The following is a 115,343-nucleotide window of genomic DNA, read 5'->3' on the forward strand; positions in this document are numbered from 1 at the left end:
AGGCTGCGGCGGCTCCAGACCGGATTCGTCCGGTCGTACGCGCTGTCGATGCTCACCGGCGCCATGCTCGTGGTCGGCGCCTTCCTCGCGATCCAGCTGGGGTGGTTGGCGTGACGAACTTCCCGTTCCTTTCCGTTCTCACCCTCCTGCCCCTGGTCGGGGCACTGGTGGTGGCCTTCATCCCGCGGACCAAGGCTGAGCTGGCCAAGATGGTCGCGCTGGGCTGGTCCGTGCTCGTCCTGGTGCTGAGCGTCTTCATGTGGGTCGCCTGGACCGTCAAGGACGGCCCGCGGTTCCAGTTCCGGGAGTCGTACACCTGGATCCCGGCGTGGGGCGCCAACTTCACCTTCGCCGCCGACGGCATCGCGCTCGTCATGCTGATGCTGATCGCCGTCCTGTTCCCGGTCGTCATCCTCGCGTCCTGGAACGACGTCGACCAGAGCACCCGGTCGGCCCCGGCCTACTTCGCGCTGCTGCTGTCCTTCGAGTTCACGATGATCGGGGTGTTCGCCGCGGCGGACATCTTCCTGTTCTACGTGTTCTTCGAGATCATGCTGATCCCGATGTACTTCATCATCGGGTCGTTCGGCAGCGGCCAGAAGCAGTACGCGGCCGTCAAGTTCTTCCTCTACAGCCTGGTCGGCGGCCTCTTCATGCTGGCCTCGGTGATCGGCCTGTGGGTGCTCGGCGGGAAGACCTTCGACTTCACCGAGCTGGCCAAGGCGACCGCTTCGATCGACCAGAACACCGCACGCTGGCTGTTCCTCGGCTTCTTCGTGGCGTTCGCGATCAAGGCGCCGTTCTTCCCGTTCCACACCTGGCTGCCGGACTCCGGTGGTGCGGCTCCGGCCGGCGCCGCGGCGCTGCTGGTCGGCGTGATGGACAAGGTCGGCACGTTCGGCATCCTGCGTTACTGCCTCTCGCTCTTCCCCGAGGCGTCGCGCTGGTTCGCCCCTGCCGCCATGGCCCTCGCGGTGATAGGCATCATCTACGCGGCCCTGCTCGCGGTCGGCCAGAACGACCTCAAGCGCCTGGTGTCGTACACCTCGATCGCGCACTTCGGTTTCATCGGCATCGGCATCTTCGCCTTCACCACCCAGGCGGGGACCGGCGCGGTGCTCTACATGGTCAACCACGGCCTGGCCACCGGCCTGCTGTTCATCGTGGTCGGCATGTTCGTGGCCCGGCGCGGGTCATCGCTGGTCAGTGACTTCGGTGGGGCCGGCAAGCTGATGCCGGTGCTGGCCGGGGTGCTGTTCTTCGCCGGTCTCGCCTCGCTGGCGCTGCCCGGCACGGCCCCGTTCGTCAGTGAGTTCCTGGTCCTGATCGGCACCTTCAGCACCAACAAGGGGTACGCCGTGGTGGCGACCCTGGGCATCGTGCTGGCCGCGGCGTACGTGCTGTGGATGATCCAGCGGACCACCCAGGGCACCCTGAACCCGGCCCTCACCGAGGTGCCGGCGATGTCGAAGGACATCACCCTGCGCGAGAAGGTGGTCGTCGCGCCGCTGATCGCGCTCCTGCTGGTGCTCGGTTTCTACCCGAAGCCGGTCACCGACGTGATCAACCCCGCCGTTGAGGCGACCATGCTCGACGTCGGCGTGAAAGACCCGGTTCCCACGGTGGAAGCCGGCGGAAAGGTGGGCGGCTGATCATGGAACCGTTGAAACTGCCCCCGATCGACTACGGGGCCATGCTCCCGATGCTGATCCTCTTCGGCGCGGCGTGCCTCGGCGTGCTCGTCGAGGTGGTCGTCCCGCGCCGGGCGCGCAACGCGGTCCAGCTTTCGCTGTCGCTGATCGCCGTGGTGGCGTCGCTGGTCGCCGTGGTGCTGGAGCGTGGCACCCGGACGATCACCATCGGCGGGGCGGTCGCCGTGGACGGGCCGACCCTGTTCCTGCAGGGCGCGATCCTGGTGCTCGGCGGGATGTCGCTGATGCTGATCGGCGAGCGCTCGATCGAGCGGGGCGGCGTGTTCGTCTCGCAGGCCGCGGTCACCGTCGGTTCCCAGCGGGACGCCCAGCAGGCCAGCAGCCAGCCCGGCGCCACCGAGGTGTACCCGTTGAGCGTCTTCGCGCTCGGCGGCATGCTCCTCTTCGTGGCGGCGAACGACCTGCTCACCATGTTCGTGGCGCTGGAGGTCTTCTCGCTGCCGCTCTACCTGCTGTGCGCGCTGGCCCGTCGCCGGCGGCTGCTCAGCCAGGAGGCCGCGCTCAAGTACTTCCTGCTCGGCTCGTACGCCTCGGCGTTCTTCCTGTTCGGGGTGGCCTTCATCTACGGCTTCGCCGGCGGGATCCAGCTCAGTGTCGTGCACGAGGCGGTCGCCAACCCGCAGCGCAGCCAGGTGCTGCTCTACGTGGGCCTGGCGATGGTCTCGATCGGCCTGCTCTTCAAGGCGGCGCTCGCCCCGTTCCACGTGTGGACGCCGGATGTCTACCAGGGCGCGCCCACGCCGATCACCGCGTTCATGGCGGCCTGTACCAAGGTCGCCGCGTTCGGGGCCCTGCTGCGTGTGCTCTACGTGGCGTTCGAGGGGGCGCGCTGGGACTTCCAGCCGGTCCTCGGCAGCATCGCGGTGCTCACCATGTTCATCGGCGCGATCCTGGCGGTCACCCAGACCGACCTGAAGCGCCTGCTGGCCTACTCGTCGATCGCGAACGCCGGATACCTCATGGTGGGTGTCCTCGCGCTCAACGACGAGGGCCTCAGCAGCACGATGTTCTACCTGGTGGCGTACGGCTTCTCGGTGCTCGCGGCGTTCGCGATCATCAGCCTGGTGCGCGACCCCGACGGCGAGGCCACCCACCTGTCCAAGTGGGCCGGCATCGGCCGGAAGAGTCCACTGCTCGCCGGGATCTTCACGTTCATCCTGCTCGCCTTCGCCGGCATCCCGCTGACCAGCGGCTTCACCAGCAAGTTCGCGGTGTTCGGCGCGGCCGTCGAGGGTGGCCAGACGTGGCTGGTGATCTTCGGCGTGATCACGAGCATGCTGCTGGCGTTCCCGTACCTGCGGGTCGTCGTGCTGATGTGGCTGTCCGAGCCGGGGGAGTCCACCCCGGCGGTCTCCATCCCGGGCTTCCTCACCTCGGCGGTGCTGGCTCTGGGCGTCATCGTGACCGTGGCGCTCGGTGTCGTGCCGGCTCCGCTGATCGAGTTGACCAAGGAGGCGGCGGAGTTCGTCCGCTGATTCTGATCAGAACGGGAAGGCCTCGGCGACAGCCGGGGCCTTCCCGTTCATCGGTTGTCGATCGTGCGCGTCTAACCTGGCGTCGTGTCTGATCCGACCGTTTTCAACGAGACCCTCCAGGCCTACCGGACGTGCGAGCTCGCGACCCTGACCGGGAACGGGGCACCGGTCGCCTGGCCGACCTCCGGCCTGGTCCGCCCGGACGGCACGATCCTGCTCACCACCTCGCTGGGCTTCCCCCAGAAGGCGCTCAACGTCCGGCGGGACGGGCGGGTGGCCCTGCTCTTCTCCAACCCCACCGCGAGCGGTCTGGAACAGCCCGGGCAGATTCTGGTACGGGGTGAGGCGATCTGCCCCGACGAGATCCACGTGAAGCCCGAGGGCGACCTGGAGGCGTTCTGGGAGCTACTGCTGGAGCGGCAGCCCTCCTCGCAGTCCTACCTGGACTGGCCGATGACGGCGATGACCGATTTCTACTACATGCGCCTGCTGATCACGGTCACTCCCACGGAGATCGTGGAACGGCCCCTGCCCGTCCCCGCCCGCTCCAAGGTGACGTCCCTGCTCGGCGCCGAGGTGCTCGCCGGCTTCGATTCGGTGGTGCTGACCGCGGTCGACAAGGCCGGCGCCCCACTGCTCCTGCGGACCACGGTGAGCGTGGCATCCGAGGGGTACCGCGTCGACGTGCCCGAGGACGTGCCGGTCGCCGAAGGGCCGGCCGGGTTGCTCGTGCACCGGCACGACGACAGGCTGTGGAACCTCTACAACGCGAGCGTGCGGGGCGAGCTGGTCGCCGACGGCACCGGCTGGCTGCTCAAACCGGACCGTCTCGTCGAGCCCGGTGCCCGGCACCGGGGGAGCCCGCTCGACCAGCTCCGCGTCCTGCGGGAGACGAGGGCGGCCACCAAGCGATACCTCGAGCGCCGTGGACTGGCCCGTCCGGTGATCCCGTGGGCGGACTATCGGGCGATCCGGTCCCGTGTCCGAAACGGGGGCTGAGCGGCCGTACCCCTGCTGTCGGATTTTTGATCTTGTCGCGTGCCACCCTGGGACAGAAAGCGGTCGGGCGGTATGGCAAGGTGAATGTGTGGTGAGCACCGGTGATCTGACCCCGCGCGAACTCGCGCTGTCATCGCTGGGCCTCGACGTCGATCCCGCGATGGACGAGTCGGTGTCTGCGACGCTGGCCGCTGTGGAGGTTGCGCTGCGAGGCCATGTGGCCAGCGCGGACCCACTGGTGGCCGAGGCCGCGCGTCATCTGGCCGATGCCGGCGGCAAGCGGTTCCGCCCGCTTCTCGTTGCGCTCGGGGCGCAGTTCGGTGACCCGCGGTCTCCACAGATCGTCGATGCGGCGAATGTGGTGGAGCTGACCCACCTGGCCACGCTCTACCACGACGACGTCATGGACGAGGCGCTGGTGCGCCGTGGGGCGCCGAGCGCCAACGCGCGCTGGGGCAACTCGGTGGCCATCCTGGTCGGCGACTACCTCTTCGCCCAGGCCGCCGATCTGGCCGCCACGCTCGGCACCGAGGCGGTCCACCTCCAGGCGCAGACGTTCGCGCGGCTGGTGCACGGGCAGATCGCCGAGACGGTCGGCCCGCGCGGCACCGACCCGATCGACCACCACCTGCGCGTCATCACCGAGAAGACGGCGTCCCTGATCGCCACGGCGGCCCGCTTCGGTGGGCTGTTCTCCGGCGCGCGGCCGGAGTTCGTCGAGGCGCTCGCGGGCTACGGCGAGACCATCGGCATCGCCTTCCAGCTCTCCGACGATCTGCTCGACATCACCAGTGAGTCGGTCCAGTCGGGCAAGACGCCGGGGACCGATCTGCGCGAGGGCGTCCCCACGCTGCCGGTGCTCTACGCGCTGGCCGGCGACGACACCGACGCGTCCGCGGTCCGGTTGCGGGAGCTACTGTCGGCCGGCCCGATCACCGACGACGAGCTGCACGCCGAGGCGTTGACGCTGCTGCGCGACTCGGCGGCGATGAAACGGGCCCGCGAGACCGTCCGGTCCTACGCCGAGGAGGCGCGGGCCCGCCTGGCGCCGCTGCCGGCCGGCGAGGCCCGCCGGACGATGGAAGCGCTCTGCGACTTCATCGCCGACCGTACTAGCTGAGTCCTCCCCTCTTGCCGGGGTTCTCGTGACTCCGGTTATCGTGCCCTCTCGCCCCCGCTCGCCCATGTTTGCGTAGGGCAAAGCGGGCATTACGGAATTTCTCCACTGCGGACAGTTCCCGTGGTCGCACGCGCTGTGCAAATCGACCGTGATCCACTCCTGTTTGGCATTCCGTCCGAGGCCGATTGTTCATATGGTGTAAGTCCCTGGCCTCGGAGGTAGCTGTGCGTGACCCCCTAGCGGAGCCGTCAGATCTCATCCGGAGCGTTTCGCGTGCCCTGCGCGTGCTCGAGTCCGTGGGCCGGGCTCCGCGCGGACTCACCGTGAAACAGATCGCCCGTCGATGCGAGCTGACCGTCGCGACGACCTATCACCTCGTGCGGACACTGGCCTACGAGGGCTACGTGATCCGCCGCGAGGACGGGACGTACATCGTCGGGCTGGAGATCGCCGATCGATACCGTGAGCTGGTCTCCGCCTTCCGCGGGCCGCCGGCCGTCGGTGAGGCCCTGCGCCGGGCCGCCGTCGACAGTGGATACAGCCACTACCTCGGCCGCTTCGTCGGCGGGCGGATAGCGGTCACCGCCTCCGCCGAGGGCGCCCGATCACCGTTCCTCGACGATGTGGCGCCCGGCTTCGACGAGGGCGGCCATGCCACCGCGCTCGGCAAGGCGCTGCTCGCCACGCTCACCCCCGACCAGCGGTCCCGCTACCTCCGTGACTACGGGATGCGGGCGTTCACCCCGGCCACCCTCACCACACCGGAGGCGCTCGAGGCCGATCTGGCCGCCGGAGAGCGCCGGGGCATGCAGATCGAGATGGGCCAGTTCCGCCAAGGCCTCGCCTCCGCCGCCGTGGTCGTCGTCGCCGATCGAGACATGGAGCGCCGGCTCGTCCTGGCCTGCTCGATGCCCGCCGCAGAGATGCTGACCTCGGCACGAGTGGTCCGGGCGAAGCTCACCGCGGCCGCTCGCAACGTCGCCGAAGCCCTGTCCGGAGGCGAGTCCGCAACCGCCTGAAAGGGTGGTCGCTCTCCGAATCGGGGCCGCCACGGTTTGAGGTGGAGGTTTAAGGAGTCGTTGAACCTTAGAGCGCTCCGCCGCGTACCAGAGACCGGGAGAAGTGACCCGGTTGGAGGCGGTACGAATGCGATGCGAGGACGGGCACGACGACGCCGCCTACGTCCTTGGCGCGCTGTCGCCGATCGAACGGGCCGCCTACGAACGTCACCTGGCGACATGCTCGTTCTGCCGGGAGGCGGTCGCTGATCTGGCCCTCGTGCCGGACATGCTCGACCGGCTCGACGCCGACGAGTTCGCCAAGCTCCTCGACCCCAGCCTGTCGAACCTGTCCAGGCCCGCGCATGCGCCGTCGATCAAGAAGGTACGTGCCCGGCCCATCCGGATCGTCAGCTCGATCGCGGCCCTCGTGCTGTTCCTGACCATCGGGGGCGGGCTGGCCTACTGGGGGTTGAACGCGGGTGACACGGCCAACCCGCCACCCGGGCCGTCGACAGCGATGACGAAGGTCGACCCCGCGTCGCCGATCGCGGCCACCGTACGGATCACCAGCACCGGGGCCGGCAGCCGGGTCGAGATGGAATGCTCCTACAGCGAGTCGGCCAAACCGTACACGTTCCGGCTCATCGCCTACGGGCCTGACGAGCAGACCGAACAGCTCGGGTCGTGGCTGGCCCAGCCCGGCAAGAGATTCCAGATGCCGGCCGCCACACACTTCACCCAGGGCAGCCTGTCGCGGCTCGAACTGGTCCGCTCCGACGACAAGGTGATGCTCGTCTACGAGCCGCAGAGCTAGACCGCTTCCGAGCCCTCAGACTTTCCGGCTTGCGGGTCACTCCCGGTCGTCGCGCTTCTTGTCGGCGGCTACCGTCATCGCGCTCCTTTGTGGGCGGCGACGTTCATTCTGTCCCTCCCGGGCGGCGACGTTATCCCGTCTCTCCATCCCGTCTTTTCATCCTGTCTCTCCCGGGTGGCGACGTTCGTCGCGCTTTGCTTGGGCGGCGATCGTTGGCGGGCTTCTTCAGGCGGCGACCGTTGCCGCGCGGGTTCGGGCCGCGGCCCGGGCGCTTCGGATGCCGTCCGCTGTGAAGACCAGCAGGGCGACCCAGACAAGGGCGAATCCGGCGAGCCGGGCCGGCGGCATCGGCTCGTGGTAGATCAGCAGGCCGACGGCGAGCTGCAGGCTCGGCGCAAGATACTGCAGGATGCCGAGGCCGGCCAGCGGCACCCGGTTGGCCGCGCCGGCGAACAGCAGCAGCGGGATCGCGGTGAGCACACCCGCCACCAGCATCAGCACGGTGTGGGTCAGCGAGACGTGGCCGAACTCCGCCTCCCCCGACAGATTGAGCCACGTCAGGAACGCCAGTGCGGGCAGCATCAGCACCGCCGACTCGACGAACAGGCCCTCGGCCGGCGGGAGCGACATCCGCTTCTTGATCAGGCCGTAGCAACCGAACGAGGCGGCCAGGGTCAGCGCGATGTACGGCAGACGACCGTAGTCGATCGCCAGGACCGCCACCGCCAGGCCGCCGATCCCGACCGCCACCCACTGCAGAGGACGCAGCCGCTCACCCAGCACCGTGACGCCGAGCACCACCACGAGCAGGGGCGTGATGAAGTAGCCGAGCGCCGTCTCCACCACACGGGACGAGTTGACCCCGTAGATGTAGGTGCCCCAGTTGATGCCGATCAGCACAGCCGCCAGGGTGACCCCGCCCAGCAGCCGTGGCGTGCGCACCAGCCGGCCCAGGAACCGCCAGTTGCGCATCACGGTGAGCAGCAGGGCCACGAAGAGGACCGACCACACCACCCGGTGGGCCAGGATCTCCAGCGGTGGCGAGGGGCGCAGCATCTTGAAGTAGATGGGGAAGAAGCCCCACATGATGTACGCGGCGAGGCCGTACAGATATCCACGCCGCTCTTCGCTCATGCCGCCGCTGCTCATGCCCCCACCGTAAGGGCGGGGGCATGTTTCGATCCTTGCAACTATGAAGCAGGTCACGAGGCCAATCCGGCCCTACTGGCCTGCTTTTCTCCTGATCAGTCGCCGTCCGGCACCAGCATGTTCAGCAGCCAGCTCACGACGCCGACCAGCAGGGCGCCGAGCACCGCCGGAAGGACGCCGTCCACGTGGAAGGCCAGGTCCAGTTTGTCGGCGATCCAGCTGGTGAACAGCAGGAGAAGGCCGTTGACCAGGACCGCGACCAGACCCAGGGTGAGGACGTAGAGGCCGCAGCCGATGGTTTTGATGATCGGCCGGAGAACCGCATTGACCAGGCCGAAGATCACTGCGACGGCGAGCAGTGTGCCCGCTTTGTTCGTGGTGGAGTCGGCGGTCAGCTCGATGCCGTCGATCACCAGAGTCGCGATCCACAGCGATACGGCGGTGATCACCAGCCGGATGAGGATGCCCATGGCCGGGAATGGTGCCATGGCCCGTCCACCAGTGGAAACGACACCCCGCGATCTTTCTGAGATCTATGCCGGAGTTAAGGCTCACCCGCTTCGCGATTCACAGCGGCGTGCCCTTACGCCGACGTAAGGGCACGGCGGCGTAAGGGCACGCCGGAGCCCGGGCTCGCCCGCTTCGCGATTCATGCCGGGGTCAGGAGATGCAGCTTCGGGATTCACCCCGGGGTCGGGACCCGGACGCTTCGCCGCTCATACGGAGGTGAAGGCCTGGCCGCTTCGCCGCTCATGCGGAAGGAGGTGAGGGCCTGGCGCTTCGCCGCTCATGCGGAGGTCAGGGCCGGACCGTTTCACGGCTCATGCGGAGGTCAGGGCCTGGCCACGGACTGGCTCGCCGATCAGGCCCTGCTCGATCGGGGTCTGTGAGAACACCGCCCAGCGGACCGCCCGCCGGTTGATCACCGCGACCATGTCGGTGCGCATCCGTGGGAAGTACGACGCCGTCTCGCCCAGTCCCAGAGTCCCGCCGAGCAGCGTCGCCTCGGCCGGGGTCAGGCGCTGCAGCACGACCAGATCAGCTTCGGTGGCGTGCGCGACGTCGGCGGGGCCGAACTCGTCCCGGACCACCAGTGTGGTCTGCCAGCCCGCGTCGCGTGCCGGCTCCGGGCCGCCGGGCGCCCCGCCGGTGTCGAGCACGGTCAGGATCGGGTGCCGCACCGAGCCGGCCGGGTCGGCGAACGGGCGGCCCGGTGGCAGGATCGTGATCGCCTCACCCGGAACCGCCGCGCCCCGGGCGAACGGCTCCCAAGCGTGCGGACGGGTGGTCCGGACCAGGACGCGCGCTCCCGTCGCCATCGCCCGGAACGCCAGCAACTGCGCGCCCGGCAGCCCGCCCACCAGCAGCGCCCGTGTCGGCTCTGGTCGGAACAGCCGGATCAGCACCGCCCCGCCGCCCTGGTTGCGGCCGATCATCAGACCCGCCGGGCTGATCGGGAGCTCCGGAGCGCCGATCGTCCGGCCGTCCACGGACTGGCCACCGAGCGGCAGGGTGGCCGCCAGACCGGGTAGCTGCGCGCCCTCGAGCCGGCGCAGCCGGACCCGGTCGGCGGAGAGCAGGGCACGCAGCGCCCGGACCGCCGTGTCCAGCCCGGTGACGTCGGGCGCGGCGACCCGGACGAAGAGGCCGGTCGCGGTCAGGGACACCGTGGTCGCGGCGGCCGGCATGTGCAGGATCCGGGTGATCAGGTTGCCGGTGAGGTCCGACCCGGAGGCCGGACGGCACCGGAACGTCGCCTGGACCAGGCCACCCAGGCGCAGCGACGACCAGGTCTCCCGGGCGCTGTCGGGGCCGCCGCCGGTCTCGGCGTTGGCGAGGTCGGCGATCGCCCGTAGCGCGGCCACCTCACCGAGCGGCCGGGCCAGCGAGGGCCCCAGACGGCGGGTCAGCCGCCGGGTCATGCCGGCCAGGCTCCGGCGGAGCTCGTCATCCGACCAGCCGCCGGCCCGGGACACGCGCAGGGCCAGAACCGCCCGCAGGTAGCTGAGCGAGCTGCCCTCGGCCAGGGTCCGGTAGGAACTCTGCGCCGGGCCGGTGCCACCCCGCGCGGTCGGCGCCGGAACCGCGCTCAGCACCAGCTGGGCCCGCACCCGGGGCTGGTCGCCGACGGCCTGGTCACGGCCGGTGGCGTGCAGCAGAGCGGCGAACGACGGGATCGCGGACGCCTCGTCGGCCGGGTCGCCCAGCTCGATCAGGACGGTGAGCCCGGAGTCGTCGGCCAGGACCGCGGCCGAGGCGCCCGGCACGTCCAGGCCGGTCAGCCGGACCCGGGGCGCCGCGTAGGCCAGCAGGGCGGTGCTGCTGTCGATCGAAGCGGAGCGGCGGCGGCCGGCATAACGGGCCAGCACGGCGAGCCACTGGAAGGCCCACCGACCGCGCAGCCGAAGCCAGGACAGCGCCAGCAGCCCGCCGGCGACGATCACCGCGGGCACCATGGCGAGCCCGCCGGCGACCAGGCCGGCCAGCACCACGGTCACGGCGACCTGGGTGGCGACGATCTGCTCCGGCCGGGCCCCGAGCAGGCGGCCACCCGGTCGAGGCCGGATCAGGGACTCGGCCATCGGAACCGCGCTCTCGGTGCTCACGAAACCGCCTCTCCCCGTCGCACGGCATCCATTCACCCACATGCGCGGCTCATCGTAGGTCAGTTATCCACAGCTCGACTGCCCGGCCGCGAGGTTATCCACAGGTTCGCGGTCCGGGGCTGACGTGGGTCGTATCGGGCGGCTAACGTCGTCGCTGTTGTTTCGCGGCGGGCGGCGTGCCTGATCGTGAGCGGCTAACCCAGTGGCCCGCGTCGATGTGTGTGTGGTCCACAACGGATCAAGTTGCGAAAGGGGTGACGTCTAGATGTCGCAGACCGAAAGCCAGTCCGCGCAGATGGCGAGTACCGCCAACGAGTTCGACCGGATCAACGGGTCGCTCCAGAGCATGCTCAGCACGCTGATGCGGGAGCTGGAGGGTCTCAGCGCCGGCTGGAAGGGTCAGGGCGCGATGGCCTTCGACGGCGTCAAGAACCGGTATGCGAGCGACCTCAAGCGGCTCAACGAGGCCCTTGCCGAGACCGCCGCGGGTATCCGTTCGTCGGGTGCGAGTTACGAGCGCTCCGACACCGAGGCCGCGTCCAGCATCGGCCGGACCGGCGGCCAGTTCACCCTGCCGCTCTGACCTACCGGAGGAAGTCATGAACGACGGACATCTGCTCGTCAACTTCAACTCGCTCCACCAGGCGCGTCTGGACATCGCGAAGGCGGTGAACAAGCTGAACGCCGACCTCGAGTATCTGGAGGGCGAGGGCAAGAAGCTGCAGGGCACCTGGTCCGGCGCGGCTCAGGACGCCTATGACGTGCGCCAGCGCAAGTGGCAGTCGGCCTCCCAGGACCTGCAGATCATCCTGGCCGAGATCGGATCGGCGCTGGAGCGGTCGAGGGACGACTACCAGGAGACCGAGCGGGCCGCGACTCAGCGGTTCCAGTGAGTCGATGAGCCGGGCGGGTCGCCCGTTCGCGTAAAAGGCGCCGCCGGTCCCGCGGTTACCATCGGTATTTAGGTCATCACTACGAGCCATCGGTGCATGCCCGCGGGGTCCGGACGGCCGCTTTCCGGAGGCGTCGTAGGCCCAACCTTACGGTCAGCATGCTGCCGCCCATTGTGATTGTGGCCTGACCTTGTAGGTTATACGCGTTGAGTTGGCTCGTTGACACGCGTGGGGAGAGGTGGACGTGTCCGAGTGGGAACCGGCTACGGACGCCGAGGCCGCGATGCGCGATGCGTTGCGCACCGACGACCAGGAGTCCTACTTCCGCATTCTCGCCGGTGTCGACCTTCTGTTACCGGTCTCCGCCGACGTCCTGGCCGGCACTGCGCCGATGGGCTGGGGCACGTGGAGCACCGGCGGTCGCACCCACGTGCTGGCGTTCACGTCGAACGCCGCGCTGCAGTCCTGCCTGGCCGACTACACCGGCTCGGCCCGACGTGTGCCGTATTCGGAGTTGGCCAACACGTGGCCCAACCTCGAGTGGTGGCTCGCCGTCAATCCCGGCCTGCCGATCGAGGGCTACCTACCGGCCTGGTTCGTGGCCCAGCTGGCCCGTGGCGACCTGCGCCTGCCCACCCGTGGGCCCGGCCGTGAGGCGCACTCCACCTCGAAGATCCAGGAGCTGGGCGCGGCGGCGCTGGCGGCCAGCCGGGTGGGCGAGAGCGCGGTCGGCGGCCCGACCTACGAGCCCGAGCCTGCCGTTGCCGCTCCGGTCGCTGCCGCGGCGTCCCCGGTCGCTCCCGCGGTAGCCCCGATCCCGCCGGTGGGCAACACGCCGCCGATGGGGCCTGGTGGCCTGCCCGTGCGCTCCCCCAGCGGGACGTCGCCGAGCGGTCTGCCGGTGCGGAGCCCGTCCTCGCCGGTCGCTCCGGGGTCACCCCCGGCGCCGGGATCCCCCTCGGCCACGCCGGGCGGTTACCAGCCTCTGGCGACCCCGGCCGGCTACGCGCCACCGGCGATTCCCCCGGCGACCGGCTCGCCGGCTCCCTTCGGCCCGGCGGCGCCCGGCTCGCAGGGTGCTCCCGGTTCAGTGGCTCCCGGATCACCCGTTGCCCCCGGTCTGCCGAGTCGAGGTGGCACCGGTTCTGCGATGGCTACTCCCGGCTGGGAGAAGCCCGGCATGCCGTTCCGGCCCGAGGAGGACCCCCGCGGTCCCCTCCAGGAGCTGGGCGCCCCGCTCCCGGTCCGCACCCCGATGGCGAACACGCCGCCGGTGCCGGAGCACGTCATGCCCTACAACCCGGCCGAGGCGCTGGTCGATCCGGCCTGGGCGGGAAAGCAGAGCTCGCAGCCCGGGCCCTCCGGCCCGGCGAGCGCACCGCCGTTCGCCTCACCCGCGAGCGCGCCGCCATTCGCCTCGCCTGCCGGCTCGCCGTCGTTCGGTGCACCCGCGAGCGCACCGCCTTTCCAGTCGCCCGCCGGCCCGGCGCAGGCGAGCGCGCCGCCCTTCGGTGGGCCCGCCGCCTCGCCGCCCGCCGGTTCGCCGACGGCCGCCCCGCAGTACGGCGGACCTGCCGGTTCTCCGTCGTTCGGTGCGCCCGCGAGCGCGCCCGCCGGCCCGGCCCCCGGTGGAGCGCTGCCGCGCCGACAGCCGGGTAACTCGACCGGTGGCGGCCCGATGACCAGCATGGCCGGATTCGTGCCGGCCGCGTCGAATGCCGTCAACAATCCCGGCTCGGCGCCCGCGATCCGCCCCGCCTCCACGCCCGGCGCTCCCGCGTCGGCGCCGCCGGCCTACGGGACGCCGACTCCGCCGTTCGGAGGCTCGGCCGGCTCGTCCGTCCCGGCGTCCAGCATTCCGGCATCGTCGGCTGCGGCCTTCGGCACGCCCGCGCCGACCGGCCCCGCCGTCGGTGGTCCGGCGGCACCGGGTGGTTTCGGTGGTCCGGCGTCGTCCGGTTCCGGGTTCGGTGGTCCGGCTTCGTCTGGTTCGGCGTTCGCTGGGCCGGGTGGTCAGCAGCCGACCGGCCCGTCCGCGCCGGCCGTGCCCCGTTCCGGCGGCCCGGGTGGACCCAGTGGCCCGGCTGGACCCGGTGGCCCGGCTGGACCCGGTGGGGCGCTGCCGCGCCGCCAGGTGACGCCGCCGTCCGAGCGGCCCACCTCGATGGCCGCTGCCGCACAGGCGCTCGAAGCGCGTACCCCGTCGAATGATCCGCCCGCCTGGGAGCGTCAGTCCCCGCCGCCCGCCACCGACCGCTTCGGGCCGTCCGGTCCGGCGCCGTCGATCGCACCGCGGCCGGAGGCCGAGTCGCCCGCCGCGACGACGATGACGAACCTGCTGCCGCCGGTGATCCCCGGTGCGTCCGGGGCCGACCGGGGCGGCTCCGCCTACCCGGTGTCCGGTGCCGGCTATCCGGCCCCCGCGGCGCCGCAGGCGTACACCCAGCCCACTCCCGGCCCCGCCTACGGTCTTCCGCCGCAGGGCAGCCCGGCGTCGGCCTATGCCACGCAGTCGTTCTCCGGGCCGGCCGTCGCGACCCAGGCGCTGCCCGTGGCGCCCGGCGGCTACACGCCGCCCAAGGCGTCCAATCTCGGTGTCTCCGGGTCGGCCACCGGCTCGCGGGGCCCGTCCGGGACGGGCGGCTCGCGCGGCGCGTCCGGGACGGATTTCGTGCCGGCGAACGATGTCGAGCGGGAGCTGCAGGACGCCGCGGACACGGGCAACACCGACGTGTTCCTGTCCACGCTGCTGTTGGCGCAGGTCCTGGTGCCGGTCGCCAGCCATTCCCGGCCCGGCAGCGCGCCCGGCGAGTCCGGTTTCGCCTTCCTGCCGGAGGATGTCGAGGGCGAGCGCTACCTGATCGTCTTCACCAGCAAGGACCGGCTCTCCGACCACTTCGGCGAGCCGACCCGCACGGTCGGGGTCCGGTTCTACGAGCTGATCCGTAACTGGCCGGATCCGGCCTGGTCGTTCGCGGTGAACCCGGGCACGCCGGTCGGCGCCAAGTATCCCGGTGCGCAGGTCATCGCCCTGGCCAACTGGGCCACCGAGGCGGGTCTGGGCGCTGAGCCCGTCGACAGTCCGGTGACCGAGACGGAGCCCAACCCGGTGCCGGCGCCCCAGCCCGCGAGCGACGAGGCCCAGCAGGCCACCGTCATGCAGAAGACGATCGCCGCCGAGCAGGTCGACTACTACCTCGAGCGGGGCTACGACCGGGTCGCCGGTTTCGTGCACCGGGCGTCCGAGGTCGAGCATCTGCGCACTCCCGGCGAGCTGTTCGGCGCGCTGGGGCTCTACTACGACTCGTCGCCGTTCCAGCCGGACGCCAAGGAGGCGTTCGTGCTGCGCTGGCCGGCGTATCGGCCGAGCCTCTACCGGATCCCCTACGGTGGGCAGAACGAGCAGGCTCTGCGGGCCATGGACGGCTGGGTGATCGAGCGCCCGCCGTTCCGGGGCAACGGATTCGCGCCGGGCGAGGGCCGTGACGTCATCGCCGAGTTCAAGGTGGACAGTGTTCGCCTGCCGCACGGCGCGCAGCTGTGGAGCATCGACGTGGACGGCAGCGAGCGGATGATGGCGATCTTCGACGCGGACGGCCCGCAGTGGCGCCGGGTGGGTGAGCAGTGATGCGTGACGGTTACGTGGTCACCTGGCAGGGCCGGGAGTATGACGCGGCCCCCGACGGCGACAAGGTCCGCATCTACAGCGCCACCCCGGCCGACGGCTTCGAGGAGACCAAGCCGGGCCGTTTCGTCCGGGTGCTGGAGCCCGACGAGTACGACGAGCTGACCTACGTCCGGACGCTCTGCACGTGGCGTGGTGAGCCCTTCATCATCCTCGCCGAGGCCGAGTCCTGGCTGCGTCTCGAGTACACGGGCGGTCGTGCCCCGGTGGCGCGCCAGCTGGGCCTGGAAGAGTTCGACTACGGCGTCTACCAGGGGTGGGCTCCGGCCCACGAGGTCCGCGACCGCTACGAACACCGCGTCTGACCACTTCGGCCACCTGTCGGGTCCGGCATTCCACAACCTTCATCCGGTACGGGCCGGGAGCCGCTCAACCGCACCCACACGTACCGGGCCTACCCCGCGACGGGGCTGCCGCTCCGGACCGAAGCGCGGCCGCCGGGCTGATGCGGTGGCTGAGCGCGGGGCGTGGCCGGAAGTCTGTGGATAACCCTGTGGAAAAGAAAGGGCTCCCCGTCCAGGACGGGGAGCCCTTTCGACCGTTCCGGGATGTCCGGCGACCAGGAGAGAGAACGGAAGGGTCGCCGGGCATCGGTGGGACGGCCGGACCGGTCGTCCCTCGCGGGCGATGCAGGGGATCACCGCGAGCGACGAGACGTCGGTGCCGGATGCCGGGGCCGTTGACGAAAGGGGTTCGGCCCCGGCATCCGGAGATCGCGGCCGGCCCGGGTTGGGGACCGGGCCGGCCTGATCTGGTGGGGATGGGTGGGGGGTTCAGGTAGGGGACGGGCTCAGCGGACGTGGATGCGGGGCTGGGCGGGGGTGGTCATGCCGTCGCCGAGGAAGTAGCTCGGGTGGGGCGGCTGGTTGTAGGCGGTGTTCTGCCAGGCGATCGCCGACCGGTACTGGGAGTCGTGCATCAGCGTGGTCAGCCGGGTGCCGGTCGGGATGGGGGTGCTGTAGATGCGCAGGGCCGAGCTGTCGGTCTTGCGCCAGATCACCTCTTCCCGCCAGTCGCCGAGGATGTCGCCGGACAGGGCCGGGGTGGCCTTGGTGCTGTTGTTGGAGGTCACGTCGGCGGCGGTCAGCAGGCGGGTGTCGGAGCTCGTGCCGTACTTGCTGATCTTGTTGCTGTCGAGCAGTTCGCGAACCGGGTCGCCGTCCCACCAGACGAGGAAGTTGATGCCGGTGGGCTCGCGCCCGACGACCGTGCCAGCCGCGCTGAACAGGCCGGTCTCGCTCGCGGACCACGACTCGCCGCCCGGGCTGCTGGCGTAGACGTCACCGGCCACGCCGCGGCCGTTGTCACCGTTGGCCGCGGTCTTCCACAGGATCGTTCCGGTCGCCGCGTCCGCGAGCCAGGAGCTGGGCTTCGACTTGTCCTCGTCGACCTTGAAGACTTCGAGGCCGGCGTTGTTCGGGTCGAAGTCGCCGACGTGCAGCGCGTCGCCGTGGCCGTTGCCGGTGTTCCACAGCTTGGTGCCGTCGTCGTTCAGGGCCATCGAGCCGTAGATGATCTCGTCCTTGCCGTCCGCGTCGACGTCGGCGACCGACAGCTGGTGGTTGCCCTGTCCGGCGTAGGCGCTGTTGCCCGACGTGTTGGTGTCGAACGTCCAGCGTCTGGTGAGGGCGCCGTCCCGGAAGTCCCAGGCGGTGATCACCGAGCGGGTGTAGTAGCCACGGGCCATGATCAGGCTGGGCCGCTGCCCGTCGAGGTAGGCGGTGCCGGCGAGGAAGCGGTCGACCCGGTTGCCGTAGCTGTCGCCCCATGACGAGACGGTGCCGCGGGCCGGGACGAAGTCGACGGTGGAGAGCGCGGCGCCGGTCTGGCCACTGAACACGGTCAGGTACTCGGGGCCGGACAGCACGTACCCCGACGAGTTGCGATGATCGGCACCGGCTGAACCGATGGTCACGCCGGTGCCGGAGACCGTGCCGTCGGCGGTCCTCATGACGACCTCGGCTCTGCCGTCACCGTCGTAGTCGTACACCTGGAATTGGGTGTAATGCGCGCCCGCGCGGATGTTGCGGCCCAGGTCGATGCGCCAGAGACGGGCGCCCTGCAGGGTGCAGGCGTCGACGTAGACGTTACCGGTGTAGCCGGACTGCGAGTTGTCCTTGGAGTTCGACGGATCCCACTTCACGACGATCTCGTAGTCGCCGTCACCGTCCACGTCACCGACCGACGCGTCGTTGGCCGAGTAGGTGTAGGCGACGCCGTCCGGCGTCGTGCCGCCGGCCGGCACCGACAGTGGAACGTCGAGATGGCCGGCGCCGAAGGTGAGCGAGGCGGGCGAGGCCGCTTGCTCGATACCGTTGATCAAAGCCCTGACGGTGTACGAGGAACCCGCGGCCGCCCCGGCATCGAGGTGGTTCGTGGAACCGGTGATCGGCGAAGCGTTGACCTTGGTCGAGCCGCGGTAGACGTTGAACGACACGGTCGACGGGTCGGTGCCGAGCATCCGCCAGCTGACCAGGTTGTCGCTGCCGGTGCGGACGCTGATCACGCCCCGGTCGAGATCCTCCATCTGCCGCCCCGACTCCGCCGAGAGGCTGATGGCGCCTCCGGTGGTGGGTACGGCACTGGTGGCGGCGCTCGACGGGAGGACGAACCAGCCCACGGCGGCGGTGGCGAGCACGCCGGCGACGCCGAAGACGGCGAGTTCCCGGGTGTGTCTGCGAGGCATGGGACCTTTCCGATCTCAAGCCGCGGGCGCCCGCCGCCAGCCGGGCGCAAACGACTACGTTGAGTCACAGTCTGGGAGCGGTACCAACCGCCACCGACGGTGAGATTAGGACAGATCGGCGTCCTATTTGATCTTTTAATGACCACTTAAGGTGATCGTAAGTGGAAGATCAGGTCGGGGTTTTGAGCCAGCGGAGGATCTCGCCGGTCACCACGTCTGGAGTCTCCTGGTGGAGGAAGTGCCCGGCCTCGGGAAGCAGCCGCCACTCGTACGGTGCGGTCACGTAGCGTCCCGAGCCCTGCGCGGTACGGGGTAGCACGGCCTTGTCCAGCGCACCGTGCAACTGCAGGGTCGGCACACTCGACGGGCGCTGCATCAGCTTCACGAACCGGTATCCCTGCAGCCGCAACGCGCTCCGGGCCACCCACCGGTACGCCTCGAGAGCGCAGAAGGAGGCCTGCGGGATCTGCATGGCCTCCCGGCAGCGAGCGACATATTCCGAGAACTCGGGCGTGGCCGTCCAGCGCGGACTGCTCCACCGGGTCATCAGCTCGCCGACCAGGGCCGCGTCGTCGCGTGTCAGCACGTGCTCGAAACGGGGCACCTGGAACCGCACGACCGTCGACGAGGCGGAGAGCTGCCCACGCGGGTCGGCGAAGAGCGCGGCCCGCAGGCGCAACGGATGCGCGGCGCCGAGCACCACGAGCCGGTTCACCAGTTTGGGATGGAACGAGGCGGCCGCCCAGCCGATCATGCCGCCCGCGCCGGCGCCGACCACGGTCGCCGACCGCTCGCCCAGGGCCCGGATCAGGCCGGTGACATCGGCGGCCATCGTGTATCCGTCGTAGCCCCTGGGGGGTTTGTCGCTCGCGCCGTAACCGCGCAGGTCGATCGCCGCCGCCCGGAAGCCCGCGTCGGCGACCCGGACCATGATGTCGTTCCAGGCCCACCAGAACTCGGGAAAACCGTGCAGGAAGAGCACGAGCGGGCCGGTGCCGACCTCAGCGACGTGGAACCGGGAGCCGTTGGCGCCGACGAAACGGTGCCTCCACGGGCCCTCCGTCAGAACGCACGATTCGTCCACCCGACCGCCCATGCTCGTCAGCCTAGGCTCCGCTGTCACGCACGGCGTCGCGCAGTGGCGAAATGGAGCCGCACCGTGATCATTGGAGCCGTGATCATTTGACCGTCTCGGCGTCGGTCATCGCCATCAACGTTCCGGGCCCGCAATAGATGCGCAGCATGGTGGTCTCGAGCTTCACCTTCACCCGGGAGCCCGGGGTCAGCTCGGTGCCGGCGGTGGAGTAGAGGGCGTAGCGCTGACCGTCGTCGGCGATCAGGCCGTAGCACGGACCCTTACCCCCGCGGGTGACCATCCCGGCCACCCAGCCGGTGCTCGGCTGCTGGTCGGTCGGCTCCTTGGGTGGCTTGTCGGTCAACGTGATCGTCGGCAGTGGCTTGCCGGTGGGGGGCTCGGTGGCGGGCGCCTCGGTCGCCGGAGTGGTGGCCTCGAGCGTGGGAGACGCCGGTGGAGTGGGGGAGACGACGGTCGATGGGGTCGTCGCGCCGGCGGAGGAGGTGGGGGACGCTGTGTCGTTCGCGCAACCGGCGATGATCGCTCCGGCCACCACAGCCAGGCCGATCCGGAACGTTGTGTGAGTGCGCATGAAGCTCATCCTTCCCGCGTAAGGCGTAAGAGATGGGACGAATCGCGGGGCGGCCCGGTTCCATGAACGCGGACGGCGCCCGGGTTGCCCCGGGCGCCGCCTTGTCGTGCGTGGATCAGTAAACAGCCACCGTCATCGAGGTGCCGACCTGGCTCAGGACGGCCATCTTGACGCCGACCGCGGGGAGCTTGACGCCGTGGTTCGGCAGCTCCTCGTAGAAGTACTTGTCCTTGTCGTTGAAGGTCGGGTCGCCGAACTGCGGCTTGACGACCGACTTCGCGCCGTTCAGGTGCAGCGTCATCCCGTCAGTGGGGTAGAGGCTGAACGGAGCGTCGTACACCTGGACCCGGGCCCGCCACGGAACCCCGGTCGGGTTCAGGACCGGCTTCGGGTGAGCATCGATGTACAGGTTGCGGCCCGTACCCGGGTGCTCGTTGGTGTTGTTGTCGACCTGCGAGGTGTCCCAGTAGGAGATCAGCAGACCGGTCTGGTAGTTGTAGTGCTCCACCCAGTCCGGCTTGGTGTTCAGCCAGCCGAAGTTGTACGGGCCGGTCGCCAGGTACTTGTCGTACGAGGTGTAGCTGCGGTGACCGGCGATGTAGTAGTTCGGGAAGTTCGCGGTGCTGGTGGCGCCCACGATCTGGAACCCGTTCGCGGTCCAGGTCGAGGTGCCCTCGGCGCCCTCGGTGGAGACGACCGCGCCATCGGCGGTGACGGTCAGCTCGTCGCCGAAGAAGCCGCCCTCGGAGACACCACCGTCGGTCACGTAGCGCAGGCGGAAGTCGAACTTCTTACCCGCGTACGCGTCCAGCGGCACGTTGACGTCGACCCAGGCGCCGTTGGAGGAACCGCTGATCGCCGGAGCGCCCGAGCCGTCCTTGACGAACGCAGCGCCGCCCGCGGTGCCGTCGAGCTTGGTCCAGTTCGCGCCGGCGTCGGTCGACACCTCGGCGTAGAGGTAGTCGTAGTCGAGCTCGATCGCGTACCGGCCCTTGAGGGAGACGGCTCCGGAGGTCTTGCCGGTCAGGTCGATCGCCTTGGACAGCGAGACGTTCAGGTCGTCGGCGTTGCCGGAGAAGAACTGCTTGCTGCCGGCGAACGGAGCGCCCAGGTCGGTGGTGACCGGCTTGTCCGGCAGGTTCACCACGATGGCCTGCTTCTTCTTGGTGTTGTACTCCTCGGGGCCGAGGTTGACGACCTTCTTCTGGCCGGCCTTGACCGTCTCGTAGTTCAGCCACCCGAGCTGGAGCTTGTTCCACGCGCCGAGGTCACCCGGACGCGTACCGATGCCCTGGTCGTTCTTGGCACTGAGGCGGCTCTGCGCCATCAGGGTCCAGTACTCGCTGTTGTTGTCGCCCAGACCACTGGTGTCGTAGTCGTCCGGCAGACCGAGGTCGTGGGTGTACTCGTGAACGAAGACGCTGAGGCCGCCGTTCTCGGGCTGGACGGTGTAGTCACCGACCCACAGGTTGCTGCTGCCGACCTTGGCGCCACCGAGCTTGTTGAACGCCGGGCCGGTCACGCCGGCGCTGCTGGAGTACGCGTACCAGCGGTGGCTCCAGATGGCGTCCTCACCCTGGTACGGGTCACCGTCGGCCTGGTCGCCGCCGGAGTGGACGATCTGGAAGTGGTCCAGGTAGCCGTCGGGCTCGTTGAAGTTGCCGTTGCCGTTGTAGTCGTAACGGTCGTACTTGTCGTACTCGGCGAGCGCCGCGTTGATCTCGGCCTCGGTCTTGCCGGCCGCCTTCTGGTCCGTGTACCACTGGTTCACGCCGTCCTTGACCAGCTCCCACACGTTGGTGCAGTTGCTGCTCGCGCAGACGGCGGGGTCGTCACCGTTGGCGTCGGTCGGGTTGTCGCTCGACCGACCGTACCGGGCCTCGTTGTACTTGACCTTGACCCAGTCGGAGACCTGGCCGTCGACGCTGTAACGCCCGGACGACTGCTCCTCGAAGTAGGTCTTGACCGACTCGGTGTTCTTGCCGGTGCCGAAGTACAGCTTCCGGAAGTAGTCGGGCGAGTAGTCCGCCTGCCAGATGGTGGAGTTGTCCACCTTCCGGTCCGGCTCCGGGATCGCGTTGTGCAGCGGGCCCTCGAAGGTCGAGGGGCCGGCGAACTGCGTCGTCGTGTCCTTGTCCGGGAACGACGGGTGCCGCTCGTTGCCGAACTCGGTCAGGATGACGAAAATCTTGTCGGTCTGCTCACGGGCGAGCTCGACGTACTGGTTCTTGCCCGGGTGCCCGAAGCCGCCGTTGCCATAGGTCTTGCCCAGGTTGACGACCTTGCTGCCGTTCACCGTCTCGACCTTGGCCTTGCCGCTGACCACCTCGGAGACAGCCTGCTCGCGCAGGGCGCGGCGCTTCTCCTCGAGGGGGTTGGGCAGATCATGGTCGTCGACGCGGGCGGCCTCACTGGCCGGCGCGGCCGGGGCCTGGTCCGAGGGTGGCGCCGCCATGGCAAACGTCGGCGACATCGCCCCGACACTCGTCACGACCACGGCGCCGAGCAGTCCTGCGACCACCTTGCGCACTACGTTTACCTCCGCTTTCGCCAGCCGGATCACTGGGGTACGGGCGTCCGGCGTGAAACGGTCCCGTCGATCGGGACTCAGGTGAACGTATGCAAACCAAACGATGTTCGGGGAGCGCCAAGCATATTGATGACCAATGGTTACCCAATATGGTCCGGTCATAGCACGGGGACCGGCAAATACGACAAAAGGCTGGTGACATACTTCTGTCACCAGCCTTTATTAATTGCCGTCAGTCTTCGGTTTTGGCCGTCTTCAGGCCGGAGGAGATCAGATCCATCACGGTTGAGTCCTGAAGTGTCGTGACATCACCGAGTGACCGGTTCTCCGCCACGTCACGCAGAAGTCGCCTCATGATCTTTCCGGACCGGGTCTTCGGCAGCTCGGTGACGAGCATGATCTGCCGCGGCTTGGCGATCGGGCCGAGCGTCTTGGCCACGTGGTTGCGCAGGTCCTTGATCAACGCCTCGCCCGCCTCGCCCGCGGTGTCCACATTGCCCCGCGGGATGGTGAACGCGACGATCGCCTGACCGGTCGTCGGGTCGGTCGCGCCGACCACCGCCGCCTCGGCCACCGACGGGTGCGACACGAGCGCCGACTCCACCTCGGTGGTGGAGATGTTGTGACCGGACACCAGCATCACGTCGTCGACCCGGCCGAGCAGCCAGAGCGCGCCGTCCTCGTCCTTCTTCGCGCCGTCGCCGGCGAAGTAGATCCAGTCGTCGCCCTGACCGGCGCCGGCCCCGAAGCGGGACCAGTACGTGTCCAGGAAGCGCTGGTCGTCACCCCAGATCGTGCGCAGCATCGACGGCCACGGGTCACGCAGGACCAGGAAGCCACCGCCGCCGTTCGGCACCGACTGGGCCTGGTCGTCGACCACGTCGGCGCCGATGCCGGGCAGCGCGGTCATCGCCGAGCCCGGCTTCGCGGCGGTCACACCGGGCAGCGGCGAGATCATGATCGCGCCCGTCTCGGTCTGCCACCAGGTGTCCACGATCGGGGTCCGCTCGCGGCCGACGTGCTCCCGATACCAGATCCAGGCCTCCGGGTTGATCGGCTCGCCCACGCTGCCGAGGACCCGCAGCGACGACAGGTCGTACTTGGCGGGGATGTCGTCGCCCCACTTCATCATGGTGCGGATCAGCGTCGGCGCGGTGTAGAGGATCGACACCTTGTACTTGTCGACGATCTGCCAGAACCGGCCCCGGTCGGGGGTGTCCGGCGTGCCCTCGTACATCACCTGGGTCGCGCCGTTGGAGAGCGGGCCGTAGACGATGTACGAGTGACCGGTGACCCAGCCGATGTCGGCGGTGCACCAGTAGACGTCGGTCTCCGGCTTGAGGTCGAAGACGGCGTGGTGCGTGTACGACGTCTGGGTCAGGTAACCACCGGTGGTGTGCAGGATGCCCTTCGGCTTACCGGTGGTGCCCGAGGTGTAGAGGATGAACAGCGGGTGCTCGGAGTCGAACGGCTGCGCCTTGTGCTCCGGGCTGGCCTGCTCGACCGTCTCGTGCCACCACTTGTCCTTGTCGGTCCACGCGACCTCCTGGCCGGTCCGGCGGACGACCAGCACGTGCTCGATGCGGTTGGTGCGCGCCACCGCCTCGTCCACGGTCGGCTTGAGCGCCGACGGCTTGCCCCTGCGGTAACCACCGTCGGCGGTGATCACCACCTTGGCGTCGGCGTCGTCGATCCGGGTGGACAGCGCGTCCACCGAGAAACCGCCGAACACCACGCTGTGGGTGGCGCCGATCCGGGCGCAGGCCAGCATCGCGACCGCGGCCTCCGGGATCATCGGCAGGTAGATCATCACCCGGTCGCCCGCGGTCACGCCGAGGTCGGTGAGGGTGTTGGCGGCCTGGCTCACGAGCTTGAGCAGCTCGGAGTAGGTGACGGTCCGGGTGTCGCCGGGCTCGCCTTCCCAGTGGATCGCGACGCGGTCGCCCAGCCCGGCCTCGACGTGCCGGTCCACGCAGTTGTAGGCGAGGTTCAGCTCGCCGCCGACGAACCACTTCGCGAACGGCGGGTTCGACCAGTCCAGGATCTGGTCCCACGGCTTGCTCCAGGCCAGACGCTCCGCCTGCTTCGCCCAGAAGGCGAGCCGGTCGGACGCGGCCTCCTCGTAGGCGTCGGCCTTCACGTTGGCGTTCGCCGCAAGGTCGGCGGGCGGCGGGAACTGCCGCGTCTCCGAGGACAGGTTCTCCAGTGTCTCGCTCATGAGGGCGGCTCCTCTGCCGTGACCGGGGTCTCTTCAAATGCACACTAGTTGCGCGGAAGGCTTTGTGCCGTCGCCCGCGCCCGATGGTGTCGTGCGCGCGCCGACCGGCGGATCGATGCTCACTACTGCGCGAATCTTGCCAGTTCCGCGCTCATTTGTGCACCCCGTGTTTCCGTACTTTTACCGGTTACCGTGTTCACGTGGATCCACTTGCCCCGTTGCTCGACCTCGCCGAGGTCGCGCCCGCCTTCGCGAGCGCACGAGAAGCCGTCGACGCCGCCCACAAGCATCGCGCGCTGCGCCGACACGGCGGCCAGGTCGCCGCGGAGGCCAGCCTCCGGGCCGCGGTCGCCAGCGCGGCGCTGGAGGGCAACCGATACGACCTCGACGAGGTACGCGACGGAACCGTCACCGACCCGGTCGTGCAGGGCGCCCTCCGCGTCGCCGAGGCGCTCCCCGGCCTCGTCGACCTCTGGCCCCGCGCGCCCCGCCAGGCGCTCGCCAAGCTTCACGTGCTCGCCGCACGCGGCGTCGTCCACGACCACGACCTCGGTCGTCTCACCGGCGGCGCCGAGCGGATCGACGCGCTCGCCGGTCTCGTCGCCGGCAACGAGACCACCCCGCCGATGCTGCTCGCCGCCATCGTCCACGCCGAGCTGATCACCCTGCGCCCGTTCGCCGGCCCGGCCGGAGTGGTGGCCCGCGCCGCCGCCCGCCTCGCCCTCACCGCCCGTGGCTTCGACCCCCGCGGCCTGGTCGTGGTCGAATCCGGTCACCTCGCCCGCGAGCCTGAGTACGTCGGGTCGGCCGGCGCCTACGCCACCGGCACCCCGGACGGGGTGCGCTCGTGGCTGCGGCACTACGCCGCGGCGATCACGGCCGGTGCCGGAGAAATCAGCGTGATCGGAGACGATGTGCTGGCCGCCGTCTGAACAGCGGCATACTTCTCTGCGTGGGTTCGCACTGGGTCCGTCCCTATCCGCCGGGTTCCGGCCGCTGGCTCGTGATCGTCTGGGAAGCGGTGGCCCTGGGGCTGCTCACCTGGGCGTCCATCCGCCAGTTCGACCTGATCGGGCACGGCGTGCGTGCGGTCGCCGTCATGCTCGCCGGCGTCTGGCTGATCGGGGCCTGGCGGATCATCCAGCACGGGGTGTATGTCAGCAGCGAGGGCGTGCTGATCCGGGGCCTGCTGCGGTCGCGCATCCTGCGCTGGCGTGACATCGCCGGGGTGCACCTGCACCACGCCACCCATCGGGTCGGCCGGTGGGAGCTGCAGCGGGACACGACCGTGCTGATCGAGCGGCACGACGGCGCCACGGTCAACACCGAGCTCTGGGCCCAGGGGGTCGACTTCCACGCCCGGCCCAAGCTGTTCCGTGCCGTCTACCAGGAGATCCGGCGGCGGCACCAGGCCGCGGCGAGCTGAGTCGCCACCCCGACGGCCGGCCGGGAGATTGAAGAGCCGGCGTCCCTCGCGGGGGCGCCGGCTGCGCGCGTCCGGACCGGGTTATCAAGCGTGCACCTGAGTCGTTGTCGACGGTCCAGCGCCCCGCGGGGCGGAGGTCCCGTCGCAACGTGCCTGCCGTGGCTGATCGCGCGTGGGTTCCCGGTGGCCGTGCACGGTGCCCGAGGTTCCGGGCCCGCGATTCATTTCTACGCCGCCGGCGGCATGATCGCCAGATTTCAGCGGGAATGGCGGCCGAACGGCGAATACTCAGACCGATGTACGCCGCGAGCCCCGTCGATGGGGGCTGATTGCGTCGTCGCCCGGCACTCTCCGGTGACGTTGTCGCTTGTGGGGGCGAGTAGCGCTGCCGGTGGGGCCGCATACGCCCGGCGGTCGCGTTGCGGTCCGGTGCCGGAATGGCCTCGCGGGGACAGCCACGGTGCCTATTCGTGGCCGTACAGAATGATTGTCTTTATGCGACCGAGGCGGCGCGGGCCCGCCGAAGTCGACCGTATAGAGCAACGCCGATGGCAACGCCCACGCCGACGCTCAAAGCCGCGGCGACCGGCACCGCCGGGCGATCGCGAAGGCGCCTTCCCAGGGGTACGGGATGACGGAACTCCAGAATCGGCCAGGAGCGGAGCGCGGCCACCCGGCGCAGTGTGCGATCCGGATTGACGGCACTCGGATGGCCGACCGCCTCCAGCAGCGGCAGGTCGCTGCTGGAGTCCGAATAGGCGTAGCAGTCGGCGAGGTCGTAACCGCGCTCGTCGGCCAGCCGCTGGACGCCGACGACCTTGGCCGGACCGGCCGAGTAGAACTCCACCGCACCGCTGTAACGGCCGTCGACGATCGCCATCCGCGTGGCGATCACGTCCGTGATGCCGAGCAGCGCGCCGATCGGGCGGACCATCTCGTCGCCGGAAGCTGAGACGAGCACCACATCGCGGCCCGCTGCCTGGTGCTCGGCGATCAGTGCGGCGGCCTCCGCGTAGACATACGGATTGATCAGTGTGCCGAGCGTCTCGGCGACGATCTGTTGCACCTGCTCCACTCGCCAGCCCTTGCACAGGGCGGCCATGTAGTCGCGGGTGCGGGCCATCGACTGCTCATCGGTGCCGCCACCCAGCCGGAACATCAGCTGGGCATAGGCGGTCTTCACCACGTCACGTCGGCTGATCAGGCCATCCCGATAGAACGGCCGTCCGAAGGCCAGCGCACTGGACTTGGCGATGACGGTCTTGTCGAGATCGAAAAAGGCGGCGCTCAGGCCCACGGGCCGAAAGTGTAGCCGCACCACGCCTGTGCCGGTTGTCCCGTACGCCCGATGCGCCCTGCCGTGACAGCCCGTGAAATCGGTCAGACGGGTAGGAGCCGGTCCAGTCAGTCGCATTCGGTACTCGACGTGGAGCGTGATCCTGAGGCAGACTTGTGTTTGCTACGAGGTGTGTGTTGTTCCCGTTTCAACCAGTAACCCAGAACCTCGGACTCTCAGGCCACGGTGATCGCGCCCCCCGCGATCACCGGGTGATTCGGCTCGACCCCCCGGAGCCGAATCCCAGGACGGCCCCCGTCTCCCCCGACGGGGGTCGTTCCCTTTCAGGGACCGACCCCCGATCGTGCTCCTATGCAGGTAGCGGCAGTGCCGCCCCGCCCTCGTCATCCTCATTCGGGTGTTGCGGGGCCGGAAAAGTCAGCAGATCGTCAGCACAGGGGTCGAAAACGCCCCGGACAAGCGCCTGATAGTCGGTCGGGGCGTGGGTGTAGCGGTCGAGGGTCGTGGACGCGTTGGCATGCCCCATCACCTTCTGGACGGCGTTGACGGGTACGCCCTCGGAGATGAGCCATGTCGCATACGAATGGCGCAGGTCGTGAAACCGAAGGGTCGTCGGCAGGCCGGAGCGAGCCAGCGCGAGACTCCACACCTCCCGGCGGAAGTTGCCACGGAGGATCGGGGTTCCGTGCCGGGTCGGAAAAACGAGGTCCGTAAGCGCGGGCGGCTCGCGGAACCGTCCTAGATGAGCGCAGAGCTCTGACTTCAAAAACGAGGGGAGCGGCGCGGTGCGAACACCGGCCTTCGTCTTCGGGTACGGCCGGAGGGTCACGCCATGGGGAGTCTCCTCGGCGACCTGGACCACGCGCACCGTGGCCGCGTCGAGGTCGAGCGCGCTCCACGTGAGCCCGGCACACTCACCCCAGCGCAGACCCGCTCCGGCGGCCAGACAGACGATGGCCTTGTGCCGGACGGGAACGGCCGGCAGCAGCTGGCCGAAGAACTCGTCGCGGGTGATCGCCGAGGAGCGCTGGGCGGTCTCGCGTGCCTCCCGGCGCACCTTCACACCCTCGGCCGCGTTGTACGGCAGGATGCGCGCCCGGACAGCTGTGCCCAGGATGGCCTTCAAGAGGCCGTAGCACTTGGAGACGGTGGGCGGAGCGAGTCTGGTACCCAGCTCTACCACCCACTCCTGAACCGACATGTAGTCGATCTGCGCGAGCTGCAACGCGCCCCACCGGGGCACGAGATGCGTCCGCAGGAGCGACATTGTGCGCTCTGCCGTCCGGGCCTCGACCTCCCTACCGAGGAGCCATCGCGCGGCGAATTCAGCAAACCGGACCTTGCCCGCGTCCGGATCGACGTAGGTACCCCGGTGCTTGCTGCTCTCGACCTCGGCGAGGTGGGCATTGGCTGCCTTCTTGGTCTTGAACGTCTTGGCTTTCTGCTTGCCGGACGGGTCGCGCCAGTTGGCACGCCAGTTGCCCGAAGGGGTTGAGATGACGTGACCCACGGTGATGGATCTCCTTTGAATGGGATGTCGTCGCGGGATGGCATGCCGGTGGGTGCGGCCATGTCGAGATGGCCGCACCCACCGGGGTCACGCTGGGGTCAGGCTCCGCGCCGACTACGGCGACGGGTGATGGCGGCGAGCACTTCGGCGTGCGCCTGCTCGATCGGGGCGAGGCCTACGGGCGAGACCGATTCGGGCTCGGCGTGGCAGGCTTCCAGCCAGGTATGGAAACGGCCCCTCGGGACGACCCAACGGCCGCCCAACTTGATCGCGGGGATCTCTCCGGAACGGATCAGGGCGTAGGTGCCGCCCAGATTGAGCGAGAGCATCCCGGCTACCTCCTTGACGGTGTACACCACGCGCCCGACCGGGGCGGGAGTCTCGGCATCGGCAGGTGTGGTCGGGCTGGTACGTGGGGTGAAGTCGTAGATGCGGGCGTTCACAGGGCGATACCTCCAAGGAGGGGTCCGAGAGGTGGTCCGTCGGGGTAAGCCGTCCCAGCCGTCCCAGCCGTCCCGTTGCAGGTCAGGGCTGGGACGGCTTGGCGGGTGGGACGGCTCAAGCCGTCCCGGTGGCATCGGCCGGCGGCGGGGGCATCTCGTCGTCGAGGGTGGGCTGGGACGGCTTGAGCCGTACCACCGTGGCGAGCCGTCCCGTGGTTGAGCTGGGTGGGGACGGCTGGGACGACTGGGACGGCTCACCGTCGGGGTCGGGGGAGTAGCGCTGCCACGCGTCGGTGAAGTCGGCGCGTTGGTAGCCCTTGGCCTGCCCGGTGGTGAAGCGGATGTTGCCGGAGGTGATGTCGTACTCGCGCAGCAACGAACCGAGCTTCATCGCGGTCAGTCCGGTTCCGCCGTAGTCGGCCCACGGTGCCTCGGGGTCGGCTTTGAGTCGGTCGAGCAGCACGGCGGTCGGAATCGCCTCGTGCGGACCGAACGCGGCGCGACAGTCGGTCAGTAGCCGGATGCGGTCGGAGGTGACGGTGTGTCCATCGCGTTCGGCGGTGAGGGCTTCAGCAGCGTGCCGTCCCCGGTCGGGCCAGTCGCCTCCGGCGAGATCGGCGATGGCGATCACCGGTTCCCACGTGTCGGCGGCCCGATCTTCCAGGGGCATGACCGGCTCGGCGCGTTCGAGGGTGGGCACGTGTCCGCGTACCCACTGGTTGAGGTCGTTGGCGATCTGCCGAAGGCCGGGGCCGTCGCGGCGCTGCCGGTAGGGTGCGACCTTCTCGCCCTTGGCGCGTCGGCGCATCCGGATGACCACGGCCCGGTCCTCGATGGTGTCGGGCATCTGCCCGATCCCGGCGAGCGCGGCCATGGCGAACGTGGCGATCTTCTCGACCCGCTTGGTGTTGCTGTCGTAGCGGATCGTGGGCCGGTTGCGCTGGTGACCGGCGTTGAGCAGGCCGCGTAGGTCCTCGTTGGCTTCGGCCTGCTTGCCACCGAAGATCGTGTCGGCCTCATCAAGCAGGATCGTCGGTGGGTCGTCGGTGCCGATCGACCGGTAGACGGCTGCCGGAGATGCGTTGACTGTGATCAGCGGGTTGTGGCAGGTGCCCTCGACGATGTCGAGCAGCCTGCTCTTTCCGCAGCGCTTCTCCGGGGCGCGGATCACAAGGCGGGGCGCGTACGCCCATGCAGGCACGGCGTGACTGGCCGCGATCCACAGGGCAACGGCGTCGATCGCTTCCGGCGACGGCAGCACGACGTACTTGGTCAGCGTCTCGTGGAGGCGATCGAGGATCGCGGTTCCCTCGATGATCCGGTGAGGCCTGGTCATGCGGCGATCCCTTCGGTGGGGACGGCTTCGGCGCGGAAGCCGCTCGTGATGGCCGCGCGGGTGTCGCGGTCGGTCTGTCCGGCGTCACGTCCGGCCGTGTAAAGCGCGGTGTAGGCGTCGGTGGCGGTGATCGCTCCGGCGGTGACCATGCGGCCGATGCCGCGTGCCGCGCCGTAGAGGACGTTGCGGCGGTGGCCCTCGGGGGCGGTAGCTACTGCGTGCAGGTTGGCGGCGAGCAGGGCGGCAGGGTCGGAGATGCCCTCCCCCCGGTGAAGTGGGGTGACGGTGCCGACGGGTGTCGCGGTCGGCGCGGGGATCGGCCGGCACAACGCGACCAGCGGCGGGGGCATCTCGATGACGTCCCGGCCGCCGAGGCGCCGGTACGCCTCACCGGTGTCCGGGTGGATCGACGGCGGGGCCACGATGTAGCCGCCGTCGGCCTTGAGGTCGACGCCGGGGTGGCCGTGGAGCTTCGCGGCCAGGGCGCCCCCGGGGTGGCGGTAGTACAGATGCCAGCCACCGGAACCGGTCCGTACCGCCCGGGTGGCGGGCATCAGGTCGTGGTCGATAGTGCCGCCGTTTCGCGGGTCGATGTCGACGACGGCCAGGTCACATACGCGACCGGTCCGGATCGCCAGCAGCCCACCGGGCACCCGTTGGTGCATGGCGTTGATCCGGGCCGGGTCGCGGGTGGCGGCATAGAAGCCGTGGCAGGTCAGGTGATCGCAGGCTTCCGGGTCGTGGGCGTTGTCGGCTTCGGCTTTCGGACAGGTCGAACAGTTGGCGACCGGCCGTTTGCGTCGGCCGAGCAGGAAAACGGGATAGCCCTCTGCGGCCAGCGCGAGCGCGGCGGGCAGGGTCGGGACACGGTCGGGCATAGACGACTCCCAGAGATTCGCAATGGACGGCGCTTCCGGGTGGCCGAGCAGGGCGGCCGGGGTGTGCGCGGGACAACGCGGTCCGGGCAGGTAGCGGCGGACATGATCGGTGGCGAGGCAGTACCGGCGCTCGCCACCGATCCAGTGGCCGCAGACGGGCGGCCGGGCCATCAGGCGGCCTTGTGGCCGATCGCCGGTCGCGGGGTGCCGCTGGTCAGGCTGTCCGGGCGCATGGCGTTGACGGCCTGGATGAGGCGGCGGATGAGGTGCAGGGTGAGGCCGACCTGCCGGACGGCGATCGGGTCGCGGTGGTCGAGGCGTACGCGGATGGTGATCTCGGCGTATTCGCGGTCACCGGCCTGGACGCGGGTGATGACGCCACGGCCACCGGTTGCGTCGGCGATGAGGTCCGGCGACCGATGTGTGTCGATCCCGCATCGGTGATCGCGGCTGCACCAGTCGGGGTGATCGGTGATGCGCCGTTGGATGCGGGCCATCGTCCGGGCGGTCATCGGGTGCCCTTGTCGTGGAGCTCGCGGAGGCTGTTGATGATCCGTCGGCCGATCCTGAGGCGGCGGCCGTTGCCGTCGCAGCGTCGGCACAGGCCGAACGCCTTGCCGAACGGGGAGCGGCGTTTGCCGGTGCCGTCGCATCGGCGGCATGCGCCGAACGGCCAGAGCCAGCAGCCCAGTCCGTAACCGAGAGTCATCAATACAGCGGTGATGAAAAGCAGTCCGAACAGGATGCCGGACGGGTCATCGGTGGGGGTAGCGGTAGCGGCGTGGAAGGACACGGAAATGCCTCCAGAGCGGTTTTCGCTGGTGGGAGGGGTGCCGCCGCTACCCGCTACCGGCCTGTGTCTGTGCTGACCAGGCCGGTAGCGGGTAGGGGTAGCGGTCGCGCTACCGGTAGCGGAAGATCCGCTACCAGTCAGGCGCTCTTGCGACGGCCGATCGCGGTGTCGATGTCGGCCAGTCGGCAGCCACGCGACACGGTGCCCTTGACCTTGACGCTCACGCTCGGTACATGCTCGCGGAGCAGTGCCGAGACGGCGTCGGCCGTGGCGTCGGCGTAGTGCTCCGGCAGCCGGTCGGCGAGACGCTCGGCGATCGTGCCCCAGTGCAGACCCGGCTCACCGGGCAGGAACACCGAGCGGACATCGGCGAGGCTGTCGCGGAGCTCGCGGGCGACCTTCTCCCCAGCGGCGTCGCCGGTGAGAGTGCCGGCCGCTTCGCGGTGCTTGCGGGCGGCGGTCAGGATGCGCTCGGCGTCGGTGTGATCGGCCAGGTACGTCCGCACGGTGGCGGTGTCGTCGCTGTGGCCATAGAGGATGCCCACACCCGCGTACTGCTTGCCGTTGGGCAGCGCGGACGCGTCGAAGCCTTCGGCGTAGGCGTCGCCACCGAGCACCGCCTCAGACACGATGCGGTTGCCGCAGCGCAGCGCGAAGCGGACGCCGTGGTTGTCGCGGTAGCGGTTGAACAGGCGGCCGACGTCACCGGCGCCGACGCCGGAGGGCTTCTGCGACGACGACAGGATGATCACCCCTGCCGACGGTCCGACGGCCATGATGAACGCCAGCAGCGCGGCGATCTCCTTGTTGATGTCCTGATCGTCGGTCTCGAAGTAGGTCTGGAACTCCTCCATGACCAGCACCCACACCCGCAGCAGCGGGTACTTGCGCGACAGCTCTCGGGTGAGCTTGCCTTCCGGGCACTCCGAGGTGGGCAGGCTTGCGAGGAAGTCGTTGACGTCCTCGATGTGCTTCTTGACCTCCCGCAGCATCTCCAGCAGATGCTCGATCGGGTCGTTGTCGCGGGAGTTCGGGACCACACCGCAGACGAACCGGTGCGCGATCAGGCGGAACTTGTCCCAGTCGGCCGACATCTTGCCGTCGGCCAGCAGCAGCACCGTGTACGGGTCGAGAGCGGCGTACAGGGCCAGCAGCCGCGTGGCGAATGTCTTGCCCTTACGCGGCTGAGCTCCGACCAGAACGCTGATCCACATCATCAGCAGGCCGACGTTGCGGTCTCGCTCATCCTTGCCGAACGGGGCAGGCTGCCAGATGTCACGCGGCTTGCAGTCCAGCAGCGGAGTACGCCCCGCCGGGATGGCGAGCGGGTCGCGGTCGGCGACGAACAGCACGTGTCGCCGGTGCGAGCTGGGGTCGCGGCTGATGTACACCTGGTTGATCGACACATCGAGGCCGGACGCGATCGCTCCCTTGGCCTTGATGACGTCGTCGAACGTCTTGCCGTACGGAAGGTCGATGGTGACCTGGGAACCGGTGTTCGCCGAGTCGCGGGCCATCGTCGAGCCGAACGCGATCTGCTGGCGCGGCCGGTCCGGGTGGCCGAGTCCGGCAGCGTAGTACGCCCGCAGGATGATGTCCGGGTCGATGCGCCGGAATCGGCCGGCGACCGTGGCCGGGGTGATGATCGGCCGATCCTCGGGGCGGCCGATGTGCGCCAGGAACGCCACCAGCCCGGCGCCGATCGCCACCAGCGCCCACATCGGGGCGGTTGCGTACAGGATTGGTCCGCCGATCAGCAGCGTGATCAACCCGGCGAGCAGCACGATGCCGCGCCACATGCGGGTGGCCTTGACCTCTCGGTGCAGCTTGAGCCACATCGCCGGGTCGTTGGCGTCGGCGGCGGCCTGCCGCAGCCCGTACTGCTCCGACACCCACCACCATTTGATCTGGCGGCCGAGTAGCCGGAACAGGCCGACGATCGACCAGAACGCGGCCAGCAGCGTGTACCAGGGCGAGCGCAGCACGTGGAAGCCGAGTCGGTAGAGACCGATCGCGGTCGCCTGCTTCGCGCTGTGCTTGATATTGGGCCAGGTGTTCCAGCCGACCGGCACGATCGGGATTCGGCCGGCCGATCCGGTCGGCGGCGGGTCCACCAGCGCTCCGCCACGAATCGGCTCGTCGTCCAGGGCGACCGCGTAGTGCGTCTCGGCTGACCCGGTTCCGGCCTTGCGGGCACGGGCCGTGCCCAGGTCCACCACGTCGGCACCGGGCAGGTTCGCCACGTCGTGTTCGGCGGCGCTCCAGTCGAATCCGTCAGGGTTGGGAGTGGGGTTGTCACTCACGGACGGTCCTCCGTTGCGTCGGTCGTACCCGGGTCTGCGAGGGGAGAGAGCTGCGACGATGCCGCCGGGGTGAAGGTGTAGAGGAAGCCGAAGAGGGTCGACTGCAAGCGCACGTAGTCGGCACCGGACCGGATCGGCGGGTAGCCGTGCGCGGCGAGCACCTTGCCGACGTCGGTGGTCAGGCCGAAGGTGAATCGGGTGTCATTGGCCGGAGCGGGCATCGGGTAGACGGCGGGCTCGGTCCAGGTCGCCGGACCGGCGGACAGTTCCTGTGTGGTCATCAACAGGTCTTCCGTTCAGGCGATGATCAGCGCGGCGACGAACAGCCACGCGTAGTGGAAGGACTGATCGAGGGCGTAGGCGCCGGTACCGAGTGACGGGTTGTCGTCGCGTCCGGGCCGGGGCACACCGAGGGCGTAGAACCGGTCCGCGCCGACCAGCACGGCGAGCCGCTTCAGCGGCGTACGCCGGTCGGCGATGTAGTGCGTGACCGCAGAGACCGTCAGACCGGCCACGACACGCCACGGGCTCAGATCGAGATCGAGCGCGACGGCCAGGGCGACGACGGCGACGGCCGCCGTGGCGGTGTAGCTGGTCACGTGTCCGGCGCAGGCGATGCGGCCAGACCAGCCGGGATGCCCCTTGCGGTCGGCCTGGTGCTGCGTCTGGACCCAGTGATCGGCGATCTGGTGGGCGACCCACAGAGCGATGAACACGGCAGCGAAAGTCGCGGCCGTCATGGTGCTTGCCATACTGGTGACCTCCCAAAAGGTCCTGGTGGCTGGAGGGGAGACCGACGGCACGGCACGTTGCTTGCAGGCCTTGGGCCGTGCCGTCGGGCGGAGCTATTTGCTCTTGTGCATCAGGTGCGCCAGGGCCGCGCCCATGCCGAGCACGGCGACCGGGATGCAGGAGACAGCCGCGGTGATCTGCCACGGGGCGGTGGTCCACCCGGCGGCGGCCATCAGGTGATAGGCGACCTGCCCGAGTCCGCCGAGCAGCAGCGACGCCAGCGCCGACCACTTCGCGAATGCGCGAGCCTCGCCGATGGCCAGACCGGACAGCCACGCGTAGAGCGCGTACGCGGCGTACGTCTCGACGCCGATCGGCAGCGTGATCGCCGTGTTGATCTGGAAGTCGGAGATGCCGGGGAGCAGGGTGACCATGCCGAAGCCGGTCAGTTTGCCCATCTCCACCCAGCCGCCCCAGATCGCGACGAACGCGGGGAGACACAGGATCAGGACCGGCCACACGACCGGGCGACGCCGCTTCGGTTCTGGCTCGGCGGCCTGCTCCGGGACATACGGGGCGACCGTGACCGGCTCGGCGATCGGGCGAGGCGCGCCGATCAGCGGGGGCATCTCGTCCGGCACCACCAGGGGCGGCACGGGCGGCACCGGGTCGGTGGACGGGGGCGGTTCGACCGGCTCGGGATCGGCCGGCGTGGCCGGGGCCGGGGCGAGCGCAGCGATCAGTGCGTTGGCCTTGTCGGATCCGACGCGGAAGGTCTTCATCAGCGTGTTGCGGCTCGGCAGCTTGCCGAGCTGGTCGGCCAGGTCGCGGGCGTGCGGGATCAGCTCGTCGACGGTGCGCGGGTAGGCGCTGCCGGTCGTGGTGGCGGTCATCGGTTCTCCCAGCAGTTCAGGCACTCGCCGAGCGAGCGCGGGATGCAGTAGGGCCGGACAACCCGGCAGGTCGAGCAGGTACGGCGAGCGCGCATCGCCTTGGCGAGCGCCAATCGCACGGCCGGGGTGGCGGTGCGCTTCGGCCGGGCCAGGTCGGTGCGGTAGAGGTAGGCGACGCGGTTGCCACCGACACCGCGCCACATGACCTGAGCGGCGATCGGCTGACCACCGGGGCAGAGGCCGTGTTCGCGGAGCTGGCGGCGAGTGGCGAACCCGGCCGGGGCACCCCGCCACCAGAAGGTGGGAATGCCGTACCGGGTGCCGTCCGGGTCATGGAACGCGGCCCGGATGCGGGCCATCAGGCCGCGCGCTCCTGTTCGATTCGGTGAGTCATCCGCATGACGTAGGCGATCGTCTGGCGGATCACCTCACGCTCGGCGCGGCGAGCGCGTCGGACAGCCATCCGGGTGACGTGGCCACGGTCGATGGCGGCCAGCAGCGTGAACTCCGCGAGCGCCGCCTCGAACTCAGCGGCGAGCAGAGGTTCCGAGTCCTCGATCGCCGCCAGGTCAGCAGCGGTCGGCTCGGAATCGAAGTCGAAATCCCTCACGGGAAGTTCCTCCAGGAGCAGGGCCGACACGATGGCCAGCGTGCGAACACGCCAGACACCGCGCCGACCAGCGAAAGGGTTGAGGGGTGCGCCGCACCTGAGCCCGGCGCGCGGTGGCCTTATTCGGAGGGAAGCCACGAGCCCTGGTGGAGCAGTTGTCAGAGAACAAGGCACGTACCGGCCTTCCTGCCTGAGCAGCAGGCGCACCGGAACCGCCATGGGACTCACTTGCCAACAGCCATGCCGAGCAGGAAAAACAGGCATGCTGTGACTTCTAAGTCCCCGGTGAGGGGACTTATCCGTCCCCTGAAGCATGAAGACTCTTCCGTCCCCCTGTCAAGGACTAATCCGTCCCCGTAGGGACCGAGGGGTCTCCTTGCAGGGACTCATCCGTCCCCGGAAGATGAAGGCATGGAGATGGCAGACGTCCTGCGACAGCGCCGAGCCGAATTGGGCATGTCCCAGGTCGACCTCGCGACGGCTGCCGGAGTGGACAAGCGACAGATCAGGCGTTACGAGGCTGGCGAACAGCAACCCGTGCTGTCGGTTGCGGTGGCAATCGCAAACGCACTAAAGATCTCGGTCGGCGAGCTAGCCGGCATCCCGAGCCACAAGGTGAACCTCTCGGGCGACTGGTGGACGTCGTGGCAGAGCTTCAAGGACTCCCAGGAGGTCATCGCCGTACAGCCGGTGCAGCTCCGCCAGCAGGGTGACCTGATCAGCCTTCAGACGATCGCCCGGGGAAGGCCGGTCGAGGACGGCGGCTACCACTGGCGCGGTGAGTTGCGCGTATGGGACAACGAAGTCCTCATGGGGTGGTACGCAGCCGATGACGGCTCCATCCGATCCAAGGGCACGCTGTACTTCGTGCTTCACCCGCACGGGCAGCGGCTTGAGGGGCGATGGGTAGGCATGAGCCATGACGGGAAGATCGTCACCGGCTTCGGCGGGATGGCTCGCACCGAAGACGAGGCACGCGACGCGATCACCAAGCTTCGCGACCAGAAAGAGGCGGCATGAGCGACGAAGTGTGCGAGGTCTTCATCAACGCGCCTGAGGTCGATTGGCTTATCGAATTCACTCGACGCTTGGTGAACGACCGGCTCGTTGCGTCGGGCAACGTCATCGAGCCCATCCGGTCCATCTACCGCTGGCAGGGCCAGATCTACGACAAGCCAGAGGCCCGGGTCGTGCTGCACACCCGGAGCAGCCTCGTACCCCAGATCATCGACCGGGCGAACCGCGAACACCCCTACGAGGTTCCGTCAGTCGTCGCGATGCCGTTCTTCGGGAATCCCGCCTACGTGCAGTGGATCTTAGAAGAAACCATCGAGCCGTGATGTGCGGTCCAGAGGGCACACGGCGTCACTCAGTTGCCTTCGGCCGGCCCAGACTCCGGCTTCGCAACGTAGGTCCCTCGTTGCGGCACGGTGAAGACCAGTCCGCGCTCACGAAGTACCGCCACGGCACGGCGCGCGGTTCCGCGCGCCACGCCGAACTCCTGGACGAGTTGGAACTCGCTGGGGATGGGCCGGTTTGGCTGCCAATCTTCGCTAGCAATCCGCTCAGCAAGTATGTCGGCGAGCTGGAGATAGGGCGGCACGGGTCCATCTGGCTCGATCACGCCCTGAAGGTAAATGATCGCCGTCGACCAAATAGCTCCAACTACGTACTTGTACGTCCTAGAACGAGCTTGTACAAGCAGATACATGCAAGGTCTTCGCATGCACTCGTGCGCTGCGCAAGACGCGTCAGGACGCTCCCGGCGACCACCAGGCCGTGGACATCCCCAACTCGCACGCTGGCCCAAATGGAAAACATCAACAAGGGACGTGGGGCATTCATGTCACGGAGTAAGTGGAAATTGGTATCTGAAAACGGCTCTCCCCAGATCGATGAATGGGGTGCCTCAGAAACTGAACGTTTCTCCGGGCAGAAGATCCCTCTGCTGGCCCTGCTGGCGGAAGATCCCCGGAACGGACTGGTACGCCTTGCCCCTGGGGTCTACGAGGGACCGAAGGCCCCATGACCATCGACCACACTGCCGCACGCCCGTCGTGGGACTGCGATGCATGCGACCAGACGTGGCCCTGCGATCCGGCCCGTGAATCACTGCGAAGCGAGATGCCCCCTATCGAGTTGGCCACCTATATGTGGAGTCGTCTCGACGAAGCGGTGTTCGACCTTCCACCCACTCCGCCGGCCGAACTGTTCGAGCGGTTCTTGAAGTGGACACGCTGAGCTTGTCGCATCACGGCTTACTCCACCCCAACATGCCTGCGTCATCAAGGGCAACCACGGTGCATGCCGGCAAGGGCGCAGGGCGCGGCCAGCGGTGGGCACCCAACGCGCGTTTTCTGCAGCAGACGAGTGCTCCTGCTGAAGTTGAGCACGCTATTCGGCCTAGGTCCACCGCGTCGGCCTTCGGCGAGCGTTCGATAATTTCCATGCAAAACGATACCAACCAACGTCTTATTGCGCCGTTCGTGACTGCTCTTTCCCGTAGAATTATATTAGTTTCAGTAATCCTGCCTGATCTGCATGAACGACGTATCAGGGTCCTCATCAACTTAGATCCAGTAGTAATCCTATCGTGTAATAGACATTGTAAACCTATTCCACAAAATTCCCCTGCACGCTACAATAGCGCGCGCGGAGCCTGAAGGGTCGTGACGGTGCGGCCACCTCATTTCTCGCACAAGCTTAAGCACTCACTGAAAGCGAGAGTACCTTGTCGGATGAGATTAGCGGCGCCGTGCAGACTAGCTTTCTTCCGGCACGAAGGATGCTCGAACGCCTAGAGCTGGCACGTGAAGATTCCGATCCGGCCTATTTTCTCGAACTCATGTACCTCGGAGAAATGCTAGTAAAAATCCTTGTAGTCGAGCTACTGGCTGGAATGAACGATGATCGAGAACGGCATCGATATGCTCTCGAGTATCGGCTTCTTCGCGCAGATGGCATTGGAGAATGGGCTAGCATCCTTGATGAGGCCGTTCAGGGCACAGCAAGCCAATATCTAGCAGACTCGGTTAAAGATTCTCAAAGATCATTGACTGTAAACTGCTCTCCGGATGACTCCGGATGGCAACGAGCAGCAATTAATAGCCTACACCGGGCTTGTAAAGAGATTGATGCTAGCGTTGAGGACATCCACAGCAGGCGCTCAAATCTAAGAGCTTGGGTACGAACCTTTGTCTGGCTCAGAAACCGAACACGCGGTCATGGCGCCACCAAGACGGATCGTCTTTCAGCCGCTTGTCCTGAACTGCACAAGTCGCTTACCCTTGTACTTTCCAATTCTCCCGCATTCCATCGCCCATGGGCGTTTCTCAAGAGGAATCTGTCTGGCAAGTACCGCGTAAGTTCTTTCGGGGGAGACCAAGACAAATTCAGTTATCTGAAGAGAGACCGGGAGCAGTCACTCCCCGATGGCGTTTATGTCTTCATTGATTCACCCAACAGAACACCTCTCCTATTTTCGGATCCTGACTTAACTGATTTCTTCCTGCCTAATGGAGGTTTCCGGAAGCAAGCTTTCGAAGCCTTGTCATACATCACTGATGAAAGGCGGGAGCAAGACGGATCCGCCTATATGCTACCGGTCGAAGCTCTGCCAGCAAGCGAGACTGCCGCCGCGCCGGATTTAGATGTGGTGGGGAACGTATTCACCAATATGCCGCCGCGTCGACACGGTTATGTAAAGCGTGCTGCGCTAGAAGAAGAACTCATTACTCGCCTTACTGACAACCGGCATCCCGTTGTCACGCTTCAGGGTCGAGGCGGGATCGGGAAGACGTCGTTGGCTCTTGAGGTTCTTCATCAGCTTTCCATGAACAACAACGCCTTCGCCATTATCTGGTTTAGCGCACGTGATATTGATTTGCTGGCAGAAGGTCCCCGAGTTGTAAGAGCCGACGTCCTAACGGTAGAAGACATAGCGCGCGATTTTGCGGCGATGATGCGGCCTGGCGAAAATTTAAAATCGAAAGAAGCGCTAACGTACATTACCGAATGCCTTTCGGGTGCGGCAAGCAACGGCCCATTTGTGTTTGTCGTCGACAACTTCGAGACTATTCGCGGTCAGGCTGAACTCTATGCGTTCCTCAGCAATGCGGTCCGATTGCCGAATAAGGTTCTTATCACAACAAGAACCCGAGACTTCAAAGCCGACTACCCTATCGAAGTGAGAGGAATGGCGCGTGAAGAGTTCGCCGACCTTGTAAGCGACACCGCCTCTAGGCTAGGAATAAACAATCTCTTAGATGAGGCCTATAGGGACGACCTATTTGACGAATCGGGTGGGCACCCCTACATTGCCAAGGTAATGCTCGGAGAAGTTGCCAGCGCTGGCCGAAAGATTTCTGTAAAGAGGGTTGTTGCGTCGAAGGATACGATGCTTGACGCTCTATTTGAGAGGTCATATGCGGCCCTCACTCCGGTTGCTCAGCGCGTCTTTCTAACTCTTTGCAGTTGGCGCTCCATCGTTCCTAGGATTGGCTTGGAAGCCGTTCTTCTCCGACCGGCAAATGAACGTATGGACGTTGAGCGCGGACTTACCGAGCTAGAGCAGTCTTCCCTTATTGAGACGGTCCTAGACGAAGCTGACGATGGTGAGTTTTTGTCAGTTCCCCTTGCCGCTTCACTGTTTGGCAAGAAGAAGCTTGTGACAAGTCCACTGAAGATTGCGGTCGATGCAGATCTGCAGCTCATCAAGGGATTTGGAGCAATGACTAGTACCGACCTAGGACAAGGGCTTGGGAGGAGGATTGATCGACTTGCTCGCGCCATTGCGCAGCGAGCCGAGAGCGGCGTTGATATCACTCAGGAACTCGCTGTCATCGAATATATTGCGTCCGAGTACCCACCCGCATGGCTAACGCTCGCCGAACTTCAGCGAGACTACGTGGGTTCTGTTGAAGATGCCGTCCAGTCCGTCAATCGATACCTGGAATCTAATCCCAACGATGAAGATGCATGGCGCAGAGTAATCTCTCTGCACCGAGCAAAATCTGACTCGCTCGCAGAAATGCACGCCCGGCTCCAGCTTGCTGAGATAGCCACCCTGCCGCTAAGTGAATTGAGTGCCGCCGCTTCACGCCTCAATGGTCTCTTGTTCAGAAAAGAAATAGATCTCGATGCAGATGAGAAGCGGCTTGTTATTCGAAAATTCCGTTCGCTAATCGAGGCCCGTGCTGATGAGGCAAACGCTAACGAACTCTCCACACTTGCTTGGCTCTGCATTTACGAGAGAGACTTCACCGCAGCAAGCAGATGGGTCTCCGCTGGCCTTGAGCAGGATCCCGAGAATTCTTACTGCCTGAAGATGAAAAGTCGACTAGCGAGCGAGGCAGAGTAGAAATCACGAGTCTGCCGGGAGTTTTAGCGAATTTTCCGGCAGGCTCGGGAGAACCCTTGATCTAGATTCGCTGGCGCTCTCTTATCGGCAAAACCGCGCAGTCGTAATTTCATCTTTGATCTCGCGGTCCGTAACGCTGTGTCATCCGTCGTAGGCGTGGCGCACCCATGACTCATCGACGTTCGCAGTGATGGTCGCGACCAATAGAGTGGAAGCTATCGATGTGTTGGAAGGGTTTCGGAGTGGTTGAACCGACTGCTTGAACCGGCAGGCTGACGCCTTGTTCGAGCTGACGAGCGGCCCCGCCGTACGAGATAGACGGCAAGTTGAACCCTATGCCAGAACCCGGCGGCCGAGCAGCGGGGACAAGGCCGTCAAGGCCCGTCCTACCCGGCGTGTACCGAGCTGTACAGCACTCACTCATCACAGCGGCACTGCGGTCCTGCTCAGCGGTGGTGCCACGACGTAGAGCCGTGTCGCCCTGCGGAGGCGTCGCTTCACAATTACCTCGTCATCGATGCCCAGCGGGGTGACCCGTTCCTGAGCAACAAGTAGAAGCCAGTCAGCAGAAAGTCAGCGGCCCGACCGGCAACCGACGACAACGGATGGCAATCGATCTTGTCAGGCGTGAGGCTGGCTGCGGGGTTCGGCCGCCGGTGCTGTTCAAGATCGGGTCGTTGCCGTCTCCCCCGACGGGGGTCGTTCCCTTTCATCGACCGGTCACCCGTGACGGCTCCATGCGCCCGTCGCCTGTGACGGCTCGTCGATCGTCTCGCTCAATCCGAAGACTTCGGAGAGGCCGGTGACCATCAGCACCCGGCGGAACGTGTCGCTCGGATTGACCACCCGGAAATCGATTCCGGCCGCGACCGCCGCCCGGTAACCCTCGATCAGCGCGCCCAGACCCGTCGAGTCGATGAACGTGGCGTCCCGCACATCGACCACGATCGACGACGGCGAGCACTCGGCGAGCGCGTCCCGGATGCCCAGCTCCACCTCGCCCGCGTTCGAGAAGTCGATCTCGCCCGACACGGTGACGGTGATCGTGCCGTCGTCGGCGAGCGTCGTGCGGATCGAGTTCTCCATACCCACTCCATCGTTCCGGGAGCACGACAACATACCCGACACGGGCCCGGACCATGCCTGCGCTTAGCAGATCGTCGCGGCGGGCGGCGGTTGTCCACGGGTCCACGTTGTCCACAGCCGGACGGTCCCGGCGGTTGTCGAGGCCGTGCCGGTCCGGCGACGGTGGGCGCCCCAAGCCGCCGTCCCCGCTGGAGGTCAGCGATGCCCGCCCCGCGCCGCCCCCTGATCGTGACCGCCGACCCGGACCTGCTCGACGCCCTGCTGCGCCTCGCCGCGGCGGGCGGCGTCGAGGCCGAGGTGTCACCCGACCCGGCCGGCGCCCGCGCCCGCTGGTCCGCCGCTCCACTCGTTCTCATCGGCGCCGACCAGGCCATCCCGTGCCTGCGTGCCCGTCTGCCCCGTCGCAGACGGCTGTTCCTCGTCGGCTTCGACGGGCGCTCCGACCCGGCCTTCTCGGTCGCCGACCTGATCGGCGCGGAGAACGTGGCGGTCCTGCCCGCCGCCGAGCCCTGGATCGTCGACCAGCTCACCGCCGGCGATCGGCCCGCACCACCGGCCGACGGCCGCACCCTCGCGGTGATCGGCGGCCGGGGCGGCGCGGGCGCCAGCATCCTCGCCGCCGGGCTCGCCACCACCGCGGTGCGATCCGGCTACCGGACCCTGCTCATCGACGCCGACCCGCTCGGCGGCGGCCTCGACCTGGTCCTCGGTTGGGAACAGGTCGGTGGGCTGCGCTGGCCCGGCCTGACCGGCGCCGACGGACGCGTCGACCCGCCCACCCTGCTCGGCGCGCTTCCGCACCGCGGCGAGCTGGTGCTGCTCTCGTTCGACCGGGACGAACTGCCCGGCGTGCCGATCGAGGCGATGGCGGCGACCCTCGACGCGGCCCGCCGCGGACGTGACGTGATCGTCGCCGACCTGCCCCGGCAGCTCGACGACGCCGCGGTGCTCGCACTCCAGGCCGCCGAGCGGACCGTGCTCGTCGTCCCCGCGGAACTACGCGCCACCGCCTCCGCGGCCCGCACTGCGGCCACCGTCGCGGCCCACTGCGAGGACATCGCCGTCGTCGTGCGCGGCCCGGCGCCCGGCCGGCTCAAGGCCCGCGAGATCGCCCGGGCCCTCGGTCTGCCGCTGGCCGGCACCCTGCGGCCCGAGACGTCGGTGTGCCAGGGCATCGAACGGGGGACGGCGCCCACCGCCGACGGCAAGGGCGCCCTCGCCGACCTCTGCCGGCGGCTCGTCGACGACCTCATGGGCACGCCCGGGAAAGCGGCCGTGGCATGACGGTCGCCGATCGGGTGCGCCGGCGGTTCGCGTACGACGGAAGGGAGGCGACCCCGGCCGCGGTCGTCGACGCCGTACGCCGGGACACCGCGGTGCTCGGCGACACGGCTGTGCTGCGGATCGCCGGACTGGTCCAGGACGAGCTGATCGGCGCCGGACCCCTGGCCCCGCTGCTCACCGACCCGAACGTCACCGACGTACTCGTCAACGATCTCCGGGTCTGGGTCGACCGGGGCTCAGGCCTCGAACGCTCGTCGATCCGGTTCACCGACTCCGCGGAGGTGCGGCGACTCGCCCAACGGCTCGTCGCGGCGTGCGGACGGCGGCTCGACGACGGGCAGCCCTACGCCGACGCCCGCCTCTCCGACGGGACCCGCCTGCACGCCGTACTCCCGCCGGTCGCCACGAACGGGCCGCACCTGTCGCTGCGCACCTTCCGCCAGCGGCCCTTCGGCCTCGACGACCTCGTCCGGTACGGAACGGTTCCGGCCGACGCGGCGGAGGTGCTGACGGGAGTGGTGGCGGCGCGGCTCGCGTACCTGGTCACCGGCGGGACGGGCAGCGGCAAGACCACCCTGCTCGCCACGTTGCTCGGGCTCGTGCCGCCGACCGAGCGGATCGTGCTCGTCGAGGACGCGGCGGAGCTCCAACCCGTGCATCCGCATGTGGTGGCGCTTCAGGCGCGTACCGCCAACGTGGAGGGCGCCGGCGCGATCGGGCTCAGCGACCTGGTCCGGCAGGCACTGCGGATGCGCCCCGACCGGCTGGTCGTCGGCGAATGTCGTGGAGCCGAGATCGTCGACCTGCTCGGCGCGCTCAACACCGGACACGAAGGCGGCGCCGGCACCCTGCACGCCAACGCGCCCGCCGACGTGCCGGCCAGGCTGGAGGCGCTCGGGTTGCTCGGCGGGCTGCCGCGAGCGGCGTTGCACGCCCAGGTGGTCGCCGCGCTCCAGGTGGTTCTGCAGGTCCGGCGTACGGCTGAGGGCCGTCACCTGGAGTCGATCAGCGTGCTCGCCCCGGCCGGTGCGGACCGGCTGGCCACCGTGGTTCCGGCGTGGCAGCGCGATCGAGGGCCCGGGCCGGGCGCGCCGGTGCTCGCACGGCTGCTGGCCGATCGCGGGGAGACCGTTCCGGCCGCTCTCCTTCCCGGGCGGTCGTCGTGACCTGGGTGCTGGCGGTGCTCCTCATCGGTGGGGCGGTCCTCGTCGCCCGGCCGGGGGAGCAGGCGCGCGATCGGCTTCCGGGGCGGCGGTCACGGATCGATGCGGGCGGGCTCCGGCGTAGCGTCCTCGGGCTTCTCGACGGGCCGGCGTGGCGATCCATGCTCACCGCGTCCGCGTTGGCCGGTGTCCCGGCAGGCCTGTACGGCGGGCCCGTCGCCACCGTCGTCGCGGTGGTCTACGCGCTTCTCGCCACCCAGGAATGGCGCCGCCGATCGGGGCGGAGACGAGCCGCCGATCAGCGGGCCACCCACCTCGACGACCTCACGTCCCTGGTCGCCGACCTGCGAGCCGGTATCCCGCCGGCGGCCGTCGCGACATCGCCCACGGCGCCCGGCCGCATCGGACGACTGACCGAAGCCGTGTGGCGACTCGCCGAACGTACCGGCGCTCCCGCCGCCGACCTGCTCGAACGGATCGAGTCGGACGCGCGGGCCGCCGAACGCTCGGCCAAGACCGCCCACGCCCACGCGGCCGGCACCCAGACCACGGCGATCCTGCTCGCGGCCCTGCCACTGGCCGGGATCGCGCTGGGGCACGCGATCGGCGCCGATCCGGTCGGGGTCCTGCTGTACACCCCGCTCGGCGCGGCCGGCGCGGCTGCGGCGCTCGTCCTCCAGTTCGCCGGGCTGAAGTGGGCGCAGCGGCTCACCGAGGGAGCGACCCGATGACGGCGGACTGCGGGGTGGCGGCACTGCTCCGGGCCAGCGGACCGGTCCGGGTTCCGCTGCGCGAATGCTGCGTGGCCGCGCTCGTCGGCGCGGACGGGGCCGTCACCAGTTGTGCGGCCGCCGCCTCACCGACCCCCACCCCTGCCGGACCTGTCGTCCCGGCTCCGCCGTGGCAGCCGGTCGAGGTGACCCGGTGACCGGCGTCGTCGTGGCCGCGTGCACGGTGGCGGCCGCGGTCCTGTTGTTGCTGCCGCGTGGCCGGCTCCGGCTGTCCCGCCCCGCACCGCGACAGGCGTCCACCGAACGGACACGGCTGCTGCTGTCCGTGTCGGCCGGACTCGCCGTCGCCGGTCTGATCGGCACCGGATGGGGTCTGATCGCCGGAACGGCCGCCGGAGTCGGCACGGATCGCTTCCTGCGCGGACGCGAACCCGCCGAGGTCCGCCGCGAACGGCAGGACGCCCACGCCGATCTGCCCCTCGGCGCGGATCTGCTGGCCGCCGCCCTCCGGGGTGGAGCCGCGGTGGACCGGTCGATCAGTGCTGTCGCCGAAGCGCTCGGCGGCCCGCTCGGGGAACGGCTCCAGCGCACCGCCCGGTCACTGCGGCTCGGCGCCGAACCGGCGGAGGCGTGGGGGCATCTGACCGGGGTGCCACAGGCGGAGCGGCTGGTCGCGGCGGCCGTCCGCTCCAGCGCGAGCGGTGGCGCGCTGGCCGGAGCACTGGAACGCCTCGCCGGTGACCTGCGGGCCGACCGTGCGGTGGCGATCGAGGCCGCAGCCCAGCGGGCCGGCGTCCTGATCGTGCTGCCCCTCGGGCTGTGCTTCCTGCCGGCGTTCCTGCTCACCGGCCTGATGCCCACCGTGATCGCGATCCTCGGCGACGTCCTGTGACTCGGCGCCGCCCGTTCCCCGGCGGCGTGCAGTGAAAGCCCCGTGCGGCGTTGTCGTCGCCGCACCAGCAAGGAAACAAGGAGGTCCTGTGTACAAACTCATCGCCCGCTACCGGCGGCTCCAGGCGGAAGCCGTGGACGCCGGAATGAGCACCGCCGAGTACGCCATCGGCACGCTCGCCGCGGTCGCCTTCGCCGGTGTGCTGCTCAAGGTGCTGACCAGCGGGCCCGTGCAGGCGGCGCTCAGCGGGGTCATCGGCCGGGCGCTGAAGTGAGACGGCGCCGGCATCCCGGCCGCGACCGGGGATCGTTCACCGCCGAACTCGCGGCCGGGCTGCCGGCGCTCGTACTGCTCCTCAGCTTCGGCCTCACCGCGATCGGCGCGATGGCGGCGAAGATGCAGTGCTACGACGCGGCGCGGGAGGCGGCCCTGGCGGACGCTCGCGGCGAGGCCCCCGCAACCGCGGCGGCGGGGCTGATTCCGGACGGCGCGAGCGTACGCGTCGGCGGCACCGCGGAGACCGTCGTCGCCCAGGTGTCCGCGCCGGTCCGCATGCTCGGCATCGACCTGCCGGGAACGGTGGTGAGCGGCGACGCGACGGCCGCACGCGAGCCGGACGGGCAGGCCCTTCCGTGAGTGCGCTGCGAGACGACCGCCGGGTGGCGGGGCGGGGCCTTTCGTGAAAGGGCTGCGGGACGACCGTGGGGCGGCGTCGATCTTCGTGCTGGCGGTGGGCCTGGTGCTGATCGGGGTGGCTCTCGTCGTCGTGGCCGGTGGAGCGGCCCGGGTGGCACGGCATCAGGCCAAGGGGGCGGCCGACTTCGGTGCTCTGGCCGGTGGTCCGCACGCCATCGAGGGCCAGGACGCGGCGTGCGCGGTGGCGGCGCGATATGTCGAGGCCAACCACGCTCGCATGGTGGGGTGCGCCGTCGAGGGCCTGGAGATCGTGGTCCACGCCGAGGTCCGGCTCACCTTCTACCCGGCGAGCGCCCGAGCCGCCTCCCGAGCCGGCCCGGTCACCGCCTTGCCCGGCGAGGCCCTGACACCGCCGGGCGGTTGACCGGCGAGCACCCGCCGCCAGACGATCCCGGTGGCCCGCATCAAAGCCCGCGGCCCTCGAGAGCGCCTCACCGGGCTGCCCTCGAGAGCGCGTCAGCGGGCAGCCTCGAGAACGTGCCGGGGGCAGCCCGTGTAAACGCGTCAGCGGCCTGCCCGGGAGACGCCTCAACGAGCCTCGGGAAGTGGCTCAGCGGAGCCTCGGGAGGATCAGCGGGAAGCGTCCTGAAAGGCGGATGACGACGGCTGCCGCGGCGACGGGCCGGGTCGCGCCCACCTCTCCTGGAGGCCTTCACTGTGCCCGCCGGCCGGCACGGGCGTCGGGCTCGCAGCAGTCCGTCCCGAGGCGGCCAGGGTCCCGGTTACGGCCGAGGTCCCTGTTGCTCCCGCGGTCTGCGCGGCTCGGGTGGCCGGCGTGGCCCCGGTCGCCTCCATAGCCCCGGCGGCCCCGGCGGCCTCCGCGGCCGAAACCCGCCGCACGTCAGCGATGGCCCGCCGCAGCACCGTCCGCAGCCACCGGCTGAGGGGCCGCTCCGCGAACCGGTGCACGAGCCACGCCAGGCACAGCACGATGGCGATGGCCCCGAGCAGCAGAGCCCACACCGGCAGGCTGGTCCGCTCCTGGGCGTGCCGGATCAGGCCGTACCCGATGCGCTGATGCAGCAGGTAGAAGGGATAGGTGAGGGCGCCCGCGGTGGTGAGCCACGACCAGCGGATCCGGTCGGTCCAGCCGAGCGCGACGGCTAGGACCACGACGTAGCAGAGGGTCACGATGGCGATGCCCGGCCAGGTCGGGACCTCGAAGCCGGGATCGATGGTGCCGACCCGCTGCTCCACCCGGTTGATCCCGACCAGCCAGGAGAAGCCGATGATCGCGAAGAGCAGCGGCGACCGGCCGAACCGGTGAATCAGGAACATCGCTATTCCGGCGATGAAATACGGCGCGTATTCCGGGATGGCGAGGATATTGACGATCCTGCTGTCCAGGGTCGGGCCGATCACCGAGAGGATCATCCAGGTGACGCAGAAGATCACCGTCCGGCGGTACGTGAGACCGAATGCCACGAGCGCCGCGAACAACAGATAGAACCGCAACTCGACGAAGAGCGTCCAGTAGACGGTGTCGACCGCGGGAATGCCGAGTGGCTCCTGGAGCATGGTCATGTTGACCGCGATCTCGCGCACTTCCGGGACTCCGCTGATCGGCACGCCCCCGGTCACCGGGAGGACGGTGACGACCGCGACGGTGATCAGGATGCACACCCAGTAGGCCGGGTAGAGGCGGCTGACCCGGGACACGAAGAACTCGCCCAGGCCGCGCCGCCAGCTGCTCATGCCGATCACGAAGCCGCTGATCAGGAAGAACAGCTCCACCCCGAGGAAGCCGTAGGCGGCGATCGGCGCGAGGTCCGGCAGGTAGTAGGCCGGTGGGCTCTGCCCGTCGAGGCGCCAGGAGACGCTCAGGTGGAACACCGCTACGGCCAGTGCCGCGATCAGGCGGAGGCCGTCGAGGGCGGCGAGGCGAGGGCTCGTGGTTGCTCGGTCACGATTCATCGGGAACGCAGGCTACCGTTTCCACTCATGGAGATCGTCAGGTCGGGGGCGAGATGTGACTCTTCCCCGGCGTGGTAACCGATAAACGGCGGTAAATGATCACAGCGCCGCGAGCACGATATCCAGCACTTTTACGGCGTCCTGTTTGTTCAGAGGGTTGTTGCCGTTTCCACATTTGGGTGACTGCACGCACGAGGGACATCCGGCCTCGCATCCGCACGACGCGATCGCCTCCCGGGTGGCCCGCAGCCACTCCGTCGCCGTCCCGTAGGCGCGTTCGGCGAACCCCGCCCCGCCCGGATGGCCGTCGTACACGAAGACCGTCGGTGCCTCGGTGTCGGCGTGGCCGGCCGTGGACAGCCCACCGATGTCCCACCGATCACAGGTGGCGATCAGTGGCAGCAGGCCGATCCCGGCGTGCTCGGCCGCGTGCAGAGCGCCCGGGACCTCGCCCGGTTCCACCCCGGCGGCGGTCAGCGCCTGCGGCGACACGGTGAACCAGACCGCGACCGTACGCAGCTCCCGCACCGGAAGGTCGAGCGGCCGGGTGTCGATGATCTCCCCACTGCCGAGCCGCCGTCGCTGATAGGAGACGACCTGGTTGGTGACGTCGACGTCGCCGAGGAACAGCCCCACCGGGCCCGCGTCCACATACGACCGCACGTCGACCACTGAGAGGTTCGTCACGTCGCGGGCGTGCGTGGTCCAGTCCGGCTCCTCCTGGCGCACCAGCGCGATGGCGTCCTCCAGGTCGAGGTCGTCGACCACGAAAGTGACGCCCTGATGCAGGTAGACGGCTCCGGGGTGCAGCATGGCGTGCGACGACCCGTGGTCGACGGTGCCGAGCAGCCGTCCGGTGGCCGCCTCGACCACCGAGACGGGCGCCCCGCCGGTCCCGCGCAGGTCGACCTCGGGCCGCCCGCGATGCGTCCAATACCAGCCGGACGGCCGGCGCCGGAGCAGGCCCTCGGCGGTGAGCTGCTCGACGAGTCCGTGCCCGCCGAAGAGGTCCAGGTCGGCGTCGGTGAGTGGCGCCTCGGAGGCGGCGCAGCACAGTTGGGGCCCGAGCACGTACGGGTTCCCCGGGTCGAGCACGGTCGCCTCGACGGGCCGCCCGAACACCGCCTCCGGATGGTGCACCAGATAGGTGTCGAGCGGGTCGTCGCGGGCCACGAGCACCGCGAGCGCCTCGTCACCGGCTCGCCCGGCCCGGCCCGCCTGCTGCCAGAGTGACGCCCGGGTGCCGGGGTAGCCGCAGATCAGCACGGCATCGAGCCCGGTCAGGTCGACGCCGAGCTCGAGCGCGTTGGTGGACGCCAGCCCGAGCAGCTCCCCGGAGAGCAGCGCCCGCTCGATGGCCCGCCGGTCCTCCCGGAGGTACCCGCCCCGGTAGGCGGCGACGCGGTCACCGAGTCCGGGCACGGCCTCGTTCAGCGACTGCCGGGCCGTCGAGGCGATCACCTCGGCCCCGCGCCTGGACCGTACGAACGCGATCGTCCTGGTCCCGGCGATCACGGCATCGGTCAGCAGGTCGGCGGTTTCGCGCAGGGCTGATCGGCGGATCGGGGAGGCGTCGTCGGCGAAGTTCTCGAGGAGAGGCGGCTCCCAGAGGGCGAAGGTCACCGCCCCGCGCGGCGACGCATCAGAAGTGATCTCCGTCACCGGGACGCCGGTCAGCCGACATGCCGATCCACCCGGATCCCCGGACGTCGCCGACGCCAGGATGAAGGTGGGCGACGCCCCGTACCGCTCGGTGGCCCGCCGTAGCCGCCGCAGCACGTGCGCCACATGCGAGCCGAAGACGCCGCGGTAGGTGTGGCATTCGTCGATCACCACATACCGCAGCCTGCGCAGGAAGACACCCCAGCGGCCGTGGCCGGGCAGGATGCTGTGGTGCAGCATGTCCGGGTTGGTCAGCACGAACCGCGAGTGCTGCCGGATCCATTCGCGCTCCTCGCGCGGGGTGTCGCCGTCGTACGTCGCCGCCCGCACACCGTCCAGTCCGAGCCGGTTCAGCCCGCGGAGCTGGTCGGCGGCGAGTGCCTTGGTGGGTGACAGATAGAGCACTGTCGCTCTAGGGTCCGTGGCGAGCGCGTTGAGTGCCGGCAGCTGGTACGCGAGGGACTTGCCCGACGCGGTGCCGGTGGCCAGCACGACGTGTGTGCCCTGCCAGGCGAGGGTGGCGGCGGCCGCCTGATGCTCCCACGGGACGCTGATCCCCTGTGCCGTGAACGCGTCGCGCACAGTGGGCTCGGTCCATGTGGGCCACGGCGCCGTCCGGCCCTCACGGGCGGGCACCCGCTCGATGTGTGTGACCGGGGACACTGTCGTCCCGCCGCCGCGAGCCCGCAGCCGATGCAGCAGCTCAGCAGGACCGAAAGCGGTTGAGGTCACGCATTGCACTGTGACACCGGTATGCCCCGAACCTCAAACGGGTAGGACGGTGGGTGCCACGCGTCGCCCCCTTCCGGTCGGTGGTTAGATTTCGCGGGGGGAGAGATCAGGGAGGAGGACCGATGGAGCTGTCACTCACGACACGGATCGTCGCCGGGCACACCGTGCTCGAGGTCGGCGGTGAGGTCGACGTCTACACCGCCCCCGGCTGCGCGAGCGCCTCATCGAGCTCGTGGACGCGGGGGCACGTGACGTCGTCGTCGATCTGGAGCGGGTCGACTTCCTCGACTCCACAGGGCTCGGCGTGCTGGTCGGCGCCCTCAAGCGGCTGCGGACGGCACACGGCACCTTCGGGCTGGTCTGCGCCAAGGAGCCACTTCTCAAGATTTTCCGGATCACCGCGCTGGATCAGGTCTTCCCGATCTTCCCGACGGTCGATGCGGCGACGGAACGCGACGGCAGCGGTCCCGCTTCGTGATGGCTACCGTTCGACTCTCCTTCTCACCGGCCCCGGTGCACGTGCGCACCGCACGGCTCGTCGGCGTCGCCGTCGCGCGCCGCGCCGGGGTCGCGGAGGAGTTGCTCGACGAGGTCCGGCTCGCCATCGGTGAGGCCTGCACCCGGGCGGTCACCCTGCACCGGCAGTATGGGTTGACCGAGCTGGTCACCGTCGAGATGTCCGACTCGGACTCGTACACCGTCCGCGTCATCGACCACGCCCCGATCGAGGCGAGCGTGGGCCTGACGAAACTGCCGCCGGACGAGCTGGCCGACGAGTCGCTCACCGACGACGCGCTCACCACCGGCGTCGGCTTCGCGCTGCTCGCCGGTTTCGTCGACGACCTGCAGGTGCGCCCCGTGGACGACGGGCCGGGCACCGAGGTCCGGATGGTCTGGCCGGTCACCCGCCGCTGACCCGCACACCGGGCGTCGGGCCCGGGCCTGGGACGGATCAGGCCCGGGCGAGCCAAAAAAGATCAACCACGCAGGGGGTACGGCACGACGCCGCGCCCACCATGGGCGATATTTCCGTAAATGACCAGCAATGTCAGGCGAGAATCCCGACACTGGCGGCTACCCGTGTACCCGAGATCGACTCCGGACTAACACAGTGGCGTTCATCGCCGCGACACGGCTGGTGCGACATGTGACGACCGACACGTAAGCCCTATACAGTACGCGAGTTGTCAGCTACTTACCGGCCTCGCGTCCGCAGGTCTGGTCGGTCGTTCCCCACTCCCCGGGGAATGCGCCCGGGTGGTCTCGTCCGCCCCCGGACGCCATCGGTGTACAGGAGGACATTGATGTCCGCGAGCTCGATACTCATGGCCGCTGAAGGCGGCGGAGTCTCCCTGAGTGGCTCAAACGTCACATTCGTAGTCATCGCGCTGGTGTTCGCCCTAGTGGCGCTCGGTTTCGCCGCCGCGTTCGTCCAATCGGTGCTGCGTACCGCGCGCGGCACACCGAAGATGCAGGAGATCGCCGGCGCGGTGCAGGAGGGCGCCTCGGCGTACCTGTTCCGGCAGTTCAAGACTCTCGGCATCTTCGTCGTCATCGCGGTCGTCCTGCTGTTCCTCCTACCGGTGCACGAGACCGACAACGAGACCTGGGTCAAGATCGGCCGCTCGCTGTTCTTCATCGTCGGCGCGGTGTTCAGCTCGTTCATCGGCGGCGCCGGCATGGCGCTGGCCACCCGGGCCAACGTGCGGGTCGCGGCCGCGGCCAGCGAGCAGGGCGGGCGGGAGAAGGCGATGGGGATCGCCTTCCGCACCGGCGGCGTGGTCGGCTTCCTCACCGTCGGCCTCGGCCTGTTCGGTGGCGCGCTGGTCGTGCTGATCTTCCGCGGCGACGCGCCGACCGTCCTGGAGGGCTTCGGTTTCGGCGCCGCGCTGCTGGCCATGTTCATGCGGGTCGGCGGCGGCATCTTCACCAAGGCCGCGGACGTCGGTGCGGACCTGGTCGGCAAGGTCGAGCAGGGCATCCCGGAGGACGACCCGCGTAACGCGGCGACCATCGCCGACAACGTGGGCGACAACGTCGGTGACTGCGCCGGCATGGCCGCCGACCTGTTCGAGTCCTACGCCGTGACCCTGGTCGCGGCGCTGATCCTGGGCTCGGCCGCGTTCGGCCAGGACGGTCTGATCTTCCCGCTGATCATCTCCACGATCGGTGTCCTGATCGCGATCATCGGTGTCTTCATCACCCGGCTGCGCGCCAGCGACCGCAACGGCCTCACCGCGATCAACCGGGCGTTCTACATCTCGGCCGTGATCTCCGCGATCGCGGTGGCCGTGGTCAGCTTCCTCTACCTGCCGAACAGCTTCGCCGGCTTCGGTGACGCGGGCATCGCCGAGGACATCCTGAACAGCGGTCAGAACCCGCAGTGGGTCGCGGTCGGCGCGGTCGTGATCGGTATCGTGCTGGCCGCCGCCATCCAAGCGCTGACCGGCTACTTCACCGAGACGAACCGCCGTCCGGTGCAGGACATCGGCAAGTCGTCGCAGACCGGCGCGGCCACCGTCATCCTGGCCGGCATCAGCGTCGGCCTGGAGTCGGCGGTCTACTCGGCGATCCTGCTCGGCGCGGGCGTCTTCGGCGCCTTCCTCCTGGGCGGCTCGTCGCTGACGCTGTCGCTGTTCGCGGTGGCGCTGGCCGGCACCGGCCTGCTCACCACGGTCGGCGTGATCGTGGCGATGGACACGTTCGGCCCGATCTCGGACAACGCGCAGGGCATCGCCGAGATGTCCGGTGACGTCGACGAGCGGGGCGCGCAGATCCTCACCGAGCTGGACGCGGTCGGCAACACCACGAAGGCGATCACCAAGGGCATCGCGATCGCGACCGCGGTCCTGGCGGCCACGGCGCTGTTCGGGTCGTACACCAACAGCCTGGCCAGCGCGCTGACCGAAGCCGGGGTGCCGAACGTCGGCAACGAGATCCTGGAGCAGCTCAACATCTCCAACCCGCGGAGCCTGGTCGGTCTGCTGATCGGCGCGGCGGTGGTGTTCCTCTTCTCCGGGCTGGCGATCAACGCGGTGTCCCGCTCGGCGGGCGCGGTCGTGATGGAGGTCCGCCGCCAGTTCCGGGAGTTCCCGGGCATCATGGACGGCACCCAGCGTCCGGAGTACGGCCGGGTCGTCGACATCTGCACCCGGGACGCGCAGCGTGAGCTGCTCACCCCGGTCTGCTGGCGATCATGGCCCCGATCGCGGTGGGCTTCGGGCTGGGCCCGGGCGCGCTCGCGGCTTACCTGGCCGGCGCGATCGGCACCGGCACGCTGATGGCGGTCTTCCTGTCCAACTCCGGCGGCGCGTGGGACAACGCGAAGAAGCTGGTGGAGGACGGCTCGTTCGGCGGCAAGGGCTCCGAGGCGCACGAGGCCACGATCATCGGTGACACCGTCGGCGACCCGTTCAAGGACACCGCGGGCCCGGCGATCAATCCGCTGCTCAAGGTGATGAACCTCGTCTCCCTGCTGATCGCCCCGGCCGTGGTGGCCTGGAGCTACGGCTCGGACGCGAACACGCCTCTGCGGGTGGGCGTGGCACTCGTCGCGGTGGCGATCGTGACCGCCGCGGTGGTCTGGAGCAAGCGCAAGCCGATCGCGTTCGGTGACGAGAGCACGTCGGCCTCGGCCGCCGGCGCCGCCGACACCGCCCGCGCGGTCCAGGACAGCCGCACCACCGAGGCGTCCCGGATCAAGGACAACGTCTGAGGTAGACACCGGGAAGGCACCCGGGTGACCGGGTGCCTTCCCTTTTCGCGCCGATCGAGGCGTGTGGAGTGTCCTACCGGAGTCGTACCCTGCTTCCATGCGCGCGGTCCGACCGATCTCCTTTGCCCTCCTCCTGGTGCTCGTCGCACCGTTGGCCGCCTGCTCCGCCCAGCCCGGCGCGCACGCCTGGGCCGCGGTGGTCTGCACCACGCTGAGTCCGTGGCGCAGCGAGATCGACACCCTGACCAGCCGCACCCAGCAGCAGATGACCAGCAAGACCACACCCGGCCAGGCGAAGGAGAATCTGGCGCGCCTCTTCGACGGCGCGTCCACGGCGAGCGAGAAGGCGCGGGAGGGCGTGGAGCAGGCGGGTGTCCCCGACGTGGACAACGGTCAGGCCATCGCCGACGGCTTCCTGTCCTCGCTTGCCGGCATCCGCGACGCCTACGGCCACGCGCGCACCGGCATCGAGGCGCTCGCCACCGCCCCTTCGCAGGATTTCTACACCGAGGTCGGCAAGGTGGTGTCCCAGCTCACCAGTGATTACGAGCGCAGCAGCCTGGACACGACGAAGCTGGAGTCGGTCGAGCTCAGACAGGCCTTCGACAGCCTGCCCGAATGCCAGTGACACGATGACCGAGACCGGCTGGCCGCTGATCCCGCGCGAGGTCCTTCCCCCACCGGTGCCGCTGGCGAAGAAGACCTCTCCGCGCGGCGTGCCCGGCCCGCCGGGTGGCCGCCAGCTGTCGATGTTCGGCGCCGAGACGACCGAGCCCTCACCCGCCGATCTGGCCGGCCTGCTGGCCGGTCCGGGACGTCTGGGCCGGATGGGGGGCACGGCCCGCGTCTCGGTCCGGGTGGATGCGGCCTGGCGGGTGCACGTCCTGGTCGGCGAGTTGGTCGCCCGGGGCCTGGCGGCCACGTGGGAGCCGATCCAGGGGGTACGCGCCATCGACCTCGCCGACGCGAAAGAGGCGATTGTCACGCCGGAGGACCCGTCGACGGAGGAGGAGCCCGGCGTCACGGGCCCGTCCGCTGCTCGGGACTCCGCCGGTCCGGGCGACGCGGGCCCCGTCGACGCAGGTCAGGCCGAGGACGGCCCGGACGACGAGGCGGACGACACCGGGGCGGAGATCGGTGATCCCGGGGACGCGGAGCCGCCCCGTCACGTCTTCGAGGTGCGTACCGCGTACTCCCGGAGGTTGAACGCTCTCGCCCGTGCCTGGCCGGACGCATCCGCGCAGCTCTTCCTCTCCGGCCCGCGTCTGCGGCTGTGGGTGGCCGCCGCCGGCGGGCCGCGCCCCGGCGGCTGGGTGCTCGGCCTCGACCCGGCCAAGGACCGTCACGCGGTGGAAGCCGCGCTGGTCCGGGCCGGTCTGGCGGGCCGGGTGTCGGAAGACGGACGACGCTACCTCATCTCGGGTGCACGGAGGCTGCGCAGGCTCGCCGAGTTGGTGGGTGAACGCCCCTCAGCAGCACCGGAGGAATTCTGGCCGGGTGGCATGGTCGCGTGATCTTCGGTGATTGTGTCCGACATAACAGTGTCTTCCCGGTGTACGGTGTCGCGGTCAGACGCATGCGGTGGCCGGACCGTTACCATCCGACTGCGGGCTTCCCCGGGAATGCGGCCGTGTCCGGCGCGTTACGTTGAACGTCTGTGCTCCGCCGAGCGGAGTGGGGAGTGCTGAGGCCAAATAAGGAGTGCCGTGCCGAGTGACGCCAGGACGACCCGTCTGGTCATCGTCGAGTCCCCGTCGAAGGCCAAGACGATCGCCGGTTACCTGGGTCCCGACTATCTGGTCGAGGCCTCCGTCGGCCATATCCGTGATCTGCCGCGCAACGCCGACGAGGTCCCCGAGGAGTTCAAGGGCCAGCCGTGGGCACGACTCGGCGTCGACGTCGACAACGGCTTCCACGCGCTTTATGTGATCTCGGAGGGCCGGCGCCAGCAGGTCGCCAAGCTGAAGCGGCTGGCCAAGGAGGTCGACGAGATCTTCCTCGCCACCGATGAGGACCGCGAGGGCGAGGCGATCGCCTGGCACCTGGTCGAGACGATCAAGCCCAAGGTGCCGGTCAAGCGGATGGTCTTCCACGAGATCACCAAGCCGGCCATCCAGGCCGCGGTGGCCAACCCGCGTGACATCGACCGGGCCCTGGTGGACGCCCAGGAGGCGCGCCGCATCCTGGACCGGCTGTACGGCTACGAGGTCAGCCCGGTCCTGTGGAAGAAGGTGATGCCGAAGCTCTCCGCCGGACGGGTGCAGTCCGTCGCGACCCGCATCGTCGTCGAGCGCGAGCGCCAGCGGATGGCCTTCCGCTCCGCGGAGTACTGGGACATCCTCGCTCACCTGGCCGTTCAGGGTCAGGTCGAGGGCCCTCGCACGTTCAACGCCACGCTGATCGCGCTGAACGGTGACCGGATCGCCTCGGGCAAGGACTTCGAGCCCACCACCGGGCAGCTCAAGACCGGTTCCACCTCGGTGCAGCTGGACGGCGACGGCGCCCGCGGGCTGGCCGCCCGTCTGGAGGGCCGCCCGTTCCAGGTCACCCGGGTCGAGGAGAAGCCGTACCGCCGCCGGCCGTACGCGCCGTTCATCACCTCCACGCTCCAGCAGGAGGCGGCCCGCAAGATGCGGTACTCCTCGCAGCAGACGATGCGCACCGCGCAGAGCCTGTACGAGAAGGGCTTCATCACCTACATGCGTACGGACTCGGTGAACCTCTCCGAGACCGCGGTGGCCGCCGCCCGCCGGCAGATCGCCGAGCTGTACGGGGCGGGCAACGTGCCGCCGCAGCCGCGCAAGTACACGACGAAGGCCAAGGGTGCCCAGGAGGCGCACGAGGCGATCCGCCCGGCGGGGGACAACTTCCGTACCCCGGGCGAGGTGGCCAAGGAGCTGAGTGGCGACGAGTTCCGGCTCTACGAGCTGATCTGGCGCCGCACGATCGCCTCGCAGATGACCGACGCGGTCGGTAACTCGATCAGTGTCCGGATCCGCGCGACCACCGCCGCGGGCGAGGAGGCCGACTTCGCCGCCTCCGGCAAGACGATCACCGACCCGGGCTTCCTGCGCGCCTACGTGGAGTCCTCCGACGACGAGAACGCCGAGTCCGACGACGCCGAGCGCCGCCTGCCGAACCTGGTGAAGGACCAGCCGCTGACCGCCGACCAGCTGAACGCGACCGGTCACCACACCACACCCCCGGCGCGGTACACCGAGGCGTCGCTGGTCAAGGCGCTGGAGGAGCTCGGCATCGGCCGTCCCTCCACGTACTCGTCGATCATGCAGACCATTCAGGACCGTGGCTACGTGGAGAAGCGTGGCCAGGCGATGATCCCGTCGTTCCTGGCGTTCGCGGTGATCGGCCTGCTCGAGGGGCACTACCCACGGCTGGTCGACTACAACTTCACCGCGGCGATGGAGGGTCAGCTCGACGACATCGCGGCCGGTGACGGCACCCAGCTCGCCTTCCTCACCGCCTTCTACTTCGGCAGTGACGAGGGCGAGGAGGTGGCCCGGTCCGGTGGTCTGAAGAAGATGGTCACCGAGAACCTCAGCGCGATCGACGCCCGTGAGGTCAACTCGATCCCGCTCTTCGTCGACGAGGAGAACCGCCGGGTCGTCGTCCGGGTCGGCAAGTTCGGTCCCTACCTCCAGCGCCGGGCGGTCGACGGTGGCGAGGACGCGCCCGAGGACAAGGCCTCGCTCCCGGAGGGTGTGGCTCCCGACGAGTTGACTCCCGAACGGGTCGAGGAGCTGTTCCTGGCGGGCAACGGCGACCGGGTCCTCGGCGACGATCCGGTGACCGGTGACGAGGTGACCGTCAAGTCGGGCCGGTTCGGGCCCTACGTGTCGGCCGGCGAGCGCAAGTCGTCGCTGTTCAAGAGCCAGTCGCCGCAGACTCTCACTCTCGAGCAGGCGCTCGATCTGCTGAAGCTGCCCCGGATCGTCGGCAAGGACCCCGAGGGCAACGAGATCGTGGCCCGCAACGGCAAGTACGGGCCGTACATCTCCCGGGAGAAGGACTCGCGGTCGCTGGGTAGTGAGGACCAACTGCTCACGATCACCCTGGCGGAGGCGTTGGAGCTGCTGGCGCAGCCGAAGACCCGCCAGGCACGGGCCGCGAAACCGCCGCTGCGTGAGCTCGGCGCCGACCCGGTCAGCGAGAAGCCGCTGGTGATCAAGGAGGGCCGGTTCGGGGCCTACGTCACCGACGGGGAGTTCAACGCGACGCTGCGCCGGGACCAGAAGCCCGAAGAGATCACGCTGGCCGAGGCGTCCCAGATGATCGCGGACAAGCGGGCCAAGGGCCCGGTGGTCAAGAAGACCGCCGCGAAGAGGGCGCCGGCCAAGAAGGCCGCTCCGAAGACCGACGGCGAGGCGACCCCGGCCAAGAAGGCCCCGGCCAAGCGAGCCGTCGCCGCGAAGAAGACGACCGCCGCCAAGACGACCGCGGCCAAGAAGGCGGCCCCGGCGAAGCGGGCCGCGCCGCGCAAGGCGGCCACCGCCGCCGAGTGAGTGCGAGCCGGCTCTCGGCGCTGTCTCCCGGACATCCGGGGGCAGCCCTGAGAGCCGGCCTCGTCTCAGGCGCCGAGGACGCGGTTCAGGTAGTCGTTGGCGAAGACCCGGTGGGGGTCGAGGCGGTCCCGCACGGCCAGGAAGTCGTCGAAGCGGGGGTACGCCGTCCGCAGCGACCCGGCATCCCGGTAGTGCAGCTTCCCCCAGTGCGGCCGGCCGCCCAGAGCCGTGCAGACCTCTTCGACGGCCCGGAAGTACGGCTCGTACGGGGCGCCGATGTACTGGTGCACGGCGATGTAGGCGGACTCGCGGCCGTATCCGTGCGACAGCCAGATGTCGTCCGGCCCGGTGAACCGCACCTCGACGGGGAACTGCACCTTGAACGGGAGCCGGGCGAAGATCCTCTCGAGCTCGCCGAGGACCTCGGGTAGGGCGGCGCGCGGTACCTCGTACTCCATCTCGGTGAATTTGACCTTGCGCGGTGAGCAGAAGACCTCGTCGGACCGGCCGGTGTACGTCCGCGCGCTGAGGCCGCGTGCCGAGATGGCGCTCAGCGCCGGAACCGTCGCCGGGATGCGCCGTCCCAGCGCGCAGATGCCCTGCCAGACGGTGTTGGAGAGGAATTCGTCGTCGAGCCAGCCACGGAACCGGCTCAGCGGTCGATCGTTCTCGGTCACCTTCCGGTTCCGTTTGAGCTGCGCCCGATCCGTGTACGGATACCAGAAGAACTCGACGTGGTCGTTTTCCGGGATCCACTCGTCGAGTCCGGCCAGCACGTCGGTGAGCGGCATCGGCCGCTCGTCAGCCAGCAGGGTGAACGCCGGGACGCAGCGCAGGGTCACCTCGACGATCACACCGAGGGCCCCCAGCCCGACCCGCACCGCCGGAAACTCGGGCGCATCGGAGGTGTAGCGCTCGACCTGACCAGTTCCGGTCACCAGCGTCAACGCCTCGACGCTGGAGGCGAGCGTGGAGTACGCGATGCCGGTCCCGTGCGTTCCGGTGGAGATCGCCCCGGCGACGGTCTGCGCGTCGATGTCGCCGAGGTTGGGCATGGCCAGCCCGTGCTCGGCGAGGACGACGTTCAAGGTGGACAGCGTCATCCCGCCCTGGACGGTGACCAGATCTCCGTCGACGGCGACGAGCCCGGCCATCCGGTGCACGAACATCCGCTGGTCGTCGGCGACCGCGATGGCGGTGAACGAGTGCCCGCTCCCGACGACTTTGATCCGCCGCCCGCTTTCCGTGGCCTGCTTCACTCCAGTGGTGACCTCGTCGATGGTGCCGGGGGTGAGCACCTCGGCGATCGACTCCTGATTGCGGCCCCAGTTGGTCCAGCGGCGGGCGTTAACGGGTGTAGTCATTCCGGCCTTTGTCCTCCGTCCGAGCGGACACCGTCACCCGGCGTCCCGTCGATGCGCCTCGCTCGTTGATCCGAGTAACGTTCTTCTTAATACTGCTGAGAGGGAGTGGCGACGCGTGTCGACACCAACCGTCAGCACCGGACCGCTGAGGCGGGTTCCGGTGCAGGGCAGAAGCGTTGCCCGGGTGCAGCGCATGCTCGACGCATGCGCTGAGCTGGTGGACGAGGTCGGTTATGAGGGGTTGACCACGACGCTGCTCGCCGAGCGCGCCGAGGTCGCCATCGGCTCGGTCTACCAGTTCTTCCCGGACAAGCGGGCCATCGTCCAGGCGCTCGCACTGCGCAACATGGACGCTTACCTGCAGAGTCTGTCTGATCGATTCGCCAGCGAGACCTTCACCCATTGGTGGGATGCGGTCGATGCGGCGATCGATGCCTACATCCACATGCACCGCAGCGTTCCCGGGTTCCGGACGCTGCATTTCGGCGACGTCGTCGATCTGCATCTGCTCGACTCCGACCGCGACAACAACGCGGTCATCGCCGAGCGCCTGGCCGAGCTGCTGATCGAGCAGTTCAAGCTGGCCGATCGGGGCCGTCTGCGTTTCGCCCTGCAGATCTCGGTCGAGGCCGCGGACGCGCTGATCAAGCTGGCGTTCCGCCGTGACCCCACGGGTGACGAGTCGGTGCTGACCGAGGCCAAGGCGTTGATAAGAGAGTATCTGCACCGCCACGTCTCGGCCTGACAGCCGATCACCCCAGGAAGGCACGGCCTTCTCCGCGGTAGGTGAGGGCCGGCGTGCTCGTCGTACCGTCGACCAGTTGCAGCTCGTTGACGTGTTCGCACAGCTCGCCGGCCTTGGCGTGCCGGAACCACACCCGGTCGCCGGGCCGCAGCCGCTCGGCGGCCTCGCCCAGCAGCGGGGTCTGCACCTCGCCGGCGCCCTCGTCGGCCTTGAACCGCAGCCCCTCGGGCAGCCACGGAACGGGCAGACGGGACGCCTCGGGGGCGCCCGAGGCGATCCAGCCGCCGCCCAGCACCGTGGCGATCCGCGGGGCCGGGCGGCGCACCACGGACAGCGCGAAGAGCGCCGCCGGGGTGGGTCGCCAACTGCGGTAGCCGTCGAAGAGCGCGGGACCGTAGAGACCGGAGCCGGCGGTCACCTCGGTGACGGCCGGGTCGGCGCTGGTGGCGGAGACGCTGCCGGTGCCGCCGCCGTTCACGAACTCCAGGTCGGCGTGCTCCCGGACCGCGCGTACCGCCGCGGCACGCCGGTCCCGCAGCTCGGGGAAGGCCCGGCTCTGCATCATGCGGATGGCCCGGCCCCGCAGCGCCTGACCGGGCGGGTCGTCGCCGACTCCGGCGATGTGCGCCTCGTAACACATCACCCCGACCAGCCGGAATCCGTCCCGCTCGGCGATCTTGCCGGCCAGGGCGCCCGCTTGCGCGGCCGAATGGATCGGGGACCGGCGCACGCCGATGTGCAGAGGCCCGGCGGGACGCCAGGAGGCATCGAGGTCGATACATAGGCGTACGGCCGGACGAGCACCGGGCGCGGCCACCTGATCCACCACGTCCAGATGTGCCGGATGGTCCACCATGAGAGTGATCGCGGCGGCCAGCTCCGGGTGCGTGGTCAGCTCCCGCAGACCGGCGCGATCGACGGTGGGGTATGCCACCAGTACGTCGTCGGTCACGCCGGAACGGACCAGCCACAGCGCCTCGGGCAGGGTGTAGGCCATCACACCGTGCCAGCCGGGACGACTCAGCACCCGTTCCAGCAGTGTTCGGCAGCGCACCGATTTACTCGCCACACGTATCGGTTTGTCACCCGCGCGTGCGGCGAGGCGCTCCGCGTTGTCGTCGAAGGCGGCGAGGTCGATCACCGCGATCGGGGTTTCCAGATGGCCGGTCGCCTTGTCGAGTCGCTCGCGCAGGCTGATGCGGTCAGTGAGCACGTCAGCACGGTATCCCGTGACCTGGGTAACACGAAAGACATTCATCTCTGCTCCACCCGATCGTGGTTGCCCCCAACCCGTGGGAGTGGCCGGTTACAGTGCTCCGAGCACTGACCACGGGAGGTAGGGCCATCAACACGGACACGCAGCAGGACCCGGGGCCCGTCGACCTCAGCGGTGTGGCGGCCCTGCGCTCGGTCCTGCGCCTGCGAGGCTTCCGCCGGCTGTGGCTGGTGCTCTCGGCCGCCTCCTTCGGCGACTGGATCGGTCTTCTCGCCACCGCCCTGTTCGCCTCCGCCCAGTTCCAGAACACGGCGGCGCAGGGCGCGGCCTTCGGCGGCACCATCGCGGTGCGCCTGCTGCCCGCTCTGCTCCTCGGCCCGATCGCCGGTGTCTTCGCCGACCGGTTCGACCGGCGTCACATCATGGTCACAATCGACCTTCTGCGGTTCGTCATCTACGGCTCGATCCCGCTCGCCCCTCTGTTCGGCGCCACCCCGGGGCAGACCTTCGCCTGGGCGACCATCGCCACCCTCATCGGCGAGACGATCACCCTGATCTGGATCCCGGCCAAGGAGGCCGCGGTTCCCAACCTGATCCCGAAATCGCAGATCGAGATCTCCAACCAACTGACCCTGATCACGACGTACGGGATCACGCCGATCCTCGCCGCGCTGACGCTCGCCGGACTCACCGCCGGTCTCCAGCAGTCCGGGGCCTCGCTGCCGGACTGGGCCCAGCCGGTGCAGATCGCCCTCTACATCAACGCGTTCGCCCGGCTCGCCACCGCCATCGTCGTCTTCTTCGGCATCCGGGAGATCGGCGGCAAGAGTCCCGAGCGGGAGAAGGCCGCCGAGCAGAGCATGACCCGCCAGTTCCTGGAGGGGTGGAAGTTCATCGGCACCACCCCGCTGGTCCGGGGCCTGGTGCTGGGCATCTTCGGCGCCTTCGCGGCCGGCGGTGTGGTGATCGGCGCGGCGCGGACCTTCGCGTACTCCCTGGGCGCCGGTGAAGCCGCGTTCTCCCTGCTCTTCGGATTCATCTTCATGGGCCTCGCGCTCGGCATCGGCCTCGGCCCGATGATCGTCAAGGATCTGTCCCGGCGGCGCTGGTTCGGCATGAGCATCGTGCTGGCCAGTGGCTCGGTGATGTTCCTCGGTCTCGCCTTCCACCTGTCCATCGCCCTGCTCGGCGCGTTGATGGTCGGCGCCGGCGCGGGCATGGCGTTCCTGGCCGGCACCACCATGCTCTACGGCGAGATCGAGGACGCCATCCGCGGCCGGGTCTTCGCGGTCGTCCAGATCGGCGTCCGGACCGTGCTGTTGCTGGCCATCACGCTCGCCGGGATCCTGGTCGGCCTCGGCAGCTCCCGGCGCGTCGAGTTCGGCGCCTTCCACATCGACATCTCCTCCACCCGCGTGCTGTTGCTGGTGGCCGGTGCCGTCGGCATCTGGGTCGGGATCGGCTCGTTCCGGCAGATGGACGACAAGAAGGGTGTCCCGGTGCTCGCCGACCTGCTCGGCTCGCTGCGCGGACGCCCGCTCTCCCCGCCGGAGGAGTTCACCCGCTCCGGCGTCTTCGTGGTGTTCGAGGGCGGAGAGGGCGCCGGCAAGTCGACCCAGGTCACCCGGCTCGCCGAGGCGCTCAAGGCGGAGGGGCGCGACGTCGTCGTCACCCGCGAGCCCGGGGCCACCGACATCGGGTCCCGGATCCGAGGGCTGGTGCTCGACCGGGACAAGACCGAGGCCCCGTCGGTGCGGGCCGAGGCGCTGCTCTACGCCGCCGACCGGGCACACCACGTCGCCACGGTGGTCCGGCCGGCCCTGGCCCGGGGCGCCGTGGTGATCAGTGACCGGTATGTCGACTCCTCGCTGGCCTACCAGGGCGCCGGGCGCACCCTGCCGGTCCAGGAGGTGTCCTGGCTCTCCGCGTGGGCGACCGGCGGCCTCAAGCCCGACCTGGTCGTCCTGCTCGACGTGGACCCGGGCGTCGGGCTGACCCGGGTGGACGCCCGGGGCGAGGGCGCCGACCGGTTGGAGAGCGAGTCCCGGGCCTTCCACGATCGGGTCCGGTATGCGTTCCTCGACCTGGCCGCCTCCGACCCCAAGCGCTACCTGGTGCTCGACGCGTCCCGCCCGGCCGACGAGATCGCCGGCGCGGTCATCGAGAGGCTGTCAGGAGTGCTGGAACCCGCCTAGTCGTATGACGGCGGCCATCGCGGCCATCCCGGCGTCGTTGGGGTGCAGGTGGTCGCCGCTGTCGTAGGCGGTGGCCAGGCGCAGCGGGTCGGACGCATCCCGGACCGCGGCGTCGAAATCGATCACCTCGTCATACTCGCCGGACGTCCGGATCCAGCGGTTCAGAGCGGACCGTTTGCGCTCGTTCTCCGGGGTGTAGAAGCCCAGCGTGTCGCCCTTGAACGGCAGGATCGTGGCGCCGTGCGTCCGCAGGCCGGCCTGCCGTGCCCGCGCGATCAACTGCCGGTGCCCGGTGATCAGGTCGTCCGCCCCGACCACCTCGCTCGGCGGGGCGACAGTCCCCGGATGACCGAGATCGTTCACCCCGAGCAGGACCACCAGGTGCGTGGCGCCCGGCTGGGCCAGCACGTCCCGGTCGAATCGGCGCAGGGCGCTCTGCGCGAAGTAGGCCGCGAACGCCTCGGCCGGGTCGCCCGCGGGCGGGTTCGGGTCGTGCAGCAGCCGGTTGCCGGAGACACCCACGTTCGCCACGCCGAGGTTGATGCGGGCCCTACGGAACCGGGCTGCCAGCAGGTCCGGCCAGCGGTGGTTGGCGTTCGTCTCGGTGTTGGCGCCGTTGGTGATCGAGTCGCCCAACGTGACCACCGTGCCCGCCCGGCCCCGCACACTCACCCCGGACAGGAACAGGTACTGCGTGATCGTGTCGACCGGGGTGATCCGGCCGGCCGCGGTGACGTTGCCGGCGGCGATCGCGTTCTCCTGGAAGGCGAACGCCGCAAGCGTGGTGACCGGGGTGCGCCCGGGCAGGTAGAGGCTGATCACCAGGTCGGTGCCGGCCGGCACCGACAGCCCGACCGGGTCGCTGACCAGCGGAGCTCCGGCCGGCACGATGGCCGATCGCTGCCCGCTGAAGGTGACCCGCCGGTCGGTCCCCGGCCGGGCGTCCGTGCTCGCTCCACCGCCCGCCCGGATCGCCACGTGCACCTCGCCGACGTGCAGCGGGGTGGCGCCGAACTCGTTGGTCAGGCGGATCCGGAGCTGGTCGCCGCCGACGCTGGTGTGCACCACCTGCCGCACCGTCCGGTCGGTCAGCACCAGCGGTGGGCCGGGCGGGATCGTCGTCGGCGCCGCCGCCCAGGTCGCGGCCCAGCCGTCCGTGCGGCCACCCGCGTCGGCCGGGGTGGGCAGAGCCACGGCGGTCACCGCCGCGCCGGAGGCCAAGGCCAGGATCTCGCGTCGAGTCGACATGTTCACTCCGAAACTTTCGGAAACCGGGCGGTCGAGTGCCCGTAACGTAAATCGACGTCGTTCCGCAGTCAACCATTGACCGACGTCGGTGTGTGTGCCTAGCGTTGCGCCCTGACACCGAAACATCGCCGAAACTTTCGGGAGAAACGAGATGGCTACCCGACGTAACGTCCTGGCCGTCGTCGCGCTGGCGCTGGCCACCGCTGTCGGCAGCGCCGCACCGGCCGTCGCCGGCGCGGACGACGACACCCTGCGAGCCGCGGCCCGAGGCAGCGGAGTACGGATCGGCACCGCCGTCGACATGTCGGCGCTCGCCTCCGACGCCGACTACCGGGCCATCGTGGCGAGCGAGTTCGACTCGGTGACCGCCGAGAACGTGATGAAGTGGGAGGCGATCGAACCGGAACAGGGCCGCTACGACTGGGCCCCCGCCGACCGCCTCGTCGACTTCGCTCGCGCCAACGGGCAGGTCGTCCGCGGGCACACGCTGGTCTGGCACAACCAGAACCCGGCCTGGCTCACCGAGGACGCCTTCACCCCGGCCGAGCTCCGGCAGATCCTGCGCGACCACATCAAGACCCAGGTCCGGCACTTCAAAGGCCGCGTCTACCAGTGGGACGTGGTGAACGAGGTCTTCAACGACGACGGCACCCTGCGTGACACGATCTGGCTGCGGGCCCTCGGTCCGGGCTACATCGCCGACGCGTTCCGCTGGGCACACGAGGCCGACCCCAAGGCCAAGCTCTACCTCAACGACTACAACAACGAGGGCGTCAACGCGAAGAGCGACGCCTACTACGCCCTCACCAAGCGGCTGCGGTCACAGGGCGTGCCGATCCACGGGTACGGCATGCAGGGCCACCTCGGTGTCCAGTACGGCTTCCCGGCGAGCGTCTTCGACAACGTGCGGCGCTTCGACGCGCTCGGCGTGCAGACCGCCTTCACCGAGGTCGACGTGCGCATGATCCTCCCCGTCGACCCGACCAAAGAGCAGGCCCAGGCGTACGGGTTCAGCACTCTCCTGCAAGCCTGTCTGCTCGCGCGGCACTGCGTGTCCTACACCGTCTGGGGCTTCACCGACCGGTACTCATGGGTGCCCGGAGTCTTCGAGGGCCAGGGCTCGGCCACTCCGTACACCGAGGATCTCCAGCCCAAGCTCGCCTACCAGTCCGTGCGGAACACCTTCCTGCTCGGCCGCTGACCGCGTCACGGTCGTGCCGGCCCGTCCGCCGGCACGACCGTGGCGCCCTCCGGACTCAGCCCTTCCAGAGGGTCACCATCATCGCCTCCAGGGCGACCTGGGGCTTCACGTTCTTGTCGATGGCCTCCCGGCAGGCGAGCACCGCCTCCAGCCGGCGCAGCGTGCTCTCCGGCGACCATTTCTCCGCGGCCGCCGTCGACACCGCCGTGAGATCGCCGTGCACCACCGGAACCGGCGCCCGCATCGACGTGACCAGCACATCCCGATAGAAACCGATCAGATCCTGCAGAGCCCGGTCCAGCGCGTCCCGCTGCGCCCGCGTGGCCCGCAGCTTCTGATTGCGCTCCAGCTCCTTCAACTGGCCGGCCGCGCCGCGCATCGCGCCCGTCGCGCCCCGGCCGGTGCCACCCGCCCCGAGCGCCCGCTCCAGCGCCGCCCGCTCCGTGACGTCCAGCTCGGCCACCGCGTCGGCCGCCTCCGTCTTCGTCGACGCCTCCAGCTTGGCCGCCACGTCGAAACAGGCACCGATGCTGGTCAACCGGCGCGGAACGGAGAGCACCTCCTCGCGGCGGTCACGAGCCTCCGGGTCGGCGGCCAGCTGCCGAGCCCGCTCCACGTCGCCCTGCGAGGCCGCCGCCGCCCAGCCCGCCCGCTCCGGCGCCACCCCGAAGCGCTGCACCAGGAAGTCGGCCACCGCCGCCGACGGCGGCTGCCGCAGCGACACCAGACGGCACCGGGACCGGATCGTCACCAGGATGTCGTCCGGATGCACCGACGGCGTGCAGAGCAGGAAGACCGTCCGCGGAGACGGCTCCTCGATCGCCTTGAGCAGGGCGTTGCTGGCCCGCTCGTGCAGCCGGTCGGCCGCCTCGATGATCACCACCTGCCATCGGCCGCCGGTCGGCGCGCTCGCCGACCGCAGCACCACCGCCCGCGTCTCCTCGGTCTTGATGGTCAGACCCTCGGTCGTCACCACCTGCACGTCGGCATGCGTGCCGGCCAGCGTGGTGTGGCACCCGTGGCACTCCCCGCAGCCGGCCCCGCCGCGCTGACACTGCAGCGCCGCGGCGAACACCCGCGCGGCCACGGTGCGCCGCGACCCGGGTGGGCCCGTGAAGATCCACGCGTGGGTCATGCCGCCACCACCCGGCTCACCAGCCACGGTCCGGGCGGCAGCCGCGGCGGCCCGGCGCAGCGCGTCGACCGGCTCGTCCTGGCCCACCAGCTCGGAGAAGACGTCATGCGGAGTCACCCGACGATCGTATTGCGGCCCTCCGACAGAAGCCGCTCCCGGTCGCTGTTGATCACGGAAGGTAACTCAGGAGTTAGCATCAGGTAACTCTCCGTGTCATTGTCGGAAGTTATCCACAGGGGACAGTCGGGCCCGTAGCGGGACGGTGACCGAAGCGGGTACGGTCTCAACCCGGAACGCGACGGCGACATGACGCGCGGTGAGGAGCCATGGATGGCCCGCGAGATCGACGAGGCGTGGATCGACGAGGCAATCGATCGATATCGGCGCATCGAGGACCTGCGTGCCGACTTCGACAAGGCCATCGCCACCCACACCGTGTCGGTGCACTCTCCGGACCAGTCCATCGAGGTGGTCGTCACCGCCAAGGGGGACATCGTGGACGTTCGCGTGCACGGTTCACTGCACCATCGTCAGCCGGCCGAGTTCGCCCGTGAGATCAGATCCGTGGTGACCAGCGCGGCCAAGGCCGCCCGCTGGGCCAGGGAGAAATTGCACGGTGAGGTGTTCGGATCGTTCCGCACCCTGGAGGAGCACTGAAGTGGACCGACTCGCTGACCAGATCGACCATGCCGCCGCGGCGCTGGCCATCATGGACCGTCGGTTGCCAGAGCTGCTGCCAGGCGCCGCAGAGTTCGGCGCCGACGACACCGGTCGCCCCGGCCGGATCGGCCGCGCCCTGTATGCCGGCTGGTCCGCGACCCTGTCCGCCCGAGCTCGAGAGGCCTCCGGCGCATCCGCGAGACTGACCGAGATCGCCCAGTCCGTCCGAGCCGGCGAGAACGCCTACATCGAGACCGACGACCTGGTCCAACGCCGCTTCCAGCGAGGCCACTGATGCCCGGCCCGTCATCCGAGCCGACTCAGCGGACCCTCCGATGACCGGCGCCCACGCGGCCCGGTCCACCTCCCGCCGCGGTCTGCCGCCGACTGTCGGTGACATCCGCGGCAACGCGGCGTCTCCGCCAGCGCCGAAGACGTCGGTCCGGCACCGGTCCCGGAAGGTTCAACTCCACACCGGGACGAGTGAGGGGTGGGTCTCCCGGGGTTGCACGGCGCTGCCCGGGACGGGTGAGGGATGGGTCTTCGAGGGTTGCACGGCGCTGCCCGGGACGGGTGAGGGGTGGGTGTCCGGGGGTTGTGCGGCGCCGCCCGGGGCGGCACGTTCCGTCATGGACTCCGTCGCCCGCCTGCGGGATTCGGGCCGTCATGGTCGTGCCGTATCCGATGGCCGAGGTGGTCTCCGTGATCTTCCCGCGGGGCCGCTGACGGGTCGTGCCGTTGCGGTCGGACCGCCTGGTCTGCCGCGAGGCCGATGATGGATCGACTCGACGAACTGCTCACTGTCGCCCGTCCTCTGCTCGATCGGGTCGACGAGGTGCTCTCCGGGATCGGGGCCCCTGGCGGGCACGATGTCTGGCGGGAGTTGCGCCGGGTGCGCCTGCTTCCCGGTGACGCGGCCCGTGCGGTCGCGGCTCTGCGTCCCGCGGCGATCCGTGATGCCGCCCCCGAGTTGCGGGCCGACGCCCGGGCGTATGCGGATCTCGCCGACGCGCTCCCGCTGGCCACGAGCTGGACCGGTGAAGCCGCGGAAGCCTACGAGACGGCCCGCCGGGGTGCCGCCGAGCTCCTCAACGGCGGCCCCGACAGCCTCGGCCACCGCATGTCCGCGACCGCAGATCTGGCCGACTCCCTCATCGGCTGGATGCTCGGCATCCGTGCCGGCCTGGCTTCCGTCCTGGCCGAGGTGATGGTCTCCACGGAGGCGATCGTCCTCACCAGCGGCGACTCCCCACCCACTGACCAGGCCGACGCGGCCGCAGCGATCGGGGCCCGCCTCCTGCGAACCGTCGCCGACGGCTACGACGAGGCCGAGGGCCTTCTGGCAGGCTCCGCCGACCTGCAGAGCCCGCTGCCTGTCTGACCCCACGACCGGTCGGGTCGGTGTGGGGGCGACTCGCGAGAAGCCGAGACCCTCGCGGTCACGGTCCGGCCGTCATGTGTCCGCCTCCCGGCGGTGCGGGCGGTGCCGGCGGTGCCGGCGGTGCGGTGGACTGGTCAGGAGCGTTTCCGGCGTCGGGAGCCCAGAATGATGGCGGCGGCTCCGGCGACGATCATCACGAAGCCGGCGAGCAGCAGGGAGACCACGCGGGCGCCGGTGACCGGGAGGGCGCCGGTGTGTGCCGCTTTACCGGCCGAGGCGGCCCCCGAACCCGGCGTGCCGCCTCGGCCGAAAGCGCCGTCCTGGTCGAAGGCGCCGTGGCCGGGGGTGGCGCCGTGACCGGCGTTGCCGTGACCGGCGTTGCCGTGACCGGTCTTGCCATGCCCGGTGTCGACATGGCCAGAGGTGTTGTCGTGACTGGTCTTGTCGTGACCGGCGTTGCCGTGACCGGTCTTGCCATGCCCGGTGTTGACATGGCCAGAGGTGTTGTCGTGACCGGTCTTGTCGTGACCGGCGTTGCCGTTACCGGCGAGGCTGCCTTGAACCGGGCTGCCGGGCTGCGACGACGTTTGTCCGGTGCCGCCGGAACGGCCGGACACCTTTCCGCTCGGGGCCACCGCGGCCGCCTCCAACATGCCGATACCCAGATCGGCGACCACACCGGACGGTGCATTCGCGGCGTGGCCGTCGCCATTGTCCACATTGCGTGTCAGCGTCACCCGGATCGCTGTGGCGCGGGCCGCGACGGCGTTGTTCCCGGTCGACTGGCGGACTTTGCCCAGCGTGATGCGCAGCGTGGATCCCGGCTTGGGATCGGGCGCGGGGGTGACTTCGGGAGTGCCGGCCACCGGAAGGCCGGAGACCTTCGGCAACGGCAGGCCCCCGATCGTGTCGAGCCTCGGCGGCATCGACTCCAAAGGTCTCACTTCGTCACTCAGCGTGATATCAATGTGCTCACCCGGCGTACTGAGGCGGGTCTTCTTGCCGTTCCTGCCGCTGACCTCGACGACGGGGGCCCGGTAGTCGACCCGGCTCTGTCCCGTGGAGGTCATGGCGGCCCGCAGTTCCGGAGCCTGCAACACGCGGAGGCGGACCTCGTTGTCGACCAGACTGATCCGGCCTGCGGAGATCGTCGCCGAACCGACCGACTGCGGGGCGCCGCCACGGAGCCGGAGGGCGGTGCTGGTCCGGCTGGTGATCTTCTCCGGCACCCGGACCAGGGAACCGTTGCCACCTCCGGCGATCGTGAACCGGGTGATCCCGGCGGAGGCCGTCGAGGTGTCACCGGCGGCGTTTCCGCAGTCCATGCCATGTGCCCATGTCGCGCGGGCGCTGAGGCTTCCCGCACCCACCTGTACCGGGCCGAACCTCTTCGATCCGGTACGCCGAGTCACCCCTTTCGGATTGACCGGAGGCGCTTTCTGGACCACCTGATCGTTCCGCTCCTTGGATCCGGCCACTTTCCCGTTCAGGATCCGTGCCGCGCCGGCCGAGTTCACCGGGCCCTTCGCGATCAGCACGGCGCGGACCTCCCCGAGCCCCACTCCGTGCACTGCCGGCGCCGCGCCACCGCGCTCCCGGGTCGAGAGGGAGGCGGCTTCGCCCGTACCCGCCGAGGTCTTCTTCCCGGCCGCGCCGAGGTCCAGCCGGTCGATGCGGAGGACTTCGGCGGCGGATTGGGCGGCGTAGTCTGCCGGCCGGTCACAGGATCGAGATGCGGACGAGGAATGTGGTGCGGACGGAACGGCCGGCTTGGAGGTGAGGGCCGGATCGGAGAAGTGGGCCGAGGCGAGGTCGAGCGCCGGGGCCCGATCCTCGACAGCGCGTGGGCCGTTCAAGACTCCGGAGGCGCTCAGATCATGCCCGGCCCCGGCGGGAGCGCTCAGTGCACCCGCCAACCCGAGCGCTACGACACTGGCGGTCACCGAGCGGGCGGGAGTCATGACTGGTCCTTTCGAGGCGTAGGCGTCTACGGGACTGGCCAACGAGGGTCGATAAGTCCGGTTGCGTGGTATCTATGCGACAACCCGCGCGGGTAGTTCAAATCCGGCATTTGGTGCGGCTTGCCAACCGTCGTAGGGTTGGTCGCATGGGCATGCTGTGCGCGGTCAGTTTCAACCGGTACGGCCGCCTCTACTACCTCGATCCCGCCGGTTTCACCCCGGCTGTCGGCGACCGTGTTCTGGTCCCGACCGATGACGGTCCCGAGGTGGCGGAGTGCGTCTGGGCGCCGCAATGGGTCGACGAGGAAACCGACGGGTTCCCCAAGGTCGTCGGGCTCGCCGCCGATCAGGATCTCCAGCGTGACGAGACCCTGCGTAAGCGCAAGGCTGAAGCGAAGGTCGCCGCGAAGAAGCTGATCAAGGCCCATGACCTGCCGATGAAGGTCGTCGCCGTCGATCACGTGCTGGACCAGCCGGGCAACGGCGGCGCACGCACCACCATCTATTTCACGGCTCCGCACCGTGTCGACTTCCGATCACTGGTCCGCGACCTCGGGGCGACCCTGCACTGCCGGGTCGAGCTGCGCCAGCTCTCCGCGCGTGACTCGGCGCGCGTTCAGGGCGGCATCGGATCGTGCGGCCGTGATCTCTGTTGCGCCACGTTCCTGACCGACTTCGAGCCGGTCACGATCCGTATGGCTAAGGACCAGGATCTGCCGCTCAACCCGCTGCGCATCTCCGGGGCATGCGGGCGCCTCATGTGCTGCCTGAAGTATGAGCACCCGCTCTACCAGCAGTTCCAGGCGTCGGCCCCGGCCATCGGCACGCGGGTGACGACGCCGGAGGGTGATGGGCGAGTCGTGGCGCACAGTGTCCCCAAGGACTCCGTCGTGGTCCGGCTCGATGCCGACGGCTCGCGTTGCTCGTGCAGCCGTGCATCGGTCTGCGCGCCACGTCAGGCGCACGACGCCCACTACAACGCCGGTGACGCCCCGGCCTGAGGTCGCGCGTGGGGTCGTGGCCGCCCGGCTGGTCGCTTTGAAGAACCCGGTGGGCGGTCGGGATCGCGCACACCCTGACCGTGGGCGTCAGACAACTGTGATCGGCGGCTCGATCCGGTGCACGGTGAGAGGCGTTCGCGGCCGTATCCACGGCGCGTGCGGCTCCCCGTCGGGGTCGGCCTCCCAGTCCTTGCAGATCCGCTGGACACCGAGCGGGTGGATGGTGAGCACGCCGTCCGCGTTGATGTGCAGGCGCAGGAAGCTCTTCGCGTGCTCGATGCCCTGACCGGCATAGAGCTCGTTCACATTGACGTCGAAGCGGGCGGCGACCAGCAGATAGAGCGCGAGAAGCTGGGTGGAGACGATCGCGATCAGCGGTCCGTAGGCGATGGCGGCCACGGCCAGCGGGCCCGGCCACTGCCAGTTGCGGAACGGGAACTGCTCCCACACCCAGGTGCCGCCGATGACCAGCGCGATCTGGCTCAGGCCGTGCGCCGCGCCGAGCACCCAATGGCGTACGTGCCCGTCCGGCTTGGCGAACAGCACGGTGCCCGCCATGATCAGCATCAGCATCGCGACCAGCGGGATGCTGAACAGCCGCTGGATGTTGCCGCCCTGGCTGACCGCTCCGGCCAGGGCCAGCATGGTCAGCGTGTGGATGATGCCGAGCATGGTGGCGAACCCGGGGTTGCGGTGCGGCACCCGGTGGAAGACGCCCCAGCCCAGCCGCCACGAGGTCTTCGAGTCGGGAAAGGTCGCCGTCCGCTCGTAGCGCCGGCTACGGCTGCGACTGCGGGCGAGCGTCTCCTTCGGCGGCACCATCAGGTGGTCCGGCAGGTTCTGCGTGCCCAGCGTGTACGCACCACCGCCACCGCACGTGATCAGCTCCCGGTCCTCGCCGGAGTAGCGCGCGTAGTGGTGCAGGTCGCCGGAGACGAGCACCCGTACCTGTGCCTGGGTGGGCCCGAGGATCGTGCGGATGAAGTAGTCGACGGCGTCGTACGCATCCGGATCCTGCCGTGCCTTGACCCAGGTCGGCGAGGGAGTCATCAGGATCACCCGGTCGTCGGGCCCGACGTGCTCGGCGGCCCGCTCGAAGTAGAGCAGTTGCGGGTCGTCGATGTAGGCCCCGAACTGCTCGTCCACCGCGAAGAGCCACCAGTTCCCCGGCAGTTTGACCGCGAAGTACGACCGCCGCTGCTCAGTGCGCCACCCGCCGATGTGCCCGTCCTTGCGCCGGGCGAAGAGCCGCAGGAAGGCGGTCAGCCCGTCGTACCAGTCGTGGTTGCCGGGCAGCGCGAACAGCGTGGGCCGGGGTGCGCCGGCCGGAGCCTCGGGCAGTGCCGCCCGGTATGGCCCTTTCATCCGGTTCTCGTACCCGTCCCCGCTGGCCACCGGATACACCTGGTCGCCGCCCATCAGCAGCAGCCGGCCGCGCGGCAGGCGCTCACCGTCGACCTCCAACTCGTCCTGCGCCAGTAGGTAGGCGACCGAGTAGGTGGCGTCGAACCCGTCCCCGAGGTCGGCCACGTAGTCCAGCCAGAGCTCATCGGTGGCCGTGGCCGAGTGATCGAAGACGTCACCGTCGAGCGCGTTCTGCAGTTCCCGCTTGTCGAGGTAGGCCCCGAACAGGACATGCAGGAGCGTCCGCAGACCGGTGCTGAGCAGCAGCAACGGCGCGAGCCAGCCGATCGGCCCCTTCCGGGTGAACCCGATTTCCTGCGGATCGAGGCTCCGTGGCCGATTCGGCACACCTGCTTCGGACTCGTCGAGAGGCTGTCGGGGAACGATGGTCACCGAACGATCCTCCCCGGTGAGAGGGCGTCCGTCTATGCAGTACACTTCTGATCGTTGCCGCCTTAGCTCAGTCGGCTAGAGCGACGCACTCGTAATGCGTAGGTCGACGGTTCGATTCCGTCAGGCGGCTCAGAAAGAACCCCCAGGTCAGTGACCTGGGGGTTCTCCTTTTCTGCTGGCTTACGCCTCGAAGCGGGCCCGCCGGCGACGTCCGATCAGGAAGCCCGCACCGCCAAGGAGCAGCAGCGCCCCGCCGACGCCGGCCACGATCCCGACGTTGGCGCCGGTCACGGGCAGCCCGCCGCCTTCGCCGTCGCCCTCCTCGCCGCCGGTGGCGACAGGGCTGGCGGTCGCGGACGGAGAGGTGGAAGAGGTCGTCGTGGCGCTGGGCGTCACGCTCGGCTTGACGCTCGGGCTCGGCGAGGGCTGAGCCGCGCAGTCGAGCGCGCGCGCCGCGTACAGCTCCTCGTTGAGGTAGACCAGGTAGGGGTCGAGACCCTCGGAATCGAGCACCTTCTGCGCTGCCGCATCGACCTTGGGGCCGGCGCCGGTCATCGTCTGGCCCACCGCGATACGCAGCGAAACCTTCCATGCCTGGAACACGCCGGTCTTGAGGAATGCCCGCAGGTCCGCCTCGGGGTCGTTCAGCTTCTTCTGGATCGCCTCGGCCAGCACGGGCAACGAGTCGGCCTTCGCCACGGTCAGGATCTGGGCGGTCAGCACCTGTACATCGGTGTCGGAGGCGGCGTCGAGATCGATGGTGATGAGCGTACGGATGTCCTTGTACACCTTGCGTTCCACCGTCTGGCAGGACGCGTTGAGCCCGGTCGGGTCGGCGTAGGCCGCCGCCGGCGCTGCCGGAACCATGAGAGCCAGCGCTATCAGGACACCGGCCGGAATTGTTTTACGCACGTGGGTCTTCCTCCCCGTTGAAGGCAAAGCCCGCAGATACTACCGTCAATGGTTCAAAGGGCCAGAAGACCCCGGATCAACAATCAAGACACGGGTGTACGCCCGGAGCCGTCCTGTGATCACCGAGCGTCGGCCGGTTCGCGGAGTGCCGGGGTCAGCGCGAGTGACAGCACCAGCAGCATCGCCACGGCGAGTAGACCGCGGGAGACCGTGAAGTGGTCGCCGAGGAATCCGATCAGTGGCGGGCCGCCGAGGAATGCGCAGTACCCGATCGAGGCGACCACGCCGACCCGGGCGGGCGCCTTGGCCGGCTCGTCGGCGGCGGCGCTCATGCCGACGGGGAAGCCGAGCGACGCGCCGAGCCCCCAGAGCAGCGCGCCGGCGAAGGCGACCGCCGGATGCGGACCGAACACGAAGACGAGCAGGCCGGCCAGCCCGGTGACGGCCAGGAGCCGGAGCACCGGCACCCGCCCGTAGCGGTCCAGCAGGTTGGGGCCGAACCAGCGGCCGATCGTCATCGCGGCCAGGAACAGCGCGAAGCCGAGGGTGCCGATGGAGGCGTCGGTGCCGTGGTCGTCGATCAGCGCGATGTTGATCCAGTCGATGCCGGCGCCCTCGGTCAGTGCGAAGGCGAGCACGAACAGCCCGATCAGCAGGGTCCGCGGCTCGGTCCAGGCGGCCAGCGCGCCACCGGAGGCCTTGTCGGCGCCCTCTTCGGCGGCGCTCTCGTCGGGGATGAACCCACGGACCGCGATCACCACCGCGATGACGACCAGGACGCAGGCGGCGACCACGTGCTGGCTGACCGGCAGCCCGGCCTTGACCGCGCCGGCGCCGGCCAGTGCCCCGGCGACCGTGCCCACGCTGTAGCCGGCGTGGAACCGCGACATGATCGACCGGCCGAGACGGCGTTCCACCACCGCGGCCTGCACGTTCATGGCCACGTCCCAGGCGCCGGTGGAGAAGCCGTAGACGTAGAGCGCGATGACGATCGGGACGACACCGTACTGGTAGCCGATCGCGGCGCCGGCCAGCGCCACGCCGAGCAGCACGGCCATCGTGCCGACCATGGCCCGGGAGCCGAAGCGGTGGACCAGGTGCCCGGCCAGCGGCAGGGAGGTGATCGACCCGGCGGCGATGGCGAGCAGCACCAGGCCGATCCCGGACGGGGTGAGCCCGAGGTGGTCGCGGATCTGCGGGATGCGGGCGGCGAAGCTGGCCATGGCGACGCCGAGGAAGATGAACGTGATGTAGACCGATCGGGTGGTGGCCCGCAGGTCTGCTGTCTCGACCGTACTCAAACGATGACTCCGTGCGTAGGTGAGAGCGTTTTCTCCGCCCACGGTATCCAGAATCGTGAGGTCGTGCCGAGGGCGGGCGACCCGGCCGGCCACCCGCCCGTGACGACGGTCAGAGGCGACGGCGCTGCCAGGGCGCCCACTGGATCGCCGCGGCGAAACCACCGCGGCGGGCGTCCCGGGCTCCGGCCGCGGACAGCGGCCCCTCCCGGTCGAATCTGACGCCCGTTCCGATCAGCCTGGTCTCGAACCAGGACCCGCTGAATCCTCGGCGTACGCGCTCCCACAACCCGCCCTCGATGAGCGCGTCGATGTGGATGCGCAGCCGTTCGGCCAGGACGGCGGGGTCCTCGTCGCAGGTCTCACAGGCACATGCCGGCAATGACTCCCACCACCATCGGCCGAACCGGAGCGCCAGCCCGGGCTCGGTGAAGTGGACCGCCAGGGGGGCGGCGGTCGGCATGCGGGGGATGAGCCGGACGGTCCGCACGAGCGCGTCGTCGAGCCCGAGCGGTTCCTTGCTCTCCCGGCGCTCCACCTGGAAACGCGCGGAGAGCTCGTCCAGCAGGGATTCGGCCGCCTCGTGCAGAGAGGCGAAGCGGTCGGTCTCGGTGGCACCCGGTTTGCCGTCCACCACTGCAGTATGCCGCGCTCGGCCCGCGGCGCCGGGGTCCACCAGAGGAAGGTGAGTCATCAGAAACCGAAGGTTCCCGCCTTGACTCCTGCCACGAATGCGTCCCACTGCTTCACCGGGAAGCTGAGGGGCATCGTGCCGGGGTTCTTCGAGTCGCGGACCAGGAACCGGTCCGCGAGCCGGGCCACCTCGACACAGGCGCCGTGGGAACATCGACCGCTTCGGCGCCAACGGGGCTCTTCCGTCGGTTTGATCATTTCTGTACACCTCCGTGACGGTTCGGAATCCACGTTAGGCGAGGGACCCGGGACCGGCCGGACGGTTACATGAGTGAAAATGAAAAACGACGCTTTCCTCACCGAATGGGAGTTCTGCGTCGCCTATTTATTGCTATTAATCTGTTTTGTGAATTCTTTGGACCCGCCCGCTCTGAATTCTCCCCACAGTCAGAGCGGGCGCGACCGAACGACTTCAGAAGCGGAACTCGCCCGCGGCCACACCCTCCACGAAGGCATCCCACTCGGCCTGCGTGAAGCTGAGAGCAGGGGCCTCGGGGTTCTTCGAGTCGCGGATCATGTACTGATCTTCAACCTTGGCGACCTCGACGCACGTCGACGTTCCGCAGCGGCTGCTCTTCCGCCAGGCGGGCACGTTGGTTTCTTCCATCGGGGACCTCTCGAAACGTTTCTCGGTGATTTATGTATTTTCCGGAGGCGCGGCTCGTGTATTTCCGCGTTCCAGTTCTTTGATCTGCCGTTCGATGAATTGGATCGTGTCTTCCTCACCAGCGGCTTCGCGCCAGACCCGGTCGTAACGAGCGCGATGTTTCGCGATCGCCTCCCGGTCTTCGATCATTTCGTCATTGAGACCGGTCTCCCGGTAGAGCACCTCGCCCTGACCCAGTTGGAGCAGGTCGAAGCTGGCATTGTTGGTCACTGACGCGTCTAGCGAGAACGGCACCATGCGGATGCGGACGTAGCCGCTCTCGGCCTGCCGCTTCAGGTGGCGGAGCTGCTCCGCGAAGACCTCCGGGCCGCCGATGGTGCGGCGGAGCACCGACTCGTCCACCATCAGCAGGAACGTCACCGGGCGGGTCTCCAGGACCTCGCGGCGTTTGTTCCTCGCCTCGATACGCCTCGTGCGCTGATCCGCGGAGAGCTCGTCCTCGAACCGGGACATCAGCGCTTCCGCGTAGGCGGGCGTCTGCAGGTGACCCGGGATGTAATAAATCGAGTACGAGCGAATCTCCGAGGCTTCGCTCTCGTACTCGATCAGTTTACGCATGCCGTCGGTGAGGGTGTCGCGGAATTCCGCGGCCTGATACCACGCCTGCTGCCGGGTCCGGGAGATGCGTGCGGCGGCGACCAGATCGGCGACCACCGTCTTGTCCTTGACGCCGAGAAGTGCCAGAAGGGGCCGCAGATCGTTCTGGGAGATGCTGACATCCCCGTTCTCGATCCGGATGACCTTGCTGTGCGACCACTCCATCGCCTCGGCGACCTGATTTTGGGTGAGTCCGGCCCGCTCGCGCGCCTGACGAAGCGCGAGACGCACGCGCCGGCGCGCGATCGTCGGCGAGTCACCCTCGGTCATGAGTCCTTCAACGTCGAAGTGTTTTGGTGACGCCTAGTAACGACTAAGCTTCTTTAAGCCACCTCGCTGACTGCCAGGTGGCAACCAGCGAGGTCGCGGACATCCTATTACTGTCCTATCAGAACGACAGGTGCAAGGTGCGGTTTTGATCAATTCGAGATCTCACCCGAGAGGTTTTCGCAAAATCCCAGGTCAGGCCGCTGCCAGCCCGTAGCCCCAGGAGGTGCGGCGCCGGTCCTCCATGGCGCGCCGCAGAGCCCTGCTCACCTGGTTGAAGACGCGTGGGTCGGCGGAGGAGTAGAGCACCACGGCGGTGCCGTGGTACTGAGCGTGCAACTCCCAGCGACCCGGCTCGCGCCACATCATCGCTACAGCGGGTATGGCCAGGGCGAGGAAGACGAGGACGTAGACCGCCGGATCCGGGAGCAGGATCCAGCCGGCGGCGGCCGCGGCGATGGCGACCACGGCGAAGGCGGGAGCGTACGGGCGGACACGAGCCGGAGCCTGGACCAGGCCGACGTTGCGAAGATCCGGAATGGTGAAGACCAGCGGAGAAGTGGTGGGGTGCCAGACGAACCGATCGTCGGACACCAGGGCGTCCGGCCCGCGATAGTAGATCCGTGTGCGCATGGCGAACTCCTCTTCACGGATTCTTGCGAGAAGGGAAGGAGTGGAGCCACCATTGGCGCGAGAGACCCATTCCCGCCTCGCTCGAGTCGCAACGAACGAAGCCGCTGAGGAAGCCGCCTCTGAGTAGCGCTCAGAGGCAGACAACGGCACCCGTTTGCCGCCGGGTGCCGTTGCTTGTCTCTCCCTCCAACTCCGCCCTTGTTGCCCTGTAAGAAGTGAAGCACGCCACCCCGCAGTCCGCTATCACTCAATCTGCCATGTTGCAGATTGCGTACAAGCTGTGCGACGTTGGCGACACCGGCCCATCGGCGGTCGCCTACGTGTTTGCCCCCGGAAGCGACCGGGTAGGCCAGACTCGGATGCCATCACGAGCCTGCGTTTGTGCAGGTAGGAAGGGCGAAACCGAATGGAGAGCCGATTGAGCGTCGCCGGTCAGGCGGTGCAGCCGATCCTGGTGATGTTCCCCTTGGGGCTGTTCGCCATGGCCGTCATGTTCGATATGGCCGATTTGTTGGGCGGCCCTAACATTCTCGGTGCACTCGCCTACTGGAACATCGTCGCCGGCCTGGTCGGCGGGGCGCTGGCAGCCGTGGCGGGCGCCGCCGACGTGATGTTCGCGCGCCGTTCGCAGGACCGCCGTCTCGGCGCCCTGCGCAGCCTCATCAACGTGGGCGTGCTCGTGGTCTTCGCGGTGATCGCGATGCTGCGCGTGCAGGCCACGGACCGTGTCATCGGCGGTGGGCTGTTCGCCGTCGAGCTGCTGGCCCTCGCGCTGGCCGGGTTCGGCGCCTGGTTCGGCGGCGAGATCGCCAACGGACGGCCGCCGGCGTTTGCCCGCGCCGCTGTCGGGAACCGGAACTACTGACGGATTCCCGGCGACACGGATTCCCGGCGACCGAGAGGGGCGACAGTCATGGCGACCACAACGATCAAGGGGAAGCGGGTCGCGTTCCTCGCGACCGACGGCGTGGAGGAGGTCGAGTACACCGAGCCACGTAAGGCGGTCGAGGCGGCCGGCGGGCAGGCCGAGCTGATCTCCCTCGAGGACGGCGAGATCCAGGCCGTCAACCACATGGACAAGGCCGGCACGTACCAGGTCGAGAAGACGGTGCGCGACGCCGACCCGGAGCAGTACGACGCGCTGGTCCTGCCCGGCGGCGTCGCCAACCCGGACTTCCTGCGGGCGGACGAGGACGCGGTCCGGTTCGTGCGCGATTTCATGGCCGCGGGCAAGCCGGTCGCGGCCATCTGCCACGGCCCGTGGACACTGATCGAGGCGGGCGTCGTCGACGGCCGCACCCTGACCAGCTGGCCCAGCCTGCGTACCGACCTGGTCAACGCCGGCGCCACCTGGGTCGACGAGCAGGTCTACGTGGACGACACCCTGATCACCAGCCGCAACCCCGACGACCTGCCCGCCTTCTGCGAGGCGCTGGTCGATCGCCTGGCCGCCTGAGCCCCTCGGGCCGGACTGTGGAAGGTCGTCTACGCCGGCAGCTTGTTGCGCCAGGCGCAGACGGCCTACGACGCGGTCAAGGTCGAGTAGGCCTCGCAGCAGGCGCCTGCGTCAATTGAGCGGCTGCGCGGTGCGGGAGGCGGCGGTGGCGTTCCACTCGTCGTCCGCCGCCTTCTTGAGGGCCATGCCGTGCTCGCCGTCGTAGCGGAGGAACTTGGGCAGGGCCGCGGCCAGGGCCAGGGTCCCGGCGACGCAGAGGACACCACCGACCCAGATGGAGCCGGACACACCCAGGCTGGTGCGGGCCATCGCGCCGGCCCGGAGCTGACCGAGTAGCGGGCCGGTCGTGTAGGACAGCATCTCGATGCCGGCCAGGCGACCGCGCAGGTGGTCGGGGATGGTCTGGTTCCAGATGATCATGCGGAACAGGCCGGACACCATGTCGGCCGCGCCGGCGAAGGCCAGGCAGAACAGGGTCAGCCACAGGGTGTTCGACAGGCCCACGCCGACGATGCCCACACCCCACAGTGCCGCGGCGATCAGCACCATCAGGCCGTGCCGGTGCACCCGGGCCGTCCAGCCGGAGCCGATCGTGGCCAGCAACGACCCGACCGCGGGCGCCGCGTAGAGCAGGCCCAGCACCTTCGGGCCGCCGAGGTCGTCGGCCAGGAACGGGTACAGGGCGGCCGGCATGCCGAAGAACATCGCGTTGATGTCGACCAGGTAGGTGCCGAGCAGCTCGGGGCGGGACTTCGCGTACTTCAGGCCGACGACCACGCTCTTCACCGACGGGCGGTCGGCGGCCACCGGCGGCGGGACCGCCTTCACCAGGAACAGGCAGAGCAGCGAGACGGCGAAGGTCAGCAGGTCGAACGCGTACACCCAGGCCAGATCGAAGGTGGCGAGCAGGATGCCGGCCAGCGGCATGCCGGCGAGCTGGGCGAACTGCATGCTGAGCGACTGCAGGGACATGGTGGCCGGCAGCTCCTCGGGCTTCACCAGCCGGGGGACCATCGCCTGCAGGGCCGGGCGCTGCAGGCCGGCGACCGCTGCGGTGAGGAACGCGGCCACGTAGAGCAGCCACAGGTGCGGCTCGTCGGAGAGCGAGTTGACCAGCAGGATGCCGCAGATCACCGCGAGTGCGGCCTCGCTGCCCCAGACCAGCAGGCGCCGGTCGATGTAGTCGGCCAGCGCGCCGCCCACGAACGACATGAAGATCAGCGGCAGCAGCTCACAGACGCCGATCAGGCCGACCATCAGCGGGTCGTCGGTCAGCTTCGCCACCTGGTACGGGATGGTGACGTAACTGATGAACGACCCGAACGCGGTGACGAGGCCGGCGATGAAGACGAGCCGGAAGTCCCGGGAGGTGCGTAACGGGGACAGATCCAGGCTCAGGCGGCGCTTCGAGGTCACGAAGGGTCATCCTGCCCCAGTGAACCGGACGGCGCACCGCGATTTAGGACACCCTTACTTCATCACGAGGACGCCGGTCTCGCGGAAGGTGGCCAGGTCAGCGAGCGCCTCGTCGATCACGAACGACTTCTGGCCGGGGAGCGCGTCCAGTGGGAAGAACCCGGCGTCGACACTCTCCTCGGTCTGCCGGAGCAGCTCGCCCTCCCAGGAGTGCACCACGAACGTCATCAGCACCTGCTGGTACGTGTGCGCATACTCGTTGGTGTAGGTGTAGGCCGTGTAGAACGCATACGGCGTCAGGGATGTGGCCCGCAGCCCGGTCTCCTCCCACAGCTCACGGACGGCACAGTCCTGCATGCTCTCGCCCAGCTCCATGGCACCGGCCGGGATGGCCCAGCGATGGTTGTCGGAGCGCTGGATCAACAGCAGGCGGCCCTGCTCGTCGAAGACCACGGTGCGCGCGCCGACGAAGAAGATCGTGTCGGTGTCGCCGATGCTGGCCCGCACCTTGCCGAGGTAAGAATCCGACCATGCAAGTCCCATGGGAGAAGATTAGTCACGCCGACTTCTTGGTGGCCTTCCGCGGCGTAGTGGTTTTCCTCGCGGCCGGGGCACGGGGCGCCCGGGACGCCTTTTTCGCGGGTGGGGGCGCGTCGTCCGTACCCCCTGATGGTTTTTCGCCGCGGGCTTGCTTGGCGCGTTCGACGGAGGCCTTGAGCGCCGCCATCAGGTCGATGGCCGCCGCCGGTGCCTCCTCGGCCTCCTCCGGCTGGACCACCTCGCGGCCCTCGACCTTGGCGTCGATGACCTCCTGCAACGCGGTCCGGTAGTTGTCGGTGAACTCGTCGGGCTTGAAGCTGCCGGCCATCGAGTCGATCAGCGAGGCGGCCATCGCGAGCTCCGCCGGGCGGGTCTCGATGTCGTCGTCGAGAAAACCGAAGTCGGGGGTACGGACCTCGTCGGGCCACATCATCGTGTTGAGGACCAACACGTCGTCGCGGACCCGGAGGGTGGCGAGCTGCTCACGCTGCCGGATCGCGATCTTGACGATGGCCACCCGCTCGGCGTCCCGCAGCGCGTCGCGCAGGAGCACGTAGGGTTTCGTGGCCTGGCCCTCGGGTTCCAGATAGTACGACTTCGCGAAGAGGATCGGGTCGATCTGCTCGGCCGGGACGAATTCCAGCACGTCGATGGCCCGGGACGTGCTCAGGGGCAGGTCGGCGAAATCGTCATCGGTCAAGATCACCATTTCGCCGCCACCGATGTCGTAGCCCTTGGCGATGTCGTCATAACTGACCACCTCGCCGTCCACCGAGCAGGTGCGCTGGTATTTGATCCGACCCCCGTCGGTGCGATGCACCTGGTGGAAGCGGATGTCCTTCTCCTCGGTCGCCGAATAGAGCTTGACGGCGATCGACACCAGACCGAATGAGACAGCGCCCTTCCAGATCGCTCGCATGTCCTCAGAATGGCATCACTGGGACGCCTGCGTAAGGTGAATGCTTCTGCCTATGGTGATCGGGTGTCCGGATCACCGCTCACCCCGATGCTCGCGACCGCGGGCGGGCTGCCGGTGGGCCCGGACTGGAGCTACGAGTTCAAGTGGGACGGGGTCCGCGTCCTGGGGCTCTTCAACGGCGGGCCGCCCGCCCTCTACGCCCGGTCCGGCGCCGTGGTCACCGCCGCCTACCCGGAGATCGCCGACCTGCACCTGCCGGAGGGCACCCTGCTCGACGGCGAGATGGTGGTCTTCGACGCGGAGGGTCGGCCCTCGTTCACCGCGCTGGCCGAGCGGATGCACGTCCGCGACAAGAGCAAGGCGGCCCGGCTGGCGGCCACGCTCCCGGTCACCTACCTGATCTTCGACCTGCTCTACCTCGACGGCATGGACTACACCGGACTGCCCTACCTGGCCCGGCGCGAGCGCCTGGAGGAGCTCGACCTGGCCGGCCCGCGCTGGATGGTGCCGCCGTCCTTCGGCGACGGACCGGCCACCGAGGCCGCTGCCCGGGAGAACCGGCTCGAAGGCGTGATGGCGAAACGCTCCGACTCGGTCTACCTGCCCGGACTCCGTTCGCCGGACTGGATCAAGGTCAAGTTCGACCGGACCGGCGACTACGTCATCGGCGGCTGGCGGCCCGGGGCGCGCAAACTCGGCGGCCTGCTGATCGGCGTGCCGACCCCGGACGGCCTGGCCTTCCGGGGCCGGGTCGGTGGCGGCATCGGCGCGGCGGCCGAGCGCGACCTGCTCTCGCGGCTGGCGCCGCTCGCGACCCCGGATTCGCCGTTCGCTCCCGGTGCCGTGCCGCGCGAGGATTCCAAAGGGGCGCATTGGGTACGCCCGGAGTTGGTCGCCGAGATCCGCTACGGCAACCAGACACCCGACCGTCGTCTGCGCTTCCCCCGGTTCCTGCGGTTGCGTGACGACAAGAAACCCGCGGAGTGTGCCGACGATGCCCCGTGACCGGATCCCGGTGACCATCGAGGGCCGCGACCTCGAGCTCTCCAACCTGGACAAGGTCATGTATCCGGCGGCCGGCTTCACCAAGGCCGAGGTGATCGACTACTACACGCGGATCTCCCCGTTCATGCTGCCGCACCTGCGGGGCCGGGCGGTCACCCGGATCCGCTATCCCAACGGCGTCGACCAGGCGCACTTCTTCGAGAAGAACAAGCCGGGGGGTACGCCGTCCTGGGTGCGCCTGGAGACACTGCCGGTGCCCGGGTCCACCAAGAGCCGGGAGACCATCGACTTCGTGGTGGTCGACGAGCTGGCGACCCTGGTGTGGCTGGCCAACCTCGCGGCGATCGAGCTGCACACCCCGCAGTGGCGGATCGGCGCCGACCCGGACCTGCTGGTCGTCGACCTGGACCCGGGCGCCCCGGCGGCGCTCCGGGAGTGCTGTGCCGTGGCGGTGCTGATGCGCGACCGGTTGGCGGCGGACGGCATCAGCGCCTACCCGAAGACGTCCGGCAAGAAGGGCATGCAGTTGTGCTGCCCGATCTCCGGAACCCAGTCGTCGGAGGTCGTGTCCGGTTACGCGAAGCGGGTCGCCGAGGAGCTGGCCAGGATGGTGCCCGGCTCGATCACGGCGAAGATGGCCAAGCAGCTGCGCCCCGGGAAGATCTTCATCGACTGGAGCCAGAACGCCGCGGCCAAGACCACGGTCACGCCGTACTCGCTGCGGGCCGGTGATAAGCCGACCGCGTCGACCCCGCTGACCTGGGACGAGGTCGTCGCGATGGCGACCGGGGAGGCCGAGTCGTGGCAGTGCGGCGCGGCCGAGACTCTGACCCGGGTCGAGGAGCACGGTGATCTGCTCGCCGGGATGCTCCGTCCCGGTCCTGAGGTGCCGGTTCAGGATCGACACCCGACGACGTGACGGGTACGTTCCATCGCGACACTTCTCATCGGGGGACTGCGCGTTGAATCTGCGCCGGGTGGCGTCTGCCGCCGCCATCACCACCACCATTCTTCTCGGACACGGCATTCCCGCACGTGCCGACGATCCACTGCCGGTGCTGTCGTCGACCGGATTGACCGAGGGGCAGCCGCTCGGCCCCTTCACCCGCTTCAAGCCGGTGTTCAGCGACGACGTCGACCGTGTCGCCGTCCTGATCAACGGCGCGGGCAAGAGCGAGAGCGCCGAGACCGCCCGATCCAGCGGTATCACCGCCTACCTGGGCAGCACCGTGGCGGACGACGCTGACGTCGATGTCACCGTGCGGGCCTGTGTGATCGGAGGGAGCTGCGCCGAAGCGACCACCCGGGTGCACACCGACCTGACCGCACCGACCGCGACCATCTCACCGTCTGAGGGGATCGTCTCCGGGACGGTCACCATCGCGGCGTCGGACGTGTCCGCCGACACGGCACAGATCAGGCTGACGCTGGGGCAGAGCACCCTCGACACGGTGACCGCGGCGCCGTGGCAGTTGACCTGGGACACCGTCAAGAATCCGGGTCAGGCGCTGTGGGTCCGGATCCGCGACACCGCGAACAACGAGAGGATCTACCGGCCGCAATACGTCGTCGACAATGCGGGCCCGCCCGTCCACATCGGCTGGCCCGACCTGCCGTGGGAACTTCGGGGCGGGTGGAATCGCCTCTCCGGGGGCTTCGGGGACGCCGACCGCGTCGAGTGGTGGGTCGACGGGGCGGTGCGCTCGACGGGCCGGGACCTGGACTACGACTTCGGTGACCGGAGCCGGGAGACCTTCCTCGAGGTGCGGGCCTGGGACGCCCAGGGGAACCTGTCGGTCAACAAGGGCTGGATGTCCATCGACGCCGATGCTCCGGCGGTGGTGTCGGCCACGCCGGCCAACGGCGCCCTGGTCCGGGGCCGGAGCGTCACCACGACGCTGGTCCTGAAGGACTCCACGAAGATCGAGACGGTGATCCCCGTCAACGGCTCGCTCACCGTCCGCGGGTCCTCGTACATCGGGAGGTTCCCGCTCCGTCGGGACGGCCGGCAGGTTCTCGTCTGGAACGTCGTGGACAGCTGGGGCAACCGCCGTGACGTCTACCGGACCGTGACGGTGGACAACACCAAGCCGGCGCTCGCGGTGACCAAGGCGCCGAAGAACGGGGCCAGGGTCAAGGGCGCGGTGCGGGTGGCCGCGTCGGCCAAGGACCGCAACGGCGTCGCGAAGGTGCAGTTGCTGATCAACGGCAGGGTGGTGGCCACCGACACCAAGGCCGCCTACTCGTTCGCGATCGACACCAGGAAGTACGGGAAGAAGATCAAGGTCCAGCTGCGGGCGTACGACCGGGCGGGCAATGTGACGGTGACCAGCGTGCGCACCTGGCGCCGCTGACCCCTTCCCGGCCTTTCGGCCCGGCTCCGGATCCTCGGAGCCGGGGCCGGTTTCGTTTTCCCACGAAGCTGTGTATAACTGTTCTAGAACACAGTTATAGAACAGTGGAGGTGTGGCATGACCGAGATCGCGCTGCCGCGGCCGGCCGCCAGTGTCATGAGCGACCCCGGGGCGCACGGGCGGTTCGGGGAGCACGGCGGGCGGTATGTGCCCGAGTCGCTCGTCCCCGCCTGCGCCGAGCTGGAGGAGGCGTTCCGCGAGGCCTGGGCCGACCCACGGTTCCGGCGCGACCTGGACCGGCTGCTCGCCGTGCACGCCGGACGGCCCACCGCCCTCACCCCGGCCTGGCGGCTCTCCGCCGAGCTCGGGGTGAACGTGCTGCTCAAGCGTGAGGATCTGGCGCACACCGGCTCGCACAAGATCAACAATGTGCTGGGGCAGGCGCTGCTCGCCCGGCGCATGGGCAAGACCCGGCTGCTCGCCGAGACCGGTGCCGGGCAGCACGGCGTCGCCACCGCCACCGCCGGGGCGCTCCTCGGACTCGACGTGACCGTCTTCATGGGCGAGGTCGACATCGAACGGCAGGCGCTCAACGTGTTCCGGATGAAGATGCTCGGCGCCGAGGTCATTCCGGTCACCAGCGGCACCCGTACGCTCAAGGACTCCACGAGTGAGGCGCTCCGGCAGTGGGTGACCTGTGTGGACGAGGCCCACTACTGCCTAGGCTCGGTGATGGGGCCCCACCCGTACCCCTGGATGGTCCGGGAGTTCCAGCGGGTGATCGGTGACGAGGCCCGGCAGCAGTGCGCGGCCGAGCTCAGCACCGGGATCCCCGACTACGTGGTGGCCTGCGTCGGCGGCGGCTCCAACGCGGCCGGCACGTTCGCCGGATTCGTCGACACCCCGGCCCAGCTCGTCGGCGTCGAGGCCGAGGGCGGCGCGGCCGTCGCGTTCGGGCAGGTCGGTGTGCTCCACGGGTTCCGGTCGTACCTACTACAGGACGAGTTCGGGCAGGTCAGTGAGGCGCACTCGATCGCGGCGGGGCTCGACTACCCCGGGATCGGGCCGGAGCATGCGCACCTCAAGGACAGTGGTCGCGCCCGGTATGTCACGGTGCGCGACGAGGAGATCGTCCCGGCAGTGCGCAGGCTGGCGCGTACCGAAGGAATCCTCCCCGCTCTGGAATCCGCGCATGCCATCGCGTGGGTCATCCGCGCCGCCGAGTCCGGGGAGCTCCCGCCCTGGTCGACGGTGCTGGTGACGCTCTCCGGGCGCGGCGACAAGGACATGGCGACCCTGATGGAGGCGTCGTGACCCTCGATCTGCGCCGGGACGGCCGGCCGTTGCTCGCGCCCTACGTGACCGGCGGCATCCGGCCGGACTGGACCGACTACCTGCGCGAATACGCCCGCAACGGCGCCGACGCCATCGAGATCGGGCTGCCGTTCTCCGACCCGATCCTGGACGGGCCGGTCATCCAGCAGGCGTCCGACACGGCGCTGCGCCGCGGGGTGACGGTCCGGAGCCTGCTCGATGAGATCGCCACAGTGGACGTCGGCATCCCGTTGATCGCGATGACCTACTACAACCTCGTCGTGCACCGCGGCGCCGTCGAGTTCTGCCGTGACCTGGCGGCCGCCGGCATCCGCGGGCTGATCGTGCCGGACCTGCCGGTCGACGAGTCGGCCTCGCTCTCGTCCGCAGCCGTCGCCGCCGGGATCGACCTGGTCCTGCTGGCCGCCCCGACCACACCGGCCGACCGGCTGGCCGAGATCGCGAAGGCGTCCCGCGGGTTCGTCTACGCGGTGTCGACGATGGGCACCACAGGTTCCTCCTTCGCCGAGTCGGGCGGGCGCCTGGCCTCCGCACTGCGCGCCCTCACCGACCAGCCGGTGCTGCTCGCCTTCGGGATCGCCACCGGGCAGCACGCGGTGACCGCCGCACAGTCCGCGGACGGTGTGGTGATCGGGGCCGCGCTGATGCGGCGGATTCTCGACGGCGCCTCACCGGCGGAACTGGGCGCGGTGCTGGCCGGGTTCCGCAAGGCCCTCGACGGTGATGGGCCAGACTGTGTTCCGTGAAGATCCCCGCCTACCGGCGTATCGCCACCGACCTCGCCGACAAGATCAGGGCGGGGGAGTACCGGCCGGGTGACGCGCTGCCGGCCCAGCGGGAGTTGAGCGCCGGCTACGGGGTCACGCTGATGACCCTGCGGCAGGCCCTGCAGGAGCTGCGCGACGAAGGGCTGATCGTCCAGCAGGCGGGGCGGGGGACCTTCGTCGCGCCGGTGCAGGCCGCCTACCGGGTCGACACGCTGCGCAGCTTCGTCGAGGACCTCCGGGAGCAGGGCCACCGGGTGACCACCGAGGTCGTCTCGGTCGCCCTGGAGGAGGGTCTTCGCCTGGAGCGGGTGCGTCTGCTCGGTGACCGGCCGGTCATCCACCAGACGTCGTCGGTGCCCTTGCCCTGGGCGGCGGCCGTGGCCGACGAGGAATTCCGGCGGGTCTCGTTGTACGCGGCGCTGGCCGAGGCCGGGGCGACGATCGTGCGGGCCTCGGAGCGGATCGTGCCGGGGCTGCTCGCTGAGCCGGTCGCCGGGCATCTGCGCCGGCCGGCGGGGGAGGCGGTGTTCGTGAGCGAGCGGACCACGTACGCCATGGACGACCAGGTGGTGGTCGTCGACCGCGCGATCATCCTGGGCGATCTCATGGAGATCCGTGCCGAGCGGGCCGCGACGCGTCTGTCCCTGCAATGGGGGACGGTACGGGATCGTCCATTCGCCTGATCGACGAGAATGATCGTCTCCCATAGCCTGCCGCCATGATCAAGAAACACGGGGCTTCGATCAGCGCACTGTCCACTCTGCTGCTGCTCTCCACGGGGCTTCCCGCCCGGGCGGCCGACGACCCGGTGGCCGACACCATCGCACCGGTCATCAGCTTCCTCAGCATCCCGTCCGGCGGTGTCGTCGGGTTGAACCCGTACATCACCGCGAACGTGAGCGACAACGTCGGCGTGGTTCGCGCGGAGCTCTGGCACAGCCGGGTGCGCCTCGCCGACACCGGGCCCGGCACCTGGGAGGTCGCCGTGTTCCAGCCCTCCCTCGCCACGATCCGGGCGGCCGGACCGGTGGATCTCGAAGTGCGTGCCTACGACGCGGCCGGGAACGTCACCTCGACCGCGACGACCGTGTTCATCGACCGTGACCCGCCGACCGTGACGGTCAATCCCGGCGCCGGCACCGTCATCCCGGCGCTGCCGCTGACCATCGAGCTCACCGATGTCCCCGACGACATCCTCGAGATCTCCATGGACGCGCCGGAGCCGATCGGCACCACCTGGCGGACCGGCGGCCCGTGGACCTTCAAGTGGAACGCGCGCAAGGGCATGACCCCGCCGGTCTTCCACCTCCGTGACCGGGCCGGCAACACGAGCATCGTCACCACCGGCTATTTCGTCGACGCCGATGTGCCGAACGTGACCTCGGTGGCGCCGGCCTACAACGCGCTCGTCCGTGGCACCAGGATCCACAGCACCATCCAGGGCACCGATCGGGCCGGCATCGCGAGCGCGCAGCTCAAGGGCGCCGCCGTGGACATCGTGGCCCCCTACACCGGGTCGATCCCGGCCGGTGCCGACGGCGCGCGCACCCTGACCTGGACGATCACCGACCGGCTCGGCAACTGGAGGCGCTTCGACTGGCCGGTCGTCGTCGACAACACCAAGCCCCGGCTCTCGGTGACCAAGGCGCCGAAGAACAAGGCCAAGGTCAAGGGCACCGTGAAGGTCACCGCCTCGGCGAGCGACAGGAACGGCGTCGCCCGGGTCGAGTTGCTGATCAACGGCAAGGTGGTCGCGAAGGACTACAAGGCCGGGTACGCCTTCTCGATCAACACCAAGAAGTACGGCAAGAAGATCAAGTTCCAGGTACGGGCCTACGACCGGGCCGGCAACGCCCGGATCACCACGGCCCGCACCTGGTACCGCTGACGTCGCCTACCTCGGCCGTCGTCGGATGCCCGGCGAAGCACGCGTCGATCACGACCCGGTCCCCGGACGGAACTCCGCCCGGGGGACCGGTTGTTCAGGCGGCGGCGTGTGTCGCTCAGTCGATCTTGGGCAGGGGCGGCCCGAGCACGTCGTCCGCGTCGATGATCTTGTAGGCGTACCCCTGCTCGGCCAGGAATCTCTGACGGTGTGCCGCATACTCGGTGTCGATCGTGTCGCGGGAGACCACCGTGTAGAAGTGGGCCTGCCGGCCGTCGCCCTTCGGTCGCAGCACCCGGCCCAGACGCTGGGCCTCCTCCTGCCGCGAACCGAACGTGCCGGACACCTGGATCGCCACCGCCGCCTCCGGCAGGTCGATCGAGAAGTTGCCGACCTTCGACAGCACCAGCGTCCGAACCGAACCGTCCCGGAAAGCGTCGAACAGCCGCTCCCGCTCCTTGTTCGTCGTCGCGCCCTGCACGATCGGCGCGTCCAGGAACTCGCTCAGCTCGTGCAACTGATCCAGGAAGCCGCCGATCACCAGCACCTGCTCGCCGGGATGCCGGTCGACCAGGGCCTTCACCACGGGCAATTTGGTACGCGCGGTCGCCGCCACCCGATAGCGCTCCTCGGCCTCGGTCACCGCATACGACATGCGCTCCGCATCGGTGAGGGTGACCCGGACCTCGACGCACTCGGCCGGCGCGATCCAGCCCTGTGACTCGATGTCCTTCCACGGGGCGTCGTAGCGTTTCGGCCCGATCAGCGAGAACACGTCACCCTCGCGGCCGTCCTCCCGGACCAGGGTCGCGGTCAGCCCGAGCCGGCGGCGAGCCTGGAGGTCGGCGGTGAACCGGAAGATCGGCGCCGGCAGCAGGTGCACCTCGTCGTAGATGACCAGACCCCAGTCACGGGCGCCGAACAGATCCAGATGCGTGAACGTGCCGCCGCGCCGCGAGGTCAGCACCTGGTAGGTCGCGATGGTGACCGGGCGGATCTCCTTGCGCTCCCCGCTGTACTCACCGATCTCCTCCTCGGTCAGCGTGGTCCGGGCCAGCAGCTCACGTTTCCACTGCCGGCCGGCGACCGTGTTGGTGACCAGGATCAGCGTGGTCGCCTTGGCGGTCGCCATCGCCGCCGCGCCGACGAGCGTCTTGCCCGCCCCGCACGGGAGCACGACGACCCCGGAGCCACCCGCCCAGAAACCGTCGACGGCCTCCTGCTGGTACGACCGGAGCGTCCACCCGTCCTCAGCGAGGTCGATCTCGTGCGCCTCGCCGTCCACGTAACCGGCCAGGTCCTCGGCCGGCCAGCCCAGCTTGAGCAGCGCCTGCTTGAGCCGCCCGCGCTCCGAGCCGTGCACCGCGATGGTCTCGTCGTCGATGCGGTTGCCGAGCATGCCGGCCAGCTTCTTCGACTTCGCCACCTCGATCAGCACGATCTTGTCGAGGCCGCGCAGGACCAGCCCGTGGACCGGGTCGTTCAGCAGCTGCAGCCGCCCGTAGCGGTCCATCGTCTCGGCGATGTCGACCAGCAGCGCGTGCGGCACCGGATACCGGGAGAACTTGATGAGCGCGTCGACCACGCTCTCCGCGTCGTGGCCGGCGGCTCGCGAGTTCCACAACCCGAGAGGGGTCAGCCGATAGGTGTGCACATGCTCGGGTGACCGCTCCAACTCGGCGAAGGGCGCGATCGCCATCCGGCAGGCATGGGAGTCCGGGTGATCCACCTCCAGTAGCAGGGTCTTGTCCGACTGCACGATCAGTGGTCCGGCACTCACGCGTACATCCTCCGAAGGCCGAAAAAGACGACCCTCAAGTGTGCCACGAAAGTCGTATACAACCTTTCGCCCCGCTCGCGCGTCGGTACTTACGGCCGGGTCGTGTGCTGTGAATCGGGGGCACACGACCCGGCAATATCCCCACCTCTCGCCGACCGGGACTACTCCTCGGTCACCGCCGCGGTGATCCGGTGCAGGGCGAAGGTGTGCAGGCTCTCGCCCCGTTCGTCCTCGGCACGTAGGTAACCGGCGGACAGCGAGACCGGACGGACCAGGCGGGACAGGGTCGCGCCGTGGGAGTCGACGTAACCGACCCAGACCCGGGCCTTGTCGCGGACCGCCTGCTGCAGCACCGCCATCGCTTGGGTGTGCTGCTGGACCGCCGTCAGACCCGGGATCGCCTGGCCGTGGGCGGCGCGAACGGTGACCGGCGCGCGCCGGGCCGCACGGGTGGCCTGGTCGCCGCGGCGCAGCTGCTCGACCACACCGGCCAGCCGGGGGCCGGCGAGGACCGGGGCGGCAGGCTCGGCGACCCGCGGGGTACGCGACGGCGCGCGCCTGGCCTTGGGCCTGGTCAGGACGGTGGTGCCGCCCGCGTCCTCGGCGACCGGGGCATACCCGTTCTCGCGCAGCGCCCCGATCAGCCTCGTGACCGGCCGGGGGCTGACCAGGACCGTGGGCGCGATCTGCCGCAGGTCGAGGGGGCCGAGGCGTCTGTCGGCGACGACCTCGGCGAGCAGCGCCTCGTCGTCACTGCGCAGGTAGGAGCCGGCCGAACCGCTGCGCAGACCGCCGTGCCGCCGGGCGGCGTCGTCGATCAGGTAGGTCAACGTCTGCGGGACCGGGGTGCGCGACCGTCGGCGGAACAGCGCGTGCAGGTCGGCGGCCTGGTAGCCGACGTCCAGGGCACGCCGCACGCTGGCCGGGGTGACGCGGAAGACGCTGGCGGCACCAGCCGACTCCGGCTCGGCGAGCACGTCGAGCTCGGTGGCCAGCTCGGGCTCCGGTGGGCCGGGCACGATCACCGTGAGGTCGGCCTGCACCAGGAGGTGGTCGACCGGGGCGGGCAACAGCTGGTCCAGGGCGCGGACGGCATCGGCGTGGGCGTCCTCCGGATGCACCCCGAGCGGGTCGGTGTCGTCCGGGCCGGTGTCGGTCAGGAGCAGCCGGGCGTACGACGTGAGCGCCCCCAGCCCGGTGATCCCGAGGAGGGCCGCCCCGGTGTAGGCGTCGCGGTGGGCCGTCTCCCGGCCGCGGGCCCGCCGTGGCGCCTGCCAGGCCAGCAGCGCCAGCAGATCGTCGTGCGAGGGCGCGGCGCCGGGGCCGAGCTCGGCCAGGGCGGTGAGGGCCTCCCGCCGGGCCTGTGGCGCCCCGGCCCGCTCGGCGTCGGGCGCGAGGGCGTTGATCGGCCGGTCGCGGTCGTCGCGGCGGCCCACGAGTCCGGGCTGCCGGGTCATGGTGAGCCAGGCCCGGGCGAGGGCGGCCCAGCGGTGTGCGATGCCGGTAGCGCGCCACAGGTCGTACGCCCCGGTGGGTAGGAAGTTGTCCTGGCTCTGCCCGTTCTCGGCCTCGCCGAGCAGGCCCGCCGCGTAGGTGATCTCGACGAGCAGCGCGGCGCCGGCCTCGTCGACGCCGGCGGCCTTGGCGAGGCGTTTGAGGTCGCGGACGCCGAGCCCGCCGGCGCGCAGCACCGGTGCCGGCTCGGCGGCCAGGGACTCCAGAAGGGCTTCGGCGGCCCGGACCGCCTCCATGGTCTGTCCGGCGCCGGCCGAGTCGGCGGCCTGCCGGCTGCGGGCCGGGCCGTCGGGTACGGGCGCGGACGGGCGCAGCACACCGAGCGGCCCGGTGTCGCGGCGCAGCAGCATGCCGATCTCGCGGGGCAGCTCGACGAGCTCGCCGTCGGGGCGTGGGGCCCGCCCGGCCTCCGAGACGGGCACCAGCACGTGCTGGTCGACGAGCCAGCGGACCGGCTCGGCGACGGCGTCGCGGGTGAGGGCCCCGATCGGCGGGCCGGCGGCGAGCCGGTCGAGGACCGCGCGCGCGCCGGGCGGGGCGGCGAGGACGGTGCGGCGCAGCCTGGCCGGGTCGGCGCAGAGGGCGGCGGCCCGCGGGTCGAGGAAGTCGGCAGGCCGGCCGAGCCCGGCCGGGTACGGCGAGGTGACCTCGTCGACGGCGCCGACCACCTGGAGCCCGTCCTCCGGCCCGTGCAGCAGGAAGCGGACGCGCAGCCGGTCGATCGCGAGCCGGACGTCCTCCTCTGCGATGCCGGTGGTCAGCTCGAGCACGGCGCGGACCGAGGTCAGGGCGGTGTCGGCGGCACGGGTCAGGCGGGCCGCGTCGAGGACGGCGAGGGTGAACTCGTCGAGGCCGTCCAGGCAGCGGGTGACCGAGTTGCGGGACTGTGCGCGTACGGCGAGGGCCGAGATGTCAGCCGGCACCGGGATGACGAGATCCGGGCGCAGTTGTATGAGCGCGCCCAGAGCCTCGTCTGGCAGCGACCGGAGTTGATCGGCGAATGTGGTGGCCATCGTCTTCAACGCTAACGTTCATGGGACGATGGTGGTGGGTCCGGGCGTGGCCGGACCTCTATCTGAGGAGGACCGAAAGTGGCGAAGTCCAAGCTGCCGGGTACGAAGGTCTCGACGGGCGAGCACTCCGCCGGGCCGCGTGGCGTGGACATGAAGGGCAGGATGCACGTGTCCGAGCTGATCTCCGACCGTGCCGCCGCCCCGTCCCCTTCGGTGACGACCAGACGTTCCCTCTTCCGGTGGAGAGCCTGACCTACCGTGCCACGCACGGTCAGGGTGACTGATCCTGCGGCGGTCGGTTTCGACCTGGACATGACCCTGATCGACTCCCGGCCGGGGATCCGGGCGGCGTATCAGCAGCTCACCGCCCGGACCGGCGTCTTCGTCGACGCGGATCTCGCGGTGTCGCGGCTCGGCCCGCCGTTGCGGACCGAGCTGCGGCACTGGTTTCCGGAGGCCGAGGTCGAGGAGGCGGTCACCACCTATCGCGCGCTCTACCCGGAGTATGCGATCACGCCGAGTCTTCCCACGCCGGGTGCCGTCGAGGCCCTCGACGCGGTCCGGTCGGCGGGGTTGCGGGTCGTGGTGGTCACCTCGAAACTCGGCCGGCTTGCCGGCCTGCACCTGGATCACCTGGGCATGCGGGCGGACGAACTGGCCGGTGACCTGTTCGCCGAGGGCAAGGCGTCCGCACTGGTGGAGCACGGTGTGCGGTGGTATGTCGGTGATCACACCGCGGACATGGTGGCGGCCCGGACCGCCGGTGTGCCCGGTGTCGGCGTGACGACCGGCCCATGTTCGGAGTCCGAGTTGTGGGCCGCCGGAGCTTCGTACGTCTTGCCCGATCTGACCGTGTTCCCGACGTTACTCAGTGAGATTGCAGTTGGGCCCGAGCCGTCCGCTGGATAGCCTTGGCGTGAGCGGTTGTGTCCATTGAGTGAAGTTGAGGTCAGCGGTGCCCACGGGTCGAGTGAAGTGGTATGACGCTACGAAGGGCTTCGGATTCGTCACCAGCGATGAGGGCGGAGACGTGTTCCTTCCCAAGGGTGCGCTGCCGGCGGGGGTCACGGAGTTGAAAACCGGCCAGCGGATCGAGTTCGGCGTCGTCGACAGCCGGAAGGGCGCGCAGGCCATGGGTGTGAAGCTCCTGGACGCCCCACCGTCCCTGGCCGAGCTGCGCCGTCGTCCGGCGGACGAGCTGGCCAGCATGATCGAAGACATGATCAAGGTCCTGGAGAGCTCGGTGCAGCCGTCGTTGCAGCGAGGGCGCTACCCGGACAAGAAGACCTCGCTGAAGATCGCGCAGCTGGTGCACGCGGTCGCCCGCGAGTTCGAGACCTGAGCCAGCCAAAGTTAAAGATCTACTGCCTAGACGGTTGTCAAGAAGATCGCTTGACAACCGTCTACAGAAACGACGGCACAGCAGGCGTGAGACCCGCCGCCGCCGCACGCCCGAGCAGGGCGTCGGCGGCGGCGAGTCCGTCTTTGCCCAGGTCGAGAGTGAATTCGTTGACGTAGAGCTCGATGTGCTGCCGCACCACGGCCGGCTCCATCTCCTGCGCGTTGGCGAGGATGAAGTCCTGGCTGGCCGACGGGTCGCGCCAGCCGTGCCGCAAGGACTCGCGGATCCACACGGTCGCCTCGGCCGGGTCGACCGTGCCGCGCTTGGCGAGGATCGCGCCGAGCGGAATCGGCAGGCCGGTGTCGCTCTCCCACCACTCGCCCAGGTCGACCAGAGCGGTCAGACCGTAGCGCTGGTACGTGAACCGGGCCTCGTGGATGACCAGGCCGGCATCGAAGCGGCCGTCGGCGACGCCCGGCATGATCTGGTGGAACGGGACGACCTCGATGCGGGCCGGGCGCTGGTCGGCGGCCCAGAGGCGGAACAGAAGGTACGCCGTGGTGCGGTCACCGGGGACGGCCACGGTCGCCCCGTCGAGGTCGGTGCGGCCGTTGCCCAGCACGAGCGGCCCGCAGCCGCGGCCGAGCGCACCGCCGCAGGGCAGCAGCTCGTAGTCGCCCAGCAGCCACGGAAGCGCCGCATAACTGACCTTGACCAGGTCGAATGTGCCGTCGAGCGCGGCCGTGTTGGTGACGTCGACGTCGGCGAAGGTCAGGTCGATCGGCGGGGCGCCGGGGACGAGACCGTGCACGAGCGCGTGGAACACGAAGGTGTCGTTGGGGCACGGCGAGACAGCGAGAGAAAGCGCCACACTCTCACGCTAGTCCGTACCCCAGGGAAAATATTCACGTCTCCCTCTGGCCCTGAAGGTGTGATCCTTCCTACACTCCGCTTTGTTGGATCAAGTGATCGACCAAGGGGGTGTCTCGTGATCCGTAAGCTGGTCGCGGGCGTCTTGGTGCTCGGCCTCGTAGGTGGGCTGCCCACGCCCGCCAGAGCCGCGAGCTGGACGCCCGCCTACGACCTGGAGGGCGCTTGCGTCACCCTCCAGGCTTTCAACGGCTCGAGTTCGATCGGCTACGTCTGGAAGGACTCGGTCGGGTACGGCTTCAAGAGCGCCGTCGCCAGCGCCGAGCCGTTCCGCCTCGAAGCCACCCAGCTCGGGCGCTACGTGCTCCGCGATCAGGACGGCGCGCCGCCCTACCAGAGCGTGATGAACTGGGTGTGGGCCGGCTCCGAGTACGGCGCCCGTGCCGACTGGACGGTCACCACCGACGGCAGCAGCTACAAGTTCGTGAACACCGCGACCGGTCAGCAGGCCGGCTCCTACCTCGGTGGGCTCGGCACCGGCGGCGCCACCTTCAAGCTCGCCCCGGCGAGCGGCTGCGTCGCCGTCCCGGACATCGCCACCGGCGTCAGCGGCACCCCGGCCCCGGGCGTCGACGCCAACGGCAGGCTCGTCGGCTGGATCGACGCCCACGCGCACGTCACCGCCGGTGAGGCCTTCGGCGGGGCACTGCACTGCGGGGACGCGTACGCGCCCGGCGGCGTCACGGTCGCACTCAAGGGCTGCGCGTCACACGGCACCCTCGGCTGGGGCGCCCTGCTCGAGGCGATCATCGCGGGCACCGACCCGATCAACTCGGCCGAGGACGGCTGGCCCACCTTCGGCGACTGGCCGCAGTACGACACCCTGCTGCACGAGGCCTCCTACTTCCGCAGCCTGGAACGCGCTTGGAAGTCCGGCCAGCGGGTGCTCAACGTGCTGCTCGTCGCCAACCGGGTGATCTGCGAACTGACCCCCGAGCACACCTCCTGCAACGAGATGGACCAGATCCGCGCGCAGGCCACCTATCTGCAGAAGATGCAGGACTATGTGGACGCCCGCAGCGGCGGTCCGGGCAAGGGCTGGTTCCGGCTGGCGAAGACCCCGGCCGAGGTACGCAGCATCGCCGCCCAGGGCAAACTCGCCGTCACGATCGGCGTGGAGAACTCCGAGATCTTCAACTGCCGTGAGATCAAGAACGTCCCGCAGTGCAGCACCGCCGACATCGACGCCGGGCTCAACGAGCTGCAGAGCCTGGGCGTCAGCGGCCTGTACCCGGTGCACAAGTTCGACAACGCGTTCGGCGGCACCCGGTTCGACGAGGGCGTCACCGGCGCCGCGATCAACGTCGGCAACCTGATCTCCACCGGCCACTGGTGGCAGGCGACCAGTTGCACCGGCCCGTCCGACAACGAGCAGCCGCTGGTCAGTGACGACATCGCCAAGCTGCTCGAACTCGGCGTCGGCCTGCCCGCCGGCACGGTCCTTCCGGTCTACCCGAGCGGGAAGATCTGCAACACCCGCGGACTGACCGACCTCGGCACGTACCTCATCAAGGCGATGATGAACCGCGGGATGATCATCCACATCGACCACATGGGCGTGAAGACCGCGTCAGCGGTCCTCGACCTGGCCGAGCAGGCGAAATACCCGGGCGTCGCCTCCGTGCACACCTGGGCCGACCCGGCCCTGATCAACCGGACGCTCGGCGTCGGCGGCTTCGTCGCCAGCTACGCCTTCGCGGCCCACGACGACGGCCAGGGAACGCCGACCTTCCTCGACGAGTGGCGCACCCACCGGGCGCTCGCCAACGGGTCGAAGATCACCGGGTACGGCGTCGGCACCGACGTGAACGGCCTCGGCCCGCAGGCGGCCCCCCGCCTCGACGCCGCGTCCAGCCCGCTCAACTACCCGTTCACCGCCACCAACGGCACCACGGTCGCCAAGCAGGTCTACGGCAGCCGCACCTTCAACCTCAACACCGACGGCGTCGCCCAGTACGGGCTCTACGCCGACTGGGTCACCGACCTGATCAACCAGGCCGGATCCGACGGCCCGCTGCTCCGGCAGCAGCTGCTCAGCGGCGCCGAGGCGTACACGGTGATGTGGGAAAGGTCCCGTGCGTGACGCTTGTCGAAGCACCGGTCCGCCGGTCATGGATGGTCGCTTACGCGCTCGCCATGATCGGCGTGGCCGCCGGCTGGTTCGGGCCGATCCAGATCCTGCTCCCCGAGCAGGCGGCCCACCTCGCAGGCGACGGCGGTAAAGAGGCACTGCTCGCCCTGGTCACGGCCTGGGGCGCGGCAGCGTCCATGGTGGCCAATCCGCTGTGGGGCATGATCTCCGACCGGCTCGGGACACGGCGCCCGATCTTCGTGGCCGGCACCGTGATCGGTGTCGTGGGCCTCCTCGTCCTCTCCACGGCCGACACCACCACACTCATGGTCACCGGCTGGATCCTGGTGCAGGTCGGGCTCAACGGGCCGATGGCCGCGCTGGCCGCCATGATCGGCGACCAGGTGCCGGAGCGGCAGCGGGGCACGGTCGGCGCCCTGTTCGGGGTCGCGCAGATCATCGGCGTCATCCTGGGCACGGCCGTCGCGGTGACGGCCGGCTCCACCACGCCCGGCTACATCGCCGTGGCCGTCGCGGTGCCGGCCCTCGGTGTGGCACTCCTGATCATCGGCCGCGAGCAGCCCCTACCCGCCGCCGAGAAGCGTCGATGGCACTGGCCGGGCGGGCAGTTCGCCTGGGCCTGGGTGATCCGATTCCTGCTCAACCTGGTCAACGCCATGGTCCTGGTCTACCTGCTCTACTACCTGTCGGACGAGGTCGGCGTCGGCGACGCGGCGACCTGGGTGCTCATCGTGACCGTGGTGAACGTGCTGTTCGCCGGCATCTTCGGCTTCGCCGGAGGGGTGCTCTCCGACCGCTGGGAGAAACGCCGGGTCTTCGTGGCGGCGGGTGCGATCGTACTCGCCGCCGGCACCACACTGATGGCCTTGGTCCCGGTCGTGCCCGTCGTGATCGCCGCGTCCGTGCTGGTCGGGATCGGCTGGGGCGCGTACATCGCGGTCGACATGGCGGTGCTCACCCAGGTGCTCCCCGACCCGGAGACCCGGGCCACCATGCTCGGCGTCGCCAACGTGGCCGGGACCCTGCCACAGATGCTCGCCCCGGTGCTGGCCGCGCCGATCGTCACCGCGCTCGGCGGCTACCGCACGCTCTACCTGGTCACGGCCGCCTTCGCACTGCTGGCTCTGGCCCTGTTACCCCGCCTCCGGGCGATCCACTGAAAGGAACCACCTTGTACCCCCAGTTCCCACCCGGCTTCCGGTTCGGCATGTCCACCTCGGCCTACCAGATCGAGGGCGCGGCCGACGCGGGCGGTAGGGGCCCGAGCATCTGGGACACCTTCACGGCGCAGGGCGGAACCGTCCGGAACGGCCAGGACGGCCGGGTGGCGATCGACCACTACCACCGGTACGCCGAAGACGTCGCGCTGATCGCCGCGGCCGGTGTGCAGGACTACCGGTTCTCCTTCTCCTGGCCCCGGGTACTCGGCGGTGACCTCGACTTCTACGACCGGCTCGTGGACGCGCTCCTCGCCGCCGGGGTCCGGCCGGTGCCCACGCTCTACCACTGGGACCTGCCCCAGGAGCTCGAGGACGGCGGCGGCTGGATGAACCGGGACACCGCGCACCGGCTCGCCGACTACGCCAGCACGCTGGTGCTGCGACTCGGCGACCGGGTCCGGGACTGGATCACCATGAACGAGATGAACGTGCACACCCTCTACGGGTACGCGCTCGGCGATCACGCCCCGGCACGCGGTCTCGGGCTCGGGGCACTTCCCGCGGGCCATCACCAGCTCCTCGCACACGGGCTGGCGGTGCAGGTGCTGCGTACCCATGGAGCCCGATCGGTGGGGATCGCCAACCAGCACTTCCCGGTGACGCCCGCCACCGACTCACCCGAGGACGTCGCGGCGGCGACGCTCTTCTCCGACCTCACCAACTGGACCTTCTCCGACCCGATCCTGCGCGGCGACTACCCGAGCGAGCTGATCCGCGCCGGCGTCGGCGTGCCGGACGCGCAGCTCGACCGCGACCTCGAACTGATCAAGGCACGGCTCGACTTCTACGGGGTCAACTACTACGAGCCGACGATGATCGAGGCGCCGCGGGCCGGGAAGGACTACAGCGGGGTGCTCGAAGTGGACATTCCTGAGGGAATGCCGTTCTCGCCGGTGCCGGTCAAGAGTGATGAACGCACCGATTTCGGGTGGGCGATCGTGCCGTCCGCACTCACCGACATCCTCGTCACGCTCAAAGAGCGGTACCCAGCGTTGCCACCGGTGATCATCACCGAGAACGGCGCGTCGTTCCACGACGCCGCCCCCGGCCCCGACGGGCGGGTCCACGACGAGCGGCGCATCGCCTACCTCGACGCTCACCTCAATGCGGTGGCCGACGCCATTTCCGCAGGTGTACGGGTGGACGGCTACTACTGCTGGTCGGCCCTCGACAACTTCGAGTGGGCGGCGGGGTACGACGAACGGTTCGGCCTGATCTACGTCGACTTCGACGACCTGTCACGGACGCCGAAGGACTCCTACTACTGGTACCGGGACCTGATCGCGGCCCAGCCGGGTCGCTCTCACCCTGGCCGTTCGTAGCCCGGTCGTATCCGGTCTGGCCCTTCTCGCCCTGGGCGCTCGCGGCCCGGTGATTCTCGGCCTGGTCAGCCGTGTAGCTGATCCACGAACTGGTTGGCGAGGCGGGACAGCCGGTCGGCGCGTCCCTCCTCGGCCCAGCCGTCGACGAGGCTCAGCAGAGTGCTGCCCTCGACCAGGATGATGAAGTCGTCGATCACGGCCTCGTCGTCGACCCCGGCCCGCAACTCGCCCAGCTCCCGCGCCTCGCGCAGACAGTTGATGAGATGCACCCGGATCGCCCGGTGCGAGTCACGCCGTGACTCCGCCAGCCGTGGATGAGACAGGGCCGCCCCGGCGAACGCCACGTTGACATGCGCGTCCGCGGCCCGCTCCTCGTCCAGCGGCAGCACCGCCTCCAGCGCGGCCCGCAAACCGTCCAGCCCGAACAGGTCGCCACCGATCTCGAAGGCCCGCTCCACGATCCGGTCATAGATCGCCTTCTGCGCGGCGACCAGTATGTCGTCCTTGCCGCCCAGGAAATGTGCCAGCACGCTCAGCGAACAGCCCGCCTCGTCGGCGATCGCCCGGGTCGTGGTGCCCTCGACACCTCGCACCCGGACCACCCGCCAGGCAGCGGCCAGTAGCTCCGCCCGGCGCAGGTCGTGGTCCACCAGCTTCGGCACGGGCACAGCTTAGCCACAGCGCTCTCTCCGGCCGGGCTCCCAGCCTTCGGGCCCGGCTCTCAGCCTTCCGATCCGGCGCCGAGCCTTCGGGCCGGGCGCCGGCCGGGCTCCCAGCCTTCCTATCCGGCTCCGAGGCTGTCTTCAGCTGACGGCCGGCTCGCGGGCGGTCAGGTGGCCGATCCGGCGGGCCAGGGGCAGGGTCGCGACCACGGCGATCACCGGGATCAGGAACGCCCACCGCAGGCCGATCGGCTCGGACAGCGCCCCCAGCAGGACCGCGCCGAGCAGTGCGCCACCGTAGTTGAACAGGTTCACCTTGGCGATGACCTCGTCGCTGCTCTCCATCGCCGCCTCGCCGGCCGCGCTGAAGGCCAGCGGTACGAGCACACCGACACCGATGCCGGCGATCGCGAAGCCGGCGACCGCCGCGCCGATAGCCGGAAGCGACACGACGAGACCGCACCCGATGCCGGACACCGCGAGTGCGCCCAGCGCGACCGGCACCCGGCCGGCCCGCGGCACCACATGATCGGCCACCAGGCGACTGACCAGCACCGCGGCCTGGTAGGCGGCGTAGCCCAGCGGCGCCACCGAGGCGGCCGCCGTCAGCGAGTCCTGCAGATACACCGAGCTCCACGTGCTGACCGCCGAGTCCACCAGGAACGCGGTGAAGATCAACATCCCGCAGACCAGCACGATCGGGCGAACGCTCCGGCCGGTCCCGGCGTGCGCCACGCTCGACCGCAGTGTCCGGCCCGGCTCGAACAACCGCCAGCCGACCACGCCCACCAACACCGCATACACCGCTGCGACCCCGACCGCGACGGCCGCGCCCGCGCCCGACTCCAGCGAGCCCGACATGATCAGCGCCGCGGCGATGGCGGCGGCCGTGTACGCGGCGAACAGGCGGCTCATCACACTGCGCCCCAGCCGGGCCTGTACCAGCACCCCCTGCATGCTGAGGGACGCGTCGACGGCGCCGAGGCCCACCCCGTACGCCAGAAGGATCCCGGCGAAGATCGCATTGGGTGACCACACGGTGGCGCCGGCGAGCCCGGCAGCAGCCAGGAACAGGCCCGAGGCGAGCGCGTAACGGCTGCCCCAGCGGGCGGCGATCTGGTCGGCCAGGATCGATCCACCGGCGGCCGCGATCACCACCAGGAGCAGCAGAGCGGACACGAAAGTGTCATCGATGTGCTGCCTGTCCTTGAACGACGGCAACGCGGTCATCATCGCGGCATAGCCCAGGCCCTGCGCGGCGTACCCGGCGCCGATCAGCCTGGCCCGCGCGCCGGCTGACATGCCGCCCGCGCTCTCGTCGTCCATCGATGCCTCGTTTCGCTGTCAGCAGCACGTGTCCCTGATCACAGGTCCGTCAGCGCAGCATGCCGCTCACGATCGCCGACAGCAACATTTTCCGTGTAAACGATTCGTCCGAAGGCCGAAGTGCCCAGCCGGTCCTTGCCCGGTCTTCAGGCCTTCCGTCAGGCACGCCACACCAATCGCAGTCCACGCCCGGGGCGACGGCCGGCCAGAGTCAGCGCCGAGGTGTGTCGGAGCGCGGCCGAGGCGGTGCGGGGCGTGTCAGGGCGTGGGCGGGGCGTGTCAGAGCGCGGCCAGGGCGGGGGCGGCGGCACGCAAGGCGGCGAAGGCGTCGCCGAGACGCCAGGCGGCTCGGTCGCGGGGCCCGATCGGGTTGGAGACGGCGCGGAGCTCGGCGAACGGCACTCCGGCGCCGGCCGCCGCGGCCGCGACGCCGTAGCCCTCCATCGCCTCGGCGGCGGCCTGCGGGAAGCGGTCGGCGAGCCGGTCGGCGGTGGCGGCGGTCCCGGTGACGGTGGCCAGGGTCAGCACGTCACCGGCCACCGCGCCGGGCAGCGCGGTCTGCAGAGTCTTGAGCAGCCGCGGGTCGGCCTCCAGGACGCTGGTGCCGAAGCCGAGCTCCTCGATCGGCAGGAATCCCTCGGGTGACTCGGCGCCCAGGTCGGCGGCGATGCTGCGGGTGGCGATCACCAGTGCGCCGACGTCGGCGCGGCCCGGGAAACCACCGGCGATTCCGGCGCTGATCACGGCACGGAAGGCGCGGCCGGCGAGCAGCCTCGCGGTCCCTGCGGCGGCCGCGGCGGGCCCGACCCCCACGGCCTCGACGACGACATCACCCGGGTCGAGGTCGCCCCGGACGGCATCGGCCTCAGCGGTCACCGCGGTCACGACCAGGAGGGGGTACGCCTTCACGAGTCCCCATTCTCCGCAGGATCACCGTCACGCGTCTCCGACCCGGCGGACGACGGCCGGTACACGTGGTACCCGGGTGGCGCCACCGGCGGGCCGGCGCTCTCCCCGCCCGGGTCCCGGCCATCATCGCTCCAGCCGCCCGACTCGTCACGAGTGCGGGCCCGCCCACCGGCGCCACGTGCTCCTTCGGCCCCGCGCTCGCGTTCCCGGCCACCGAGGCCACCCGATGCGTCGGGCCCGCGCCCCACGCTGCCAGGGCCGCTCGCGCCGTCGGACCTGCGCCCCACGCTGCCAGGGCCGCTCGCGCTCTCGGACCCGCGCGCCCGGCCACCGATGCCGGCCGCGCGTCCGCCGCCGGGCTCGCTGCTGCTCCGGGTGGTGGTGTCGGTACCGCGGCCCCGGCCCGTGACGCCGCCCGGACGGCCGTCGACCGGCTCGCCGCCGCTTCGGCCACCGTCGCCGCCGCGGCCTGACGTCGCTGCGCGGCCCGCGGGGGTCGTGGTCCTGCTTTTCCGCTGCCACCAGCGCCGGCTGTCGGGTTCGGGGTCGAGTCGTTGGGTGTCGCCGTCGCGGGACGGCTGGTCGGCGGAGTGCCGCTGGCCGGGGGCCCCACCGGGCCGCGCGGTGCGATCGCCGCGACGCCCGGCCCGGGCATCGGCCCCCTGGCCGGGTCGGCCGCGTCCCGGACCGGAGCCGGTCCCGTCGCCGCCGGCCGTCCACGGATCGTCGGCCCAGGCCTCGTCGGCCTCTAGCCAGGCTTCCCGGTCGTCGTCCGGTACCGCACCGGCGCGGTCACCCGCCGCACGGCTGGAGCTCACGCCGCCGCCCACCCCACGGCCGGAACTCGCGCCACTGCCCGGGGCGCGGCTCCGGTCACCCGGGGAGCCGCCACGGAGGTCTCCCGGGGAGCCGCTACGGAGGTCGCCGGGGGAGCCGCCACGGAGGTCGGTGGTGTCGTCGAGGTTGATGGTGTCGTGCGGGGTGGCGGGGTGTGGACTGCGCGTGCCGGGCGCTGTGGCCGTACCGCCGAGGTCGTGCGGGGTGGCGGGGCGTGGGCTGCGGGAGACGGGCGTTGTGGCCGTACCGCCGAGGGGGTTGTCGTCGGGGACCGGGGCGTCGGGCCGGCCCGCCAACCGCTCGTTGTGCAGACGTGCCGCCGACCATGCGGCCCGGGCCGCCGCGAGCACCGCGAGCAGGGCGGCGAAGGCCAGGCCGAGCCGGCCGTCGAAGGGGATGAGGCCGAGGCCGCCGCCGGACACCCAGGCGAGCATGAGAGCCGTCTCGGAGTGGGCGAAGGCGGTGGCGCGCTGTCGTTCGACCACGCGCTCCTGGATGCTGGCGTCGACCGCGAGCTTGGCCAGGCCGCTGAACGTGGCGGTGAGCAGGGCCAGCAGCGTGACCATGGCGAGGTTGTAGAAGATCGTGGTGAGCACGGCGACGCCGGCCGTCACGATCAGGCCGCTGGACTGCAGGGCCAGTGGTCGCCGGATGCGCAGCCCGGTGCCGGCCGCGGTGGACAGGAAGGTGCCCAGCGCCAGGGCGCCTCCGACCAGGCCGACCGCCATGTTGCGGCCCAGCTCGTGGCCGAAGACCTCGGTGGTGAGCTGGCCGCCCATGATCGCGAAGGTCAGGAAGAGCAGCATGAAGCCGTAGAGCAGGCGCAGGCTGCTGCTGCCGATCAGGGTGGCGACGACCAGGCGGTTGGAGAGCGGGCGGTCCGCGTCGCGGCTGATGCCGAGGATCGTGCGCCAGGCGCGGGGGAGCGCCTCGGGCGGGTCGGAGTCGGCGCGTGGTGGCAGGCGCAACGAGACGACCATGCCGACGATGAAGATGATCGTGGCCACCCGCAGCGGCCACTGTGGCCCGAACTTGAACGCCAGCAGCCCGATCGGCGCCACCAGAGCGCCGGCGAAGGTGCCGTAGACACTGGCCCGTGCGCCCACCTGGGACAGTCCGACACCGTCGGGCAGCAGGCGGGGCACGGCGGCGGAGCGGGCCACACCGTACGCCCGGGAGAGCGCCAGCACGCCGAAGGCAGCCGGATAGAGCCCCCAGCCGAGCAGGTTGTCGGACATCACATAGGCCAGGAACGCCCGGCCCAGGAACGTGGTCGCCAACGCATATCGCCGGCCGTGCCGGAAGTGGTCGAGCAGCGGGCCGACCACCGGGGCCAGCAGCGCGAACGGCACCATCGTGATGAGCAGGTAGAGCGCCACCTTGCTGCGGGCCTCACCGAGCGGGACGCTGAAGATGGTCCCGGCGAGTCCGATCGCGATGAGAGCGTCACCGGCACAGGAGACGGCGTGCAGGTCGAAGAGCCGGATCATGCCGATCTCGTTGGCCGCGCCCTTGGCACGGGCCAGGCCGACGCGACGGGTGGCCCAGGCGCCACCCCGCACCGACCCGCGCACCACCAACCGGCCCGCTTTGATGCCGGTGCCGACGATGCGCCCGAGCGCGGAGAACTGCGGCATGGGAACCATCCTGACTGATCCTGGCGACCCGCGCCGCCTCTGACGCCCGGCTATCTGGGGAGTCGTTGCGGGTCACCCGGTTCGGTAGGCAACAATGGGCGGGTGACCTCCAGGACCACCTCTCGCGCCGCCCGACTCGACCAGGTCTGTGCCGATGCTGTCGGGGTGGCCCGTGGTGCCATCACCGAAGTGGACCCCAGCGACATCGGCGAGCACCTCGACGCGATCGCCGAGGGCGACCGTGTTGTTACCCACTTCTTCGAGAGTCATCTCGACGGTTACCGCGGCTGGCGGTGGGCCGTCACGGTGACTCGGGTGCCACGGAGCCGCCATGTGACGGTCTGCGAGACCGTTTTGCTGCCCGGCTCGGACGCTCTGCTCGCCCCCGGCTGGGTGCCGTGGAACGAGCGGGTCCAGCCCGGCGACCTCGGCGTCGGTGACCTGATGCCCACGGCGCCCGACGACGACCGCCTCGCCCCGGGCTATGTGCTCAGTGACGACGCCGCCGTCGAGGACGTCTCCTGGGAGCTGGGCCTCGGCCGGTCCCGGGTGATGTCGCAGGAGGGCCGGATGGAGACGGCCCAGCGGTGGTATGACGGCGACTCCGGCCCCGAGGCGCCGATCTCCGCAGCCGCTCCGCGTAACGCCCGCTGCGGCACCTGTGGCTTCTACCTGCCGCTGGCCGGCTCGCTGCGGACCATGTTCGGTGTCTGCGGCAACCTCTACGCGCCCGACGACGGCCGTGCGGTGAGCGCCGACCACGGCTGTGGCGCGCACTCGGAGGCGCTGCTGAGCGCGGTTGAGCAGCCGGTCGACGAGCTGCCGACGATCTACGACGACAGCGAGGTCGAGGCGGTGGCGGTCAGCCGTGGCCACGGCTCGGTCGAGTCGGGTGACCCGGCCGAGGACTACGGCCACAGCTAGGGTTTCTCCTCCACCACCTGGAAATCCGGGTGGGTCAGCGCGCGGCGGCGCCTGCGGCCCCGGTCGTGCACCACCATGCTCAGCGTGCCCGGGATGCCCCACACCAGGCCCGCGACGCTGATCTCGACCCAGGACTGCGGCGCGCCGCCGAGCCAGGTGATCAGGGACGCGAGGGCGAAGGCGGCGACACCGGCGAGCGCGAACGGGACCATGGGCGGGTCCAGGGGGGCGGGCCTCGGTTTCGTCCCGGTCACCACGGCGAGGACCGGCAGGGGTTCGCCGGCGCGCGTGGCGGGAGACAGGTCACTCACTCCGCCAGGGTACGACCATTACGGATCGCATCGGAGCGGCGCGTGAGAGTTGTAACATCACTTCGCTTTTGCGGGAGTAGTTGCATCTGAAAGCATGCGCGCGTTCACCCCTGCGCCATCCTTTCGGAAGGTCCCATGTCTGCTGATACCGAAGCGGCCGCCCCTACCGGCTTCGACCGGTACTTCGAGATAACCAAGCGCGGCTCGACGCTGAGCCGGGAGATCCGTGGCGGCGTCGTCACGTTCTTCACGATGGCCTACATCGTGGTCCTCAACCCGCTCATCCTGGCCGGCGGCATCGACGCCGCCGGCGCCAAGCTCCCGATCACCGCGCTCGCGGCCGGGACCGCCCTGGTCGCCGGTGTGATCACGATCCTGATGGGTGTGGTCGGCCGCTTCCCGTTGGCCCTGGCCGCCGGTCTCGGCGTGAACGCGCTGGTGGCGTACGAGATCGCGCCGGAGATGACCTGGGCCGACGCGATGGGTCTGGTCGTCATCGAGGGTGTGCTCATCCTGATCCTGGTGCTGACCGGGTTGCGTACGGCCGTGTTCAAGGCCGTCCCGACCCAGCTGAAGACCGCGATCGGCGTGGGCATCGGCCTGTTCCTGATGATCATCGGTCTGGTCGACGCCGGGTTCGTGCACCGCATCCCGGACGCCGCGAACACCACCGTCCCGGTCGAGCTGGGCCTCGGCGGCAAGCTGGTGACCTGGCCGACCTTCGTCTTCGTGATCGGCCTGCTGTTCACGCTGGTGCTCTTCGTCCGCAAGATCAAGGGCGCCATCCTGATCGGCATCCTGGGCACCACGGTGCTGGCGATCATCGTCGAGGCGGTGGCGAAGCTGGGTCCGGCCGTGGTCAAGCCGGGCGGCTGGTCGCTGAACGTGCCGGCGCTGCCCGACCAGATCATCGACACTCCCGACCTGTCGCTGATCGGCAAGTTCAACGTGCTCGACTCGTGGACCACCGCCGGTCCGCTGGTCGTGCTGATGTTCGTCTTCACGCTGCTGGTGACGGACTTCTTCGACACGATGGGCACGATGGTCGCGGTCGGACAGGAGGGTGATCTGCTCGACTCCGAGGGCATGCCCCCGCGGACCAGGGAGATCCTGCTCGTCGACTCGGTCGCCGCGGCGGCGGGTGGCGCGGCCAGCGTCTCCAGCAACACGTCGTACGTGGAGAGCGCCTCCGGTGTCGGTGAGGGGGCCCGGACCGGTGTGGCGAGCCTCGTCACGGGCGCGCTGTTCCTGGTGGCGATGTTCTTCGCGCCGCTGGTGAAGGTGGTGCCGTTCGAGGCGGCGTCGACCGCGCTCGTCGTGGTGGGCTTCCTGATGATCACCACGGTTCGTCTGATCGACTGGTCGGACTACACGATCGCGGTGCCGGCGTTCCTCACGGTCACGCTGATGCCGTTCACGTACTCGATCTCCAACGGCATCGGCGCCGGGATCATCTCGTACGTGGTGCTGAAACTGGCGACGGGCCGGGCGCGCGACATCCACCCGCTGATGTACGGCATCGCGGCCCTGTTCGTGCTGTACTTCGCGCGGGGTCCGCTGGAGTCCTGGATCCTCTGAGGCTCGTCCAGCCGTCACCGGGTGCTTCCACGGGCCCGGTGACGGCTGTCATATGGGTCAACCGATGTCGTTAGCCATGCTCATTAGCTAGGCTAAGGACCGTGACGGAGCGGGTGATGACGACGGAGCGCACGACAGCGGACACGCTGGCCAAAACGCTGCGGGACGCGATCATCCGGTTCAGCCGGCGAGTCCGGCAGGCCCGCCCGGTCGGTGACCTGACGTTCAGTCAGCTCTCCGCGCTGACCAGCCTCCAACTGGCCGGTGCGCTGACTCCTCGTGAGCTCGCCGACGTCGAGCGGGTCCAGCCCCCGACGATGACCAAGATCGTGGGAAAGCTGGAGGAGCGCGGGCTCGTCGCGCGTACACCGCATCCGACCGACGGGCGCCAGGTGATCCTGGCCGCCACCGACGAGGGCCGGGCGGTCTACGCGTTGCACGAGCGGGCCCGTAACGAGTGGCTGGCCGCCGCGTTGGAGCGGCTCACTCCGGAGGAACGGGAGACCCTGGCGCGGGCCGCTGAGATCATGCAGCGAGTCGCTCGCGGCTGAAAGGGCTCCGGTCGTTCCGCTTCGTCACGTGTGGGTATGACGCGTACGACGAAACTAGGGGGCGGCCGCTCTGAACGCCATGTTCCGATCCCTACAGGTAAAGAACTATCGGCTCTTCACCGCCGGGCAGATGGTGAAGCTCATCGGCGTGTGGATGATGTTCACCGCCCAGGACTGGCTGGTCCTCGAGCTCTCCGACAACTCACCGGGCGCTCTCGGTGTGGTGACGGCGCTCCAGTTCGTACCCGTCATGCTCCTGACCCTCTGGAGCGGGCGCCTGGCCGACCGCTACGACAAGCGCAAGCTCCTGATCGCGGCGAACGCCGCCTTCGCGGTCTTCGCCATCGTCTTCGCGGTGCTGGTCGCGGCCGGGGTGGTCGAGCTATGGCACGTGTTCGTCTCCGCGCTGTTCCTCGGCATCGCGAACGCCGTCGAGACCCCGGTCCGGCAGTCCTTCGTCTCCGAGCTGGTCGAGCTGCACCTGCTGCCCAATGCGCTGGCGCTCTCCGCGGCCACCTTCAACGTGGCCCGGATCAGCGGTCCCGCCCTCGCCGGGGTGCTTCTCGCGCTGCTCTCCACCCCCGGCGTGTTCCTGATCTCGACGGCGCTGGCTGTCGCGCCGGTCTTCACCTACCTGCGGATGCGCCCCGAGGACCTCTACCGCACCGAGCGCAAGGCTCGCGGCGAGGCCCGGGTGATCGACGGCTTGCGGTATGTCGGGAAGCGCCACGACCTGCTGCTCCCGATCAGCATGATGGCCGTGATCGGCATGATCGGGTTCAACTTCCCGGTCACGCTGGCCGCCCTTGCGAAGATCGACTTCAATGCGGGCCCGTCGACGTTCGGCCTGCTCACCACCTGTCTGGCGATCGGCTCGCTGGGCGGGGCCCTGGCCGGCACCCGTCGCCGCGCCCGTCCCGGTCCCTACCTGGTGATCGGTGCCGCGCTCGCCTTCGGGGTGTTCGAGTTCGCGGTCGGGTTCGCGCCCGACTTCGTGACCGCCGCGCTGCTCCTGGTGCCGACCGGGTTCTTCTCGATCTATCTGGCTCAGGGCTGCAACCACCGGGTGCAGATGGGTGTCGACCCGGAGTTCCGGGGCCGGGTGATGGCGCTCTACGTGCTGGTCTTCCTCGGCACCACACCGATCGGCGCGTCACTTTCCGGCTGGTGGGGCGAGCATTACGGGGTTCCGTCGAGCATCTGGGCGGCCGGGCTGATCAGTTTCGTGGCCGCGATCGGCGCGCTGATCTGGCAACTGCGGGTCAGCGGTGACCGGATCCGGCTCACGCTCCGGTCCCGCCCTCACCTTCGCCTGGAGCTCGCCCGGCCGGCCGAGGCCGCGGTGCCGGCCGAGACGGTTGCGCCCAGCGGCCCGGTTTCGGCCCGGCCGCACGCGGAACCGCTCGCCCGGTCGGGTTCGGGCGTCGGCGTCTGAATCCGCACCTACCGTGATGTTGGCATGGTGTGCTCCGCCGAACGGGTATTCCCGGCTGCCCGGTCAGCGCCTAGCGTCGAACCGTGGCGATCGCGCACATTGCTGTGCTGTCGGCGGCGCTGTCGGCGCTGCTCATCCTGCCGTGCGCCGCAACCATCTTGATCACGGGCGGGACCTCCGATCTGCGCCGCCTGTTCACCCGTCGCGGTCGCAGCGAGTTGCGTGAGCAGCATCACAGTGAGCGAGCTTCGGTGCGCCGCGTGGTCCGCCGATACCGTCGCCGCGACGACCGGGGACCCCGCGGACGCGACGACCGGGCCCATCGCCGGCTGGACCGCACCATGCGGCTGTGGGACCCGGCGGCACGCCTGGCGGGGCTGCGGATGCCGACGATCGAGCAGATCGCGTACGACCTGCGCCGTCTCGACCATCAGCGCCGCTCCGGCCCGCACGGCGAGGCCTATCACGCGGCCGTGATGACCGCCTACGACTCCCGGCTCCGGCTGGCCTGCCGATGCCTCGGCATCCGGGAGTTCCTGCACGGCCTGGACGGCGTGGAGCTCGACTTCGAGCGTGTCCGCGTCGAGGGCCTACTGGAGGCGGCGGGCCTGGTCCTGCGCCACGAGCCGGGCACGGCCGTCTGATCACCGTCCAGCCACCCGCCGCGACACCCGACCCTCATCGCTCACCGAGGCTTCAGGGGGACAGGGAGCGCGTCCAGGCCGGCACGTAGTCGCCGTCGACGCTGTCGACCAGGGCGAGCTCCTCCACGGTCCAGGAC

104 protein-coding genes, 1 tRNA gene and 4 pseudogenes (2 of these 109 running past the window's edge) are annotated in these 115,343 nt (G+C 69.4%); 59 read left to right on the top strand and 50 right to left on the bottom strand.

Annotation, left to right across the window (positions count from 1 at the left end; genetic code table 11):
- The 7 genes from nuoL to ACQPZW_RS01450 form a co-directional block, all read left to right on the top strand.
- Positions 1–114 carry the 3' portion of an NADH-quinone oxidoreductase subunit L gene (gene nuoL, locus ACQPZW_RS01420; RefSeq protein ID WP_433793039.1) on the top strand. Its footprint begins 1,806 nt before the window's first position, so 114 of the gene's 1,920 nt are visible here — the last part of the coding sequence; the start codon falls outside the window, past its left edge; the stop codon is at positions 112–114.
- Positions 111–1,652 (top strand): NADH-quinone oxidoreductase subunit M, encoded by a 1,542-nt coding sequence (locus tag ACQPZW_RS01425; protein ID WP_433793040.1) that lies wholly within the window; start codon positions 111–113, stop codon positions 1,650–1,652. The genes nuoL and ACQPZW_RS01425 overlap by 4 nt, the downstream gene beginning before the upstream one ends.
- A 2-nt stretch (positions 1,653–1,654) precedes the next feature.
- The gene (nuoN, locus tag ACQPZW_RS01430; RefSeq protein WP_433793041.1) at positions 1,655–3,187 is read left to right on the top strand and encodes an NADH-quinone oxidoreductase subunit NuoN; all 1,533 of its coding nucleotides are present in this window, start codon (positions 1,655–1,657) and stop codon (positions 3,185–3,187) included.
- A gap of 84 nt (positions 3,188–3,271) precedes the next feature.
- On the top strand, positions 3,272–4,186 hold the full coding sequence (locus tag ACQPZW_RS01435; RefSeq protein ID WP_433793042.1) for a pyridoxamine 5'-phosphate oxidase family protein: 915 nt from the start codon (positions 3,272–3,274) through the stop codon (positions 4,184–4,186).
- A gap of 160 nt (positions 4,187–4,346) precedes the next feature.
- Positions 4,347–5,306, top strand: coding sequence for a polyprenyl synthetase family protein (locus tag ACQPZW_RS01440; RefSeq protein ID WP_433797381.1), 960 nt, complete (start codon positions 4,347–4,349; stop codon positions 5,304–5,306).
- A 224-nt stretch (positions 5,307–5,530) separates the two neighbouring features.
- Complete coding sequence (locus tag ACQPZW_RS01445) at positions 5,531–6,325, top strand: IclR family transcriptional regulator (RefSeq protein ID WP_360322183.1); 795 nt, start codon at positions 5,531–5,533, stop codon at positions 6,323–6,325.
- 127 nt (positions 6,326–6,452) lie between these two features.
- Positions 6,453–7,121: an anti-sigma factor family protein gene (locus ACQPZW_RS01450; RefSeq protein ID WP_433793043.1), complete on the top strand. Its 669-nt coding sequence runs from the start codon at positions 6,453–6,455 to the stop codon at positions 7,119–7,121.
- A gap of 225 nt (positions 7,122–7,346) precedes the next feature.
- Here ACQPZW_RS01450 and rarD read toward each other — a convergent pair whose 3' ends face one another.
- From rarD to ACQPZW_RS01465, 3 genes are all read right to left on the bottom strand, one after another.
- A complete protein-coding gene (gene rarD, locus ACQPZW_RS01455) occupies positions 7,347–8,255 on the bottom strand; it encodes an EamA family transporter RarD (protein ID WP_433797382.1) in 909 nt (302 codons plus the stop codon).
- Between the two features lie 110 nt (positions 8,256–8,365).
- Positions 8,366–8,740, bottom strand: coding sequence for a phage holin family protein (locus ACQPZW_RS01460; protein WP_433793044.1), 375 nt, complete (start codon positions 8,738–8,740; stop codon positions 8,366–8,368).
- Positions 8,741–9,091: 351 nt separating this feature from the next.
- Entirely contained in the window at positions 9,092–10,876 is a 1,785-nt protein-coding gene (locus ACQPZW_RS01465; RefSeq protein WP_433793045.1) for a type VII secretion protein EccE, read from the bottom strand.
- 265 nt (positions 10,877–11,141) lie between these two features.
- Here ACQPZW_RS01465 and ACQPZW_RS01470 point away from each other — a divergent pair, with 265 nt between their 5' ends.
- The 4 genes from ACQPZW_RS01470 (at position 11,142) to ACQPZW_RS01485 (ending at position 15,759) form a co-directional block, all read left to right on the top strand.
- The gene (locus tag ACQPZW_RS01470; protein WP_433793046.1) at positions 11,142–11,459 is read left to right on the top strand and encodes a WXG100 family type VII secretion target; all 318 of its coding nucleotides are present in this window, start codon (positions 11,142–11,144) and stop codon (positions 11,457–11,459) included.
- 16 nt (positions 11,460–11,475) lie between these two features.
- A complete protein-coding gene (locus tag ACQPZW_RS01475) occupies positions 11,476–11,769 on the top strand; it encodes a WXG100 family type VII secretion target (protein WP_433793047.1) in 294 nt (97 codons plus the stop codon).
- Positions 11,770–12,013: 244 nt separating this feature from the next.
- Entirely contained in the window at positions 12,014–15,397 is a 3,384-nt protein-coding gene (locus ACQPZW_RS01480; protein WP_433793048.1) for an SseB family protein, read from the top strand.
- Positions 15,394–15,759, top strand: a complete 366-nt coding sequence (locus ACQPZW_RS01485) for a hypothetical protein (RefSeq protein ID WP_433793049.1) — start codon at positions 15,394–15,396, stop codon at positions 15,757–15,759. Before ACQPZW_RS01480 ends, ACQPZW_RS01485 begins: the two co-directional genes overlap by 4 nt.
- A gap of 485 nt (positions 15,760–16,244) precedes the next feature.
- On the opposite strand, the gene ACQPZW_RS01490 is transcribed toward ACQPZW_RS01485, so the two are convergent.
- From ACQPZW_RS01490 to acs, 5 genes are all read right to left on the bottom strand, one after another.
- Positions 16,245–18,140, bottom strand: coding sequence for a rhamnogalacturonan lyase (locus ACQPZW_RS01490; protein ID WP_433793050.1), 1,896 nt, complete (start codon positions 18,138–18,140; stop codon positions 16,245–16,247).
- A gap of 169 nt (positions 18,141–18,309) precedes the next feature.
- Positions 18,310–19,236 carry an alpha/beta fold hydrolase gene (locus ACQPZW_RS01495; protein ID WP_433793051.1) on the bottom strand — a complete coding sequence of 309 codons (927 nt, stop codon included), beginning with the start codon at positions 19,234–19,236 and terminating at the stop codon, positions 18,310–18,312.
- A gap of 82 nt (positions 19,237–19,318) precedes the next feature.
- The gene (locus ACQPZW_RS01500; RefSeq protein ID WP_433793052.1) at positions 19,319–19,807 is read right to left on the bottom strand and encodes a hypothetical protein; all 489 of its coding nucleotides are present in this window, start codon (positions 19,805–19,807) and stop codon (positions 19,319–19,321) included.
- Between the two features lie 115 nt (positions 19,808–19,922).
- On the bottom strand, positions 19,923–22,280 hold the full coding sequence (locus ACQPZW_RS01505) for an immune inhibitor A domain-containing protein (protein ID WP_433797384.1): 2,358 nt from the start codon (positions 22,278–22,280) through the stop codon (positions 19,923–19,925).
- Positions 22,281–22,569: 289 nt separating this feature from the next.
- Entirely contained in the window at positions 22,570–24,555 is a 1,986-nt protein-coding gene (gene acs, locus ACQPZW_RS01510; RefSeq protein WP_433793053.1) for an acetate--CoA ligase, read from the bottom strand.
- A gap of 200 nt (positions 24,556–24,755) precedes the next feature.
- Here acs and ACQPZW_RS01515 point away from each other — a divergent pair, with 200 nt between their 5' ends.
- Positions 24,756–25,487: an oxidoreductase gene (locus ACQPZW_RS01515; RefSeq protein WP_433793054.1), complete on the top strand. Its 732-nt coding sequence runs from the start codon at positions 24,756–24,758 to the stop codon at positions 25,485–25,487.
- Between the two features lie 20 nt (positions 25,488–25,507).
- Positions 25,508–25,981, top strand: a complete 474-nt coding sequence (locus ACQPZW_RS01520; protein WP_433793055.1) for a PH domain-containing protein — start codon at positions 25,508–25,510, stop codon at positions 25,979–25,981.
- Between the two features lie 493 nt (positions 25,982–26,474).
- On the opposite strand, the gene ACQPZW_RS01525 is transcribed toward ACQPZW_RS01520, so the two are convergent.
- The 13 genes from ACQPZW_RS01525 to ACQPZW_RS01585 all read right to left on the bottom strand — a co-directional run bounded on the left by ACQPZW_RS01525 (position 26,475) and on the right by ACQPZW_RS01585 (position 36,806).
- Complete coding sequence (locus ACQPZW_RS01525; protein WP_433793056.1) at positions 26,475–27,278, bottom strand: HAD family hydrolase; 804 nt, start codon at positions 27,276–27,278, stop codon at positions 26,475–26,477.
- 349 nt (positions 27,279–27,627) lie between these two features.
- Positions 27,628–28,788, bottom strand: a complete 1,161-nt coding sequence (locus tag ACQPZW_RS01530) for a tyrosine-type recombinase/integrase (RefSeq protein ID WP_433793057.1) — start codon at positions 28,786–28,788, stop codon at positions 27,628–27,630.
- Positions 28,789–28,886: 98 nt separating this feature from the next.
- On the bottom strand, positions 28,887–29,231 hold the full coding sequence (locus ACQPZW_RS01535; RefSeq protein WP_433793058.1) for a helix-turn-helix domain-containing protein: 345 nt from the start codon (positions 29,229–29,231) through the stop codon (positions 28,887–28,889).
- A gap of 115 nt (positions 29,232–29,346) precedes the next feature.
- A complete protein-coding gene (locus ACQPZW_RS01540; RefSeq protein ID WP_433793059.1) occupies positions 29,347–30,567 on the bottom strand; it encodes a DUF3631 domain-containing protein in 1,221 nt (406 codons plus the stop codon).
- Positions 30,564–31,445, bottom strand: coding sequence for a bifunctional DNA primase/polymerase (locus ACQPZW_RS01545; RefSeq protein ID WP_433793060.1), 882 nt, complete (start codon positions 31,443–31,445; stop codon positions 30,564–30,566). Before ACQPZW_RS01545 ends, ACQPZW_RS01540 begins: the two co-directional genes overlap by 4 nt.
- Before the next feature lie 170 nt (positions 31,446–31,615).
- Positions 31,616–31,957 carry a hypothetical protein gene (locus tag ACQPZW_RS01550; protein WP_433793061.1) on the bottom strand — a complete coding sequence of 114 codons (342 nt, stop codon included), beginning with the start codon at positions 31,955–31,957 and terminating at the stop codon, positions 31,616–31,618.
- Positions 31,954–32,238: a hypothetical protein gene (locus ACQPZW_RS01555; RefSeq protein WP_433793062.1), complete on the bottom strand. Its 285-nt coding sequence runs from the start codon at positions 32,236–32,238 to the stop codon at positions 31,954–31,956. The genes ACQPZW_RS01550 and ACQPZW_RS01555 overlap by 4 nt, the downstream gene beginning before the upstream one ends.
- A 137-nt stretch (positions 32,239–32,375) precedes the next feature.
- Positions 32,376–34,541, bottom strand: a complete 2,166-nt coding sequence (locus ACQPZW_RS01560) for a cell division protein FtsK (RefSeq protein ID WP_433793063.1) — start codon at positions 34,539–34,541, stop codon at positions 32,376–32,378.
- Positions 34,538–34,822, bottom strand: a complete 285-nt coding sequence (locus ACQPZW_RS01565) for a hypothetical protein (protein ID WP_433793064.1) — start codon at positions 34,820–34,822, stop codon at positions 34,538–34,540. Before ACQPZW_RS01565 ends, ACQPZW_RS01560 begins: the two co-directional genes overlap by 4 nt.
- A gap of 15 nt (positions 34,823–34,837) precedes the next feature.
- Positions 34,838–35,281 (bottom strand): DUF3307 domain-containing protein, encoded by a 444-nt coding sequence (locus tag ACQPZW_RS01570; RefSeq protein WP_433793065.1) that lies wholly within the window; start codon positions 35,279–35,281, stop codon positions 34,838–34,840.
- A 105-nt stretch (positions 35,282–35,386) separates the two neighbouring features.
- Entirely contained in the window at positions 35,387–36,166 is a 780-nt protein-coding gene (locus ACQPZW_RS01575) for an ABC transporter permease (RefSeq protein ID WP_433793066.1), read from the bottom strand.
- Positions 36,163–36,525 carry an RRQRL motif-containing zinc-binding protein gene (locus ACQPZW_RS01580; protein ID WP_433793067.1) on the bottom strand — a complete coding sequence of 121 codons (363 nt, stop codon included), beginning with the start codon at positions 36,523–36,525 and terminating at the stop codon, positions 36,163–36,165. The genes ACQPZW_RS01575 and ACQPZW_RS01580 overlap by 4 nt, the downstream gene beginning before the upstream one ends.
- Complete coding sequence (locus tag ACQPZW_RS01585; RefSeq protein WP_433793068.1) at positions 36,525–36,806, bottom strand: DUF6284 family protein; 282 nt, start codon at positions 36,804–36,806, stop codon at positions 36,525–36,527. The genes ACQPZW_RS01580 and ACQPZW_RS01585 overlap by 1 nt, the downstream gene beginning before the upstream one ends.
- Before the next feature lie 381 nt (positions 36,807–37,187).
- Between ACQPZW_RS01585 and ACQPZW_RS01590 the strand changes: the two genes are divergently transcribed.
- Positions 37,188–37,796 (top strand): helix-turn-helix transcriptional regulator, encoded by a 609-nt coding sequence (locus ACQPZW_RS01590; protein ID WP_433793069.1) that lies wholly within the window; start codon positions 37,188–37,190, stop codon positions 37,794–37,796.
- Positions 37,793–38,116: a divalent-cation tolerance protein CutA gene (gene cutA, locus ACQPZW_RS01595; protein WP_433793070.1), complete on the top strand. Its 324-nt coding sequence runs from the start codon at positions 37,793–37,795 to the stop codon at positions 38,114–38,116. The genes ACQPZW_RS01590 and cutA overlap by 4 nt, the downstream gene beginning before the upstream one ends.
- A gap of 29 nt (positions 38,117–38,145) precedes the next feature.
- On the opposite strand, the gene ACQPZW_RS01600 is transcribed toward cutA, so the two are convergent.
- Positions 38,146–38,400 carry a GntR family transcriptional regulator gene (locus ACQPZW_RS01600; protein WP_433793071.1) on the bottom strand — a complete coding sequence of 85 codons (255 nt, stop codon included), beginning with the start codon at positions 38,398–38,400 and terminating at the stop codon, positions 38,146–38,148.
- A 186-nt stretch (positions 38,401–38,586) separates the two neighbouring features.
- Between ACQPZW_RS01600 and ACQPZW_RS01605 the strand changes: the two genes are divergently transcribed.
- Positions 38,587–38,805 carry a hypothetical protein gene (locus ACQPZW_RS01605; RefSeq protein WP_433793072.1) on the top strand — a complete coding sequence of 73 codons (219 nt, stop codon included), beginning with the start codon at positions 38,587–38,589 and terminating at the stop codon, positions 38,803–38,805.
- Between the two features lie 702 nt (positions 38,806–39,507).
- On the top strand, positions 39,508–42,135 hold the full coding sequence (locus ACQPZW_RS01610; protein ID WP_433793073.1) for an NB-ARC domain-containing protein: 2,628 nt from the start codon (positions 39,508–39,510) through the stop codon (positions 42,133–42,135).
- A gap of 720 nt (positions 42,136–42,855) precedes the next feature.
- On the opposite strand, the gene ACQPZW_RS01615 is transcribed toward ACQPZW_RS01610, so the two are convergent.
- Positions 42,856–43,221 carry an STAS domain-containing protein gene (locus ACQPZW_RS01615; RefSeq protein ID WP_433793074.1) on the bottom strand — a complete coding sequence of 122 codons (366 nt, stop codon included), beginning with the start codon at positions 43,219–43,221 and terminating at the stop codon, positions 42,856–42,858.
- Between the two features lie 228 nt (positions 43,222–43,449).
- Between ACQPZW_RS01615 and ssd the strand changes: the two genes are divergently transcribed.
- From ssd to ACQPZW_RS01655, 8 genes are all read left to right on the top strand, one after another.
- Entirely contained in the window at positions 43,450–44,505 is a 1,056-nt protein-coding gene (gene ssd, locus ACQPZW_RS01620; RefSeq protein ID WP_433797385.1) for a septum site-determining protein Ssd, read from the top strand.
- Positions 44,502–45,671, top strand: a complete 1,170-nt coding sequence (locus ACQPZW_RS01625) for a TadA family conjugal transfer-associated ATPase (RefSeq protein ID WP_433793075.1) — start codon at positions 44,502–44,504, stop codon at positions 45,669–45,671. The genes ssd and ACQPZW_RS01625 overlap by 4 nt, the downstream gene beginning before the upstream one ends.
- Entirely contained in the window at positions 45,668–46,399 is a 732-nt protein-coding gene (locus ACQPZW_RS01630) for a hypothetical protein (RefSeq protein ID WP_433793076.1), read from the top strand. The genes ACQPZW_RS01625 and ACQPZW_RS01630 overlap by 4 nt, the downstream gene beginning before the upstream one ends.
- Positions 46,396–46,596, top strand: a complete 201-nt coding sequence (locus ACQPZW_RS01635; RefSeq protein WP_433793077.1) for a hypothetical protein — start codon at positions 46,396–46,398, stop codon at positions 46,594–46,596. Before ACQPZW_RS01630 ends, ACQPZW_RS01635 begins: the two co-directional genes overlap by 4 nt.
- Before the next feature lie 116 nt (positions 46,597–46,712).
- Positions 46,713–47,291, top strand: a complete 579-nt coding sequence (locus ACQPZW_RS01640; protein ID WP_433797386.1) for a type II secretion system F family protein — start codon at positions 46,713–46,715, stop codon at positions 47,289–47,291.
- Positions 47,292–47,436: 145 nt separating this feature from the next.
- Complete coding sequence (locus tag ACQPZW_RS01645; RefSeq protein ID WP_239143932.1) at positions 47,437–47,565, top strand: DUF4244 domain-containing protein; 129 nt, start codon at positions 47,437–47,439, stop codon at positions 47,563–47,565.
- Complete coding sequence (locus ACQPZW_RS01650; protein ID WP_433793078.1) at positions 47,562–47,927, top strand: TadE family type IV pilus minor pilin; 366 nt, start codon at positions 47,562–47,564, stop codon at positions 47,925–47,927. Before ACQPZW_RS01645 ends, ACQPZW_RS01650 begins: the two co-directional genes overlap by 4 nt.
- Before the next feature lie 43 nt (positions 47,928–47,970).
- Entirely contained in the window at positions 47,971–48,351 is a 381-nt protein-coding gene (locus ACQPZW_RS01655) for an Rv3654c family TadE-like protein (protein ID WP_433793079.1), read from the top strand.
- 206 nt (positions 48,352–48,557) lie between these two features.
- On the opposite strand, the gene ACQPZW_RS01660 is transcribed toward ACQPZW_RS01655, so the two are convergent.
- A complete protein-coding gene (locus ACQPZW_RS01660) occupies positions 48,558–49,901 on the bottom strand; it encodes an acyltransferase family protein (RefSeq protein WP_433793080.1) in 1,344 nt (447 codons plus the stop codon).
- 99 nt (positions 49,902–50,000) lie between these two features.
- Positions 50,001–52,304: a DEAD/DEAH box helicase gene (locus ACQPZW_RS01665; RefSeq protein ID WP_433793081.1), complete on the bottom strand. Its 2,304-nt coding sequence runs from the start codon at positions 52,302–52,304 to the stop codon at positions 50,001–50,003.
- A gap of 113 nt (positions 52,305–52,417) precedes the next feature.
- On the opposite strand from ACQPZW_RS01665, the pseudogene ACQPZW_RS01670 reads away from it, so the two are divergent.
- The 6 genes and pseudogenes from ACQPZW_RS01670 (at position 52,418) to topA (ending at position 60,530) form a co-directional block, all read left to right on the top strand.
- Positions 52,418–52,773, top strand: a pseudogene (locus ACQPZW_RS01670) (STAS domain-containing protein).
- A complete protein-coding gene (locus ACQPZW_RS01675; protein ID WP_111651988.1) occupies positions 52,770–53,210 on the top strand; it encodes an ATP-binding protein in 441 nt (146 codons plus the stop codon). Before ACQPZW_RS01670 ends, ACQPZW_RS01675 begins: the two are co-directional and overlap by 4 nt.
- Positions 53,211–53,599: 389 nt before the next feature.
- A pseudogene (locus ACQPZW_RS01680) lies at positions 53,600–56,010 on the top strand (sodium-translocating pyrophosphatase).
- A 97-nt stretch (positions 56,011–56,107) separates the two neighbouring features.
- Positions 56,108–56,638 (top strand): hypothetical protein, encoded by a 531-nt coding sequence (locus ACQPZW_RS01685; RefSeq protein ID WP_433793082.1) that lies wholly within the window; start codon positions 56,108–56,110, stop codon positions 56,636–56,638.
- A gap of 121 nt (positions 56,639–56,759) precedes the next feature.
- Positions 56,760–56,945 (top strand): annotated as a pseudogene (locus ACQPZW_RS01690) (hypothetical protein); the annotation flags it as partial.
- Positions 56,946–57,716: 771 nt separating this feature from the next.
- Positions 57,717–60,530 (top strand): type I DNA topoisomerase, encoded by a 2,814-nt coding sequence (gene topA / locus ACQPZW_RS01695; RefSeq protein WP_433793083.1) that lies wholly within the window; start codon positions 57,717–57,719, stop codon positions 60,528–60,530.
- Positions 60,531–60,595: 65 nt separating this feature from the next.
- On the opposite strand, the gene ACQPZW_RS01700 is transcribed toward topA, so the two are convergent.
- Positions 60,596–61,894 carry a D-arabinono-1,4-lactone oxidase gene (locus ACQPZW_RS01700; protein ID WP_433793084.1) on the bottom strand — a complete coding sequence of 433 codons (1,299 nt, stop codon included), beginning with the start codon at positions 61,892–61,894 and terminating at the stop codon, positions 60,596–60,598.
- A gap of 115 nt (positions 61,895–62,009) precedes the next feature.
- Here ACQPZW_RS01700 and ACQPZW_RS01705 point away from each other — a divergent pair, with 115 nt between their 5' ends.
- Complete coding sequence (locus ACQPZW_RS01705; protein ID WP_433793085.1) at positions 62,010–62,639, top strand: TetR family transcriptional regulator; 630 nt, start codon at positions 62,010–62,012, stop codon at positions 62,637–62,639.
- A gap of 7 nt (positions 62,640–62,646) precedes the next feature.
- Here the strand turns inward: ACQPZW_RS01705 and ACQPZW_RS01710 are convergent, their stop codons facing one another.
- Positions 62,647–63,852, bottom strand: a complete 1,206-nt coding sequence (locus ACQPZW_RS01710) for an amino acid deaminase/aldolase (protein WP_433793086.1) — start codon at positions 63,850–63,852, stop codon at positions 62,647–62,649.
- Positions 63,853–64,058: 206 nt separating this feature from the next.
- On the opposite strand from ACQPZW_RS01710, the gene tmk reads away from it, so the two are divergent.
- A complete protein-coding gene (gene tmk, locus ACQPZW_RS01715; protein WP_433797387.1) occupies positions 64,059–66,050 on the top strand; it encodes a dTMP kinase in 1,992 nt (663 codons plus the stop codon).
- Here tmk and ACQPZW_RS01720 read toward each other — a convergent pair.
- A complete protein-coding gene (locus tag ACQPZW_RS01720) occupies positions 66,027–67,298 on the bottom strand; it encodes an SGNH/GDSL hydrolase family protein (RefSeq protein WP_433793087.1) in 1,272 nt (423 codons plus the stop codon). The genes tmk and ACQPZW_RS01720 overlap by 24 nt on opposite strands.
- Positions 67,299–67,449: 151 nt before the next feature.
- On the opposite strand from ACQPZW_RS01720, the gene ACQPZW_RS01725 reads away from it, so the two are divergent.
- Positions 67,450–68,499 carry an endo-1,4-beta-xylanase gene (locus tag ACQPZW_RS01725; RefSeq protein ID WP_433793088.1) on the top strand — a complete coding sequence of 350 codons (1,050 nt, stop codon included), beginning with the start codon at positions 67,450–67,452 and terminating at the stop codon, positions 68,497–68,499.
- Positions 68,500–68,554: 55 nt separating this feature from the next.
- Here the strand turns inward: ACQPZW_RS01725 and ACQPZW_RS01730 are convergent, their stop codons facing one another.
- Positions 68,555–69,751, bottom strand: coding sequence for a DNA polymerase III subunit delta' (locus ACQPZW_RS01730; RefSeq protein WP_433793089.1), 1,197 nt, complete (start codon positions 69,749–69,751; stop codon positions 68,555–68,557).
- A 213-nt stretch (positions 69,752–69,964) separates the two neighbouring features.
- Here ACQPZW_RS01730 and ACQPZW_RS01735 point away from each other — a divergent pair, with 213 nt between their 5' ends.
- The 3 genes from ACQPZW_RS01735 to ACQPZW_RS01745 all read left to right on the top strand — a co-directional run bounded on the left by ACQPZW_RS01735 (position 69,965) and on the right by ACQPZW_RS01745 (position 71,675).
- Positions 69,965–70,291 carry a YbaB/EbfC family nucleoid-associated protein gene (locus tag ACQPZW_RS01735; protein WP_433793090.1) on the top strand — a complete coding sequence of 109 codons (327 nt, stop codon included), beginning with the start codon at positions 69,965–69,967 and terminating at the stop codon, positions 70,289–70,291.
- A gap of 1 nt (position 70,292) precedes the next feature.
- Positions 70,293–70,589, top strand: coding sequence for a hypothetical protein (locus tag ACQPZW_RS01740; RefSeq protein WP_433793091.1), 297 nt, complete (start codon positions 70,293–70,295; stop codon positions 70,587–70,589).
- 477 nt (positions 70,590–71,066) lie between these two features.
- A complete protein-coding gene (locus ACQPZW_RS01745; protein ID WP_433793092.1) occupies positions 71,067–71,675 on the top strand; it encodes a hypothetical protein in 609 nt (202 codons plus the stop codon).
- Between the two features lie 134 nt (positions 71,676–71,809).
- Here the strand turns inward: ACQPZW_RS01745 and ACQPZW_RS01750 are convergent, their stop codons facing one another.
- Positions 71,810–73,636 carry a hypothetical protein gene (locus tag ACQPZW_RS01750; protein WP_433793093.1) on the bottom strand — a complete coding sequence of 609 codons (1,827 nt, stop codon included), beginning with the start codon at positions 73,634–73,636 and terminating at the stop codon, positions 71,810–71,812.
- Between the two features lie 146 nt (positions 73,637–73,782).
- Between ACQPZW_RS01750 and ACQPZW_RS01755 the strand changes: the two genes are divergently transcribed.
- Positions 73,783–74,637: a PSP1 domain-containing protein gene (locus tag ACQPZW_RS01755; protein ID WP_433797388.1), complete on the top strand. Its 855-nt coding sequence runs from the start codon at positions 73,783–73,785 to the stop codon at positions 74,635–74,637.
- 87 nt (positions 74,638–74,724) lie between these two features.
- On the opposite strand, the gene ACQPZW_RS01760 is transcribed toward ACQPZW_RS01755, so the two are convergent.
- Positions 74,725–76,434 (bottom strand): metallophosphoesterase, encoded by a 1,710-nt coding sequence (locus ACQPZW_RS01760; RefSeq protein ID WP_433793094.1) that lies wholly within the window; start codon positions 76,432–76,434, stop codon positions 74,725–74,727.
- A 56-nt stretch (positions 76,435–76,490) separates the two neighbouring features.
- Between ACQPZW_RS01760 and ACQPZW_RS01765 the strand changes: the two genes are divergently transcribed.
- A tRNA-Thr gene (locus tag ACQPZW_RS01765) sits at positions 76,491–76,564 on the top strand.
- A 50-nt stretch (positions 76,565–76,614) separates the two neighbouring features.
- On the opposite strand, the gene ACQPZW_RS01770 is transcribed toward ACQPZW_RS01765, so the two are convergent.
- The 7 genes from ACQPZW_RS01770 to ACQPZW_RS01800 all read right to left on the bottom strand — a co-directional run bounded on the left by ACQPZW_RS01770 (position 76,615) and on the right by ACQPZW_RS01800 (position 81,501).
- Positions 76,615–77,301, bottom strand: a complete 687-nt coding sequence (locus tag ACQPZW_RS01770) for an LPXTG cell wall anchor domain-containing protein (RefSeq protein WP_433793095.1) — start codon at positions 77,299–77,301, stop codon at positions 76,615–76,617.
- A gap of 164 nt (positions 77,302–77,465) precedes the next feature.
- Positions 77,466–78,647 (bottom strand): MFS transporter, encoded by a 1,182-nt coding sequence (locus ACQPZW_RS01775; protein ID WP_433793096.1) that lies wholly within the window; start codon positions 78,645–78,647, stop codon positions 77,466–77,468.
- 109 nt (positions 78,648–78,756) lie between these two features.
- The gene (locus ACQPZW_RS01780; protein WP_433793097.1) at positions 78,757–79,278 is read right to left on the bottom strand and encodes a DUF6226 family protein; all 522 of its coding nucleotides are present in this window, start codon (positions 79,276–79,278) and stop codon (positions 78,757–78,759) included.
- 59 nt (positions 79,279–79,337) lie between these two features.
- Positions 79,338–79,535, bottom strand: a complete 198-nt coding sequence (locus tag ACQPZW_RS01785) for a DUF397 domain-containing protein (protein WP_433793098.1) — start codon at positions 79,533–79,535, stop codon at positions 79,338–79,340.
- A gap of 214 nt (positions 79,536–79,749) precedes the next feature.
- Positions 79,750–79,944 carry a DUF397 domain-containing protein gene (locus ACQPZW_RS01790; RefSeq protein WP_433793099.1) on the bottom strand — a complete coding sequence of 65 codons (195 nt, stop codon included), beginning with the start codon at positions 79,942–79,944 and terminating at the stop codon, positions 79,750–79,752.
- Between the two features lie 30 nt (positions 79,945–79,974).
- Entirely contained in the window at positions 79,975–80,871 is an 897-nt protein-coding gene (locus tag ACQPZW_RS01795; RefSeq protein WP_433793100.1) for a helix-turn-helix domain-containing protein, read from the bottom strand.
- A 192-nt stretch (positions 80,872–81,063) separates the two neighbouring features.
- Complete coding sequence (locus ACQPZW_RS01800; protein WP_433793101.1) at positions 81,064–81,501, bottom strand: DUF6232 family protein; 438 nt, start codon at positions 81,499–81,501, stop codon at positions 81,064–81,066.
- A 418-nt stretch (positions 81,502–81,919) separates the two neighbouring features.
- Here ACQPZW_RS01800 and ACQPZW_RS01805 point away from each other — a divergent pair, with 418 nt between their 5' ends.
- Together ACQPZW_RS01805 and ACQPZW_RS01810 are read left to right on the top strand one after the other, a co-directional pair.
- The gene (locus tag ACQPZW_RS01805; protein ID WP_433793102.1) at positions 81,920–82,366 is read left to right on the top strand and encodes a DUF2231 domain-containing protein; all 447 of its coding nucleotides are present in this window, start codon (positions 81,920–81,922) and stop codon (positions 82,364–82,366) included.
- 48 nt (positions 82,367–82,414) lie between these two features.
- Positions 82,415–82,957, top strand: coding sequence for a type 1 glutamine amidotransferase domain-containing protein (locus tag ACQPZW_RS01810; RefSeq protein WP_433793103.1), 543 nt, complete (start codon positions 82,415–82,417; stop codon positions 82,955–82,957).
- A 111-nt stretch (positions 82,958–83,068) separates the two neighbouring features.
- Here ACQPZW_RS01810 and ACQPZW_RS01815 read toward each other — a convergent pair whose 3' ends face one another.
- From ACQPZW_RS01815 to ACQPZW_RS01825, 3 genes are read right to left on the bottom strand one after another with little or no spacing between them, the layout of a single operon-like run.
- Positions 83,069–84,373, bottom strand: a complete 1,305-nt coding sequence (locus tag ACQPZW_RS01815; protein ID WP_433793104.1) for an MFS transporter — start codon at positions 84,371–84,373, stop codon at positions 83,069–83,071.
- 54 nt (positions 84,374–84,427) lie between these two features.
- Positions 84,428–84,916 (bottom strand): NUDIX domain-containing protein, encoded by a 489-nt coding sequence (locus ACQPZW_RS01820; protein ID WP_433793105.1) that lies wholly within the window; start codon positions 84,914–84,916, stop codon positions 84,428–84,430.
- A 13-nt stretch (positions 84,917–84,929) separates the two neighbouring features.
- On the bottom strand, positions 84,930–85,832 hold the full coding sequence (locus ACQPZW_RS01825; protein WP_433793106.1) for a Ku protein: 903 nt from the start codon (positions 85,830–85,832) through the stop codon (positions 84,930–84,932).
- A gap of 87 nt (positions 85,833–85,919) precedes the next feature.
- Between ACQPZW_RS01825 and ACQPZW_RS01830 the strand changes: the two genes are divergently transcribed.
- The 7 genes from ACQPZW_RS01830 (at position 85,920) to ACQPZW_RS01860 (ending at position 93,181) form a co-directional block, all read left to right on the top strand.
- Complete coding sequence (locus ACQPZW_RS01830; protein ID WP_433797390.1) at positions 85,920–86,837, top strand: ATP-dependent DNA ligase; 918 nt, start codon at positions 85,920–85,922, stop codon at positions 86,835–86,837.
- Positions 86,827–87,756: a non-homologous end-joining DNA ligase gene (gene ligD, locus ACQPZW_RS01835; RefSeq protein ID WP_433793107.1), complete on the top strand. Its 930-nt coding sequence runs from the start codon at positions 86,827–86,829 to the stop codon at positions 87,754–87,756. Before ACQPZW_RS01830 ends, ligD begins: the two co-directional genes overlap by 11 nt.
- Positions 87,757–87,814: 58 nt before the next feature.
- Positions 87,815–89,191, top strand: coding sequence for an Ig-like domain-containing protein (locus tag ACQPZW_RS01840; RefSeq protein ID WP_433793108.1), 1,377 nt, complete (start codon positions 87,815–87,817; stop codon positions 89,189–89,191).
- 117 nt (positions 89,192–89,308) lie between these two features.
- Positions 89,309–90,505 (top strand): tryptophan synthase subunit beta, encoded by a 1,197-nt coding sequence (trpB, locus tag ACQPZW_RS01845; RefSeq protein ID WP_433793109.1) that lies wholly within the window; start codon positions 89,309–89,311, stop codon positions 90,503–90,505.
- Positions 90,502–91,272 carry a tryptophan synthase subunit alpha gene (gene trpA / locus ACQPZW_RS01850; RefSeq protein ID WP_433793110.1) on the top strand — a complete coding sequence of 257 codons (771 nt, stop codon included), beginning with the start codon at positions 90,502–90,504 and terminating at the stop codon, positions 91,270–91,272. Before trpB ends, trpA begins: the two co-directional genes overlap by 4 nt.
- On the top strand, positions 91,269–91,976 hold the full coding sequence (locus ACQPZW_RS01855; protein WP_433793111.1) for a GntR family transcriptional regulator: 708 nt from the start codon (positions 91,269–91,271) through the stop codon (positions 91,974–91,976). The genes trpA and ACQPZW_RS01855 overlap by 4 nt, the downstream gene beginning before the upstream one ends.
- 35 nt (positions 91,977–92,011) lie before the next feature.
- Positions 92,012–93,181 carry an Ig-like domain-containing protein gene (locus tag ACQPZW_RS01860; RefSeq protein WP_433793112.1) on the top strand — a complete coding sequence of 390 codons (1,170 nt, stop codon included), beginning with the start codon at positions 92,012–92,014 and terminating at the stop codon, positions 93,179–93,181.
- Positions 93,182–93,296: 115 nt separating this feature from the next.
- On the opposite strand, the gene ACQPZW_RS01865 is transcribed toward ACQPZW_RS01860, so the two are convergent.
- Together ACQPZW_RS01865 and ACQPZW_RS01870 are read right to left on the bottom strand one after the other, a co-directional pair.
- Positions 93,297–94,958 (bottom strand): DNA repair helicase XPB, encoded by a 1,662-nt coding sequence (locus ACQPZW_RS01865; protein WP_433793113.1) that lies wholly within the window; start codon positions 94,956–94,958, stop codon positions 93,297–93,299.
- A gap of 161 nt (positions 94,959–95,119) precedes the next feature.
- Positions 95,120–97,486: a helicase-associated domain-containing protein gene (locus ACQPZW_RS01870; RefSeq protein ID WP_433793114.1), complete on the bottom strand. Its 2,367-nt coding sequence runs from the start codon at positions 97,484–97,486 to the stop codon at positions 95,120–95,122.
- A gap of 78 nt (positions 97,487–97,564) precedes the next feature.
- Here ACQPZW_RS01870 and ACQPZW_RS01875 point away from each other — a divergent pair, with 78 nt between their 5' ends.
- The 3 genes from ACQPZW_RS01875 to ACQPZW_RS01885 are packed head-to-tail and all read left to right on the top strand — an operon-like array spanning position 97,565 to position 98,828.
- Complete coding sequence (locus ACQPZW_RS01875; RefSeq protein WP_433793115.1) at positions 97,565–97,738, top strand: hypothetical protein; 174 nt, start codon at positions 97,565–97,567, stop codon at positions 97,736–97,738.
- A gap of 60 nt (positions 97,739–97,798) precedes the next feature.
- Positions 97,799–98,395: an HAD family hydrolase gene (locus ACQPZW_RS01880; RefSeq protein ID WP_433797391.1), complete on the top strand. Its 597-nt coding sequence runs from the start codon at positions 97,799–97,801 to the stop codon at positions 98,393–98,395.
- 46 nt (positions 98,396–98,441) lie between these two features.
- Positions 98,442–98,828, top strand: coding sequence for a cold-shock protein (locus ACQPZW_RS01885; RefSeq protein WP_378064810.1), 387 nt, complete (start codon positions 98,442–98,444; stop codon positions 98,826–98,828).
- A 61-nt stretch (positions 98,829–98,889) separates the two neighbouring features.
- Here the strand turns inward: ACQPZW_RS01885 and ACQPZW_RS01890 are convergent, their stop codons facing one another.
- Positions 98,890–99,699 carry a 1,4-dihydroxy-6-naphthoate synthase gene (locus ACQPZW_RS01890; RefSeq protein ID WP_433793116.1) on the bottom strand — a complete coding sequence of 270 codons (810 nt, stop codon included), beginning with the start codon at positions 99,697–99,699 and terminating at the stop codon, positions 98,890–98,892.
- Positions 99,700–99,816: 117 nt separating this feature from the next.
- Here ACQPZW_RS01890 and ACQPZW_RS01895 point away from each other — a divergent pair, with 117 nt between their 5' ends.
- Genes ACQPZW_RS01895 through ACQPZW_RS01905 form a run of 3 tightly spaced genes read left to right on the top strand, consistent with a single transcriptional unit; the run spans position 99,817 to position 104,392 of the window.
- Positions 99,817–101,841 (top strand): hypothetical protein, encoded by a 2,025-nt coding sequence (locus tag ACQPZW_RS01895; RefSeq protein ID WP_433793117.1) that lies wholly within the window; start codon positions 99,817–99,819, stop codon positions 101,839–101,841.
- The gene (locus tag ACQPZW_RS01900) at positions 101,838–103,010 is read left to right on the top strand and encodes an MFS transporter (RefSeq protein ID WP_433793118.1); all 1,173 of its coding nucleotides are present in this window, start codon (positions 101,838–101,840) and stop codon (positions 103,008–103,010) included. The genes ACQPZW_RS01895 and ACQPZW_RS01900 overlap by 4 nt, the downstream gene beginning before the upstream one ends.
- 11 nt (positions 103,011–103,021) lie before the next feature.
- Positions 103,022–104,392 carry a GH1 family beta-glucosidase gene (locus ACQPZW_RS01905; RefSeq protein WP_433793119.1) on the top strand — a complete coding sequence of 457 codons (1,371 nt, stop codon included), beginning with the start codon at positions 103,022–103,024 and terminating at the stop codon, positions 104,390–104,392.
- A gap of 65 nt (positions 104,393–104,457) precedes the next feature.
- Here ACQPZW_RS01905 and ACQPZW_RS01910 read toward each other — a convergent pair whose 3' ends face one another.
- From ACQPZW_RS01910 to ACQPZW_RS01925, 4 genes and pseudogenes are all read right to left on the bottom strand, one after another.
- Positions 104,458–105,054, bottom strand: coding sequence for a TetR/AcrR family transcriptional regulator (locus ACQPZW_RS01910; RefSeq protein ID WP_433793120.1), 597 nt, complete (start codon positions 105,052–105,054; stop codon positions 104,458–104,460).
- Between the two features lie 141 nt (positions 105,055–105,195).
- Complete coding sequence (locus ACQPZW_RS01915; protein ID WP_433793121.1) at positions 105,196–106,380, bottom strand: MFS transporter; 1,185 nt, start codon at positions 106,378–106,380, stop codon at positions 105,196–105,198.
- A 279-nt stretch (positions 106,381–106,659) separates the two neighbouring features.
- On the bottom strand, positions 106,660–107,289 hold the full coding sequence (locus ACQPZW_RS01920) for a futalosine hydrolase (protein WP_433793122.1): 630 nt from the start codon (positions 107,287–107,289) through the stop codon (positions 106,660–106,662).
- Between the two features lie 1,022 nt (positions 107,290–108,311).
- Positions 108,312–109,763: pseudogene (locus ACQPZW_RS01925) on the bottom strand (MFS transporter); the annotation flags it as partial.
- Between the two features lie 39 nt (positions 109,764–109,802).
- Between ACQPZW_RS01925 and ACQPZW_RS01930 the strand changes: the two are divergent.
- Positions 109,803–110,687 carry a DUF3027 domain-containing protein gene (locus ACQPZW_RS01930; RefSeq protein WP_433797393.1) on the top strand — a complete coding sequence of 295 codons (885 nt, stop codon included), beginning with the start codon at positions 109,803–109,805 and terminating at the stop codon, positions 110,685–110,687.
- Here ACQPZW_RS01930 and ACQPZW_RS01935 read toward each other — a convergent pair.
- The gene (locus tag ACQPZW_RS01935) at positions 110,684–110,899 is read right to left on the bottom strand and encodes a DUF2530 domain-containing protein (RefSeq protein ID WP_433797394.1); all 216 of its coding nucleotides are present in this window, start codon (positions 110,897–110,899) and stop codon (positions 110,684–110,686) included. The two genes, ACQPZW_RS01930 and ACQPZW_RS01935, sit on opposite strands and share 4 nt — an antisense overlap.
- A gap of 234 nt (positions 110,900–111,133) precedes the next feature.
- Here ACQPZW_RS01935 and ACQPZW_RS01940 point away from each other — a divergent pair, with 234 nt between their 5' ends.
- The 4 genes from ACQPZW_RS01940 (at position 111,134) to ACQPZW_RS01955 (ending at position 115,206) form a co-directional block, all read left to right on the top strand.
- Positions 111,134–112,576, top strand: a complete 1,443-nt coding sequence (locus ACQPZW_RS01940) for an NCS2 family permease (protein ID WP_433793123.1) — start codon at positions 111,134–111,136, stop codon at positions 112,574–112,576.
- Between the two features lie 101 nt (positions 112,577–112,677).
- Positions 112,678–113,127 carry a MarR family winged helix-turn-helix transcriptional regulator gene (locus tag ACQPZW_RS01945; RefSeq protein WP_433793124.1) on the top strand — a complete coding sequence of 150 codons (450 nt, stop codon included), beginning with the start codon at positions 112,678–112,680 and terminating at the stop codon, positions 113,125–113,127.
- 79 nt (positions 113,128–113,206) lie between these two features.
- Positions 113,207–114,562, top strand: coding sequence for an MFS transporter (locus tag ACQPZW_RS01950; protein WP_433793125.1), 1,356 nt, complete (start codon positions 113,207–113,209; stop codon positions 114,560–114,562).
- 83 nt (positions 114,563–114,645) lie between these two features.
- The gene (locus ACQPZW_RS01955) at positions 114,646–115,206 is read left to right on the top strand and encodes a hypothetical protein (RefSeq protein WP_433793126.1); all 561 of its coding nucleotides are present in this window, start codon (positions 114,646–114,648) and stop codon (positions 115,204–115,206) included.
- A gap of 52 nt (positions 115,207–115,258) precedes the next feature.
- Here ACQPZW_RS01955 and thpR read toward each other — a convergent pair whose 3' ends face one another.
- A protein-coding gene (thpR, locus tag ACQPZW_RS01960; RefSeq protein WP_433797395.1) for an RNA 2',3'-cyclic phosphodiesterase crosses the window boundary here: on the bottom strand, positions 115,259–115,343 show its final stretch. 455 nt of this gene lie beyond the right edge of the window; 85 of the gene's 540 nt are visible here — the last part of the coding sequence; the start codon falls outside the window, past its right edge; the stop codon is at positions 115,259–115,261.

Origin of the sequence: Actinoplanes sp. CA-252034, from assembly GCF_050956125.1 — a bacterium.
Taxonomy (GTDB): domain Bacteria; phylum Actinomycetota; class Actinomycetes; order Mycobacteriales; family Micromonosporaceae; genus Actinoplanes.

Coding starts and splice junctions, on each gene's coding strand:
- nuoN (WP_433793041.1), top strand. CDS start 1,655: ATGGAACCGTTGAAACTGCCCCCGATCGACTACGGGGCCATGCTCCCG.
- ACQPZW_RS01440 (WP_433797381.1), top strand. CDS start 4,347: ATGGACGAGTCGGTGTCTGCGACGCTGGCCGCTGTGGAGGTTGCGCTG.
- ACQPZW_RS01450 (WP_433793043.1), top strand. CDS start 6,453: ATGCGATGCGAGGACGGGCACGACGACGCCGCCTACGTCCTTGGCGCG.
- rarD (WP_433797382.1), bottom strand. CDS start 8,255: ATGAGCGAAGAGCGGCGTGGATATCTGTACGGCCTCGCCGCGTACATC.
- ACQPZW_RS01460 (WP_433793044.1), bottom strand. CDS start 8,740: ATGGGCATCCTCATCCGGCTGGTGATCACCGCCGTATCGCTGTGGATC.
- ACQPZW_RS01470 (WP_433793046.1), top strand. CDS start 11,142: ATGTCGCAGACCGAAAGCCAGTCCGCGCAGATGGCGAGTACCGCCAAC.
- ACQPZW_RS01475 (WP_433793047.1), top strand. CDS start 11,476: ATGAACGACGGACATCTGCTCGTCAACTTCAACTCGCTCCACCAGGCG.
- ACQPZW_RS01490 (WP_433793050.1), bottom strand. CDS start 18,140: ATGCCTCGCAGACACACCCGGGAACTCGCCGTCTTCGGCGTCGCCGGC.
- ACQPZW_RS01495 (WP_433793051.1), bottom strand. CDS start 19,236: ATGGGCGGTCGGGTGGACGAATCGTGCGTTCTGACGGAGGGCCCGTGG.
- ACQPZW_RS01500 (WP_433793052.1), bottom strand. CDS start 19,807: ATGCGCACTCACACAACGTTCCGGATCGGCCTGGCTGTGGTGGCCGGA.
- ACQPZW_RS01505 (WP_433797384.1), bottom strand. CDS start 22,280: ATGTCGCCGACGTTTGCCATGGCGGCGCCACCCTCGGACCAGGCCCCG.
- acs (WP_433793053.1), bottom strand. CDS start 24,555: ATGAGCGAGACACTGGAGAACCTGTCCTCGGAGACGCGGCAGTTCCCG.
- ACQPZW_RS01540 (WP_433793059.1), bottom strand. CDS start 30,567: ATGACCAGGCCTCACCGGATCATCGAGGGAACCGCGATCCTCGATCGC.
- ACQPZW_RS01545 (WP_433793060.1), bottom strand. CDS start 31,445: ATGCCCGACCGTGTCCCGACCCTGCCCGCCGCGCTCGCGCTGGCCGCA.
- ACQPZW_RS01550 (WP_433793061.1), bottom strand. CDS start 31,957: ATGACCGCCCGGACGATGGCCCGCATCCAACGGCGCATCACCGATCAC.
- ACQPZW_RS01565 (WP_433793064.1), bottom strand. CDS start 34,822: ATGACCACACAGGAACTGTCCGCCGGTCCGGCGACCTGGACCGAGCCC.
- ACQPZW_RS01570 (WP_433793065.1), bottom strand. CDS start 35,281: ATGACGGCCGCGACTTTCGCTGCCGTGTTCATCGCTCTGTGGGTCGCC.
- ACQPZW_RS01575 (WP_433793066.1), bottom strand. CDS start 36,166: ATGACCGCCACCACGACCGGCAGCGCCTACCCGCGCACCGTCGACGAG.
- ACQPZW_RS01580 (WP_433793067.1), bottom strand. CDS start 36,525: ATGGCCCGCATCCGGGCCGCGTTCCATGACCCGGACGGCACCCGGTAC.
- ACQPZW_RS01590 (WP_433793069.1), top strand. CDS start 37,188: ATGGAGATGGCAGACGTCCTGCGACAGCGCCGAGCCGAATTGGGCATG.
- cutA (WP_433793070.1), top strand. CDS start 37,793: ATGAGCGACGAAGTGTGCGAGGTCTTCATCAACGCGCCTGAGGTCGAT.
- ACQPZW_RS01605 (WP_433793072.1), top strand. CDS start 38,587: ATGGAAAACATCAACAAGGGACGTGGGGCATTCATGTCACGGAGTAAG.
- ACQPZW_RS01615 (WP_433793074.1), bottom strand. CDS start 43,221: ATGGAGAACTCGATCCGCACGACGCTCGCCGACGACGGCACGATCACC.
- ACQPZW_RS01625 (WP_433793075.1), top strand. CDS start 44,502: ATGACGGTCGCCGATCGGGTGCGCCGGCGGTTCGCGTACGACGGAAGG.
- ACQPZW_RS01635 (WP_433793077.1), top strand. CDS start 46,396: ATGACGGCGGACTGCGGGGTGGCGGCACTGCTCCGGGCCAGCGGACCG.
- ACQPZW_RS01645 (WP_239143932.1), top strand. CDS start 47,437: ATGAGCACCGCCGAGTACGCCATCGGCACGCTCGCCGCGGTCGCCTTC.
- ACQPZW_RS01660 (WP_433793080.1), bottom strand. CDS start 49,901: ATGAATCGTGACCGAGCAACCACGAGCCCTCGCCTCGCCGCCCTCGAC.
- ACQPZW_RS01685 (WP_433793082.1), top strand. CDS start 56,108: ATGCGCGCGGTCCGACCGATCTCCTTTGCCCTCCTCCTGGTGCTCGTC.
- ACQPZW_RS01700 (WP_433793084.1), bottom strand. CDS start 61,894: ATGACTACACCCGTTAACGCCCGCCGCTGGACCAACTGGGGCCGCAAT.
- ACQPZW_RS01720 (WP_433793087.1), bottom strand. CDS start 67,298: ATGTCGACTCGACGCGAGATCCTGGCCTTGGCCTCCGGCGCGGCGGTG.
- ACQPZW_RS01725 (WP_433793088.1), top strand. CDS start 67,450: ATGGCTACCCGACGTAACGTCCTGGCCGTCGTCGCGCTGGCGCTGGCC.
- ACQPZW_RS01735 (WP_433793090.1), top strand. CDS start 69,965: ATGGCCCGCGAGATCGACGAGGCGTGGATCGACGAGGCAATCGATCGA.
- ACQPZW_RS01745 (WP_433793092.1), top strand. CDS start 71,067: ATGATGGATCGACTCGACGAACTGCTCACTGTCGCCCGTCCTCTGCTC.
- ACQPZW_RS01750 (WP_433793093.1), bottom strand. CDS start 73,636: ATGACTCCCGCCCGCTCGGTGACCGCCAGTGTCGTAGCGCTCGGGTTG.
- ACQPZW_RS01755 (WP_433797388.1), top strand. CDS start 73,783: ATGGGCATGCTGTGCGCGGTCAGTTTCAACCGGTACGGCCGCCTCTAC.
- ACQPZW_RS01770 (WP_433793095.1), bottom strand. CDS start 77,301: ATGGTTCCGGCAGCGCCGGCGGCGGCCTACGCCGACCCGACCGGGCTC.
- ACQPZW_RS01785 (WP_433793098.1), bottom strand. CDS start 79,535: ATGATCAAACCGACGGAAGAGCCCCGTTGGCGCCGAAGCGGTCGATGT.
- ACQPZW_RS01790 (WP_433793099.1), bottom strand. CDS start 79,944: ATGGAAGAAACCAACGTGCCCGCCTGGCGGAAGAGCAGCCGCTGCGGA.
- ACQPZW_RS01795 (WP_433793100.1), bottom strand. CDS start 80,871: ATGACCGAGGGTGACTCGCCGACGATCGCGCGCCGGCGCGTGCGTCTC.
- ACQPZW_RS01800 (WP_433793101.1), bottom strand. CDS start 81,501: ATGCGCACACGGATCTACTATCGCGGGCCGGACGCCCTGGTGTCCGAC.
- ACQPZW_RS01810 (WP_433793103.1), top strand. CDS start 82,415: ATGGCGACCACAACGATCAAGGGGAAGCGGGTCGCGTTCCTCGCGACC.
- ACQPZW_RS01820 (WP_433793105.1), bottom strand. CDS start 84,916: ATGGGACTTGCATGGTCGGATTCTTACCTCGGCAAGGTGCGGGCCAGC.
- ACQPZW_RS01825 (WP_433793106.1), bottom strand. CDS start 85,832: ATGCGAGCGATCTGGAAGGGCGCTGTCTCATTCGGTCTGGTGTCGATC.
- ACQPZW_RS01830 (WP_433797390.1), top strand. CDS start 85,920: ATGCTCGCGACCGCGGGCGGGCTGCCGGTGGGCCCGGACTGGAGCTAC.
- ligD (WP_433793107.1), top strand. CDS start 86,827: ATGCCCCGTGACCGGATCCCGGTGACCATCGAGGGCCGCGACCTCGAG.
- trpB (WP_433793109.1), top strand. CDS start 89,309: ATGACCGAGATCGCGCTGCCGCGGCCGGCCGCCAGTGTCATGAGCGAC.
- ACQPZW_RS01860 (WP_433793112.1), top strand. CDS start 92,012: ATGATCAAGAAACACGGGGCTTCGATCAGCGCACTGTCCACTCTGCTG.
- ACQPZW_RS01870 (WP_433793114.1), bottom strand. CDS start 97,486: ATGGCCACCACATTCGCCGATCAACTCCGGTCGCTGCCAGACGAGGCT.
- ACQPZW_RS01880 (WP_433797391.1), top strand. CDS start 97,799: ATGACCCTGATCGACTCCCGGCCGGGGATCCGGGCGGCGTATCAGCAG.
- ACQPZW_RS01915 (WP_433793121.1), bottom strand. CDS start 106,380: ATGGACGACGAGAGCGCGGGCGGCATGTCAGCCGGCGCGCGGGCCAGG.
- ACQPZW_RS01935 (WP_433797394.1), bottom strand. CDS start 110,899: ATGGTCCCGTTCGCGCTCGCCGGTGTCGCCGCCTTCGCCCTCGCGTCC.
- ACQPZW_RS01940 (WP_433793123.1), top strand. CDS start 111,134: ATGTCTGCTGATACCGAAGCGGCCGCCCCTACCGGCTTCGACCGGTAC.
- ACQPZW_RS01950 (WP_433793125.1), top strand. CDS start 113,207: ATGTTCCGATCCCTACAGGTAAAGAACTATCGGCTCTTCACCGCCGGG.